At 68.1% G+C, this 109805-nt stretch carries 108 protein-coding genes, 1 other RNA gene, 1 pseudogene and 1 riboswitch (1 of these 111 only partly in view); of the genes and pseudogenes, 41 read left to right on the plus strand and 69 right to left on the minus strand.

The window, feature by feature from the left end; all coding sequences use genetic code 11:
• Positions 1-9 precede the first annotated feature (9 nt).
• A complete protein-coding gene (locus tag OEL49_RS13920; RefSeq protein ID WP_331489316.1) occupies positions 10-270 on the plus strand; it encodes a YkgJ family cysteine cluster protein in 261 nt (86 codons plus the stop codon).
• Between the two features lie 56 nt (positions 271-326).
• Here OEL49_RS13920 and OEL49_RS13925 read toward each other — a convergent pair whose 3' ends face one another.
• The gene (locus OEL49_RS13925; RefSeq protein ID WP_287875227.1) at positions 327-1241 is read right to left on the minus strand and encodes a LysR family transcriptional regulator; all 915 of its coding nucleotides are present in this window, start codon (positions 1239-1241) and stop codon (positions 327-329) included.
• A gap of 121 nt (positions 1242-1362) precedes the next feature.
• Between OEL49_RS13925 and OEL49_RS13930 the strand changes: the two genes are divergently transcribed.
• The gene (locus OEL49_RS13930; RefSeq protein ID WP_287875229.1) at positions 1363-2466 is read left to right on the plus strand and encodes an NADH:flavin oxidoreductase/NADH oxidase; all 1104 of its coding nucleotides are present in this window, start codon (positions 1363-1365) and stop codon (positions 2464-2466) included.
• 145 nt (positions 2467-2611) lie between these two features.
• Here the strand turns inward: OEL49_RS13930 and OEL49_RS13935 are convergent, their stop codons facing one another.
• Both OEL49_RS13935 and OEL49_RS13940 read right to left on the minus strand, forming a co-directional pair.
• Positions 2612-4465 (minus strand): methyl-accepting chemotaxis protein, encoded by a 1854-nt coding sequence (locus OEL49_RS13935; RefSeq protein WP_287875231.1) that lies wholly within the window; start codon positions 4463-4465, stop codon positions 2612-2614.
• A 286-nt stretch (positions 4466-4751) separates the two neighbouring features.
• Entirely contained in the window at positions 4752-5900 is a 1149-nt protein-coding gene (locus OEL49_RS13940; protein WP_287875233.1) for a trans-sulfuration enzyme family protein, read from the minus strand.
• A gap of 142 nt (positions 5901-6042) precedes the next feature.
• On the opposite strand from OEL49_RS13940, the gene OEL49_RS13945 reads away from it, so the two are divergent.
• The gene (locus OEL49_RS13945) at positions 6043-7155 is read left to right on the plus strand and encodes an ABC transporter substrate-binding protein (RefSeq protein ID WP_014235545.1); all 1113 of its coding nucleotides are present in this window, start codon (positions 6043-6045) and stop codon (positions 7153-7155) included.
• Between the two features lie 12 nt (positions 7156-7167).
• Here the strand turns inward: OEL49_RS13945 and OEL49_RS13950 are convergent, their stop codons facing one another.
• The 3 genes from OEL49_RS13950 to yegQ all read right to left on the minus strand — a co-directional run bounded on the left by OEL49_RS13950 (position 7168) and on the right by yegQ (position 10545).
• A complete protein-coding gene (locus tag OEL49_RS13950) occupies positions 7168-8004 on the minus strand; it encodes a DMT family transporter (protein WP_287875235.1) in 837 nt (278 codons plus the stop codon).
• 57 nt (positions 8005-8061) lie between these two features.
• On the minus strand, positions 8062-9138 hold the full coding sequence (locus OEL49_RS13955) for a hypothetical protein (protein ID WP_287875237.1): 1077 nt from the start codon (positions 9136-9138) through the stop codon (positions 8062-8064).
• A 93-nt stretch (positions 9139-9231) separates the two neighbouring features.
• Complete coding sequence (yegQ, locus tag OEL49_RS13960; protein ID WP_287875239.1) at positions 9232-10545, minus strand: tRNA 5-hydroxyuridine modification protein YegQ; 1314 nt, start codon at positions 10543-10545, stop codon at positions 9232-9234.
• A gap of 51 nt (positions 10546-10596) precedes the next feature.
• On the opposite strand from yegQ, the gene rng reads away from it, so the two are divergent.
• Complete coding sequence (rng, locus tag OEL49_RS13965) at positions 10597-12078, plus strand: ribonuclease G (RefSeq protein ID WP_014235549.1); 1482 nt, start codon at positions 10597-10599, stop codon at positions 12076-12078.
• Positions 12079-12142: 64 nt separating this feature from the next.
• Here the strand turns inward: rng and OEL49_RS13970 are convergent, their stop codons facing one another.
• Positions 12143-12730 carry a tetratricopeptide repeat protein gene (locus OEL49_RS13970; RefSeq protein WP_014235550.1) on the minus strand — a complete coding sequence of 196 codons (588 nt, stop codon included), beginning with the start codon at positions 12728-12730 and terminating at the stop codon, positions 12143-12145.
• A gap of 227 nt (positions 12731-12957) precedes the next feature.
• Here OEL49_RS13970 and OEL49_RS13975 point away from each other — a divergent pair, with 227 nt between their 5' ends.
• Positions 12958-13842, plus strand: coding sequence for a dienelactone hydrolase family protein (locus OEL49_RS13975; protein ID WP_287875243.1), 885 nt, complete (start codon positions 12958-12960; stop codon positions 13840-13842).
• A gap of 105 nt (positions 13843-13947) precedes the next feature.
• Here the strand turns inward: OEL49_RS13975 and gabD are convergent, their stop codons facing one another.
• Positions 13948-15390 (minus strand): NADP-dependent succinate-semialdehyde dehydrogenase, encoded by a 1443-nt coding sequence (gene gabD, locus OEL49_RS13980; protein ID WP_287875245.1) that lies wholly within the window; start codon positions 15388-15390, stop codon positions 13948-13950.
• A 51-nt stretch (positions 15391-15441) separates the two neighbouring features.
• Between gabD and OEL49_RS13985 the strand changes: the two genes are divergently transcribed.
• From OEL49_RS13985 to OEL49_RS13995, 3 genes are all read left to right on the plus strand, one after another.
• Positions 15442-15933, plus strand: a complete 492-nt coding sequence (locus OEL49_RS13985) for a C40 family peptidase (protein ID WP_205229757.1) — start codon at positions 15442-15444, stop codon at positions 15931-15933.
• A 45-nt stretch (positions 15934-15978) separates the two neighbouring features.
• Positions 15979-16926: an NAD(P)H-dependent flavin oxidoreductase gene (locus tag OEL49_RS13990; RefSeq protein WP_014235554.1), complete on the plus strand. Its 948-nt coding sequence runs from the start codon at positions 15979-15981 to the stop codon at positions 16924-16926.
• A 76-nt stretch (positions 16927-17002) separates the two neighbouring features.
• On the plus strand, positions 17003-17860 hold the full coding sequence (locus tag OEL49_RS13995; RefSeq protein WP_014235555.1) for an HDOD domain-containing protein: 858 nt from the start codon (positions 17003-17005) through the stop codon (positions 17858-17860).
• A 79-nt stretch (positions 17861-17939) separates the two neighbouring features.
• On the opposite strand, the gene mgtE is transcribed toward OEL49_RS13995, so the two are convergent.
• From mgtE to aroE, 3 genes are all read right to left on the minus strand, one after another.
• On the minus strand, positions 17940-19382 hold the full coding sequence (gene mgtE / locus OEL49_RS14000) for a magnesium transporter (RefSeq protein ID WP_014235556.1): 1443 nt from the start codon (positions 19380-19382) through the stop codon (positions 17940-17942).
• Positions 19383-19541: 159 nt separating this feature from the next.
• Positions 19542-20234 carry a monofunctional biosynthetic peptidoglycan transglycosylase gene (mtgA, locus tag OEL49_RS14005; RefSeq protein WP_287875250.1) on the minus strand — a complete coding sequence of 231 codons (693 nt, stop codon included), beginning with the start codon at positions 20232-20234 and terminating at the stop codon, positions 19542-19544.
• A 6-nt stretch (positions 20235-20240) separates the two neighbouring features.
• Positions 20241-21056: a shikimate dehydrogenase gene (gene aroE / locus OEL49_RS14010; protein WP_287875252.1), complete on the minus strand. Its 816-nt coding sequence runs from the start codon at positions 21054-21056 to the stop codon at positions 20241-20243.
• 176 nt (positions 21057-21232) lie between these two features.
• Between aroE and OEL49_RS14015 the strand changes: the two genes are divergently transcribed.
• Entirely contained in the window at positions 21233-21691 is a 459-nt protein-coding gene (locus tag OEL49_RS14015; RefSeq protein ID WP_152089969.1) for a bacteriohemerythrin, read from the plus strand.
• 24 nt (positions 21692-21715) lie between these two features.
• Here OEL49_RS14015 and OEL49_RS14020 read toward each other — a convergent pair whose 3' ends face one another.
• The 14 genes from OEL49_RS14020 to OEL49_RS14085 all read right to left on the minus strand — a co-directional run bounded on the left by OEL49_RS14020 (position 21716) and on the right by OEL49_RS14085 (position 32879).
• Entirely contained in the window at positions 21716-22564 is an 849-nt protein-coding gene (locus OEL49_RS14020; RefSeq protein ID WP_287875255.1) for an energy transducer TonB, read from the minus strand.
• A 40-nt stretch (positions 22565-22604) separates the two neighbouring features.
• Positions 22605-24518 (minus strand): ribonuclease catalytic domain-containing protein, encoded by a 1914-nt coding sequence (locus OEL49_RS14025; RefSeq protein ID WP_014235561.1) that lies wholly within the window; start codon positions 24516-24518, stop codon positions 22605-22607.
• Positions 24519-24525: 7 nt separating this feature from the next.
• Positions 24526-25089 (minus strand): YqiA/YcfP family alpha/beta fold hydrolase, encoded by a 564-nt coding sequence (locus tag OEL49_RS14030; protein WP_287875257.1) that lies wholly within the window; start codon positions 25087-25089, stop codon positions 24526-24528.
• Positions 25090-25107: 18 nt separating this feature from the next.
• A complete protein-coding gene (locus tag OEL49_RS14035; RefSeq protein ID WP_287875259.1) occupies positions 25108-26013 on the minus strand; it encodes an alpha/beta hydrolase family protein in 906 nt (301 codons plus the stop codon).
• Positions 26014-26062: 49 nt separating this feature from the next.
• Positions 26063-26887: an undecaprenyl-diphosphate phosphatase gene (locus tag OEL49_RS14040; RefSeq protein WP_014235564.1), complete on the minus strand. Its 825-nt coding sequence runs from the start codon at positions 26885-26887 to the stop codon at positions 26063-26065.
• A gap of 72 nt (positions 26888-26959) precedes the next feature.
• Complete coding sequence (locus OEL49_RS14045; protein ID WP_130459863.1) at positions 26960-27580, minus strand: Maf family protein; 621 nt, start codon at positions 27578-27580, stop codon at positions 26960-26962.
• A 15-nt stretch (positions 27581-27595) separates the two neighbouring features.
• Positions 27596-28078, minus strand: coding sequence for a 23S rRNA (pseudouridine(1915)-N(3))-methyltransferase RlmH (gene rlmH, locus OEL49_RS14050; protein ID WP_014235566.1), 483 nt, complete (start codon positions 28076-28078; stop codon positions 27596-27598).
• 8 nt (positions 28079-28086) lie between these two features.
• On the minus strand, positions 28087-28458 hold the full coding sequence (gene rsfS, locus OEL49_RS14055) for a ribosome silencing factor (RefSeq protein ID WP_014235567.1): 372 nt from the start codon (positions 28456-28458) through the stop codon (positions 28087-28089).
• Between the two features lie 7 nt (positions 28459-28465).
• Positions 28466-29140 (minus strand): nicotinate-nucleotide adenylyltransferase, encoded by a 675-nt coding sequence (gene nadD / locus OEL49_RS14060; RefSeq protein WP_287875263.1) that lies wholly within the window; start codon positions 29138-29140, stop codon positions 28466-28468.
• Positions 29124-29954: a BPSS1780 family membrane protein gene (locus OEL49_RS14065; RefSeq protein ID WP_014235569.1), complete on the minus strand. Its 831-nt coding sequence runs from the start codon at positions 29952-29954 to the stop codon at positions 29124-29126. The genes nadD and OEL49_RS14065 overlap by 17 nt, the downstream gene beginning before the upstream one ends.
• A 3-nt stretch (positions 29955-29957) precedes the next feature.
• The gene (locus OEL49_RS14070; protein WP_014235570.1) at positions 29958-30716 is read right to left on the minus strand and encodes a BPSS1780 family membrane protein; all 759 of its coding nucleotides are present in this window, start codon (positions 30714-30716) and stop codon (positions 29958-29960) included.
• A gap of 90 nt (positions 30717-30806) precedes the next feature.
• Positions 30807-31748: a homoserine kinase gene (locus tag OEL49_RS14075; RefSeq protein ID WP_014235571.1), complete on the minus strand. Its 942-nt coding sequence runs from the start codon at positions 31746-31748 to the stop codon at positions 30807-30809.
• 7 nt (positions 31749-31755) lie between these two features.
• Positions 31756-32106 carry a DUF2782 domain-containing protein gene (locus OEL49_RS14080; RefSeq protein WP_014235572.1) on the minus strand — a complete coding sequence of 117 codons (351 nt, stop codon included), beginning with the start codon at positions 32104-32106 and terminating at the stop codon, positions 31756-31758.
• Positions 32107-32150: 44 nt separating this feature from the next.
• Positions 32151-32879, minus strand: a complete 729-nt coding sequence (locus OEL49_RS14085) for a TIGR00730 family Rossman fold protein (RefSeq protein WP_014235573.1) — start codon at positions 32877-32879, stop codon at positions 32151-32153.
• Between the two features lie 26 nt (positions 32880-32905).
• Between OEL49_RS14085 and polA the strand changes: the two genes are divergently transcribed.
• The gene (polA, locus tag OEL49_RS14090) at positions 32906-35638 is read left to right on the plus strand and encodes a DNA polymerase I (RefSeq protein WP_014235574.1); all 2733 of its coding nucleotides are present in this window, start codon (positions 32906-32908) and stop codon (positions 35636-35638) included.
• 25 nt (positions 35639-35663) lie between these two features.
• Here polA and OEL49_RS14095 read toward each other — a convergent pair whose 3' ends face one another.
• A complete protein-coding gene (locus OEL49_RS14095; RefSeq protein WP_014235575.1) occupies positions 35664-36629 on the minus strand; it encodes a glycosyltransferase family 9 protein in 966 nt (321 codons plus the stop codon).
• Positions 36626-37762: a glycosyltransferase gene (locus tag OEL49_RS14100; RefSeq protein ID WP_014235576.1), complete on the minus strand. Its 1137-nt coding sequence runs from the start codon at positions 37760-37762 to the stop codon at positions 36626-36628. The genes OEL49_RS14095 and OEL49_RS14100 overlap by 4 nt, the downstream gene beginning before the upstream one ends.
• Positions 37763-37845: 83 nt before the next feature.
• Between OEL49_RS14100 and OEL49_RS14105 the strand changes: the two genes are divergently transcribed.
• Both OEL49_RS14105 and OEL49_RS14110 read left to right on the plus strand, forming a co-directional pair.
• Positions 37846-38868, plus strand: coding sequence for a glycosyltransferase family 9 protein (locus tag OEL49_RS14105; protein ID WP_014235577.1), 1023 nt, complete (start codon positions 37846-37848; stop codon positions 38866-38868).
• A gap of 38 nt (positions 38869-38906) precedes the next feature.
• Entirely contained in the window at positions 38907-40253 is a 1347-nt protein-coding gene (locus OEL49_RS14110; RefSeq protein ID WP_083833906.1) for an O-antigen ligase family protein, read from the plus strand.
• Positions 40254-40259: 6 nt separating this feature from the next.
• Here OEL49_RS14110 and OEL49_RS14115 read toward each other — a convergent pair whose 3' ends face one another.
• The 9 genes from OEL49_RS14115 to cobT are packed head-to-tail and all read right to left on the minus strand — an operon-like array spanning position 40260 to position 49923.
• Positions 40260-41216, minus strand: coding sequence for a glycosyltransferase (locus OEL49_RS14115; protein WP_014235579.1), 957 nt, complete (start codon positions 41214-41216; stop codon positions 40260-40262).
• Positions 41203-42381, minus strand: coding sequence for a glycosyltransferase family 9 protein (locus OEL49_RS14120; protein WP_014235580.1), 1179 nt, complete (start codon positions 42379-42381; stop codon positions 41203-41205). The genes OEL49_RS14115 and OEL49_RS14120 overlap by 14 nt, the downstream gene beginning before the upstream one ends.
• On the minus strand, positions 42356-43462 hold the full coding sequence (locus OEL49_RS14125; RefSeq protein ID WP_014235581.1) for a glycosyltransferase family 4 protein: 1107 nt from the start codon (positions 43460-43462) through the stop codon (positions 42356-42358). The genes OEL49_RS14120 and OEL49_RS14125 overlap by 26 nt, the downstream gene beginning before the upstream one ends.
• Positions 43462-45216 carry a lipid A export permease/ATP-binding protein MsbA gene (gene msbA / locus OEL49_RS14130; RefSeq protein WP_014235582.1) on the minus strand — a complete coding sequence of 585 codons (1755 nt, stop codon included), beginning with the start codon at positions 45214-45216 and terminating at the stop codon, positions 43462-43464. Before msbA ends, OEL49_RS14125 begins: the two co-directional genes overlap by 1 nt.
• 39 nt (positions 45217-45255) lie before the next feature.
• On the minus strand, positions 45256-46395 hold the full coding sequence (locus OEL49_RS14135; protein ID WP_014235583.1) for a glycosyltransferase family 4 protein: 1140 nt from the start codon (positions 46393-46395) through the stop codon (positions 45256-45258).
• Positions 46392-47495, minus strand: a complete 1104-nt coding sequence (rfaQ, locus tag OEL49_RS14140; RefSeq protein WP_014235584.1) for a putative lipopolysaccharide heptosyltransferase III — start codon at positions 47493-47495, stop codon at positions 46392-46394. The genes OEL49_RS14135 and rfaQ overlap by 4 nt, the downstream gene beginning before the upstream one ends.
• Before the next feature lie 31 nt (positions 47496-47526).
• On the minus strand, positions 47527-48096 hold the full coding sequence (locus tag OEL49_RS14145) for a histidine phosphatase family protein (protein ID WP_014235585.1): 570 nt from the start codon (positions 48094-48096) through the stop codon (positions 47527-47529).
• Positions 48081-48857, minus strand: a complete 777-nt coding sequence (locus OEL49_RS14150) for an adenosylcobinamide-GDP ribazoletransferase (protein ID WP_014235586.1) — start codon at positions 48855-48857, stop codon at positions 48081-48083. The genes OEL49_RS14145 and OEL49_RS14150 overlap by 16 nt, the downstream gene beginning before the upstream one ends.
• Positions 48858-48867: 10 nt before the next feature.
• Positions 48868-49923, minus strand: a complete 1056-nt coding sequence (cobT, locus tag OEL49_RS14155; protein ID WP_014235587.1) for a nicotinate-nucleotide--dimethylbenzimidazole phosphoribosyltransferase — start codon at positions 49921-49923, stop codon at positions 48868-48870.
• An 83-nt stretch (positions 49924-50006) separates the two neighbouring features.
• Here cobT and cobU point away from each other — a divergent pair, with 83 nt between their 5' ends.
• Both cobU and OEL49_RS14165 read left to right on the plus strand, forming a co-directional pair.
• Positions 50007-50585, plus strand: coding sequence for a bifunctional adenosylcobinamide kinase/adenosylcobinamide-phosphate guanylyltransferase (gene cobU / locus OEL49_RS14160; protein WP_287875271.1), 579 nt, complete (start codon positions 50007-50009; stop codon positions 50583-50585).
• A gap of 83 nt (positions 50586-50668) precedes the next feature.
• A complete protein-coding gene (locus tag OEL49_RS14165) occupies positions 50669-51121 on the plus strand; it encodes a universal stress protein (protein WP_014235589.1) in 453 nt (150 codons plus the stop codon).
• A 107-nt stretch (positions 51122-51228) separates the two neighbouring features.
• Here OEL49_RS14165 and OEL49_RS14170 read toward each other — a convergent pair whose 3' ends face one another.
• The 12 genes from OEL49_RS14170 to ruvC all read right to left on the minus strand — a co-directional run bounded on the left by OEL49_RS14170 (position 51229) and on the right by ruvC (position 59860).
• On the minus strand, positions 51229-51600 hold the full coding sequence (locus tag OEL49_RS14170) for a PilZ domain-containing protein (RefSeq protein WP_130459843.1): 372 nt from the start codon (positions 51598-51600) through the stop codon (positions 51229-51231).
• A gap of 45 nt (positions 51601-51645) precedes the next feature.
• Positions 51646-52293, minus strand: coding sequence for a 7-carboxy-7-deazaguanine synthase QueE (gene queE / locus OEL49_RS14175; RefSeq protein WP_287875274.1), 648 nt, complete (start codon positions 52291-52293; stop codon positions 51646-51648).
• Between the two features lie 115 nt (positions 52294-52408).
• Positions 52409-53185, minus strand: coding sequence for a tol-pal system protein YbgF (gene ybgF, locus OEL49_RS14180; protein ID WP_287875276.1), 777 nt, complete (start codon positions 53183-53185; stop codon positions 52409-52411).
• A 2-nt stretch (positions 53186-53187) separates the two neighbouring features.
• Complete coding sequence (gene pal, locus OEL49_RS14185) at positions 53188-53703, minus strand: peptidoglycan-associated lipoprotein Pal (RefSeq protein WP_014235593.1); 516 nt, start codon at positions 53701-53703, stop codon at positions 53188-53190.
• A gap of 39 nt (positions 53704-53742) precedes the next feature.
• On the minus strand, positions 53743-55026 hold the full coding sequence (gene tolB, locus OEL49_RS14190) for a Tol-Pal system beta propeller repeat protein TolB (protein ID WP_205229732.1): 1284 nt from the start codon (positions 55024-55026) through the stop codon (positions 53743-53745).
• 94 nt (positions 55027-55120) lie between these two features.
• A complete protein-coding gene (locus OEL49_RS14195; protein WP_287875279.1) occupies positions 55121-55921 on the minus strand; it encodes an energy transducer TonB in 801 nt (266 codons plus the stop codon).
• A gap of 26 nt (positions 55922-55947) precedes the next feature.
• Positions 55948-56346 carry an ExbD/TolR family protein gene (locus tag OEL49_RS14200; protein WP_130459840.1) on the minus strand — a complete coding sequence of 133 codons (399 nt, stop codon included), beginning with the start codon at positions 56344-56346 and terminating at the stop codon, positions 55948-55950.
• A gap of 12 nt (positions 56347-56358) precedes the next feature.
• Positions 56359-57036, minus strand: a complete 678-nt coding sequence (tolQ, locus tag OEL49_RS14205; protein ID WP_014235597.1) for a protein TolQ — start codon at positions 57034-57036, stop codon at positions 56359-56361.
• Positions 57033-57458 (minus strand): tol-pal system-associated acyl-CoA thioesterase, encoded by a 426-nt coding sequence (gene ybgC, locus OEL49_RS14210; RefSeq protein ID WP_130459839.1) that lies wholly within the window; start codon positions 57456-57458, stop codon positions 57033-57035. The genes tolQ and ybgC overlap by 4 nt, the downstream gene beginning before the upstream one ends.
• Before the next feature lie 58 nt (positions 57459-57516).
• Complete coding sequence (gene ruvB, locus OEL49_RS14215) at positions 57517-58599, minus strand: Holliday junction branch migration DNA helicase RuvB (protein WP_014235599.1); 1083 nt, start codon at positions 58597-58599, stop codon at positions 57517-57519.
• A 74-nt stretch (positions 58600-58673) separates the two neighbouring features.
• Positions 58674-59258, minus strand: a complete 585-nt coding sequence (gene ruvA, locus OEL49_RS14220; RefSeq protein ID WP_287875282.1) for a Holliday junction branch migration protein RuvA — start codon at positions 59256-59258, stop codon at positions 58674-58676.
• The gene (gene ruvC / locus OEL49_RS14225; protein ID WP_172974744.1) at positions 59255-59860 is read right to left on the minus strand and encodes a crossover junction endodeoxyribonuclease RuvC; all 606 of its coding nucleotides are present in this window, start codon (positions 59858-59860) and stop codon (positions 59255-59257) included. Before ruvC ends, ruvA begins: the two co-directional genes overlap by 4 nt.
• 219 nt (positions 59861-60079) lie before the next feature.
• Here ruvC and OEL49_RS14230 point away from each other — a divergent pair, with 219 nt between their 5' ends.
• The gene (locus OEL49_RS14230) at positions 60080-60550 is read left to right on the plus strand and encodes a hemerythrin domain-containing protein (protein ID WP_287875285.1); all 471 of its coding nucleotides are present in this window, start codon (positions 60080-60082) and stop codon (positions 60548-60550) included.
• Here OEL49_RS14230 and OEL49_RS14235 read toward each other — a convergent pair.
• Positions 60547-61404 (minus strand): DMT family transporter, encoded by an 858-nt coding sequence (locus tag OEL49_RS14235; protein ID WP_287875287.1) that lies wholly within the window; start codon positions 61402-61404, stop codon positions 60547-60549. The two genes, OEL49_RS14230 and OEL49_RS14235, sit on opposite strands and share 4 nt — an antisense overlap.
• A gap of 72 nt (positions 61405-61476) precedes the next feature.
• Positions 61477-62202 carry a YebC/PmpR family DNA-binding transcriptional regulator gene (locus OEL49_RS14240; protein ID WP_014235604.1) on the minus strand — a complete coding sequence of 242 codons (726 nt, stop codon included), beginning with the start codon at positions 62200-62202 and terminating at the stop codon, positions 61477-61479.
• A gap of 68 nt (positions 62203-62270) precedes the next feature.
• Here OEL49_RS14240 and OEL49_RS14245 point away from each other — a divergent pair, with 68 nt between their 5' ends.
• Complete coding sequence (locus OEL49_RS14245) at positions 62271-63791, plus strand: helicase HerA-like domain-containing protein (RefSeq protein WP_287875289.1); 1521 nt, start codon at positions 62271-62273, stop codon at positions 63789-63791.
• On the opposite strand, the gene hemW is transcribed toward OEL49_RS14245, so the two are convergent.
• From hemW to OEL49_RS14275, 6 genes are all read right to left on the minus strand, one after another.
• Entirely contained in the window at positions 63788-65026 is a 1239-nt protein-coding gene (gene hemW, locus OEL49_RS14250) for a radical SAM family heme chaperone HemW (RefSeq protein WP_287875291.1), read from the minus strand. The genes OEL49_RS14245 and hemW overlap by 4 nt on opposite strands.
• A gap of 144 nt (positions 65027-65170) precedes the next feature.
• Entirely contained in the window at positions 65171-65761 is a 591-nt protein-coding gene (gene rdgB / locus OEL49_RS14255) for an RdgB/HAM1 family non-canonical purine NTP pyrophosphatase (protein WP_014235607.1), read from the minus strand.
• Positions 65762-65766: 5 nt separating this feature from the next.
• Positions 65767-66675 carry a hypothetical protein gene (locus OEL49_RS14260; protein ID WP_287875293.1) on the minus strand — a complete coding sequence of 303 codons (909 nt, stop codon included), beginning with the start codon at positions 66673-66675 and terminating at the stop codon, positions 65767-65769.
• 13 nt (positions 66676-66688) lie between these two features.
• On the minus strand, positions 66689-67405 hold the full coding sequence (rph, locus tag OEL49_RS14265) for a ribonuclease PH (RefSeq protein ID WP_014235609.1): 717 nt from the start codon (positions 67403-67405) through the stop codon (positions 66689-66691).
• A gap of 9 nt (positions 67406-67414) precedes the next feature.
• Positions 67415-68326 carry a PP2C family protein-serine/threonine phosphatase gene (locus OEL49_RS14270; RefSeq protein WP_014235610.1) on the minus strand — a complete coding sequence of 304 codons (912 nt, stop codon included), beginning with the start codon at positions 68324-68326 and terminating at the stop codon, positions 67415-67417.
• Positions 68323-69288 (minus strand): serine/threonine protein kinase, encoded by a 966-nt coding sequence (locus OEL49_RS14275; protein WP_014235611.1) that lies wholly within the window; start codon positions 69286-69288, stop codon positions 68323-68325. The genes OEL49_RS14270 and OEL49_RS14275 overlap by 4 nt, the downstream gene beginning before the upstream one ends.
• 137 nt (positions 69289-69425) lie before the next feature.
• Between OEL49_RS14275 and OEL49_RS14280 the strand changes: the two genes are divergently transcribed.
• The 9 genes and pseudogenes from OEL49_RS14280 to queF all read left to right on the plus strand — a co-directional run bounded on the left by OEL49_RS14280 (position 69426) and on the right by queF (position 78194).
• Positions 69426-70292: a YicC/YloC family endoribonuclease gene (locus OEL49_RS14280; RefSeq protein ID WP_152090385.1), complete on the plus strand. Its 867-nt coding sequence runs from the start codon at positions 69426-69428 to the stop codon at positions 70290-70292.
• A 16-nt stretch (positions 70293-70308) separates the two neighbouring features.
• Positions 70309-70917, plus strand: coding sequence for a guanylate kinase (gene gmk / locus OEL49_RS14285; protein ID WP_014235613.1), 609 nt, complete (start codon positions 70309-70311; stop codon positions 70915-70917).
• Positions 70918-70944: 27 nt separating this feature from the next.
• Positions 70945-71118, plus strand: a pseudogene (gene rpoZ / locus OEL49_RS14290) (DNA-directed RNA polymerase subunit omega); the annotation flags it as partial.
• 64 nt (positions 71119-71182) lie between these two features.
• Positions 71183-73414, plus strand: coding sequence for a RelA/SpoT family protein (locus tag OEL49_RS14295; RefSeq protein ID WP_014235615.1), 2232 nt, complete (start codon positions 71183-71185; stop codon positions 73412-73414).
• Between the two features lie 5 nt (positions 73415-73419).
• Entirely contained in the window at positions 73420-74670 is a 1251-nt protein-coding gene (locus OEL49_RS14300) for a D-amino acid dehydrogenase (RefSeq protein ID WP_014235616.1), read from the plus strand.
• A 34-nt stretch (positions 74671-74704) separates the two neighbouring features.
• Positions 74705-75496 carry an enoyl-CoA hydratase gene (locus OEL49_RS14305; RefSeq protein ID WP_014235617.1) on the plus strand — a complete coding sequence of 264 codons (792 nt, stop codon included), beginning with the start codon at positions 74705-74707 and terminating at the stop codon, positions 75494-75496.
• A 46-nt stretch (positions 75497-75542) separates the two neighbouring features.
• Entirely contained in the window at positions 75543-76403 is an 861-nt protein-coding gene (locus OEL49_RS14310) for a TatD family hydrolase (protein WP_014235618.1), read from the plus strand.
• Entirely contained in the window at positions 76400-77305 is a 906-nt protein-coding gene (locus OEL49_RS14315; protein ID WP_014235619.1) for a bestrophin family protein, read from the plus strand. Before OEL49_RS14310 ends, OEL49_RS14315 begins: the two co-directional genes overlap by 4 nt.
• 55 nt (positions 77306-77360) lie before the next feature.
• Positions 77361-78194, plus strand: coding sequence for an NADPH-dependent 7-cyano-7-deazaguanine reductase QueF (gene queF, locus OEL49_RS14320; RefSeq protein ID WP_287875299.1), 834 nt, complete (start codon positions 77361-77363; stop codon positions 78192-78194).
• Positions 78195-78245: 51 nt separating this feature from the next.
• Here queF and OEL49_RS14325 read toward each other — a convergent pair whose 3' ends face one another.
• Positions 78246-80447, minus strand: coding sequence for a putative bifunctional diguanylate cyclase/phosphodiesterase (locus OEL49_RS14325; protein WP_287875301.1), 2202 nt, complete (start codon positions 80445-80447; stop codon positions 78246-78248).
• Positions 80448-80748: 301 nt separating this feature from the next.
• Here OEL49_RS14325 and OEL49_RS14330 point away from each other — a divergent pair, with 301 nt between their 5' ends.
• The 6 genes from OEL49_RS14330 to OEL49_RS14355 all read left to right on the plus strand — a co-directional run bounded on the left by OEL49_RS14330 (position 80749) and on the right by OEL49_RS14355 (position 86793).
• Positions 80749-80997, plus strand: coding sequence for a chaperone NapD (locus OEL49_RS14330; RefSeq protein ID WP_014235622.1), 249 nt, complete (start codon positions 80749-80751; stop codon positions 80995-80997).
• Position 80998: 1 nt separating this feature from the next.
• Positions 80999-83524: a nitrate reductase catalytic subunit NapA gene (napA, locus tag OEL49_RS14335; RefSeq protein WP_287875303.1), complete on the plus strand. Its 2526-nt coding sequence runs from the start codon at positions 80999-81001 to the stop codon at positions 83522-83524.
• 89 nt (positions 83525-83613) lie between these two features.
• Positions 83614-84594, plus strand: a complete 981-nt coding sequence (napG, locus tag OEL49_RS14340; RefSeq protein ID WP_014235624.1) for a ferredoxin-type protein NapG — start codon at positions 83614-83616, stop codon at positions 84592-84594.
• Positions 84591-85511, plus strand: coding sequence for a quinol dehydrogenase ferredoxin subunit NapH (gene napH, locus OEL49_RS14345; protein WP_287875306.1), 921 nt, complete (start codon positions 84591-84593; stop codon positions 85509-85511). Before napG ends, napH begins: the two co-directional genes overlap by 4 nt.
• 10 nt (positions 85512-85521) lie before the next feature.
• A complete protein-coding gene (locus OEL49_RS14350; protein WP_130459820.1) occupies positions 85522-85998 on the plus strand; it encodes a nitrate reductase cytochrome c-type subunit in 477 nt (158 codons plus the stop codon).
• Between the two features lie 318 nt (positions 85999-86316).
• Positions 86317-86793, plus strand: coding sequence for a VOC family protein (locus OEL49_RS14355; protein WP_014235627.1), 477 nt, complete (start codon positions 86317-86319; stop codon positions 86791-86793).
• 80 nt (positions 86794-86873) lie between these two features.
• Here OEL49_RS14355 and OEL49_RS14360 read toward each other — a convergent pair whose 3' ends face one another.
• Positions 86874-88748, minus strand: a complete 1875-nt coding sequence (locus OEL49_RS14360; protein WP_287875308.1) for a 7TM diverse intracellular signaling domain-containing protein — start codon at positions 88746-88748, stop codon at positions 86874-86876.
• Between the two features lie 96 nt (positions 88749-88844).
• Between OEL49_RS14360 and OEL49_RS14365 the strand changes: the two genes are divergently transcribed.
• Entirely contained in the window at positions 88845-89948 is a 1104-nt protein-coding gene (locus OEL49_RS14365) for a hypothetical protein (RefSeq protein ID WP_287875310.1), read from the plus strand.
• Positions 89949-90079: 131 nt separating this feature from the next.
• Entirely contained in the window at positions 90080-90280 is a 201-nt protein-coding gene (locus OEL49_RS14370) for a hypothetical protein (RefSeq protein ID WP_014235630.1), read from the plus strand.
• A gap of 87 nt (positions 90281-90367) precedes the next feature.
• Here OEL49_RS14370 and accC read toward each other — a convergent pair whose 3' ends face one another.
• The 4 genes from accC to scpA are packed head-to-tail and all read right to left on the minus strand — an operon-like array spanning position 90368 to position 97163.
• Entirely contained in the window at positions 90368-92359 is a 1992-nt protein-coding gene (gene accC / locus OEL49_RS14375; protein ID WP_014235631.1) for an acetyl-CoA carboxylase biotin carboxylase subunit, read from the minus strand.
• Positions 92360-92379: 20 nt separating this feature from the next.
• Positions 92380-93912 carry an acyl-CoA carboxylase subunit beta gene (locus tag OEL49_RS14380; protein WP_014235632.1) on the minus strand — a complete coding sequence of 511 codons (1533 nt, stop codon included), beginning with the start codon at positions 93910-93912 and terminating at the stop codon, positions 92380-92382.
• Positions 93913-93959: 47 nt separating this feature from the next.
• Positions 93960-94988, minus strand: a complete 1029-nt coding sequence (gene meaB, locus OEL49_RS14385; protein WP_014235633.1) for a methylmalonyl Co-A mutase-associated GTPase MeaB — start codon at positions 94986-94988, stop codon at positions 93960-93962.
• Positions 94989-94997: 9 nt separating this feature from the next.
• Entirely contained in the window at positions 94998-97163 is a 2166-nt protein-coding gene (scpA, locus tag OEL49_RS14390) for a methylmalonyl-CoA mutase (protein ID WP_287875313.1), read from the minus strand.
• 330 nt (positions 97164-97493) lie between these two features.
• On the opposite strand from scpA, the gene OEL49_RS14395 reads away from it, so the two are divergent.
• Entirely contained in the window at positions 97494-98150 is a 657-nt protein-coding gene (locus OEL49_RS14395) for a GntR family transcriptional regulator (protein ID WP_130459816.1), read from the plus strand.
• Between the two features lie 74 nt (positions 98151-98224).
• A complete protein-coding gene (locus tag OEL49_RS14400) occupies positions 98225-99001 on the plus strand; it encodes an enoyl-CoA hydratase/isomerase family protein (RefSeq protein WP_287875315.1) in 777 nt (258 codons plus the stop codon).
• 94 nt (positions 99002-99095) lie between these two features.
• On the opposite strand, the gene OEL49_RS14405 is transcribed toward OEL49_RS14400, so the two are convergent.
• From OEL49_RS14405 to OEL49_RS14435, 7 genes are all read right to left on the minus strand, one after another.
• A complete protein-coding gene (locus OEL49_RS14405; RefSeq protein ID WP_014235637.1) occupies positions 99096-100769 on the minus strand; it encodes a cation acetate symporter in 1674 nt (557 codons plus the stop codon).
• The gene (locus OEL49_RS14410) at positions 100769-101089 is read right to left on the minus strand and encodes a DUF485 domain-containing protein (RefSeq protein ID WP_014235638.1); all 321 of its coding nucleotides are present in this window, start codon (positions 101087-101089) and stop codon (positions 100769-100771) included. The genes OEL49_RS14405 and OEL49_RS14410 overlap by 1 nt, the downstream gene beginning before the upstream one ends.
• Before the next feature lie 244 nt (positions 101090-101333).
• Complete coding sequence (locus OEL49_RS14415; RefSeq protein WP_287875318.1) at positions 101334-102137, minus strand: sulfite exporter TauE/SafE family protein; 804 nt, start codon at positions 102135-102137, stop codon at positions 101334-101336.
• Positions 102127-102597, minus strand: a complete 471-nt coding sequence (locus tag OEL49_RS14420; RefSeq protein WP_414635389.1) for an EVE domain-containing protein — start codon at positions 102595-102597, stop codon at positions 102127-102129. Before OEL49_RS14420 ends, OEL49_RS14415 begins: the two co-directional genes overlap by 11 nt.
• Positions 102598-102668: 71 nt before the next feature.
• Positions 102669-102848: non-coding RNA, 6S RNA (ssrS, locus tag OEL49_RS14425), on the minus strand.
• A 37-nt stretch (positions 102849-102885) separates the two neighbouring features.
• Positions 102886-103215, minus strand: coding sequence for a cell division protein ZapA (locus OEL49_RS14430; RefSeq protein WP_130459812.1), 330 nt, complete (start codon positions 103213-103215; stop codon positions 102886-102888).
• On the minus strand, positions 103212-103415 hold the full coding sequence (locus OEL49_RS14435) for a hypothetical protein (protein ID WP_287875323.1): 204 nt from the start codon (positions 103413-103415) through the stop codon (positions 103212-103214). Before OEL49_RS14435 ends, OEL49_RS14430 begins: the two co-directional genes overlap by 4 nt.
• A gap of 142 nt (positions 103416-103557) precedes the next feature.
• Positions 103558-103768: riboswitch (cobalamin riboswitch) on the plus strand.
• A gap of 132 nt (positions 103769-103900) precedes the next feature.
• Here OEL49_RS14435 and OEL49_RS14440 point away from each other — a divergent pair.
• From OEL49_RS14440 to OEL49_RS14465, 6 genes are all read left to right on the plus strand, one after another.
• Complete coding sequence (locus OEL49_RS14440; RefSeq protein WP_287875325.1) at positions 103901-105865, plus strand: TonB-dependent receptor family protein; 1965 nt, start codon at positions 103901-103903, stop codon at positions 105863-105865.
• A 23-nt stretch (positions 105866-105888) separates the two neighbouring features.
• Positions 105889-106869, plus strand: coding sequence for a FecCD family ABC transporter permease (locus OEL49_RS14445; RefSeq protein WP_014235644.1), 981 nt, complete (start codon positions 105889-105891; stop codon positions 106867-106869).
• Positions 106866-107636 carry an ABC transporter ATP-binding protein gene (locus tag OEL49_RS14450; RefSeq protein ID WP_152090358.1) on the plus strand — a complete coding sequence of 257 codons (771 nt, stop codon included), beginning with the start codon at positions 106866-106868 and terminating at the stop codon, positions 107634-107636. The genes OEL49_RS14445 and OEL49_RS14450 overlap by 4 nt, the downstream gene beginning before the upstream one ends.
• A 58-nt stretch (positions 107637-107694) precedes the next feature.
• On the plus strand, positions 107695-108297 hold the full coding sequence (cobO, locus tag OEL49_RS14455) for a cob(I)yrinic acid a,c-diamide adenosyltransferase (RefSeq protein ID WP_287875329.1): 603 nt from the start codon (positions 107695-107697) through the stop codon (positions 108295-108297).
• Positions 108298-108413: 116 nt separating this feature from the next.
• Positions 108414-109721, plus strand: a complete 1308-nt coding sequence (locus OEL49_RS14460; RefSeq protein WP_287875331.1) for a cobyrinate a,c-diamide synthase — start codon at positions 108414-108416, stop codon at positions 109719-109721.
• 7 nt (positions 109722-109728) lie between these two features.
• Positions 109729-109805 carry the 5' portion of a hypothetical protein gene (locus tag OEL49_RS14465; protein WP_014235648.1) on the plus strand. Its footprint extends 151 nt past the window's final position, so only the first 77 of its 228 coding nucleotides appear in the window; its start codon is at positions 109729-109731; its stop codon lies off the right edge, out of view.

Here is a 109805-nt window from a genome sequence, read left to right on the forward strand (position 1 = left end):
CAGGCAGTCCTGGAATGCCGCCCGGGCTGCGGCGCCTGCTGCATCGCCCCTTCCATCTCCTCCCCCATTCCCGGCATGCCCCAGGGAAAACCGGCGGGAGTGCGCTGCATCCAGCTGCTGGAAGACAACCGCTGCGCCATCTTCGGCCGGCCGGAGCGGCCCGCCGTCTGCGGCGGCCTGCAACCTTCGCCGGAAATGTGCGGCGCCAGCCAGGGCGAGGCGATGGCCTGGCTCACCCGGCTGGAGCAGGCCACCCACCCGGAGGCCTGAACTTCGTGCGTATGAAGTCGGGCACAGCAGCGCCTGCCCGGGCGGCCTGAAATAGCTCAGGGCTCCTCGGGAAAGCGTTCCCGGTCGGCGAAGAATTCCACCAGCCGGTCGAACACCAGGCGGATGCGAGCCGCCACCGGGCCCCGCTGGGGCCGATAGACGTAGAGATTCCACGGGTCCGGCTCCAGCTGCGGCAGCACCCGCCGCAGCTCGCCGCTGCGCAGCAGGGGAATGGTGAGCAGGCTCACCACCTGGCCGAAGCCCAGGCCGGCCCGCACCGCGGCGAATTCGGCCAGGGTCTCGTCGGTGGCGAAGGCCCAGGTCTGGGGCAGCCACTCCTCCCCGTCCTTGAGGAACCAGGGCCAGGGCTTGCCCGTGGCCGGGTCCATCACCACCGTCACCGGCCGCTGCTGCAGGTCCGCCAGGGTGTGGGGCTCGCCCAGGGCATCAAGCAGGGCCGGGCTGGCGACAGTGTGGAAATGCACCTTGGCCACGGCCCGGGCAACGAAACGGCTGTCCCGCAGAAAGCCCACCCGCACGCCGATGTCGATCTGCTCGTCCACCACGTCCGCCGGCCGGTCCGAGAGGCGCAGGTCCAGGCGCAGGCCGGGGAATTCGCGGCCCAGTTCGGCCAGCAGGGGCATGACGAAATGCTGGCCCAGGGCCTTGGGCGCGGTGAGGCGCACCAGGCCGGCGAGCTCGTTGTCCGGCAGGGGGCTGGCGCGCTGGAACAGGGCATCAACGCCCTGCACGGCGCCGCGGGCCTCCGCCGCCAGACGGGCGCCAAAGTCTGTGATGCGGTTGGCCCGGGTGTTGCGGTGGAAGAGCAGCTCCCCCAGGTGTTCCTCCAGCTCCTGCACCGCCCGGGTCACGGCCTGGGGCGAGACGTGCAAGCGCAGGGCCGCCTCCTTGAAGCTCTTGGCTTCGGCGGCGGCGACGAAGAGGCGCAGCATTTCCAGGCGGTTGAGCATGACGGGGCTCTGCTTTCAGTTCCGATATTTGGAATTGTGAAATCAAAACACTTTCATTTATTGGATTCAAGTCCTGACGGATACTGCTCGGCGTACACCCAATTTCCCCGGAGGACTCTCCATGACCAGCCAGCTGTTCACCCCCTACGCCCTGGGCGGCCTGAGCCTGCCCAACCGCATCGTCATCGCCCCCATGTGCCAGTACTCCGCCACCAACGGCGTGGTCGGCGACTGGCACCTGATGCACCTGGGCAACCTTTCCCATAGCGGCGCCGGCCTGCTCATCGCCGAAGCCACCGCCGTCAGCCCGGAAGGCCGCATCTCCGACCGCTGTCCCGGCCTGTGGGACGACGCCACGGAAAGCGGCTGGGCCCGGGTCATGGCCGGCATCCGCCAGTATTCGGCCATGCCCATCGGCATCCAGCTGGCCCACGCCGGGCGCAAGGGCGGTTGCGCCGCCCCCTGGCTGGGCGGCAAGCAACTGCCCCTGAGCGAAGGCGGCTGGTTCAACGTGGCCCCCTCGGCCGTTCCCTTCGATCCCAGCGATGCGGCGCCCCAGGCCCTGGACGCGGCCGGCATCAAGCGCCTGGTGCAGGCCTTCGCCGACGCCGCCCGCCGCGCCGACCGCCTGGGCTTCGACGCGGTGGAACTGCACGCCGCCCACGGCTACCTGATGCACGAGTTTCTCTCCCCCCTCACCAACCGGCGCAGCGACGAGTACGGCGGCAGCCTGGCCAACCGGCTGCGCTTCGTGCTCGAAGTGTTCGATGCCGTGCGCGCCGTGTGGCCCCGCCACAAGGCCCTGGGCATGCGGGTCTCCGCCACGGACTGGGTGGACGGCGGATGGACGCCGGAAGAGACGGTGATCCTGGCCAAGGAGATCCAGGCCCGGGGGGCAGACTTCATCCACGTCTCCAGCGGCGGTCTTTCCCTGGAACAGAAGATTCCCGTGGGCCCCGGCTACCAGCTGCCTTTCGCCCGCCAGGTGAAGGAAGCCAGCGGCCTGCCCACCATCGGCGTCGGCCTCATCACCGAAGCCAAGCAGGCCGAGGCCGTGGTCACCGAAGGCGATGCGGACCTGGTGGCCGTGGCCCGGGCCATGCTCTACGACCCGCGCTGGCCCTGGCATGCCGCCGCCGAGCTGGGCGCCCAGGTGCAGGCGCCGCCCCAGTTCTGGCGCGGTGCGCCGCGAGGCGCCGAAGGGGTGTTCTCGCCCCTGCCCTGAGGCAGCGGCAAGGCGGGCGGCAGTAAAGCCGCCATGAAAAAAGGGGACGCCAGGCGTCCCCTTTTTTGTCGATACCAAGCACCTGTCCTGGGATCAAGCAGGCACGGGCATCTCCGGCATGGCAACCCGGAGAAGTCCGTCCCGCCTAGGCCCTGGCGCTGCCCGCTCCGTCCTCCAGACCCACCCGGAAGAAGTGCATCAGGCGCTGCAGTTCCTCGGCCTGGGCGCCCATTTCCTCGGCGGTAGCGGCCAGCTCTTCGGAGGCGGCGGCATTCTGCTGGGTGGCCTGGTTCAGCTGGCCCATGGCGCTGTTGATCTGGGCGATGCCGTGGGACTGCTCCTCCGAGGCGGCGGCGATTTCCCGCACCAGGTCCGAGGTGCGGCCGATGGCCGGGACGATGCGCCCCAGCAGTTCACCGGCGTGCTCCGCCTGGTGCACGGTCTGGGCGGCGACGGTGCCGATCTCCCCGGCCGCCACCTGGCTGCGCTCGGCCAGCTTGCGCACTTCCGCCGCCACCACGGCGAAGCCCTTGCCGTGTTCCCCGGCCCGGGCCGCCTCGATGGCGGCGTTGAGGGCCAGCAGGTTGGTCTGGTAGGCGATGTCGTCGATGATGCCCACCTTGCCGGCGATCTGCTGCATGGCCGCCACGCTCTCGGCCACGGCGGCGCCGCCGGCCACCGCTTCCTTGGCGGCGGTGCCGGCCATGCTCTCGGTGTTGCGGGCGCTCTCCGTGTTGTTGGCGACGGAGGCGGTGGACTGTTCCAGGGTGGCGGAAATCTCCTCCACCGAGGCCGCCTGCTGGCTGGAGGACTGGGACAGGCTCTGGGCCGTGGCCGAGACCTCCTCGGAGGCGGAGGAAAGGTTGTCGGCGGCGCCCCGCACCTGGCGGATGATGTCCCCCAGGCGCCGCACCATGCGCTCCATGGATTGCAGCAAGCGGCCGATCTCGTCGTCCCGCTCGGCCCGCAGATGCACCGTCAGGTCGCCCTCGGCCAGGGCGTCGGCGGCCCGCACCGCCTGCCGGATCGGGCCCAGCACCACCCGGCGCAGGACAAAGGTGAGCAGGGCCAGCAGGGCCACGGTGATGGCCAGGCCGCCCAGCAGCACCGGCAGGGCGGCGCGGCGGGCAGCCCCATCCACTTCCGCCTGGCTGTAGACCACCGCCACCTTGAAGCCCCAGGCCGGGAAGGGCCGGAAGATGGCCTCCCAATTGTGGCTGGCGCCGGCCTCGCCGGCGGCCTCCTGCAGCCGGGCCTGGATGGATTCGGGGCTGACGCCGTCGGAATGGAGGAAGGGCTTGCCCTGGCCGTCCAGCAGGACGACGAAGCCGGAACCGAAGGAGACGGACTTGCCGATCAGTTCCTTGAGCCCCGCCAGATCGGCCTTGAAGCCCACGTACCAGGCGCCCACCACCTTGCCGCCGGCGTCCACGATGGGCTCGTAGCCCGTCAGGTAGGGCGCGCCGAGGATGTCCACCTGGCCGTAGAAGGCCTCGCCCCGGGCCAGGGCGGCGTAGGCCTTGCCCTGGGGATTGAGCAGGGTGCCCACGGCCCGCTGGCCCTCCGGCGTCTTGACGTTGGTGGCGATGCGCACGAAGTCCTGGCCCTGGCGCGCGAAAAGGGTGGCGGTGCCGCCGGCGATGCCGCTGACGCTGTCCACCAGGGCCGTCTCCAGGGCCTGGGGGCGGCCGCCGAAGCGCAGGTTGAGGGGATGCTGGCCGCCCACGGCAATAGCCTCGCCCAGGCTCACCGGCCCCAGCTGGGCGCTCTTTTCCCGGAACAGCTTCATGGCGCTGCGGGTCTGTTCCCCCATCAGGCTGTCGCTCATCTGCAACAGCTGGATGACGCCGGCGGCGGTGGCTTCCGAACGCAGGCGCACGTCAGCCTCCAGGCGCCGGGATTCATTGGCCGACAGGGCCAGGGAACCGACGATGAGGGCGACGACCAGGGGGGCGAAACCGAAGAGGGCGAAACGGGCTTGGAGTCCCAGTCCTTTCATCTTGCATCCTTATGGGGGCAGGTTGGCACGGCACGCCCGCTGCGGCCGGATGGGCCGGCAACGGCGCGAACGCAACCGTAGCAACAACCGGGCCGCAGCCCCAGTCGGAGTTTCCACAAGGGGCGGGCGCCGCAAACGACGGGAAACAGGCGGTGCAGGCAGAGGGGGAGCGCCGCCCGATGGCGCTCCCGGGGACATTTTGTCCGCCCGCCGGCACGCTTTTGGGGCAGGGGCGGACATTCTGTCCTGCCCCCGCCCTAGGGCGGGGCAGCGGACAGGCGCTGACTCAGACCCCGGCCAGGGCCTGCTCCAGGTCGGCGATGAGGTCCGCCGTGGCCTCGATGCCGATGGACAGGCGCAGCAGGTCGTCGGGACAGAAGGTCCCCGGCCCCTCGACGCTGGCCCGGTGCTCCACCAGACTTTCCACCGAACCGAGGGAGGTGGCCCGCTGGAACACCTGCAGACGGGCCGCCACGGCCTTGGCCGCCGCCTCGCCGCCGGCGATGCGCAGGGAGAGCATGGCGCCGAAGCCGCCCTGCATCTGCCGCGCCGCCACGGCGTGGCCGGGATGGGAAGGCAGGCCCGGATACAGCACCAGGCTGACCTTGGCATGGCCGTGGAAATGGCTGGCGATGGCGGCGGCGGAAGCGGCGGCGGTGCGCACCCGGGGGAACAGGGTGCGCATGCCCCGGGCCAGCAGCCAGGCCTCGAAGGGGCCGAGCACGGCGCCACCGAGAGCGCGCACGGTCTTGATGCGCTGCCAGAAGTCGTCCACGGCCTTGGTCACCAGGGCCCCGGCCACCACGTCGGAATGGCCGTTGAGATATTTGGTGGCCGAGTGCATGACGATGTCCGCGCCCAGTTCCAGGGGCCGGGTGAACACCGGCGTCGGCACCGTGGAATCCACCACCAGGCGAGCGCCGGCAGCATGGGCCGCCTTGGCGGCAGCGGCGATGTCGGTGATTTCCCAGGTGGGATTGGCCGGCGTTTCCAGCCACACCAGATCCGCCGGGCGCTGCAGCAGGGCCGCCAGTTCGGCATCGTCGGCAAAGAAGTCCAGGGTCAGCTGCCAGTTGGCGGCAAACTGGATCATCCAGTTGCGCAGGGCCCAGTACATGGCCCGGGGCGCCACCACCCGGGCCCCGGGCTTAAGGGCCTGCAACACGGCGGAGGCGGCGGCCATGCCGGAAGCGAAGAGAGCCGCGGCGGCGCCGCCTTCCAGCTCCTTCAACAAGGCTTCGGGCCCGTCGTAGGCCGGGCTGCCGTCCCGGGAATAGACCCGGCCGCCGGGGTAGCTGCCGTCACCGGCCCGCTCGAAGGTGGTGGCCAGATGCAGGGGCGGCACGATGTCTCGATAGGTCGAGTCCACCGGGACGGTGCCGCGGGCGGCCTGGGTTTCGGGAGCAAGGCTGGGGACGGCGGGCGACTGGGACATGGCGGCGGCTTCGGCAACGGGGGCCCACAGCTTAGCGCCAAAGCCCCTGGCGGGGCCACCGTCCTGACGGCGGAAATCCCGTATTTACAGGGCATAGCCCCCTGCCGAGAATCCGCCTCTTTACCGCCCAGCCGTTCCGACCATGCGCCTTCTCCGCCTGCTGCCCCTGTTCGCCCTGCTGACCGCGCCCCTGGCCGCCCAGGCCAAGGACATCGTGATCGCCCAGATCGCCCCCCTGAGCGGCCCCCAGGCCGTCACCGGCAAGGCCATCGCCGCCGGCGCCCGGCTCTACATCAACCACATCAACGCCCAGGGCGGCATCAACGGCAGTCCCATCCGCCTGGTGCGCAAGGACGACGGCCAGAAGCCGGAGGAGACCCTGCGCCTGGTGAAGGAAAGCCTGAAGGAGGAGGAGCCGCCCGTGGCCTTCCTCGGCACCGTGGGCACCAACAACGTGGAAGCCCTGGTGAAGGACGGCATCCTGGCCCGCAGCAACGTGCCCCTGGTGGGGGCCGTGTCCGGCGCCTCCAGCGTGATCGGCGCCCCCGGCGTGTTCGTGGTCAAGGCCGGCTACCGGGACGAGGTGGAACGCCTCTTCGCCCATCTCTCCCAACTCGGCCAGAAGCAGGTGGGGCTGGTCTTCCAGGACGACGCCCTGGGCGCGGACGTGATCGCCGGGGCCGAGGTGGCCGCCGCCCGCAACGGCATCAGCCTGGTGGCCCAGGCCGGCTACGAGCGCAACACCACCAAGGTGGAAGCCGCCGTCAATGCGGTGCTCAAGGCCAATCCCCAGGCGGTCTTCCTCGGCGCCACCACCGCCGCCGCCATCGAGTTCGTGCGCCAGTACCGGCAGAAGGGCGGCCTGGCCACCCTCTACGGCCTGTCCATCATCGACACCCAGCAGCTGCTGGACAAGCTGGGCCCCGGCCTGGCCCGGGGCTACGCCTTCTCCGTGGTGGTGCCCCTGGAACAGCAGAACACCCTTTCCCTCAACCGGGAATACAGCCGCCTCAAGGCCGCCGCCAACGACCCGGAACTGTCGGCCCGTTCCATGGAAGGCTTCATCGCCGCCAAGGTGCTGGTGAGCGCCCTGCGCCAGGGCGGCGGCAACGGCCCGGCCGTGCTCAAGGCCCTGCAGGCCATGCGCAAGGTGGATCTGGGGGGCTACGCCATCGATTTCAGCCAGCGCAACCGCCCCGGCTCCACCCGGGTGGACTTCGCCATGATCGGCGAGGGCGGTCGGGTCTTCCAGTAAGCCCGGGGCAGCTCAGCCAGCCCGGGCCCGGATCACCAGGGCGATGCCGCCGAGGATGGCAACGGCAGTCAGGACCAGGCGCAGGCTGACGGCCTCGCCCAGGAACAGGGTGCCGCCGACGGCGGTCAGCAGGGGCACGCTCAACTGCACCGTGGCCGCCGTGGTGGCCTGCAGGCCCCGCAGGGCCGCATACCAGAGGGCGTAACCGAGACCGGAGGCGATGCCGCCAGAAAGCACTGCGTAGAGCACGCCCCCGGCATTGAAATTGACGCCCGGCAGGGCCAGGAGCCCCAGTCCCAGGGCCAGGGGCACGGCCCGCAGGAAGTTGCCCGCCGTCACCGCCGTGGCATCCCCCGCGCCCCGGCCGCGGATGGAATAAACGCCCCAGGCCACCCCGGCCCCCAGCATCAGCAGGGCCCCGGCCAGGGGCGGCGCCGACAGCCCCGGCAGCAGCAATCCCACCAGTCCCCCCAGGGCCAGGAGCAGCCCCAGGCGCTGGCGCGGCGAGAGCCGTTCCCCCCGCCACAGGCCGTAGCCGATCATGGTCACCTGCACCGCCCCGAACAGCAGCAGGGCGCCGGTGCCGGCCGCCAGGGAAACGTAGGCAAAGGAAAAGCCCGCCGCATAGGCAAACAGGGCCAGGGCCGAGCCCCAGCTACCGGGCAGGCCGGAGAAGCCCCGCAGGCGGATGATGGTCCACAGCACCAGGGCGCCGCTGCCCAGGCGCACCAGGGTGAAGGAGGCGGGGTCCATGCCGCCCTGCTGGAGGGCCAGGCGGCAGAGCAGGGAATTGCCGGCGAAGGCCAGCATGGCCACCAGGGTCAGCAGCACCACCTGTTTGCGGGACATGGGCGGAAGCGGAAGTCGGAGAAGCCGGCAGCATAGCCCGGCCATCCTTACAGGAAGCTAACCGCCCAGGGCCTGATGCAGGCAGGCGGCCACCTGGAGGGCGCCCCGGGGCTGGGGCCGGGGCGGCACCGGCTGCTGCCACAGGGCCGCCAGGGCAGCCCCCAGGTCGCCGGCCTGCAAGGCGGACTCTTCCACCTCGCGGCAGACGGCGTGGGCCTGCAGCCAGGGAATCAGGGCCTCCTGCTCGGGCCAGTCGGGGCGGCGGGCGTAGAGCATGGGGGTGCCGTTGCAGGCGGCTTCGGCGAAAGTGCCGTAGCCGGGCTTGCCCACCACCGCATCCACGGAGGCCAAGAGGTCGGCGAAGTCCCAGCCCAGGGGCTCGAAGGCGCTCATATCGGGGCGGACCACGCCCCAGGCAGCGGGCACCAGCCAGTGCAGGCCCGGGATCGTCGGCCAGGTCTGGGCCGGCAGCCGGGTGGCGATGCCGCCCAGGGCCGCCAGCACCAGCCGGGTCCCCTGCCCGACGCCCAGCGTCTGCCGCAGAAGCCCGTCCTGTCTGCTTCCCAGCCGGGCCACCGGGTCCACGAGACGGGCCTGCGGCAGGTCCGGCATGGCCATGGCCGGCGCCAGGCGGAAGAAGGTGCGGGCGCTGCGGTAGGCCGCCAGCATCTGGGCATGGAGGGGCGACGCCCAGGTTTCGCCGGCGAACTCGTGGGCGAAGAGATCGGCCCAGTTGAGGGAGCTCATGGCGTAGGCCGGCAGGCCCAGGCGCTCCGCCGCCGCCAGGGGCAGGTAGGCCACGTTGCTGAGCAGCAGGTCGGCATCAAGGCCCTGGAGAAAGTCGACCTCGGCCGCCACCCGTTCTTCCCAGCCGGCGTGGAAGTCCCGGTAGGCGGCGGCGCTGGCGGCCCGGTCAATGCGGAAGGCATCGCTCATGACGAAGCCGAAATCCGCCGCCCGGGGCACCAGGGCAAAGTCGCGGCCGATGCGCTGGCGCAGCTTGAACTCGGGGGCGCCGCTCACCACCGTCAGGCGCAACGCCGGTTGCAGCTGTCGCAGGGCATCGAGCACCGGCCCGGTCTGGGCGATGTGGCCGAAGCCGTGGCCGGAGATGTAGACGACGAGATGGGGCATGGGGCCGGCCCTAAAAGGCGTTAGCCACAGAGGGCACAGAGATCACCGAGGAGGCCGGGTGGGAAATCATGGCGCCTTCCGCTGCCCCAGGGGCTAGAGCAGGCGGGCGATGTAGGCGCCCTGGCAGTCGGGCGGCAGGGGCAGCCACATGATGTGGCCGTTGCCCGGGGCCACGGTGACCGGCTCGCCGGCTTTGTTTTCCATGCGCTCCAGGGCCAGCACCCGGTTGCCGGCGGGATGGATGATTTCCAGCCGGTCGCCGACGGCGAAACGATTCTTCACTTCCACCTGCATCAGGCCCCGTTCCGCATCGAAGGCGGTAGCGTCGCCCACGTAGAGGCTGCGCTCGGATTCGGAGTGGCCCTTGAGGTAGTTCTGGTACTCGGCGTCGTGGTGGCGCTGGTAGAAGCCGTCGGTGTAGCCCCGGTTGGCCAGACCTTCCAGATCGGAGAGCAGGGTGGCGTCAAAGGGCCGGCCGGCGACGGCATCGTCGATGGCCCGGCGGTAGGCCTGGCAGGCCCGGGCAGCGTAGTAGGGAGACTTGGTGCGGCCCTCGATCTTCAGGGAATCAACGCCGATCTCCACCAGCCGCTGCACGTGCTCGATGGCCCGCAGGTCCCGGGAATTCATGATGTAGGTGCCGTGCTCGTCTTCCTCGATGGGCATCAGCTCGCCGGGGCGCTCCTTCTCCTCCAGCAGCCATACCTTGGATTCGGGCCGGCCGTCGGCGGACTCGTTCTCGGGATGGACCTTGTAGTCCCAGCGGCAGGAATTGGTGCAGGTGCCCTGGTTGGGATCGCGCCGGTTGAAGTAGCCGGAGAGCAGGCAGCGGCCGGAATAGGCGATGCACAGGGCGCCGTGCACGAACACTTCCAGCTCCATGTCCGGACATTCCTGGCGGATCTCCGCCACCTCGTCCAGGGACAGCTCCCGGGAGAGGATGACCCGGGAAATGCCCACGCTCTTCCAGAACTTCACCGCGGCGTAGTTCACCGTGTTGGACTGGACGGAAAGGTGCACCGGCATCTGCGGCCACTTCTCCCGCACCATGGCGATCAGCCCCGGGTCGGCCATGATCAGGGCGTCCGGCGCCATGTCGATCACCGGTTCCATGTCCGCCAGATAGGTCCGCACCTTGGCGTTGTGGGGGAAGATGTTGCTCACCAGGTAGAACTGCTTGCCCAGTTCCCGGGCGGCCTGGCGGGCCTCGGCCAGCACGCTCATGTTGCCGAAATCGTTGTTGCGCACCCGCAGGCTGTAGCGGGGCTGGCCGGCGTAGACCGCGTCGGCGCCGAAGGCGAAGGCGCTGTCCATCATGGCCCGGGTGCCGGCGGGGGCCAGCAGTTCGGGGCCGCGGCGAGCGGGCTGGGGGGCCGCGGTGGCGCCGGCGGAGGGGGTAGAAGGCATTGGGGTAGAATGGGCCAAAACCTGAATTTTACCTGTCTTCCCATCCTTCCCATGCCTGAAGAAATCCTCATCAATTTCACCCCCCAGGAAACCCGGGTGGCGGTGATGCACCAGGGCGTCGCCCAGGAACTGCACATCGAGCGCACCGCTTCCCTCGGCATCGTCGGCAACATCTACCTGGGCAAGGTGGTACGCATCCTGCCGGGCATGCAGTCGGCCTTCATCGACGTGGGCCTGGAACGCACCGCCTTCCTCCACGTGGCCGACATCTGGCTGCCGCGCCATAGCGAAAAGAACGGCGAGAAGGGCGACGGCGAAGGCGGCATGCGCCCCATCGAGCGCATTCTCACCGAGGGCCAGAGCCTGGTGGTGCAGGTGATCAAGGACCCCATCGGCACCAAGGGCGCCCGCCTGTCCACCCAGATTTCCATCGCCGGCCGCATGCTGGTCTATCTGCCCCAGGAGAAGCACATCGGCGTCTCCCAGCGCATCGAGGACGAGCAGGAGCGGGAGCAGCTGCGGGAACGCCTGACCCGTCTGGTGCCGGAGGACGAGAAGGGCGGCTTCATCGTCCGCACCATGGCCGAAAACGCCTCCGACGAGGAGCTGGCCAACGACATCGAATACCTGCGCAAGACCTGGCGCGGCATCAAGGAAAACTCCCTGCGGGTGGCTCCGCCCCACCTGCTGTACCAGGAGCTGTCCCTGTCCCAGCGGGTGCTGCGGGACTTCGTCAATCCGGAGACCTCGCGCATCGTCATCGACTCCCGGGAGAACTTCCAGAAGCTCAAGGAGTTCGCCGCCCTGTACACCCCCAAGGTGCTGGAACTGCTCGACCACTACACCGGCGAGCGGCCCCTCTTTGACCTGCACGGGGTGGAGGATGAAATCCAGAAGGCCCTGGCCCGGCGCGTCGATCTGAAATCCGGCGGCTACCTGATCATCGATCAGACCGAGGCCATGACCACTATCGACGTGAACACCGGCGGCTTCGTCGGCGTGCGCAACTTCGACGACACCATCTTCAAGACCAACCTGGAGGCGGCCCAGACCATCGCCCGCCAGCTGCGCCTGCGCAACCTGGGCGGCATCATCATCGTGGACTTCATCGACATGGAGAACCCGGAACACCGGGACGCGGTGCTGGCCGAGTTCAACAAGGCCCTGGCCCGGGACCACACCAAGATGACGGTGAACGGTTTCACCGCCCTGGGCCTGGTGGAGATGACGCGCAAGCGCACCCGGGAATCCCTGGCCCACGTGCTGTGCGAGACCTGCCCCACCTGCGGCGGCCGCGGCGAGGTGAAGACCGCCCGCACCGTGTGCTACGAGATCCTGCGGGAGCTGCTGCGGGAGGCGCGCCAGTTCAATGCCCGGGAATACCGCATCCTGGCGGCGCCGTCGGTGATCGACCTGTACCTGGACGAGGAATCCCAGTCCCTGGCCATGCTCTCCGACTTCATCGGCAAGGCCATATCCCTCCAGGCCGAGGCCAGCTACAACCAGGAGCAGTACGACATCGTGCTGATGTAGGCCGATTCTGCGTCAACGACAAAGGGGCGCCCGCGGGCGCCCCTTCGTTTTTTCGCTCCGGCGTCTAGCGCGCCAGGGTGTCTCCTGCCACCGCCGCGGTCTGCACCCGGGGCGCGTCGCCCTGGCGCAGGCGTTCCTGCAGGCGGGCCAGCACCTGCTGGCCGTCGTCCCGGGAGCGGGCCAGGGATTCCTGCATGTCCCGCTGCCACAGCAGGGCGGAAGCCTGCCGACGCCACTGCTCCAGCTGGGGATTGTGGGCCAGGTGGTGGTAGTGGTGCTGGCGGTTCATGGTGAACCAGCGGTGGGCCTCGGCCTGGTCGGCGGCCACGCCCACCCCTTCCTGGTACATCAGCCCCACTTCGTACTGGGACTGCAGGTCGCCCTGCTCCGCCGCCCGCTTGTACCACTTCATGGCGGCGGCCAGGTCCTGGGGCACGCCGTCGGCGTAGCGGTACATCAGACCCAGGTTGTACTGGGCGTCCCGCTGCCCCTGCTCGGCCAGCTGTTGCCACAGTTGCAGGGCCTGGCGGTAGTCGCCCTGGCGGTGGGCCTGGGCGGCCTGCGCGAAGCGCTCGCCGGCGGCGGGTTCGGCATGGACGGCGGTGCAGCCCAGGGCCAGGAGGATGGCGCAGCTAAGGTGACGGAGCCCCATGGAATGTCCTTTCTTGAACGGTCAATCGCCCGGCGGCGGCCGGGGAAAACCATTCTATGGATAGGGACATTGGGGCGGAATGAGGCAAATGGTCGCGCGGCAGACTGTCGCACCGGGCCGCCGGGGTTGCCCGAGCGGCGGCCAGATCAAGACCTGAGCCGGGCAATTTGCGCCAGCCCCGCCGGCTGCCTATGCTGACGTTTCCCCAACCCGAAACGGAGCCCGCCATGAGCGTCAGCACCTCCCCGGAATTCGACAGCCTGGTGCCCAATAACAACATGGACCGCCGCACCTTCGTCGCCACCGCCGTCGGCGCCGCGATTGGCACTGGATTCGCCCTGGCCGTGCAGCCGGTGTGCGCCCAGACCCAGATCAAGACCGACAGCAGCGGCCTCAGGACCGCCGCCATCCAGGTGCCGGTGGGCGGCGAAAGCGTTGCCGCCTACTGCGCCCGGCCGGAGCAGGGCGAGCGCCTGCCCACGGTGCTGGTGGTGTCGGAAATTTTCGGCGTCCATGAATACATCCAGGACATCTGCCGCCGCCTGGCCAGGCAGGGCTACCTGGCCATCGCGCCCCAGCTGTTTGCCCGCCAGGGCGACCCGGCCACGGTGGGCAGCATTCCCAAGCTCATGGAGACCATCATCGCCAAGGTGCCCGACGCCCAGGTGCTGGCCGACCTGGACGGCTGCGCCGCCTGGGCCGCGAAGAACGGCGGCGATCCGGAGCGCCTGGCCATCACCGGCTTCTGCTGGGGCGGCCGCATCACCTGGCTGTACAGCGCCCACAATCCGGCGGTGCGGGCCGGGGTGGCCTGGTATGGCCGCCTGGTGGGCAACGCCAGCGACCTGACGCCGAAACACCCGCTGGACGTGGCTTCCAGCCTGAAGACGCCGGTCCTCGGCCTCTACGGCGGCCAGGACCAGGGCATTCCCCTGGAGACGGTGGAGAAAATGCGGGCCGCCCTCAAGGCTACCGGCAATCCCTCCGAGATCGTGGTCTATCCGGAGGCGCCCCACGCCTTCCACGCCGACTACCGGCCCAGCTACCGCCCCGAACCCGCGGCCGACGGCTGGCAGCGGCTGCTGGCCTGGCTGCAGCAGCACGGCGTCTAGACAGCCGGGCCCGCAAACCGGGCAACCCCAGAAGTCAGAAGGGACGGGCTTCCCCGGCATGGCACACCGGGGAAGCCCGTCCCTTCCAGCTTGCAGAGCAGGGGCTTAGAGCCCCAGACACAGGTACTTCACTTCCAGGTATTCCTCCAGGCCGTACTTGGAGCCTTCCCGGCCCAGGCCCGACTGCTTGATGCCGCCGAAGGGCGCCACCTCGTTGGAGATGAGGCCCGTGTTCACGCCCACCATGCCGTATTCCAGGGCCTCGCCGACACGGAAGATGCGGCCGATGTCCCGGGAGTAGAAGTAGGAGGCCAGGCCGAACTCGGTGGCGTTGGCCAGGGCGATGGCCTCTTCCTCGGTCTGGAAGCGGAACAGGGGCGCCACCGGACCGAAGGTCTCCTCCCGGGCCACCCGCATCTGGGGCGTCACGTCCGCCAGCACCGTGGGCTGGAAGAAGGTGCCGCCCTTCTCGTGGCGCCGGCCGCCGGCCAAGACCCGGGCGCCGTGGGCCACGGCGTCGGCGATGTGGGCCTCCACCTTGGCCAGGGCGTCGGCATCGATCAGGGGCCCCTGGGTGACGCCGGCCTCCGTGCCTTCGCCCACCTTGAGCGTGGCCACCTTTGCCGCCAGCCTGGCGGCGAAGGCCTCATAGATGCCGTCCTGCACCAGCAGCCGGTTGGCGCAGACGCAGGTCTGGCCGGTGTTGCGGTACTTGGAGATCATGGCCCCTTCCACCGCCGCATCCAGGTCGGCGTCGTCGAAGACGATGAAGGGGGCGTTGCCTCCCAGTTCCAGGGACAGCTTCTTGATGCTCGGCGCGCACTGGCCCATGAGCAGGCGGCCCACTTCGGTGGAGCCGGTGAAGGAGAGCTTGCGCACCGTCGGGTTGGACGTCAGTTCGCCGCCGATGGCCACCGGATCGCCGGTGATGACGTTGAAGACGCCGGCAGGAAAACCTGCCCGGTGGGCCAGTTCGGCCAGGGCCAGGGCGGTCAGGGGCGTCTGTTCCGCCGGCTTGACCACCACCGTGCAACCGGCCGCCAGGGCCGGCGCCACCTTGCGCGTGATCATGGCGGCGGGGAAATTCCACGGTGTGATGGCGGCGCAGACGCCGATGGGCTGCTTGATCACCAGCATGCGCTTGTCCGCCGCCACGGCGGGAATGGTCTCGCCGTAGGCCCGCTTGGCCTCCTCGGCAAACCATTCGACGAAGGAGGCAGCATAGGCCACCTCGCCCCTGGCTTCGGCCAGAGGCTTGCCCTGTTCGCTGGTCATGAGCAGGGCCAGGTCGTCCGCATGCTGGTTCATCAGCTCGAACCAGCGGCGCAGCACCCCTGCCCGCTCCTTCGCCGTCCTGCCGCGCCAGGCCGGCCAGGCGGCATCGGCGGCGGCAATGGCGGCACGGGTCTCGGCGGCGCCGAGGCGGGGCACCCGGGCCAGTTCGGCACCGCTGGCCGGATTGCGCACCGGGAAGTCGCTCTCGCCGCCCACCCACTGGCCGTTGAGATAGCACTGCTGGCGCAACAGATTGGAATCCTCAAGTTTCATCTTTGTCTCGTCGTTGGAATTTTATAAAAACCGTCGTTTATACTTGGGGTTATGACTAGAAAGCTCATCCATTGCCTGAGCTTGGCCGCCGCCCTCGCCGGCTGCGGCAGCTTACCGCCATCGCCCCCGGAAAGGCCAGCGGAGCGCGCCGCCGCGCCCCTCTCGGCCAAGGCCCAGGACGTGGTGCTGTACGCCTTTTCCCTGATCGACACCGGCTACCGCTTCGGCGGCAAGAACCCGGAAGCGGGCCTGGACTGCAGCGGCATGGTCAGCTACATCTATGGCCAGGCGGCGGGCCTGAAAGTTTCCGGCAGCGCCGCCGACATCGCCCGCAACGGGCGTCCCGTACCGCGCCAGGGCCTCAAGCCGGGAGACCTGGTGTTCTTCAACACCATGAACCGCTCCTACTCCCACGTGGGCATCTACATCGGCGACGACCGCTTCGTGCACGCGCCGGCAACTAATGGCAGAATCCGAATCGACAGTCTGGGAGCCCGCTACTATGCGGAACGCTTCGAGGCTGCCCGGTCCTACTTCGACTAAGCCGTCGGGCCGTAAAAAAACCACAATCTTAGGAGACAGTTTCACATGCCCGTTCCCGCTCTGTTCCAGGGCCGGATGGCGGTTCCCGCCATTGCTGCGCCCATGTTTCTCGTATCCGGCCCCGATCTGGTCATCAACGCCTGCAAGGCCGGCATCGCCGCCAGCTTCCCCTCCCTCAACGCCCGTCCCGCCAGCCAGCTGGATGAATGGCTGACCCGCATGAATAAGGAGCTGGGCCCCAAGGACGCGCCCTTCGGCATCAACCTGATCCTGCATCACTCCAACACCCGCCTGGAAGAGGACGTGGCCCTGGTGGTCAAGCACAAGGTGCCCTTCGTCATCACCAGCCTGGGCAACCCCAGCAAGCTGGTGGAGGTGGTGCATGGCTACGGCGGCCTGGTGTTCTCCGACGTCATCCACGCCTACCACGCCAAGAAGGCCATCGAGGCGGGGGTGGACGGCATCATCGCCGTCTCCGCCGGCGCCGGCGGCCATGCCGGGACCCAGAATCCCTTCGCCCTGCTGCGGGAAATCCGTGAGTTCTGGGACGGAGTGCTGATCCTGGGCGGGGCCATTTCCGACGGCGCCTCCATCCGCGCCGCCGAAATCGCCGGGGCCGACTTCGCCTACATGGGCACCCGCCTCATCGCCACCCAGGAGTCCATGGCCCAGCAGGCCTACAAGGACATGCTGGTCAGCGCCGGCCCGCGGGACATCGTGTATACGGACGCCGTCTCCGGCACCAACGCCAACTTCATCTGGCAAAGCCTGGAGAAGGCCGGCTACACCAAGGAGAGCCTGGCGGCCGGCGGCCAGGCCAACCACAACTACGGCGGCGACGAGGCCAAGGCCTGGCGCGACGTGTGGAGCGCCGGTCACGGCGTCGCCAACATCCACGACGTGCCGACGGTGGCCGAACTGGCCGCGCGGCTGGCCGCGGAATACCGCCAGGCCTGCCAACGCCAGCCGTCCCAAGCCTTGCGGCCGGTATAACCAAAGCCATATTTTTCGGCGCCGCCGTTGATGCTAGGGTTAGGCCCTAAATAACGACATTCGAGAGCCTTTCCCCATGCGTACCATCGACGAAACCGAAGTCAGCAAACTGCTCCGCGGGGTGGAGATTCCCCCCTGCCCCGCGGTGCTCGCTGCCCTGGCCCAGGAGATGCACCGCCCGGATGCCAGTTCGACCAAGGTGGCCCGGCTCATCAGCCAGGACGTGGGCCTGGCCGCCGGCGTCATCAAGTGCGCCAATTCCCCCCTCTTTTCCACCGGCAGCAAGGTCGGCTCCATCGGCGAAGCCCTGGGCCGCCTGGGCTTCAACAACGTGCTCAACCTGGTGGTGAACGAGCTGCTGCGCAAGAATCTCTCCCAGAACAACCATGCCATGGACCGCTTCTGGGACAGCGCCACCTACTGCGCCGGCGTCTGCGCCAAGCTGGCCGAGATCCTGCCCGGCACCAGCCGCGACACGGCCTACACCTTCGGCCTCTTCCACGACTGCGGCATCCCCATCCTGATGCGGCGCTACCCGGACTACAAGAAGACCCTGGGCGAAGCCAACCGCCGCATCGACCTGCCCTTCACCGCCATCGAGGACGAAATCCACGGCACCAACCATGCCGTCATCGGCTATCTCATGGCGCGCAACTGGGGCCTGCCGGAGACGGTCAGTTCCGCCATCCTCTCTCACCACGATTTCTCCGTCTTCAACGACGGCAGCGGCCTCTCCGACGAATCGTGCACCCTGATCGCCCTGGCCCTGCTGGCCGAGCGCATCGTCGGCACCTTCCTGCGCCTCAACGAGGACGGCGAGTGGGAAAAGGGCAAGGGTGCCGTGGCCGGTTTCTTCGGTCTCACCGAGACGGACCTCAACGACATCGTGGACGACCTGCTGTTCAAGCTGGATTCCGCCCGCAAGGCAGCCTGAACCCGGACGTCGCGGCGGCATCGCCGCCATGAAAAAAGCCGCTCCTGGAGCGGCTTTTTATTGTCGGGAGCGGCGCCCTTCAGAGCAGGAACAGGGTGGCCAGGCCGAGGAAGATGAAGAAGCCGCCGGAGTCGGTGACGGCGGTGATCAGCACCGAGGAGCCCAGGGCCGGGTCCCGGCCGAACTTCTGCATGGTCATGGGAATGACCACGCCGACGGTGGCAGCCAGCAGCAGGTTGAGGGTCATGGCCCCGGTCATCACCAGGCCCAGCTGGAAGGAGTGGTACAGCCACCAGGAGACCACGCCGAGCAGCCCACCCCACACCAGGCCGTTGATCAGGGCCACGCCCAGTTCCTTGTGCAGCAGGCGCCGCGCCGATTCGGGCTGGATCTGGCCGAGGGCGATGGCGCGCACGATCATGGTGATGGTCTGGTTGCCCGAGTTGCCGCCGATGCCGGCGACGATGGGCATGAGGGCGGCCAGGGCCACCAGCTTTTCGATGGAGCCTTCGAAGGCGCCGATCACCCGGGAGGCGATGAAGGCCGTCACCAGGTTGATGGCCAGCCAGGTCCAGCGGTTTTTCACCGAGTTCCACACCGAGGCGAAGATGTCTTCCTCTTCCCGCAGACCGGCCTGGGCCAGCAGTTCGCTTTCCGATTCTTCCCGGATGAAGTCCACCACTGCATTGACGGTGACGCGACCCACCAGGCGGTCGTCCCGGTCCACCACCGGGGCGCTCACCAGGTCGTAGCGTTCGAAGGCCTGGGCTGCTTCCTCGGCGTCGTCGTCCGGTTCCAGATGGACGAAGTCGCTGATCATGACGTCCGCCACTTCGGACTCGGGATCGTTGATGAGCAGCTTGTTGAGGGGCAGCACGCCCTTCAGGCGCTCGTCCCGGTCCAGCACGAAGAGCTGGTCGGTGTGGTCGGGCAGTTCGTCGAAGCGGCGCAGGTAGCGCAGCACCACTTCCAGGGTCACGTCTTCCCGCACCGTGACCATTTCGAAATCCATGATGGAGCCGACCGAGTCCTCGGGGTAGGACATGGCGGCGCGCAGCTGCTCCCGCTCTTCCACGGAGAGGGACTGGAAGACGTCCTGGATCACCTCGTGGGGCAGGTCCGGCGCCAGGTCGGCCAGTTCGTCGGCATCCAGGGATTCGGCGGCGGCCACCAGCTCGTCCGAATCCATGTTGGCGATCAGGGTTTCCCGGACCGCATCCGACACTTCCAGCAGGATTTCCCCGTCCCGCTCCGCCTTGACCAGGTCCCACACCATGAGACGCTCATCCAGGGGCAGGGCCTCCAGGATGTAGGCCACGTCGGCTGGGTGCATCTTGTCCAGCTTGTGGCGCAGCTCGTTCAGGTGCTGCTTGTGCACCAGGGATTCCACCAGCTCGTGGCGGGGCATCTCCTGCTTGTGCACCAGGTCCTCCACCAGGTGATGCCGGGCGAGCAGGGTCTGCACCTCGGAGAGGCGCGCCTGCAGCTCATCGGCGTCAGCGTGCTGGATTTCTTCGCTCATGGTGGCAAACCGGGGAATGGTGCGATGCCGCAAAAAGATGGCGCATTCTAGCACCGCACCGGGTCAGGACTTTGACAAAAATCACGGGAATCCACCGGGCTACGGGATATCCCCAAGCGGCGCCCCGACGGCCCGCCCATGGGTATGGGCAAGCCGGTCTCAGGGGAGTTCCGCCGCCCCCATCCGGCCCAGGATGATGCCGGTCTTTTTCAGCAGCCCCGGGGCGCTGCGGTTGCGGTCGTAGAAGCGGGGATTGGGCAGCATGGCGGCCAGCTTCGCCGCCTGTTCCGGCCCCAGTTGGGCGGCGGAGACATTGAAGTAATGGCGGGCTGCCGCCTCGGCGCCGAAGACGCCGTTGCCCCACTCCACCACGTTGAGATAGACCTCGAAGATGCGCCGCTTGGACCAGGCGGTTTCCAGCATCAGGGTGATGGCGGCCTCCTCGGCCTTGCGCCAGGGCGTCTTGCTCGGGGAAAGGAACAGGTTCTTCGCCAGTTGCTGGGAGATGGTGGAGCCGCCGGCCACCACCTTGCCGCGGCGCTGGTTCTTTTCCACCGCCTTCTGGATGCCGTCCCAGTCGAAGCCTTCATGATCGACGAACTTGGCGTCTTCGGCGGCGATGATGGCCCGCTTCAGGTGAGGCGAGATGCGCTCGTAATCCACCCACTGCTTCTGCAGGCTGGCCCCCGGCATCTTCAGCCACAGTTCTTCCTGGCGGATTTCCATGAAGCGGGTCATGTGGGGATTGACGTTGGCCCACCACAGCACCCAGGCGAACAGCCACAACTGGTAGGCCAGCAGGAGGCCGACGCCCCAGGCCGCCGCCAGCTTCAGCCAATGCAGGATGCGCACGGCGCCTCAGCCCTGCCGCAGACGGTCGAGGACCGGCGCGGTGACGGGCCGCACGCCGCGCCACAGCTGGAAGGCTTCCGCCGCCTGCTCCACCAGCATGCCCAGGCCATCCACCAGGCGGGAAGCGCCCTGCAGCCGGGCAAAGGCCAGGAAGGGCGTCTCGCCCCGGCCGTACATCATGTCGTAGGCCAGGGCCCCACCGTTGAAGATGCCGGCAGGCAAAGGCGGCAGTTCGCCGGCCAGGCTGGCGGAGGTGGCATTGATCACCACGTCGAAGCCCTGACCGGCCAGCTCGCCATAGCCACCGCCGCTGACGGGGCCCAGGTCGGCGAAATCCCGGGCCAGGTCGGCGGCCTTGGCGGCAGTGCGGTTGGCGATGTGCAGGCGGCAGGGACCGGCGGCCAGCAGGGGCGCCAGGGCGCCCCGGGAGGCACCGCCGGCGCCGAGCAGGAGAATGGCCTTGCCTGCCAGGGGCAGGGCCTGGTTGACCTGCAGGTCCTGCACCAGGCCGGCGCCGTCCGTGTTGTCGCCGAGGATGTGCCCATCCTCCAGCACCAGGGTATTCACCGCCCCGGCCCGGGCGGCCAGGGGCGTCAGGCTGTCGGCCAGGCGGAAAGCCTCTTCCTTGAAGGGCACGGTGACGTTGGCGCCCCGCCCGCCGCCGTCGGCAAAGGCCCGCAGCGCCGCGGCGAAACCGTCCAGGGGCGCCAGCAGGGCTTCGTAGCTCATGTCCTGGGCGCAGGCGGCGGCAAACAGGGAGTGGATCAGGGGCGACTTGCTGTGGCCGATGGGGTTGCCGAAAACGGCATAGCGGTCAGTCATGGCGGCAAAAAGAAGGCTGCGATGGAGGAAAGGGCGCCAGTTTATCCCTTTTGGCGGACGGCAACCTGAACGCTCCCTTACGTAGCGCAGGGAACAAAATCGCCGCAGAAAACGGCTTACGCATGGCGGAATTGCCTATAATCCGGGCGTTGCACTTTTCAGGGAGCTAACAACAAATGAGCGCAAAAGACGCCGTTATCGTGACATGGGACGACCGCTACAGTGTGGGCATGAGTGAAATCGATGCCCAGCACCAGGCCCTCTTCGAGACCATCAACCGGCTGTGGTCCGCCATCGTCGGCAAGGGCAGCCGGGAGCAGATCCTGGTGCTGATCGACGAGCTGGAACGCTACACCGTGGCCCACTTCTCCGCCGAGGAGAAGTTCATGGAATCCACCGCCTACCCGGACCTGGCCGCCCACCGGCAACTGCACGAGACCTTCGTGCAGCGCATCGCCGCCGAACGCCAGGGTGTCAGCGCCGGCAAATCCATCAGCCTGGACCTGCTGCACTTCCTCAAGGACTGGCTGGTACAGCACATCCAGGTGGAAGATCAGCGCTACGCCGCCCACTGCCGCCAGGACCCGCAACGGGGCAGCGGCCTGTCGGGCTTCTTCAAGCGCTTCTGGGCCTAAAGCCCGGCACCGGGCCGGGCCGCCTTACTGGGCCTGGACCCGGTCGCCGCTGGTGAAGAACCAGGTACGGGTGATCACCAGCTGATCCACGTCCCGCCGGATATCCTCGGGGAAAGCCGCATAGGGACCGGCCATGCGCACGATGCGCAGGGCCGCCTCGTCCAGCACCTTGTGGCCGGAGGTGCGCTCCAGTTCCACCTTGTCCACGGAACCGTTGGCATTGATGGTGACGGACAGCACCAGGGTGCCGTAGAGCCGGCCCCGGGCGGCCTCGGGATAGTTGAGGGTACCCACCCGCTCCACCTTCAGGCGCCAGTCTTCCACATAGCGGGCGAAGCGGTATTCGTCGGCCCGGGTGCCGATGTTTTTCTTGCGCGGCCGCTGGTTGTACTCGTCCACGCTCTTGCTGATCTCGGCCTCCATGCGCGCCATGGCCATGGCGCTGCTGGCCAGGTCCCGGCCCGAGAGGGTCGGCGCATTCTGGGGCTGGGACTCCCGGGAATCCTGGCGCGGCGCCCGGGTCTTGCTCTTCACTTCGGCCAGCAGACGCTGCTGCTGGGCCTCCATGTCCCGCACCCGCTGCCGCGACTGTTCCAGGTCGCTGCCGGCCTGCTGCCGCGCCGAGGGCGGCAGGGGCGTGGCCGCCCGGCGGTTCTCTTCGACGTTGCCGCCGCCGTCCAGGTTGGCCTGGGCCAGGGCCTGGGCGTGGGTCGGGCGGCGCGCCGACTTGCTGTTCACCAGGATGATGTCCAGGGCCTTGTCCTGCAGGGACCGGGAGGCATCGGGGAACTTGAAGTGGAGGGACAGCAGCAGACCGTGCACCAGCACGGAGAGGCCGACGGCCAGGGTCAGGTTGCGGCTGGAGGCATCCATCCGGGCCAGGAATCCGGGCATCAACCGGGCCGCCGCCATATCAGGCTCCCGCCTCCTCGTCGTCACCCACATCGGCCACCGCATCGGCGCTCTCGATGACGGCGACGAAGCGCAGGTTCAGCTCCAGGGACAGGGTGTCCCAGGACTCCACGCTCAACTTGACCCGCTGGCCCATGGACAGCTCGGGCAGGGACGGCACCCGTTGCATCAGGGGCAGGGGATCGAGCTTGACCAGGTTTTCCTTGCGCACCGTCCCTTCGATTTCCGTCACGCCCTTCTGTTCCAGCCAGCGCAGGCACCAGTAGCGCTCCATGTGGCGCTGGAATTCGGCATAGGCGGCGTAGGTCAGGTCGAAGTCGCGCATGGCGGCAAAGAGCGCATCGCTCTTGGCGCCGAAGTGGGGCGCCCGGTCCTGCAGCAGGGTGATCAGCTGCCACTGGTTCACCAGGTCCACATAGCGCCGCAGGGGCGAGGAGGACCAGGCGTACTGGGGCACACCGAGGCCCTCGTGGGGCAGGGGCGAAGTGGTCATGCGCACCTTGCCGGCGGTCTGGGCGCGGTAGATGCAGGCCACCTTCTTCTCGGCCAGGAGGCCGCCCCAGGTGGCGTTGGCGACGATCATCAGTTCCGCCACCAGCTTGTCCAGGGGACTGCCCCGCTTGCGGGCGCTGATCTCGATGCGGTCGGCGGCGCCAGTCGGATCGCTGGCGTCGGGGAAAACGTCGAAGTTGTAGTCGAAGATGCCCTGGGTGGCGGACGGCTTGCCGCGGCGCCCTTCGCAGGCGCAGGCCAGCTGCCACAGCAGCTTCAGTTCCTGGGCGAAGCGGAAGTCGCCCAGACCGGCGGCCAGGGTTGCCTCGTTGAAGAGGGGCTCGATTTCGTGGTGGCGCAGGTTGGCCGCCACATGGACCCGCTCCAGGCGGGATTCGTGGCCGACGATTTCCAGGCCCTCGTTCACCGTCAGGTACAGGGAGACGGCCGGCCGCGGCTTGCCTTCGGCCAGGGTGTAGGCCTCCACCACGGCGTCGGGCAGCATGGTGATCTTGTTGCCGGGCATGTACACGGTGGACAGGCGGTCCCGGGCAATCTGGTCGAGGGCCTCGCCCGGCCCGAAACCGAGGCCGGGGGCGGCGATGTGGATGCCGACGCGCCAGCCGATGCCGGGCAGGGCTTCCAGGGAAAAGGCGTCGTCGATTTCGGTGGTGGCCGCATCGTCGATGGAAAAGGCTTGCACCGAGGCCAGGGGCAGGTCGGCCGGCGCCGTGGGCACGTCCACGGCGGGGAAGCCGGTGCCCTTGGGGAAGTACTCCCGCAGAAAGCGGTTGAAATGGTAGTCGCGGTGGGACTTGATGGCACCGCATCGGGCCAGCAGGTGCGGCGCCGAGGTGTGCAGTTCCTCGCAGGCCGCCTCCAGGGCCTTGGTCTCCGGCTTGTTGCGGTCCGGGGCGTAGAGCAGCTGGTCGAGCAGGGGGGCGAACTCGGGCGGCAGGGAACCGGCCTTCAGTTCCGCCACCATGCGCTCTATGGCCAGCGCTTGCTGACGCTTCTTTTCAAGACCGGCCAGAGCAGCCTGGAGAATGTCGGGAGGGGCCTTGCGGAAGCGACCCTTACCCTTGCGGTGGAAATAGACAGGCGCTGCGTGTAGGGCAAGCAGGACCGATGCCGCCTCGACCGGAGAGGGGTCTTTGCCGACGTAGTCCTTGGCAATATCCAGAAAAGAAAATTCGCCATCCGCACAGCACTCCCAGAGGAATTCGGGTTCGATGTCGTGGGCCAGGGGTTCGGCAGCCTCCAGCAGGGCCCCGGGGGCGGGACTCTGGAAACGCAGCAGGATGGCGGCAGCCTTGACCTTGGTTCGCTTGCCCGACGCGCTTTCCACCTGCAGGGTGGCATCGTTGTCGGCCAGCACGGTGCCCGTCTTGAAGGCGCCGTCTTCTTCAAATAGAACATTCATCGGCGGATTATAACCCGGCGAATTCAAGGATTTGCGGCACAAAGTCGACAAATCGCGTGAAGCTGTGGTCGCCGCCGGCCAGCACCGTCTGGCGGGCATCCCGGTAGCAGGCCACGGCCTGGCGGTAATCCAGCACCTCGTCCCCCTCCTCCACCAGCAGCCAGTAGCGCTCGGGCCGCAGGTCGGCCACTTCCATGGCCTGCAGCTGGGCCACGTGCTCCCGGGTGAACTGGAATTCCTCGCCGCTGTAGAGGTTGATCTGGGGGCCGACGTAATCCGCCAGGGAAAGATGGGCCAGCACCGCCGGATTGACCAGCACGGCCCGCAGGCCGTGGCGTTCTGCCAGCCAGGTGGCGTAGAAGCCGCCGAGGGAGCTGCCCACCAGGGTCAGGGGACCCTCGGCGGCGAGGATGGCCTCGGCCTGGACCATGGCCTGGCGCGGCTCGTGGGACAGGGCCGGGCAGAAGAAGCGCTCCTGCAGGCCCCGGGCCGCCATGGCCTCGGCCACGGCGCGGGCCTTGAAGGAAGCGGGGGAGGAACGGAAACCGTGGAGATAGAGAATGCCGCTCATGGTGCTGGCCTCACTGGCTTACTTGCATTCCCAGGTGTCGCCGGGAACGAGGGTGGAAGGAAAGTCCCGGCAGAGCCAGGTGCGGGCCGCCTGGCTCCCGCCCAGGGCGGCCTCCCAGAAGGCCAGGCTGGCGCCCTGGATGGCCGTCGCGGCCCGGGCCGGCAGGACGTGGCGGCTGCCCGGATTGCCCGCCAGGGGCATGTGGGCGGCGCCGTCCAGCACCAGCAGGAACTTGTCGCCGCCGGGCATGTGGCGGAAGGGCACGGTGCGGTCGGCGGCGCTGATGTCGTGCAGGCCGATGCCGTCGTCCCGGGTGCCGGTGATGCAGAAGAAGGGACGCCGGATGCCGGCGAAGCGGGCATTGAGGGGTGCCTCCTCGCCCCGGGCGGAGGGCGACAGGCCGAGGAAGGCCCGCAGGCGCGGCTCCGCCACCGGCGGCCCATAAGCGCGCCGTTCCCCGGCCATGGCCTGGGTCGTCACCGCGCCATAGGAATGGCCGGCCAGGCCGACACGCTCCAGGTCCACCCCGGCCCAGGCCGGATCGGTGGCCTGGCGGTGCCAGACTTCGTCGAGAACGAAGCCCAGGTCGGCCAGGCGGGCCAGGGACTGCTCCGGCGTGGTGGCCGCCGTCAGGGCCCGGCGCAGGGCCATGGGACTGCCGGCCATGACCGCGGCGTCGCTGCCGGCGTGCTGCAGGGCCAGGCCCCGGTAGCCGTGGGAGGCCCAGTGGCGCAGCCAGCGTTCGCCGTTGTCCCGGTCGCCGCCGAGGCCGTGGGAGAAGAGGATCAGGGGCGTGCGGGCGACGCCCTGGGGCAGGTAGTGGCGGCAGGGAATGGGACGCTGGCGGCGCTCGTCGTGCCACACCTCCAGTTCCTCCCACACCCGGCAGGGGCCGCTGGCGGCGTAGTTGTGGGGAGCTGACATGGGGCAGGTTCGCCGGGGCAGCAGCGCCGCCCCGAAAGGATTGTCCGGCCTAGCCTGCAGACCAGCTGACAGTGCCGCTCCAGGCGGTCCACAGGACGATGCCGCCGAAGACGATGCGGTACCAGGCGAAGGCGGTGAAGTCGTGGCTGCTGATGTAGCGCAGCAGGCCGCGCACGGCGATGAAGGCGGAGACGAAGGCGGCGACGAAGCCCACCACCCACATGCCGACATCGTCGAAGGAGAGCAGCTCCCGCTCCTTGTACAGCTGGTAGAGGGTGGCGATACCCAGGGTGGGGATGGCGAGGAAGAAGGAGAACTCGGTGGCGGCCTTGCGCGACAGGCCGAAGAGCAGGCCGCCGATGATGGTGGCGCCGGAGCGGGAGGTGCCGGGAATGAGGGCGAAGGCCTGGGCGATGCCCAGCTTGAAGGCGTCGATCACGTCCAGCTCCTCCACCGTCTCCACCCGGATGCGGTGCTTGCGCCTCTCGGCCCAGAGGATGAAGAGACCGCCGACGATGAAGGTGGTGGCCACCACGTAGGCGTTGAAGAGGTGGGCCTTGATGGCCTTGCCGAAGAGCAGGCCGAGGACGGCCAGGGGGATGAAGGCGATGATCAGGTTGATGACGAAGCGCTGGGCTTCCCGCTCCCGGGGCAGGCCCAGCAGCACCCGGGCGATGCGGGCCCGGTATTCCCAGCAGACGGCCAGGATGGCGCCGGACTGGATGACGATCTCGAACAGCTTGCCCCGGGCGTCGTTGAAGTCGAGCAGGTCCCCCGCCAGGATCAGGTGGCCGGTGGAGGAGATGGGAAGGAATTCGGTGAGGCCCTCGACGATGCCGAGAATGAGGGCCTTGAGCAGCAGCAGGGGATCCATGGGGAGCCGGGGCGGGAGGAAAGAGGGGGGGATTATACCCGCCCCCTCCGCCGGCCCCGACCGGAAGCGACCTTACAGGGGATACCCGGCCATCTTCAGCAGGGCGCCGGTCTCGCACAGGGGCAGGCCCATGACTCCGGTGTAGCTGCCTTCCAGGCGTTCGACGAACATCCCGGCCTTGCCCTGGATGCCGTAGGCGCCGGCCTTGTCCATGGGTTCGCCGCTGGCGATGTACTTGCCGATCTCGGCTTCTTCCAGCTCGCGGAACTGGACGATGCTTTCCGACAGCACGGTTTCGATATGGCCGCTCCAGGCCAGGGAGACGGCGGTCAGCACCCGGTGCCGCTGACCCGAGAGCAGCTCCAGCATGCGCCGGGCGTCGGCCTCGTCCGTCGGCTTGCCGAGAATCTCGCCCCGGCATTCGACGGTGGTGTCCGCCGCCAGGATCGGCTGGGTCGCCTGGCGCCGCCACACCACCAGCTTGAGGCCGTGCTCGGCCTTGGCCCGGGCCACCCGTTTGACGTAGGCCACCGGGTCCTCGCCCGCCAGGGGCGTCTCGTCCACGGCGCCGTCGGCCCGGGGCGGGTTGCGAAAGAGCAGGGTTTCGAACTGCACGCCCATGAGGGACAGCAGTTCCCGCCGCCGGGGGCTGCGGGAGGCAAGGTAGATGCGGGGGCCGAGGGGGATGGTCATGGCAGTGGGGGAAGGTCAGCCTTCCCGGTGGTAAGGATGGTTACGAATGACGCTGACGGCACGGTAGAGCTGTTCGCACAGGATCAGCCGGGCCATGGCGTGGGGCAGGGTGAGGCTGGACAGGCGCAGCATGGCGCCGCCATTTTGCTGGGCCTCGGCCTTCAGTTCCGGGTCGAGGCCGTCGGCGCCGCCGATGAGCAGGGCGATGTCGCGCCCCTCGCCCATCCAGCCTTCGAGGCGGGCCGCCAGTTTGACGGTGCTCAGATCCTCGCCCCGCTCGTCCAGGGCGACGATGCGACAGCCCCCGGGCAGGGCCGCCCGGATGCGGGCCTTCTCCGCACTCAGCAGCTGCTCCCGGGTTTTCGAGCCCCGGGGCTCGGGCTTGATCTCGACCACGCTCACCGCCATTTCCCGGGGCATGCGCTTGATGTACTCGGCGCAGCCCTCGGCCACCCAGTCCGGCATGCGGTGGCCCACGGCGATGATGCACAGTTTCATGGCTGCCTTCAGGCGGCGGAGGAGCCGCCCTGGCTGCCGGCCTGGCGCCGCACCGGGGCCTTGGCGCCCCACAGCTCTTCCAGGTTGTAGTAGTTGCGCACGGCCGGCTGCATGACATGGACCACGATATCGCCCAGGTCCACCAGCACCCATTCGCCGGTCTGCTCGCCTTCAATGGAGAGCACCTCGCCGCCGGCTTCCCGCACCTTTTCCTGGACGTTGCGGGCAAGGGACTTGACCTGACGGTTGGAGTCGCCGCTGGCGACCACGACCCGGTCGAACAGGGAGGTGAGCTTGGTGGTGTCGATCACCTCGATATCCTTGCCCTTGATGTCCTCAAGGGCGTCCACGACGATTGCTTGCAGTTTTTGCAGTTCCATCAGGTGCCTAATTGCTGGGGGTTGAAAGATATAGTTGCTGCGCCTGAATATAAGCGATCACCGCTTCAGGCAGCAAATAACGGGGGCTGCGGCCGGCGGCCAGCAGCTGGCGGATCTGGGTGGCGGCGATGGCCAGGGGCGTCATGGGGAAGGTGGCGATGCCGCCGGCGAGGGCGGCCTGCAGCTCCCGGGGGCTGCAGCGGCGGGCCTGGAATTCCCGGGCCAGCTCCACCGGCAGGGCCGCCGGATCGATGGAAAAGCCGGGCCGGTACACCACCGCCACGTGGGCCAGGGCCAGGATGTCCTGCCAGCGGTGCCAGGTGGGCAGGCCGGCGAAGGCGTCGGCGCCGGTGAGCAGCACCAGGGGCTGGGCCGGGCCGCACTCCCGGCGCAGGCGCTCCAGGGTAAGCACCGTATAGCTGGGGTCGGCGCTGGCCACCTCGGCGCCGTCCACGGCGAAGGCCGGATTGTCCTGCACCGCCAGGCGCACCATCTGCAGCCGCTGCTGGGGCGTGGCCCGGGGCTCGGCCCGATGGGGCGGCCGGCCGGCGGGAATCCAGCGCACCTGGGCCAGGTCGAGATTCTCCAGCGCCTCCTGGGCCAGGCGCAGATGGCCGTGGTGAATGGGGTCGAAGGTGCCGCCGAAGACGCCGATGGGGCGCTGCTCAGGCATGGTCGCCATCGCCGCCGCCCTCTTCCGGCCCTTCCTCGTCGCCCACCGTGGTGGCGAAGGCCGGCGCGCCTTCGACAAAGACTTCCCGGTAGCTGACGTAGAAGCTGGCCACCAGGCTCGGCGCCAGGATCAGGATCAGGGGCACCATGACGATGGCCGCCGCCATGCCGGGGCCCAGGATCATGCCCAGCAGCCCCATGGCCAGGGCCGGCACCAGGCCGCTCCACAGCAGGATGGAGAGGCTGTAGGTGAGGAACGGCCGCCAGTTGCGCAGGCAGGCGAAGAAGGAGAAGAAGAGGGCCTTGCCGGCGCCCTGCCGGTGCCAGGCGGCCAGCATGGGGGCGAACCAGAAGGCCATGACCAGGGGCACCACCAGCAGCAGGGCCAGCTGGGTGGCGAGGAGGAATTCAGGATTGTCCGCCGGCAGGTCGCCGTGGTCGCCGCCGATGAACATGAGGCGGAACAGGTCGCCCCCGTCCACCAGGGAGGCCAGGCCCAGGATCAGCAGGGTGCCGCACAGATAGAGCCCGCCCAGACCCACCAGCACCGGGGCCTGGGGGCGGATGCCGGTGCTCAGGGACTGGGGCGTGACGGCCAGGCCCCGGTCGAGCACGCGGCAGGCGTTCATCAGCACCAGGGACAGGGCCGGCATGGCCAGATAGGTGATGAGGCTACCGATGAACGGCAGGCTGCCCACCAGGGCCAGCAGCATCCAGTAGGTCAGCAGGAGCAGGCTGAGGATGGCCGGATTGCGCCGGAACAGGGCGTAGCCGGCGCCCAGCCAGCGCCAGCCGCGGGCGGCGGGAAGGTTCAGTGCCTGCATGGATCAAGCGGTGGGGAAAATATCCCGGTAGGAGGCATAGAGGACGGCGAAGGACACCGGCAGCAGGACAAGGAAACCGAGGCCCATGGGCAGGGCGGCGACGAAGAAGAGCACACCCATGATGAGGCCGAGGACGGTGAAGGGCAGGATGTTCTTCAGGCAGGCGCTGAAGCTGGCCTTGAGGGCGGGCACCGGCTGCATGTGGTTGAAGTAGACCAGGGCCGGGGCGAACCAGAAGGCCATGAACAGGGGGACGGCCAGGGCCAGGCTGATCATCACCGCCAGCAGGACGCCGGCGATGGCCACGCCAAAGCCGCCGGTGGCGGCGCCGCCCACGAGGGAACCGCCGCCGATGAGCATGCCCACCGCCAGGATGCCGAACCAGCCCAGCATGTAGCACAGGCCCACCACCACCAGCCCGGTGGTTTCCCGGGAGAAGCCGGCGAAGAGGTCGTTCAGTTCCACCTTGCCGCCCTCCTCCTGGCGCCGCACCGCCTGCAGCACGCCGGCGGCCAGCAGGGGCAGCAGCAGGTGGGAGGCCAGGGCGCCGGCCAGGGGCACCATGGCCACCGCCAGGGTCAGCACCAGGAAGACCAGGGCCAGCACCACCCAGGCGCCGGGGGCGCGGGTAAACAGGTCCCAGCCGAAACGCAGCCATTCGATGGCGGCACCGGCCGGCACCACCCGGCAGCTGCCGTCGAAGGGCGGCGGCGCCATGGGAAAGGTGGGCGTGGAATCCGGGGAGCTGGCGTCGGCAGACATGGTAAAAACCGTTGAAAAATCAGGAATGGCGCCATGCTAACGACACGGCGGGGGGTTGGCAATTGGCACCGCCGCGGCGGCGGCCGGAAATCAGTCGAGCCAGGGGGCCGCCGGATGGCGGCGACGGGCCAGCAGGAGGTCCCGGAAATGCCGGGGATCCTTCACCAGCACCTGGCGGCCGGCCCGGGGCGCATGGAAGTCCTGCAGGCGCGACAGCCAGAAACGCAGCGCCGCCCGGCGCAGGAGCCGGGGCCAGGCCCGGGCCTCCGCCGCCTGCAGGGGGCGCCGCCGGTGGTAGGCCTGCAACAGGGCCCGGGTGCGGCCGGGTTCCAGGTTGCCGGCCCCATCCAGGCACCAGTCGTTGGCGGCCACCGCCAGGTCGAACAGCAGCTGGTCCCGGGCGGCGAAATAGAAATCCAGCAGGCCGGACAGGCGTTCCCCCTGGAACAGCACATTGTCGCGGAACAGGTCAGCATGAACGAGGCCTTCGGGCAAGGCCTCGGCCGGCCCGGCCTGGTAGGCCAGTTCATCCTGCAGCAGGGCCCCATCGTCGCCGGAGAGCAGGGGCAGCACCTGGGCGGCGGCCTGACGGCGCCACGCCTCGCCCCGGGGGTTGTCCTGCACGCCATCGTAGGTGGCGGCGGCCAGATGCAGCCGGGCCAGGGCATCGCCCACGGCAGCGCAGTGGGCCGGGCCCGGCGCCTCCACTTCCTGCCCCGTCAGGCGGGACACCAGCACCGCCGGCTTGCCGGCCAGGGGGCGCAGGATAGCCCCGGCGCCATCGGCCACCGGTGCCGGACAGGGCAGGCCCTGGCGGGCCAGGTGGGCCATCAGGCCCAGGTAGAAATCAAGCTCCGCCGCCCCCAGGGTCTCGAACAGGGTGAGGACCCAGGTGCCGCGGCCGGTGGTGACGAAATAGTTGGTGTTCTGGACGCCGGCGGCGATCCCGGCGAAATCCGCCAGGGCGCCGACGTCGCAGCCGGAAAGCCAGTCCTTCAGCTGCTCCCGGGTGACGGGAGTGAAGACCGACACGGCCGGATCAGAAGGTGCCGATCACCCACATGGGGACGCGCACGCCGCTGTCCACCGGGTCCTTGCGGGAGAAGGTGCCGTCGCCCTGGTCGTCCACCAGGTAGTAGGGAACGCCGTGGCTGGGGGTGACCTTGAGCATGTAGAGCTTGCCGTTGACCCGGTATTCCTCCACGGTCTCGTTCTCCCGCTTCTTGATGGTCACCTGGGGTTCCATGGCGGCATCGAAGGGCACCATCTCGGGCGGCGGCGGCGGCACCGCCGGCAGGGGCTGCAGGTCGGTACGGCCGGCCTGGGCAAAAGCCGCGCCGGTGCAGACCAGCAGGGAGAGGGAAGCGGCAAGGAGGGAAAGACGACGCATGGGATGGCCTTTGCAAGATAGCCCGATTCGGATGCCCGATTTTATTACAAATTGAGCAGCATCTCCCGCTCGTCGGGCAGGGGGGCAAAGCCGCGGGTCTCGTAGTGCTTGAAAATGGCCTCGACGATCTGGTCCGGCTCGTCGATCACCTGGATCAGGTCCAGGTCGTCCGGCGATACCATGCCCTCGCCCACCAGGCGGTCCTTGAACCATTCCAGAAGGCCGCGCCAGAAGGGCTCGTGCACCAGGATCAGGGGAATCTTGCGGCTCTTGCCGGTCTGGATCAGGGTCAGGGCCTCCAGCACCTCGTCCAGGGTGCCAAAGCCCCCGGGCATGACCACGTAGGCGCTGGCGAACTTGACGAACATGAACTTGCGCGCAAAGAAGTGGCGGAAGGACTGGGAGATGTCCTGGTAGGGATTGGCCATCTGCTCGTGGGGCAGCTGGATGTTGAGACCAATGGAGGGGCTCTTGCCGTGGTAGGCGCCCTTGTTGGCCGCTTCCATGATGCCGGGGCCGCCGCCGGAGATGACCGAGAAACCGGCATCGGAGAGCTTGCGGGCGATCTCCTCGGTCAGCTGGTAATAGGGCGACTCGGGCTTGATGCGGGCGCTGCCGAAGATGGAGACGGCCGGGCGGATGGCCGCCAGCCGTTCGGTGGCCTCCACGAACTCTGCCATAATGCCGAAAATCCGCCAGGATTCCCGGGCCGACATGGCGCTGGTGATGGTGTCGGGGTCCGCCAGGGGCGGGAGTTTGGTTCTTTCGCTCATTTTTTTGTCTTCTGGATTTTGTTCTTATGCCGATGCTGCTGCTGGTGGACGGATCGTCCTACCTTTACCGCGCCTTCCACGCCCTGCCGGATCTGCGCAACAAGGCAGGAGAGCCTACTGGCGCCATTTACGGCGTGTTGAACATGCTACGCCGGCTGGAAAGCGACTACAAGGCAGAAGGCGTCACCTACAAGGCCGTGGTCTTCGACGCCAAGGGCAAGACCTTCCGCGACGACTGGTACCCGGAATACAAGGCCCAGCGCCCGCCCATGCCCACCGACCTGGTGGCCCAGATCGAACCCCTGCACGCCGCCATCAAGGCTTCCGGCTGGCCGCTGCTGATGGAGGACGGCGTGGAGGCGGACGACGTCATCGGCACCCTGGCCCGCCAGGCCGAAGCCGCCGGCATGGACGTGGTCATCTCCACCGGCGACAAGGACCTGACCCAGCTGGTCAGCCCCCGGGTGCGCTGGGTCAACACCATGAGCAACGAGGTGCTGGACGAGGCCGGCGTCACCGCCAAGTTCGGCGTCGAGCCGGGCCGCATCGTGGACTACCTGGCCCTCATCGGCGACACGGTGGACAACGTGCCCGGCGTCGCCAAGGTGGGGCCCAAGACCGCTCTCAAGTGGCTGGAACAGTACGGCACCCTGGACAACATCATGGCCAACGCCGAGGCCATCGGCGGCGTGGTGGGCAACAACCTGCGCCAGGCCCTGGACTTCCTGCCCCTGGGCAAAAAGCTGGTGACCGTGGTGTGCGACCTGCCGCTGCCGGAAACGCCGGCCAGCCTGGCGCCCCGCCCCCTGGACAAAGCCGCCCTGGAAGAAATCTTCAGCCGCTACGAATTCAAGACCTGGCTGCGGGAACTGCAGGGCGAAGGCGCGGCCGCCGGCGATGCCGAAGCCGCCGGTGACGCCACGACCGCCCCCGCTGCCCCGGCTGGCGCCCACCGCCAGCATTACGAAACCATCCTCACCTGGGAGGCCTTCGAGCGCTGGCTGGCCAAGATCCAGGCCGCCCCCCTGGTGGCCCTGGATACGGAAACCACCAGCCTGGACCCGCTCTCGGCCCGCATCGTCGGCATTTCCTTCGCCCTGACGCCGGGGGAGGCCGCCTACATCCCGGTGGCCCACAACTACCCGGGTGCCCCCGACCAGCTGCCCCGGGAGCAAGTCCTGGCGCGCCTCAAGCCCTGGCTGGAAGCCAGCAACCACGCCAAGCTCGGGCAGAACCTGAAATACGACCAGCACGTCTTCGCCAACCACGACATCGCCCTCAAGGGCATCGTGCACGACACCCTGCTGCAGTCCTACGTGCTGGAAAGCGACAAGGGCCACGACCTGGAACAGCTGGCCCGCCGCCACCTGGGACTGGAGACCATTCCCTACACCGCCCTGTGCGGCAAGGGCGCCAACCAGATCGGCTTCGACCAGGTGGCCATCGACCAGGCCGCCGAATATTCGGCGGAGGATTCGGACCTGACCCTGCGGGTCCATCAAAACCTGTTCCCCGCCATCGCCGCCGACGCCAAGCTCAACTGCATCTACAGCGACATCGAAATGCCAGCCCGGGAAGTGCTGTTCGCCATGGAGCGCCACGGCGTGCTCATCGACAGCGGCCTGCTGCAGGCCCAGAGCAACGAGCTGGGGCGCAAGCTGGTGGAGCTGGAAGCCAAGGCCGTGGAGATCGCCGGCCAGCCCTTCAACCTCAATTCACCCAAGCAGCTGGCGGAGATCCTGTTCACCCAGCTGGGCCTGCCGGTGGTGAAGAAGACCCCGGGCGGCGCCCCCTCCACCGACGAGGAGGTGCTCTCCGAACTGGCCCTGGACTACCCCCTGCCCAAGGCCCTGCTCGAATACCGGGGCCTGGCCAAGCTGAAGAGCACCTACACCGACAAGCTGCCGCGCATGGTCAATCCCCATACCGGCCGGGTGCACACCAGCTTCTCCCAGGCCGTGGCCGTCACCGGCCGCCTGGCCTCAAGCGACCCCAATCTGCAGAACATCCCCGTGCGCACCGCCGAAGGCCGCCGCATCCGCGCCGCCTTCATCGCCCCGCCGGGCTGCAAGATCGTTTCCGCCGACTATTCCCAGATCGAGCTGCGCATCATGGCCCACCTTTCGGGCGACCATGGCCTGCTCGACGCCTTCGCCAAGGGCGAGGACGTGCACCGGGCCACGGCGGCGGAAATCTTCGGCATCATGCCCCTGGAAGTCACCGCGGAGCAGCGGCGTTACGCCAAGACCATCAACTTCGGCCTCATCTACGGCATGAGCGCCTTCGGCCTGGCCCGCTCCCTGGAAATAGAGCGCAGCGCCGCCCAGACCTACATCGAACGCTATTTCGCCCGCTACCCCGGCGTCGCCCGCTACATGGAAGAAACCCGGGAACTGGCCAAGCGCCAGGGCTATGTGGAAACCGTCTTCGGCCGCCGCCTGTGGCTGCCGGACATCCGCGCCAGCCAGGCCGGCCGCCGCCAGGGCGCCGAGCGGGCCGCCATCAATGCGCCCATGCAGGGCACGGCAGCGGACATCGTCAAACTGGCCATGACCGCCACCGCCCGCTGGCTCGCCGACAGCGGCCTGCAGAGCAGCCTGGTGCTGCAGGTGCACGACGAACTGGTGCTGGAAGTGCCGGAAGGGGAACTGGCCCGGGTCCGGGCCGAGCTGCCGGCCATCATGGGCCAGGTGGCCAAACTGGCCGTGCCCCTGGTGGTGGATGTGGGCGTCGGCAATAACTGGGACGAGGCCCACTAGGCGCAGGCAGGCCCCGCGCCGTCCCTCAGGAAGCCCCGGTCACCCGCAGGAAGGCGGCCTCCACCGTCTCCACGTCCAGGTCCGCCACGTCCTGACTGTCGCTCTGCAGCACCTGGCGGGGCACCGCCCAGGGCTGCCACTGCTCCACCGACGATTTGCCGAACAAGGCCAGCACCGGCTTGCCCTGGGCCGCCGCCACATGCATGGCGCCGCCGTCGGCGCAGAGCATGACGTCGGCCAGGGAGAGGCCGGCGATCAGCTCTTCCAGGTGCCGGGTCGGCACCGGTGCCACCGGCAGACCGGCCAGGGCTGCCATGATGCGGCCGGCCTTGGCATCGTCCCCAGGATGCAGGGGATCATCCTCCGCCCCCGGCGCCCAGAACAGCAACACCTGGCGCACCACGCCCCGCTCCAGCAGGCGCCGCACCAGTTCGACGAAGCGGTCCTCCGGCCAGCGCTGGGAAGGCTTGCGCGCCGACACGTGCAGGGCCAGACGCAGCCCCTCTCCCGGCACCGCCGGCAGCGCCGCCTGCAGACGTGCCCGCACGGCGGCATCGGCCACCAGGCGCATGGGACCTGGCGCCGGCACCGGCCCCAGGGACTGCAGCAGGCGCTGGGTTCGCTCCACCTCGTGGCCACCGCCCCGCTCCTCCTGGGCGATGATGCGCCGGGCCCCGATCCAGCGGGCAAAGCCGCTGCCGCCGGCAGAGGCGACCAGGATCAGGTCCAGGCGCCGACGGCGCAGGCCCACCAGCATCTTCAGGGTGCGCCACCAGACGCCGAGGAGGGACTCGCCGGCGGCCCGATGCTTGCCCTTGCAATAGGCGAAGACCGCATCCACATCCGGATTGCCGGCCAGGGCCGGGGCGTTGTAGGAATTGGCGAGGACGCCGATCCAGGCCTGGGGATAGGTCTGGCGCAGGCTCGCCAGCAGGGGGGTGGTGCACAACAGGTCGCCGATGTTGTCGCGGCGGATCACCAGTATCTTCATGCCGTTTCCAGTTCGTTGCGGGCCCATTCGGCCACGCCACCCAGGCGGCGGGTGAAGGCCGCGAAGGAAAAATTGTCCAGGTGGGCCCGTGCCCGGGCCTCATCCACCCGGTCCTGCCCGTCGCCCCGCAGGCCCAGCAGGACCCGTTCGAAATCCCGCCCCTGGTCCAGCCGGGGGTCGGCGTAGAGGTAGCCGGTCACCCCGTCGACGATGGTCTCGTTGAAGGGCGGCGCCGCCATGGCCAGGACCTTGGTGCCGGCGGCCTGGGCCTCCAGGACATTGAGCCCCAGGGCTTCCTTTTCCGGCAGCCCCGCCACCAGGTAGTCGATGCTCTCGTAGAGGCTGCGCACGTCGCTCTGCTGGCCCCAGAAACGCACCTGGGCCGCCACCGGCGCCAGGGCCCGGCGCAGGTCCCGCACCGAGGCGTAGCCGCCGCTGCCGAAAATATCCAGCTGCACTTCCGGATGCCGGGCCAGTACCGGCGCCAGGGCGGCAAACAACTGGGGAAACTGCTTGATCGGCGTCAGCCGGGAGACCACCCCCAGCACCAGCCCGGGACGGCGCACATAGGGCTGGCGGGGCCGCAGGGCCAGCTGCAGGGGCTCGAAGAAGCCGAACAGGCGATCGCGGAACTTGCGCCGGTCCCAGTCGTACTCCGACTCCCGCTCCACCGGCCGCAAAGCTGCTGACCGGGGCCGCAGGTCTGGGATACCATACAGGGCCTCGCGCCACACCGGAATATTGGCGGCCTGCAGCCCCGCACGGACGTACCCGGAAACCGGGAAGACCATGCGGTAGGGCAGGAACGGCCGGGCACTGCGCTGGTACATGGGCATGTGGGCCATGGAGGTGAGCAGATGCCGCGGTGCCAGTTGCCGCGCCACCTCGTCCGGAAAGGGCGCCTGGTTCAGCACCCAGGCCGCCTGGTCGCCCAGCAGGGCGGGAATTTCCCCGGCGTCGCGCACCGCCACCCGTTCGATACTGGGATTGAGCAGGGAACCCCAGAAAGGCGCGTCGGCATGGCAGACGAGTTTGGCCGCAAGGCCCAGTTCCGCCGCAGCGTGGGCCGTGGCGGCGGTGTACAGCTCGCCGCCGCCCATGTGCTGTTGCAGGTTGATTTGAATGAGTTGCATCGACACTTCCTGCCCTTAAGCGGGCCCGCATCTTCCCGGCAGCCGCAGAAGACAAGACAGTTGGCTATATGGCAAAAGACACCATGAAGGTTCTGATTATAAAACGCGACAAGATCGGGGATATGCTGCTCACCACCCCGATCCTCAAACTGTTGCGGCAAAAGCACCCCCAGGCCACCCTGCATGTCCTGGCCAACGACTACAACGCCTGGGTGCTCGACGGCAATCCGGACGTGGACGAAGTAATCGTCTATCCCCGGGTCCGCCACGACGGCCGGCTGCGCCTCGGCGCCATCTTCAGCCACCTGGCCCTGACCCGGCGCCTCAAGCGCGAACGCTACGACTACGTGGTCATCGCCAACGGTGGCGAATCGCCCCGGGCCATCCGCCGCGGCCTCTCCTACCGGCCGGGCAAGCTGCTGGCCTATGTGGAAAGCGAGCGCTTCCGCCACCATCCCGCACTGCAGGCCATCAGCTCGGACAAGCGCCACGAAAGCGAACGCATGCTGCAACTGTTCGCCCCCCTGGGCCTGGACGGCGACATGCCCCTGCCGCCGCCCCGGCTCAATTTCTCCCCCGCCCAGCTGGAAGCGGCCCGCCAATGGCTCGCCACCTGGCAGCAGGGCGCACCGGACAACTTCATCATCATCGGCCTGGGTGCCCGCCGCCGGCAGAAGCAGCCCAGCGCCGAGCAGGTCCGCCGCTGGGCCGACGCTGCCCTGCAACGCTGGGGCACGCCGACGGTGGTGGTGTGGACGCCGGGCCAGCGGGACAACCCCCTCTATCCCGGCGACGACGAGCTGGTGGCCCCCCTGCTGGCCGCGCCCCAGCCCCACATCCGCCCCTACAGCGGCAGCCTGCAGACGGTGATCGGCCTCATCGGCCTGTCCCGGGCCAGCCTGTTTCCCGACAGCGGCCTGATGCACATTGCCTCCGCCGCGCCCGGCGGTGTGGTCGGCCTTTTCGCCGACCGCCAGAATTCCGCCGACCCGGACCGCTGGGGCCCACTGGGCGACCGGGCCATCGTCCTCGAAGCCCCCCACTCGGTGGCCGAGCTGGAGGACGAGGCCGTGCTGGCCGCCCTGGAACGACATCTGCGCCCCTGAGCCCCACCCTCCCGCCAGCCAGCCACGAACCTTCGCCCATGCCGACGATGCCGCGCCAGCCCACCCTGCCCCTCTTCGCCTCCCTCTGGATTTTCCTGGCGGTGTTCCTGCTGCCCATGGACAAGGCCATCGCCCTGCGCAATCTGGTCCTGCTGCTGGGTCTCGGCCTGTGCCTGTGGCAATGGCGGCAGCTGCTGCCCCGGCTGCGGCAGGATGCCCTGCCCCGCTTCGCCCTTGGCGGCCTGACCGCCTTCATCGCCCTGCTGCTGCTGCAGACCCTGTTCTTTGCCGAAAATCGGGCCTTCTCCGCCGGCGCCATCCTGGGCGAATGGCTGGGAGCCGCCCTGGTGCTGGGCCTTGGCATGGGCGTCGCGCTGCTGGCCGGTGCTCCCCGCCAGGCCGCGGCCCAGGGCATCAGCATGGCCCTGCTGGCCCTGCTGGCCCATGTCCTGTGGATGCTGGGCTACCAGCTGCTGCCGGTCTTTTCCGGCCAGCCGCCGCGGCTGGGCCTGATGCCGTTTGCCGAACGGGACTTCCACAGCCAGCTGGTGGCGCCCCTGACCCTGCTGCTGCTGGCCGAAACCGTGCTGCGCAAATGGGACCTGCCCGGGCTGCTGCCCTGGTCCAACCGTGTCCTGCACGGCGCCCTGGTGCTGGCCCTGCTCGGTGTGGTCGGCGTCAATGGCCGCACCACCCTGATCCACATCGGCGCCGGCGGCCTGCTGCTGGTGGCCGCCCTGGTCCTGGCCCATCCGCAGCGGGGCAGCGGCACCCGGCGCAAGGCCGTCCTCGGCGTCGGCATTGCCCTCGCCCTGCTGGCCGCCACCTCCCTGACCCTGGACAAACGCTGGCAGAAGCTGGGGGATTCCTTCGCCGCCGGCCTCAAGGTGCAGGAAAACCGTACCTGGCTCGACGACCGGCGCTACCCCCTGCCCACCCTGCCCTCGGGCCAGGAGGCAGACCACTCGGCCTACCTGCGGGCCGCCTTCGGCACCCTGGCCCTGCAGGGCATCGCCAACCATCCCATGGGTATCGGCTACAGCATCGATGCTTTCGGCCGCGTCATCCTCCTCGACCAGGGCGAGCGGACTGCCATCATCAGCAGCCATTCGAGCATCCTGGACTTCACCCTGGGCACGGGCCTGCTCGGCCTGGCCGGCCTCACCCTGCTGGTTGCCCTGGGTTGCCGCGGTCTCTACCGGCGCTACCGGCAGACGGGCGACGCGGCGGCCCTGCTGGCCATGCTGGTGATCGCCAGCTACTACCTGCGTTGCTTCCCGGAGGGCCATCTGAGCGGCTGGCGCCTCAAGCTGACCCTGCTGCTCACCGGCCTGTTGCTGGGGGCCAGCCTGCTGCAGCGCAGCCGGGCCACTGCCCGGCGCTGACCCGCCTCAGGCGCCGTGACGGCGGCGCCAGTCCGCCAGCAGGGCCAGCAGTTCCTCGGCCCGGTGCCGGTAGCTGTGGCACGCCAGGACCCGCCGATAGGCCCGTTCGGCGATGGCCCGGGCTTCGGCAAAATTTCCCAGATAGTAGTCGATGCGCTGCAACGCCTGCTCCAGGTCGGTGTAGTCCGCCCACTCGTCCGCGGCGAAGGCATCGGCCGCGTGCAGGCGATAGTCCGAGAGCAGGAAACCGCCGCAGGCGGGAATGCCGAAACAGCGCTCCGGCAGGCCATAGCCCATGGGGGCGCCGTACTCGCAGCCGGCACCGTAGTTAATGTTGATGCGCGAGGTCTGCACCAGTTCCACCTGCTCCGCCACGCTCATGGGCGTGCGCGAGGTGTCGATGAAGCGGTAATTGATGCCACGGCTCTCCAGGGCCTGGGCCAGGGCGCCGAAGAAGCGCTCCCGCGGCAGGTATTCCTTGTAGCGGTCCGCATTCATGGCGCCGAAGAAGGTGACGTCGTAGCGGTAGTTGCCCTCGTCCCGCAGGGACTCCAGGCTGCGGCCGGCCAGGTTGTAGGCGGCGATGCTGGCGCCGTTGTGCAGCAGCGCCACTTCCTTGCCGAAACGCCAGTCGTCGGTGATGGCGTGGGTGGCGTAGATGTCCAGCCCCTCCAGGCGGCTGGCCAGGGCCAGGCGCCAGGGGCGCTTGTTGAGGTAGCCCGGCGCATCCCGGTTCCAGGCGATCACCGGCACCCCGGGGCCCAGCACCCGCTTCAGCTTCCAGGCCCGCCAGGGACGGGAAACGTAGTCGTAGAAACCGAGCAGGCCGGCCACCACCTCGCAGTCCGGCGGCACCGCCGCAGCCACCTCGCCCCGCAGCACCCGAATCCCCAGTTGCTCCAGTTCGGCATTGAGGGGGGTGGGCTTGGAAGCCAGGTCGAGGAAGACCTTAGGACGGGACATGGACGGTGCTCGCGGCATCGGGATCGGAGGAAAGACGGTCGCCGGCCAGCTCCGGCAGCAGGGAGGCGATGGCCGCCTGCACGGCGGGCAGACTAACCGCCTCCATGCAGCGGGCCCGTTGGCATTCCCGGGGGCTGCGCTGGCAGCGCTCGACCCAGGGCAGGACGCGCTTGAACAGGGTGTGCTGGTCGCGGCAGGGGAAATGGGCCTCGCCCACGGCGGCAAAGGGGGCCTCGCTCCAGAAGGAGCCGGCGCCGAAGAGGGCCGGGGAGCCGGGGCCGAACAGGCAGACGGTGGGCACGCCCACCACCTTGCCCAGGTGGGCCACGCCCGTATCCGGGCAGACCAGCAGGCGGGCGCCGGCCAGCAACTGCCACAGCTGGGCCAGATCCAGGGTACCGGGGAAGGCGGGATAGCGGCCGACGGCGTCGATGCCGGCCAGGGCCGCCGTCTCGCCGGGGCCGCAGCTCCACACCGGCTGCAGACCGCAAGCTTCCAGGTGCTCCGCCAGGGCCTGCCAGTGGGCCGGGGCCCAGTGGCGCAGGGGCGAACCGGCGCCCACGTGCAGCACGGCGTAGGGGCCGGCAGGGCGTTGGAAGGGAGCGGCCGGCGGCGCCGGCCAGTCGGCCGGAGCGTAGCGGCCGGGCGCCGCGGGAGCAGCCAGGCTGGCGAAGATGTCGGCCAGGGCCGTGGGGACGGCGGGCCAGGGGCGCAGTTCGTCGCAGAGGGCGTTCTTCCACGCCGGCCGGTCCGCCGCCAGGGCCGCGATCCAGCGGCTGCCCAGGGCCCGGGCCAGCAGGGCGTGGCGGTTGTCGCCGGGCACCAGGGCCAGGTCGAAGCCGCCCAGGCGGCGGGCCTCGGCATAAAGGGCGGCCAGGGTCTCCGGCTGGCGCGGGTCGAAGGCCAGGGCCCGGACGCCGTAGGGCCGCCCGGCGAAAAGGGGCACCAGGGCCGGGGCGCAGGTGGTGACGATGTCCGCCGCCGGATGCTGGCGACGCAGGGCAGCGAAGAGGGGCGCCAGCATCAGGGTGTCGCCGAGGAGCAGGCGGTGGGCCACCAGGATGGTGGCCGGCGCCCCGGGGGCCCGGCGCGGCCCCAGGGAATGGGCCAGGGCCCGGGCCAGCAGGCCCAGGCGGCCCTTAGCGCGGCTGCTGGGCGATGGCATGGCGGAAGATGGTCTCCATGCGGTCGAGCATGGTTTCCCGGTCATAGCCTTCCAGACAGCGCCGCCGCGCCGCCGCGCCCAGCAGCTGGCGGCGTCCGCTGTCGGCCGCCAGTTCCTCCATGCGGGCCTGCAGGGCGGCCACGTCCTTGGTCGGCACCATCAGGGCGGTCTCGCCGTCGCTGGCCAGCTCACTGATGCTGCCCACATCGGTGGTGATGCAGGCCAGGCCGCAGGACATGGCCTGCATCAGGGCCTGGGGCACGCCCTCGTTGGCGTAGGAAGGCAGGATGAAGACGTCCATGGCCCGCAGCCAGGGCTGCACGTCCCGCTGCTCGCCGGCCATGATGACCCGGTCGCCCAGGCCCAGGCGGGCGATCTGCTGCTCCAGGGCCTGCTGCTGGGGGCCGCCGCCGACGATGAGCAGGCGGGCCCGGGGATCGTCGATGCGGGCGAAGGCATCGATGAGGTAGCTGTGGCCCTTCCAGCTGCGCAGGGTGGCGACGATGCCGAAAACGCAGGCGTCTTCCGGCAGGCCCAGCTGGGGCCGCAGGGCAGCCTTCTCCGCCGGCATGGCCGGGCTGAAGTGGCGGGTGTCGATGCCGGTGGGAACGGAGGTGAGATGGTCCGGCGGCATGCCGTTGTCGGCGATCATCCGCCGCTTCAGCAGTTCACCGGTGACGGCGATGTGGGCCGAGGCCTTGAGGTACAGCCAGCGGGTGCTGCGGTTGTTGGGGATGGGCACCGAGACGTGGCGGGTGCGCACCAGGGGCGGAGCCTTGGCCAGGGTGGCGCAGGCCAGGGCGGCCAGCCAGCTGTCGGTGGAGCTGTGGGTGTTGATGACGTCCACCGGATTGGCGGCCAGCCAGCGGCGCATGGCGAAAAAGCCGGGCAGGCGCTTGCGGCCGATGGGCAGGGCCACCACCGGCACACCCCGGCCCGGGGCTTCCTGGTAGATGCGGGATTCGGGCGGACACAGCAGCACCACCTCGTGGCCCCGCTCGATCATGCCGGCGGCTTCGGAGAGGATGCGGATCTCCTGGCCGCCCCAGCCGCAGGAGGCTTCGGTGTGCACGATCTTCATCACGCCACCTCCGCGAACTGGAGGCGATAAAGACTGGCGTAGGCCCCTTCCCGGGCCAGTAGCTCGGCGTGGGTGCCCTGCTCGACGATGGCGCCCTGGGCCAGGACGACGATCTTGTCGGCGCTTTCGATGGTGGACAGGCGGTGGGCGATGACCAGGGTGGTGCGGTTCTGCATGAGGGTTTCCAGGGCGGCCTGCACCGCCCGTTCCGATTCGTTGTCCAGGGCCGAGGTGGCCTCGTCGAGGATGAGCACCGGGGCGTCCTTGAGCAGGGCCCTGGCGATGGCCAGGCGCTGCCGCTGGCCGCCGGAGAGGCGGTTGCCGTTTTCGCCGATGACCGTATCGAAGCCTTCCGGCAGGGCCCGGATGAAATCCAGGGCGTGGGCCGCTTCCGCCGCCGCCTCGATCTGCTCCCGGCTGGCGTCGGCAGTGGCACCGTAGGCGATGTTGGCCGCCACCGTGTCGTTGAACAGCAGCACGTCCTGGCTGACGTAGGCGATGTTGCGGCGCAGGCTCTCCAGGCTCAGTTCCTGCAGGTCGTGGCCGTCCAGGCGCAGGCAGCCGCTGTCCGGGTTGTAGAAGCGGGGCACCAGGGCCGCCAGGGTGGACTTGCCGCCGCCGGACTGGCCCACCAGGGCCACGGTCTGGCCGGGGGCGATGTCCAGGGAGACGCCGGCCAGGGCATCCCGCTCGGCACCGGGGTAGCGGAAGGTGACCTGCTCCAGGGTGATGCGGCCTTCGGCCCGGCCCAGGCGGGTCTGGCCCGGATCGGCCTCGGGCGCCTCGTCGAGCAGCTGGAAGACGCTCTCGGCAGACGCCAGGCCGCGCTGCAGGGGGGCGCTGACGTCGGCCAGGCGGCGCAGGGGCGCCAGCAGCATGAGCAGGGCGGTGATGAAGGAGACGAAGCTGCCGACGGAGGTGCTGCCGGAGGCGGACTGGGTCAGGGCCACATAGACGACGATGGCCAGAGCGATGGAAGCGAAGATGTGGGTGATGGGGCTGGTGGCGGAGGAGGCCACGGCCTGGCGCATGCCCTGGCGCCGCACCTCGTTGTTGATCTGGCCGAAGCGGCCAGCCTCCTGGGCCTCGCCGCCGAAGACCTTGATCACCCGGGCGCAGTGGGAGGTCTCCTGCAGGGCTTCCACCATGCGCGCCACGGCCTCCTGGGAGCCGCGGCTGGCGCGGCGCATGCGCCAGGAGAAGGTGCGCATGGACCAGGCGATGGCGGGAATGAGGGCGAAGCAGACCAGGGTCAGCTGCCAGTTGAGCCACAGCAGCCAGCCGAGCAGACCCACCACCGAGAGGCCGTCGCGCAGGATGGTCACCACCACGTTGGTGGCGGCCACGGCGACGCCGTTCACGTCATAGGCGATCTTGGTCAGGGGCACGCTGGAGCCGTGCTTCTGGAAATAGGCGATGGGCAGGCGCACCAGGCGCTGGTACATCTCGTCCCGGATGTCGGTCACCACCCGGTTGGAGACCCAGGAGAAGCCGTAGGAGGAGAAGTAGCTGAAGATGCTGCGCAGGATGAAGACGCCGACGATGCCCAGGGGAATCCAGATGGGATTGCCGAAGCTGCCGGACTTGATGAAGCCATCGTCCAGCAGGGGCTTCATCAGGGCCGGGAAGAGGGGCTCGGTGGCCGCCAGGATGGCGGTGGCCCCCAGGGACAGCGCCACCGCCTTCCAGTACGGGCGCACATACCCGAGGAGGCGGAAATAGAGGGCGCGGGTGTTGAGGTCTTGACGGCTCATAGGGGTGAGGCGGAGGAAACCGCGATTATAGCCGCTCGGCTAGGCCAGGCTGCGGTAAAGGGCCACCAGCCGCTCGGCCATGGCGGCGAGGGAGAGGTCCGCCACCGAGGCCCGGGCCGCATCCCGCATGGCGGCGGCCCGGCCCGGTGCGGCCAGGGCTTCCAGGTGGCGGGTGAGCAGGGGCAGGTCGAGGGCGTCGCCCACGTAGCCGTTCTCCCCCTCCCGGATGCGGGCGGCGATGCCGCAGCTGGTGCTGGTGATGGTGGGCAGGCCGCAGGCCAGGGCCTCCAGGGCGGCGTTGGGCATGGGGTCGTAGAGGGTGGGCAGGACGAAGGCGTCGGCGGCGCCGTAATAGGGCCGCACATCCTTCTGGGGGCCAGTAAAGACGACCCTTTCGCCGATGCCAAGGCTGTCGGCCAGGCGGGACATGGCTTTCAGGCTGCGGTCCCCGCCGACGACCAGCAGGTGCGCCTCCTGGCTGGCCATGGCGGCGAAGGCCCGCAGCAGGCGGGGGACGCCCTTGCGCTCGAAACCGCCGCCGACGTAGAGAAACAGGGGCGCCTCCGCCGCAATGCCGAGGCGGCCCCGCAGCTCCACCCGGTGGGCGGCGGCCAGGCGGGGGTGGAAATGCTCCAGGTCCACCCCGTTTTCGATCAGCACCAGCTTTTCTTCCGGCACCCCGTAGTAGCGCTGCATCTCTTCTGCCACCAGGCGGGAATTGCAGATCACCCGGGCCAGGGCCGGGTGGGTCAGCATGGCCCGCTCCTGGGCCAGGATGTAGCGGTGGAAGCCGGAGAGCCGGTCCAGCCAGCGGGTCAGGCCGCCCCGGGCCCGGGCCCGGTGCTCCAGCCAGGCGGCATGGACCCCGTCGCCGGCGCGGAAAATGCGGCAGCCGGGAATGCGTTCGTGGCTCTGGGTGATGTCGAAGCCGCCCTCGGCCATGGCCTGCTGGGCGCAGCGGGCGAAGGAGGCATCCCGGGCGGCACGGCCGCCCCACAGGCGCGAATAGGGCGGATCGCAGGTGATCTGGGCGAAGCCGGCAGCAGGGGCGCCATCCCAGGAGCGGGTGATGAGGGTGACCTGGGCCCCCTCCTGCACCAGGGCCCCCAGGGCCCGCTCGACGAAGCGCTCGGCGCCGCCGTAGGGGTTGTAGCGCTGACGGACGATGGCGATTTTCAAACGGCAGGCTCCGCCAGCAGTTCCCGGGCGGCGGCCAGCACCGTGGCCGGCGGCAGGGAGACCAGGCAGTCGCTGACCTTGCCGCCGCCGCAGCCGTCGATGCCGCAGGGGCGGCAGGGATGGTCCTGGCTGACGATGACCCGGGAGGGCACGCCCCAGGGGCCCCACTCCTTGTCGCCGGAAGGGCCGAAGAGGGCCACCACGGGCGTGCCCATGGCGGCGGCGATGTGCATGGGGGCCGAGTCCACGCCGATGAAGAGGCGGGCCCGGCCGGCCAGGGCCGCCAGTTCCTTCAGGCTCAGCTGGCCGGAGAGGTCCACCGCGGAACGGGCCAGGCCGGCCTGGATGGCGGCCACCATCTCCCGCTCGGCCGGGTCCGGCGCGGCGGAGATCACCACCGGCCAGCCCTCGGCCTGGAGGCCGTTGATGACGGCGGCCATGGCCTCCGCGGTCCAGCACTTGAAGCGCCAGCGGGAGGCGGGATGCAGATGCACGAAGGGCTTGCCGCCCAGGCCCTGGTCCGCCAGCAGCTGGCCCACCCGGAGCTCCGCTTCCATGCCGGGCACCAGGAACAGGCGCCGCTGATCCGGCGCCGGATAGAGGCCGATGCGGCGCAGGGCGTCCAGGTTGCGTTCCACCGTGTGGCGCAGGGCATTGCCCGGAGCGCCGACGAAATGGGTGAAGCTGTTCTGCCAGAAACCGCCCCGGCCCCTCACCTTGGGCCCCACGGCCCAGCGGGCGCCGACGGCCCGGGCCAGCCAGGCGCCCCGGGGATGGTCGGTGAGGTGGATCACCAGGTCGTAACCGGGATGGCGCAGGGTCTGCAACAGCTGCCATTCGACCCGCAGGTGGCCCCAGGGGCCGAGCTTCTTCCATTGCCGGTCGATGCAGTGCACGGTGTCGATGGCCGGATGCTGGCTCAGCATCTCCGCCGTGTCCCGGTACACCAGGGCGTCGAGGCGGGCCTGGGGCGCCGCCGCCTTGAGGGCGGCGAACACCGGCGCCGACAGCAGCACGTCGCCGTGGTGGCGCAGCTTGATCACCAGGGCGCGGCGCACCTGGTCGAGGGGAACGGCATCGGGAAGATAGGTTTCGGCCATGGCTCGGGATTTTACCGGCTTCGCAGCCCTTTTAGCGGTTGAGGAAGCGCACCCGGGCGCCCTGGGCATCCAGCTGCACCCGGCTGACGCCGGCATAGTCGAAATGCAGGCGGAACCAGTCGGCCGGGGCCAGACCCAGCCAGTGGCCGAAGAGGGCCTTGAGCACGCCGCTGTGGGTCACCACTACCAGGGCCCGGTCCCCATCCCCGGCCGCGGCCTGTTCCGCCACCCAGGCCAGGGCCCGGGCCTGCAACTGGGCTGCCGTCTCGCCGCCGTGGGGCGCGGCGTTCGCCGTATCCGCCGCCCAGCGGTCCAGCACGCCTGGGTCCTGGCGGTGGATGTCGTCCCAGGCCCGTCCTTCCCAGTGGCCGAAGTGCAGCTCCTGGAGACGGGCGTCCGTCGCCGCTTCCGGGCCGATGGCCCGGGCCAGTTCGAGGCAGCGCCGCAGGGGGCTGGAATGGAGGGGGGCATCCGTCGGCAGCAGGGGCCGCAGGCGGGCCGCCGCGACGGCCGCAGGTTCGGCCAGGGCCAGGTCGGTGCTGCCGTAGCAGATGCCCTCGGCCACCAGGGGCCGGGGATGGCGGATCAGGAAAAGGTCCACAGCAACCCCAGGTAGAAGGCCAGTTCGCTGCCCTGCTGGGCGGCACCCAGACAGTCGCCGGTATAGCCCCCCAGGCGCCGCCGCATCAGGCGGCCCAGCCACAGGGTGCAGGCGGCGGCCAGCAGCAGGGCCATGGCCAGGTTGGCCGGAGGCAGATAGAGCGCAAGCAGGGCGACGCCGGCCAGGGCGAAGCACAGGGCCAGGACCAGCTCGCCGGCGCCCATGCGGGTGGCCAGGGGCTTGGCCTTGGCCAGCTGGTCCTCGCGCACGTAATCCAGGCTTTTCAGCAGCACCGTGGCGCAGCCCCGGGAGACGGCATGGCCGGCCACCAGGGCCGCCGGCAGGGCCGCGGCAGGCAGGGCGAAAAGGGCCAGGAACTTGCCCAGGAGCACCAGGACGATGGCGACGACGCCGTAGCTGCCGACCCGGGAGTCCTTCATGATGGTCAGCACCTGCTCCCGGGTCCAGCCGCCGCCGAAGCCGTCCACCATGTCCGACAGGCCGTCCTCGTGGAAGGCGCCGGTGACGTAGATGGTGGCAGCCAGGGCGGCCAGCACGGCAAGGGCCTTGGGCCACACCAGGGCGGCCAGGGCGAAGGCCAGGGCGGCGATGGCACCCACCAGCAGGCCCACCGCCGGGAAGTAGCGGGCCGCCCGGTTGAGGCCCTCGCTGGAATGGCCGACCCAGGCCGGCACCGGCAGGCGGGTGAAAAAACGCAGGGCGCCGAAGAAGTATTCCAGCTCCCGGCGCAGGCAGCCCATGGCCACGGCCTCAGGCTTCCTTGTCGCTGACGCCGGCCGACTCGAAGCTGGCCATTTCGTTGAGGAAGGCCACGGCGGCCCGCACCAGGGGCAGGGCCAAGGCGGCGCCGGTGCCTTCGCCCAGGCGCAGGCCCAGATCCAGCAGGGCGGTGGCGCCGAAGTGCTCGAGCTGGGCGCGATGGCCGGGCTCGGCCGAGTTGTGGCAGAAGACGCAGTAGCCCAGCACCTCCGGCTGCAGGCGGGCCGCCACCAGCAGGGCCGAGGTGACGATGAAGCCGTCCACCAGGATCAGCATTTTGGCTTCGGCGGCGGCCAGGAAGGCCCCCACCATCTGGGCGATCTCGAAGCCGCCGAACTGGGCCAGCACCTCCAGGGCATCGTCGCCGCCGCCGGCCTGGCGGTAGCGGGTCATGGCCTGGGCCAGCAGGTTGCGCTTGCGGGAGAGGCCGGCGTCGTCCAGGCCGGTGCCGCGGCCGACGCATTCGGGCAGGCTGGCGCCGGTCAGGCAGTGGGTCATGAGGGAGGCGGCGGCGGTGTTGCCGATGCCCATCTCGCCGAAGCCGATGACGTTGCAGCCCCGGGCGGCGGCGGCCCGCACCGCGGCGGCGCCGGCGGCGATGGCCTCATCCCGCTGGGCGGCGCTCATGGCGGCCCCTTCCAGGTAGTTGGCGGTGCCGGGGCCGATCTTGGCCGACAGCAGCCCTTCCCGGGGAGCGAAATCGTGGGCTACGCCCGCATCCACCACGGTCAGGGCGACGCCGTTGAGGCGGGCAAAGACGTTGATGCCGGCGCCGCCGGCGAGGAAGTTCTCCACCATCTGCCAGGTCACGTCCTGGGGATAGGCGGAAACGCCGGCCTTGGCGGCGCCGTGGTCGCCGGCGAAGACGATCACTTCCGGCTGCCGCACCGCCGGCGTCAGGCTCTGCTGGATCAGGCCGATCAGCAGGGCCAGGTTTTCCAGCTGGCCCAGGGCGCCCACGGGCTTGGTCTTGGTATCGATCTTGTGGCGCAGGGCCGGCAGGATGTCGACAGAGGGAGCGGCAATCTGGAAGTCGGGCAGGGACATGGGGCGGCACGCGAGGGGAAGTGAAGCCGGCCATTATACCCGCCGCCCCGAAGCCGCCCCGCCCCTGTGCTACCCTCTCGCCCATGGAAAAAGCCCTGCGCGAACTGATCATCGGCGGCGCCCGCTCCGGCAAGAGCGCCCTGGCCGAACAGCGGGCCGCCGCCAGCGGCCTGGAAGTGGTTTATGTGGCCACGGCCCAGTCCCGGGACGGGGAAATGGCCCGCCGCATCGCCCACCACCGGGAGCGCCGTCCCGCCCACTGGGGCCTGCGCGAGGAGCCCCTGGAACTGGCCGCCCTGCTGGCCCGGGAGGCCTCGCCCCAGCGTTGTCTGCTGGTGGATTGCCTGACCCTGTGGCTGTCCAACCTGCTCTTTGCCGGCGAGGCGGCGCGCCAGGCCGAAGCCGGCGAGGCGGTGCACTGCCCCCTGCTGCAGGGCCAGACCCAGGCTCTGGTGGAACTCCTGCCGACCCTGCCCGGCCGCATCATCCTGGTCTCCAACGAGGTGGGCTGGGGCATCGTGCCCATGCACCCGGTCTCCCGCCTCTTCGGCGACGAGCAGGGGCGCCTCAATCAGCGGGTCGGGGCCGCCTGCGAGCAGGTCACCCTGGTGGCTGCCGGCCTGCCCCTGAGCCTCAAGAGCCCTGGCGGCAGCGCCGCCTGATTAGGGAAAATCCCCGTTTCGCCGCCCCCCGGGGCCGGTGTATCTTGGCGCCCAACAATCCAACGTCCCGGGGAGATTCACCCATGTACAAGCGCATCCTGGTCGCCATCGACGACAGCTTCATGACCCAGCGGGTCCTGGCCGAGGCGGCCTCCCTGGCCAAGGCCCACGGTGCCGCCCTCTGCATCGCCCACGCCATCGACGAAACCATCCTGGCCCGCTCCAATGTGGAGAGCCTGGCCCCCACCCCCATCGGCGAAGTGGAATCCCAGCTGCGCACCGCCGCCCGGGCCTTCCTGGAGAAGGCCGCCGCCACCGCCCGGGCCGCCGGCATCGAGCCCGAACTGAAGGTGGTGGATTCGGAGAAGAAGCACGTTTCCGACATCCTGGCGGACACCGCCGAAGCCTGGAAGGCCGACCTGCTGATCCTGGGCACCCACGGCCGCCGCGGCCTGGAACGCTATTTCGTCGGCAGCGTGGCCGAGCGCGTGGTGCGCCGCGCCTCCTGCTCCATCCTGCTGGTACGGGGCGAGTAAGCGCTCACCCAAGAGCTGCCGCAAAACAAAAAGGCCGGATACCCGAAAGGGCGTCCGGCCTTTTTTCTTGGCTGGGGAATCTTGGCTGGGAAGAAGTCGGGCGGGGATCAGTCGTGGCTGACCAGGGCCGATAGTTCCCGGTTGAGCAGCTCCGGGTCGCCCAGGTTCAGTTCCACCAGGCGGCGCAGGTGGCTGATGCTGTCCAGGTCGATGGATTCGCAGCGGATGCCCACCGTGTTGTTGTCGCCCACGTGGGCTAGGTGGCCTTCCATGATCACTACCGCATCGCTGTGGTTGAGGGGAATCTCCAGCTTGCAGCCTTCGCCGGAGCGGCCCTGCCAGCCCGAGGCCATGGCCACCAGCGCCCCTTTGAGGGAAAGGTCGCGGATTTCGCCGATGTGGCGGCCGCCGCTGGCGGTGGTCAGGTAGGCGTTGCTGAGGAAATGGATGCGGCTGAAATGACGGCGTTCCTGGCTCATGGGAGTCTCCTCGCTGGGGCGCCGCCAGGGGTTGGCCGGGCGCCCTTATTTCCCTCGCATGTTACCCCAAAGCAGCTTGTGCAACTGCACCTGCAGGCGCACCGGCAGGCCGTCGGCGAGAATCCAGTCGGCCAGGGTGCCCGGCTCCAGGCTGCCCTGTACCGGCGCCATGAGGATGGGACAGCGGCCGATCAGGCCATGCTGGCGCAACTGGGCCACGGCCCAGTCGTAGTCGGCCCGGTCGGCCAGCACCAGCTTCAGCTCGTCGTGGGGCGTCAGGTGTTCCAGGTTGGACCACAGGTTGCGCTCCACCTCGCCGGAGCCCGGCGCCTTCAGGTCCACGATTTTCGACACCCGGGAATCGACGCCGGAAACATCCAGGGCGCCGCTGGTTTCCAGGGAAACGTCGCAGCCCGCATCGCACAGGGCGGTAAGCAGGGGCAGGCAGTTCTTCTGGGCCAGGGGTTCGCCACCGCTGACGCAGACCCGCTTGGTGGGGTGACGCGCCACTTCGGCCAGGATCGCCGGCAGGCTCATCAGGGTGCCGCCGGAGAAGGAATAGGCGGTGTCGCACCAGACGCAGCGCAGGGGGCAGCCGGTGAGACGCACGAAGACCGTGGGCAGGCCGGTACGGGAGGTTTCCCCCTGCAGGGAGTAGAAAATTTCGCTGATTTTCAGCGTCGGAGCGGTCATGGGCGGCGGCGGAAAAAGGGCTATCGATTGGGCCGGTTCGGCAAAAGGGGCGCTGCAAAAGACAACGGGGAACGTCAGCCGTTCCCCGCATGATCTGCGCCGATCCTGCCGGCGCCTACTTCTTCTTCAGCCGCTGGCGGGCCGATTCGGCGGCCTGGCTGCTGGGGTACTTGGCCACCAGGGTTTCCAGGGTCTTGCGCGCGCCCTTGGCGTCGCCCAGTTCCTGCTGGCAGGTGGCGGCGTTGAGCAGGGCGTCGGAAGCCTTGGGGCTTTCCGGCCACTTGGCCACCAGGGCATTCTGCACCTCGATGGCCTTCTTGCAGTCGCGCTGGGCGAAATGGCTGTTGCCCAGCCAGTACTGGGCCGACGGCGCCAGGGTGCTGGCGGGATGATTCTTGACGAAGGCCTCCAGGGCGCCGGCGGCTTCCTTGTACTTGCCGGCCTTGAACTGGTTGAGGGCCGCTTCGTATTCCTTCGCTTCCTGGGCCGGGTCCGACTTGGCGGGCGCCGGAGCTGCCGCGGCGGCGGCGGGAGCGCCCTCTTCCCCGGCCGGCGGATTGGCGGCGCCGGGAGCGGAGGGACCTTCCAGCTTGCGCAGGCGGGTATCCAGGTCGATGTAGAAATCCTTCTGGCGTTTTTGCGCTGCCTCCAGTTCGTAGGTCAGCACTTCCACCTGGCCGCGCAGCTTGGCCATTTCGGAGCGCATGGACTCGATCTGGTTGGACAGTTCGATCTGGGCCCGGGACGCCGTGTCCAGACGCTCGGTGGTCTGGGCCTTGAGATCGTTGATCTGGCGCCGGGCCTCTTCGTCGTCGAAGAGGCCGGCGTGTACCGGCCCGGCCACCCAGAGGGCTGCCAGAAGCGCCGCCGAGGGAACGAGCCGGCGCATCATGCTTAGAACTCGCCGCTGTAGAGGATGTCGGCGCGACGGTTTTCGGCGTAAGCAGCCTCGTCGTTGCCTTCAGCCTTCGGCTTTTCTTCGCCCAGGCTCACGGATTCCAGCTGCTCTTCACGCACGCCCAGCAGGGACAGGGCCTTCTTCACGGCGTCGGAACGCTTCTGACCCAGGGCCAGGTTGTACTCGCGGGAGCCGCGTTCGTCGGTGTTGCCCTGGATCAGGATCTTGGTGCCCTTGTTGGCTGCCAGATACTTGGCGTGGGCGGCGACCAGTTCCTTGTACTCGGGCTTGATGTCGAACTTGTCGTAGTCGAAGTACACGCTGCGCTTGTAGAGGACGTTCTTCGGATCGTTGTAGGGCTTCATGCCCACATCGCCGCCGCCAACGCCGGTGGCAGTGGCGCTACGGTTTTCGACGCCGGCGCCGGACTGTTCCGGGGCGGCGGGCTGGCTGCCGCAGCCGGCCAGCACGAAGAGGGAAGCGATGAGAGCGGGAAGAGCCAGTTTGCGCATGTTTCGGTACTCCTAGGGGTAAATGGGTGCTGCGTCGCGTTACTTCAGGTAAGGGCCCCACGCCGGTTCGCGAACATCGCCGGCGGAGACGGAAAGGCGCTGCTTGACCCGACCATCGGACGAAACAGCGGAAAGGACGCCCCGCCCGCCCATTTCCGTGGCGAACAGGATCATGCGGCCATTGGAAGCGAAACTGGGGGATTCATCCTTGTGGGAATCGGTGAGGATCTGCACCTGCTTGCTCGCCAGGTCCATGATGGCCAGCTGGAAGCGGCCGCCGTTGCGGGAGATGAAGGCCATGCTGCGGCCGTCCGGCGAGAGGCGGGGGGAAACGTTGTAGGAGCCATCGAAGGTGACGCGCTGGGCCGCACCGCCGCCGACGGAAACCCGGTAGATCTGGGGCGCGCCGCCCCGGTCGGAGGTGAAGTAGATGCTTTCGCCATCGGGCGAGAACTGGGGTTCGGTGTCGATGGAGGAGGAACTCATCAGGCGCTGGGCACCGGAGCCGTCCGCATTGACCAGATAGATCTGGGAGCCGCCGTCCTTGGACAGGGTCACCGCCAGGCGGCGGCCGTCCGGGGCCCAGGCGGGCGCCGAGTTGGAGCCCTTGAAGTTGGCCACCACGGTGCGCCGGCCGGTGGCCAGGGTATGCACGTACACCACCGGCTTCTTGTTCTCGAAGGAGACGTAGGCCAGGCGGCCGCCATCGGGCGACCAGGCGGGGGAAATGATGGGCTCCTTGGAAACCAGGGCCGGCTGGGCATTCTGGCCGTCGGCATCGGCGATCTGCAGCTCGTAGCGGCCGGCCTGCTTGACCACGTAGGCGATGCGGGTGGAGAAGTAGCCCTTTTCGCCGATCAGTTTCTCGTAGATGTAGTCGGCGATGCGGTGGCCGGCGGCGCGCAGCATGTTGGGGGTGGTGACGAAGGCGACGCCGCCCAGGGAGGCCTGCTTGGAAACGTCGTAGAGGCGGAAACGGGCTTCGAACTTGCCGCCGGCATCGGCCACCAGGCTGCCGCCGACGAAGGCGTCGGCGCCCTTGTTCTTCCAGGCGCCGAAATCCACGTTGTCGTTTTCGCTGATGGGGGTCGGGCCCGGCTCCACCAGACGGAACAGGCCGGAACGCTCCAGATCGGCGCGAATGACCGAGGTCAGGGCCCGGGAGTAGCCCGGTTCGCCGGCAAAGTCGGCGATGGCAATGGGCAGGCGGTGGGCGCCGGCACCGGTGATTTCAATGGCAAGCTGGGCGTGGGCGCCCCCCAGGGCGGCAAGCAGGGACAAGCCGAGCAGAACCCGGGAAAAATAGCGCGCAATCACGGTCATTGAAGAAACCTGGGCCGGAAAAAGGTCCGATTATACCCAAAGCCCCCGACGCTGCCGCGTAACGAAAGGTAACGTAAGGGGGAATGACAAAGAATCAGGGGGAGCAGCCGGAAGTCCCTTCCTGGGGACAGAAGGTCAGCTCCAGTTCCCGGTGGAAAGCCGACTTGTCGTCGGGCAGGGGCAGGGGCGAGGACTTCATGATGGCCCGTTCGACGGCGCTGTCGTAGGCCGGCACGCCGCTGGAACGTGTCATGCGGGCGCTGATGATCTCGCCGCTGGGCAGCTGGGTCACCAGGAACTTGGCCGTGGGATTGCCGCTGACGCTGACGAAGCCCAGGTTGCCCCGCACCTTGGCGCGGATCTTGTCCACGTAGGAAGCCAGGCCCTTGCTGCGGGAAGAGGCGGCGGCAGCCTCCTTGCCGGCGGCCTGCTGCATGTTCATTTCCCGGTTCAGCTGCTCCTTCAGGGCCTGCTCACGCTGGCGCTGCTTGAGGTCCCGCTGGTCCCGTTCCAATTCCTTCTGCCAGTCGGGAGTCTCGGGCTTCTTCTCCTCCTTCTTGGGTTCGGGTTTCGGCTCTTCCTTTTTCGGCTCCGGCTTTTTCTTCTCTTCCTTGAGCACGATGTCAGGCTTGGGCGCCGGCTTCGGGTCCGGTTTCACCTCGGGCTTGGGTTCGGGCTTCGGCTCCGGTTTGGGCACGGGCTTCGGTTCCGGCGGCGGCGGGGGCGGCTTGTAGGCGCCCTGGGGCACGTCGCTCCACAGCTCGACCTCCACCGCCTCGTGCTTGGTCTGCCAGCGGATGCCGAAGAAGAGGAAGATGGCCAGCAGCAGGTGCACCAGGATCGCCAGGATCAGGGCCTTGCGCTTGCCCGGCTCCGCCCGCCGTTCGAAGGGCATGTCCGTTCCGGCTTTCATCGGGGAACTCACTTGCGCACGGTCTCCAGGCCGACCCGCTTGATGTTCTGCAGCTTGATCTGGTCCAGCACCTCGAGCACGGCGTCGTAGCGGGCGGCCTTGTCGCCCACCACCAGCACCGGCAGTTCCGGATTGGCCTCCAGCTCGGTGGCCAGCAGGTCGTTGAGCTGGCGGCGGTCGATGGATTTTTCCTTGCCCCGGGCATCCTGCACGGCAATGCTGCCGTCGGCCTTGACCATGACCCGGTAGGGATTTTCCGGCACGGCGGAGGACTTGCCGGTGGAGGGCAGGTCCACCGAGCCGGTCTGCATCATGGGCGTGGCCACCATGAAGATGACCAGCAGCACCAGCATGACGTCGATGTAGGGAACGACGTTGATTTCGTTTTTAAGGCGACGCGGACGCATGGCTCCGGCCCCTTAACGCATCTGCCGCTGCAGGATGTTGGAGAACTCTTCCATGAAGCTCTCGAAGCGGGTGGAGAGGCGGTCGATGTCGTGGGCGAAGCGGTTGTAGGCCAGCACCGCGGGGATGGCGGCAAAGAGGCCGATGGCCGTGGCCACCAGGGCTTCGGCAATACCGGGAGCGACGGAAGCCAGGGTCGCCTGGCCCACGTTGGAGAGGCCGCGGAAGGCATGCATGATGCCCCACACGGTGCCGAAGAGGCCGATGTAGGGGGAGACGGAGCCGACGGAGGCGAGGAAGGCCAGGTGGGATTCCAGGTCGTCGATCTCCCGCTGGTAGGTGGCGCGCATGGCGCGGCGGGAGCCGTCCACCACGTCCTTGGCTTCCAGGTTCTTCTGGTTGCGCAGCTTGGTGAATTCCCGGAAGCCGGCCTCGAACACCCGCTCCATGGCGCCGGTGTCGTGGCGCTGCTCGACGGCGTTCTGGTAGAGGCGGTTGAGGTCGCCGCCGCTCCAGAAGTCCCGCTCGAACTGCTCGGTCTGGTTGCGCGCATTCTTTACCGCGTAGAGCTTGCGGAAGATGTAGTACCAGGACATGAAGGAAACGCCGGCCAGCAGGGCCATGACGACCTGGACGACGGCGCTGGCCTGGGTGATGAGGGAAAGGATGGAGAGGTCTTGGGTGACGTTCATTGCAGGGCTTCCAGTTTCTCGCGCAGGAATTCGGGAATGGGGGTGGTTTTCATGGCGTCCAGCTTGACGCAAACGATCTGGACGGTACCGCTCACCAGGTCGTCGTCGCTGCCGTGGCGACGGGCGAACTGGCGGAAGGTGATCTGGGCGCGGCCGAGCTTTTCCACGGCCAGGCCGATGGTCAGCAGGTCGTCGAGCCGGGCCGGCCGCAGGTAGTCGCAACTGACGGAACGGACGACGAAGGCGACGCCCTGCTCCGCCAGCAGGTCCACCTGGTGATGGCCGATGCTGCGCAGCCATTCGGTGCGGCAGCGCTCGAAAAAACGCAGGTAGTTGGCGTAGTAGACCACGCCGCCCGCATCCGTGTCCTCGTAATAGACGCGAACCGGAATGGTGAAGGCGTGGTCGGCAGGATGGCTCATGGGCGTAATTCTAGGCGGCTCGGGGCCTGGGGACGATGACAGTCTGTAACAGCCGTCCTCATTGCTCCTTGGGGGACCACAGGTCGGGCGTGGCGGCCGGGGTGCCGGGCGCCTCCAGCCCCAGGTGGCGGTAGATGGCCGGGGTGGCGATGCGGCCCCGGGGGGTGCGCTGCAGGTAGCCCTGCTGGATCAGGTAGGGTTCCAGCACGTCCTCGATGGTGTCCCGGGCCTCGCCGATGGCGGCGGCCAGGTTGTCCACGCCTACCGGACCGCCGGCAAACTTGTCGATCACGGCGGAGAGCAGCTTGCGGTCCATCAGGTCCAGGCCACCGTGGTCCACGTCCAGCATGGAAAGGGCTGCGTCGGCCACCTCCCGGGTGATGATGCCGTCGGCCTTGACCTCGGCGTAGTCCCGCACCCGGCGCAGCAGGCGGTTGGCGATGCGGGGCGTGCCGCGGGAGCGGCGGGCGATCTCCAGGGCCCCTTCCGGCTCGATGGCCACGTTGAGCAGCTGGGCCGAGCGGGTGACGATGTGGGTCAGTTCCTGGGCGTTGTAGAACTCCAGCCGGGCGACGATGCCGAAGCGGTCCCGCAGGGGGTTGGTCAGCATGCCGGCCCGGGTGGTGGCGCCCACCAGGGTGAAGGGCGGCAGGTCCAGCTTCACCGAGCGGGCCGCCGGGCCCTCGCCGATCATGATGTCGATCTGGAAATCCTCCAGGGCCGGGTAGAGGATTTCCTCCACCACCGGACTGAGACGGTGGATTTCGTCGATGAACAGCACGTCGTGCGGTTCCAGGTTGGTCAGAATGGCGGCCAGGTCGCCGGCCCGCTCCAGCACCGGTCCCGAGGTCTGGCGCAGGTTCACGCCCATTTCGGCGGCCACGATGTGGGCCAGGGTGGTCTTGCCCAGGCCCGGCGGGCCGAACAGCAGGACGTGGTCGAGGGCCTCGCTGCGCCGCTTGGCGGCGTGGATGAAGATGGAGAGCTGCTCCCGGATCTTGGCCTGACCGACGTAATCCGCCAGGCGCTTGGGCCGCAGGGCGCGCTCGATGGCTTCCTCCTGGGCCGACTTGCTCTCGGCGCCGATGAGACGGCCGGCGTCGGCGTCGAAGGAGGAATCAAAGGAATCGGTTTCGATCATGGAAAGCCTGGAGTGAGCCTGGAAAGTGCGGCGGGCGAGGCCCGGTAAGCCGCCATTTTACTCCCGCCGCCCCCTCAGGGCTTGGCCAGCAGTTTGAGGGCCTGGCGGATGCCGTCCGAAACGCCGCTGCCGGCGGGCAACTGCTTGAGGGCGGCGGCGGCTTCCCGCTCGTTGTAGCCCAGGGCCAGCAGCGCATTGAGGATGTCCGACTGGTCGTCGTGCACCACCAGGGTCGCAGCGGCCCCGCCGCCCACCACCGGGGCCAGCTTGTCCTTCAGTTCCAGCAGCAGGCGCTCGGCAGTCTTCTTGCCGATACCCGGCACCTTGGTCAGGCGGCCGGCCTCCTGGCGGGAGATGGCCGCCGCCAGGTCGCTGACGGAAAGGCCGGAGAGAATGGCCAGGGCCATGCGGGGGCCGACGCCGGAAATCTTGATCAGCTGGCGGAAGGCGAAACGCTCCGCCTCGGTGAGGAAGCCGAAGAGAAAATGGCCGTCCTCCCGCACCACGAAGTGGGTCAGCAGGGTCACCTTGTCGCCGTTGCCCGGCAGGTTGTAGAAGGTGCTCATGGGCACATCCACCTCGTAGCCAACGCCCTGCACGTCCAGGACCACCTGGGGGGGATTCTTTTCGGCCAGGAGGCCGGTGAGTCTTCCGATCATGTTCTCTTCCTTGGATTGGGGGCTTCCATCAGGCGGCCGCCGCGCACCCGCAGGCCGGCGGTGGCGATGTGGCCCAGCCCCTGGCCGCCGTGGGCGTGGGCGATGGCACAGGCCAGGGCATCGGCGGCGTCGGCGGACGGGTCGCCGGGCAGGCTGAGGAGGCGCTTGACCATGTGCTGCACCTGTTCCTTGGCCGCCTTGCCGTTGCCCACCACCGCCTGCTTCACCTGCAGGGCGGTGTACTCGCCCACCGGCAGGCCGGTGGACACCAGGGCGGTGATGGCGGCGCCGCGGGCCTGGCCCAGCAGCAGGGTGGACTGGGGATTGACGTTCACAAAGACCTTTTCCACCGCCGCCTGGGCCGGGCCGTGGGCGGCGACGATTTCCCGGATGCCTTGGTAGATCACCTCCAGGCGCTCCGGCAGGGTGCGGGTGTCGTCGGTGCGGATGCAGCCGCTGCTGACGTAGGCCAGCTTGTTGCCCAGCTTGTCGATGAGGCCGAAGCCGGTGCAACGCAGCCCCGGGTCGATGCCGAGGATGCGTACCGGCACGGGTGCGGCGGCGGCATTCGGCTTGGCGGAGACGGGGGGGATGGCGGACATGGCAGCATTCTAAGGGGGCGGACGCCGCCTGTCGCGCCCGACGGGAGCGCAGGCCCGAAATTTGACACGGGTTAAGGATTCGTCATGGACTCCCGCCCAAATTGGCAGGCATAAAAACCAATTCCCTGTGTCCACACCGTCGCAGGAGGGAGAACCATGTCACTGTTACGCAAAATCTTTGGCGATTCACCGCCGCCGCCCGCCCCCGAGGCCCCGCCCATGCCCGAGCCGGTTCCGGCTACCCGCAGCGGCCCGGCGCCGGGAACCCAGATTCACTACCATCCGGCCCTAGTGCACCAGCTCACCGACGAGCACCTGGTGCTGCTGCAGGCCTTCGGCGCCATCCAGAGCGCCGCCGCCCAGGGCAACCTGGCGGAGGCCGCCTCACTGCTGGAGAAATTCCGGGTACGGCTGCAGGGCCACCTGCTGACCGAGAATGTGCGCCTCTACATCTACCTGGAGCACCAGCTGGCCGGCGATCCCTCCAGCTTCGCCCTGATCCACGAGTTCCGCCAGGAGATGGACGGCATCGGCAAGGCCCTGGCCGCCTTCCTGCGCAAGTACCAGAACCTGGCCGCCGAGCCGGGGTTGGCCCCGGCCTTCGTCGATGAGCTGGCCGGCGTCGGCAAGGTGCTGGTGGAGCGCATCCAGCGCGAGGAAGCGACCCTCTACCCCCTGTACACCGCCTAGGCCCGCCGCGCCAGGTACACGCCGGCCACGGCCAGCCCCATGCCCGCCAGGGCCGGGCCGGAAAGGGTTTCGCCAAAGGCGGCCCAGGCGATGAGGGCGGTGGTGGGCGGCGTCAGGTAGAACAGGCTGGCCACATTGACGGCGCTGCCGCTGCGGATGAGCACGTTGAGCAGGCTGATGGCGCCCACCGACAGCACCAGCACCAGCCACAGCAGGGCGAAAACGAAGGTACCGCTCCAGGCGATCTCCTGGCTCTCGCTGGCGCCGGCCACCAGCAGGGTCAGCACCGCCGTCGGCAGGAACTGGATGACGGCGCCGGAACGCAGGTCGAAGGCAGGGCAGAAGCGCTTCTGGTACAGGGTGCCCAGGGTGATGCCGAGCAGGGCCACCAGGGCCGGAACAATGGCCGGCAGCAGCTCGGCCAGGGGCTGGCTGCCGAACTTGCCGGAAACCACCAGACCCACGCCGCTCAGGCCCAGCACCAGACCCAGCCACTGGCGCCGGCTGACCGCCTCCCTCAGCAGCCAGCCGGCCCCCAGGGCGGTCAGCAGGGGCTGCATGCCCACCACCAGGGCGGTGATGCCGGCCGGCAGACCGCGGTGGATGGCCATGAAGACGCCGCCGAGATAGACCGCATGCAGCAGCACCCCGGAGAAGCCGATGTGCAGCCATTCCTGGCGGGTGGCAGGCCAGGAGGCGCGAAATACAAGGGCCACCGGCAGCATCAGTCCGAGCACCAGGAGATAGCGGGCGCTGAGGAAGGTCAGGGGCTCCGCATAGGGCAGGCCGTACTTGGCGCCGATGAAGCCGGTGCTCCACAGCAGCACGAAGAGAAAGGGCAGAAACTTGCGCACGAGGCCTCGCGACAAAAGAAAAAGCGGCGCCAGGCGCCGCTTTCTCGGGGGAACAAAAGCAGACCGGGCCGATTATTCGTCCATCACGGCGGAGGTGTAAACCTCCTGCACGTCGTCCAGGGACTCCAGGGCGTCGATCAGCTTCTGCATGCGCTGGGCGTCTTCCCCGGTCAGTTCGGATTCGTTCAGCGCCTTCATGGTCACTTCCGCCATCTCGGGCTTGAAGCCGGCCTTCTCCAGGGCTTCCTGCACGTTCAGCAGGTCGTTGGGCGGGGTCAGCACTTCGATGGAGCCGTCGTCGTTGGTGATGATGTCGTCGGCGCCGGCCTCGATGGCCGCATCCATGATGGCGGCCTCGTCGGCGCCGGGGGCGAACAGCATCTGGCCGCAGTGCTTGAACTGGAAGGAAACGCAGCCTTCGGTGCCCATGTTGCCGCCGTACTTGTTGAAGGCGTGGCGCACATCGGCCACGGTGCGCACCCGGTTGTCGGTGAGGCAGTCCACCATCACCGCGGCGCCGCCGATGCCGTAGCCTTCGTAGCGGATTTCCTCATAGCTGACGCCTTCCAGCTGGCCGGTGCCGCGCTTGATGGCGTTGTCGATGTTGTCCTTGGGCATGGATTCGCCCTTGGCCTTTTCCATGGCCAGGCGCAGGCGCGGATTCATGGCCGGATCGCCCCCGCCCATCTTGGCGGCGACGGTGATTTCCTTGATCAGCTTGGTGAAGACCTTGCCCCGCTTGGCGTCCTGACGGCCCTTGCGGTGCTGGATATTGGCCCATTTGGAGTGTCCGGCCATGGCTAACCTCGTAGCGAAAAACTGTTGATAGAATCGGACAATTCTAGCATAGCCACCGGACCCCACTCATGGCCCAGCCCCTTGTCATCGCCCGCCACGCCGCCACCGACCTGGCTCTCCTGCCCGCCCTGGCCAACCGCCACGGCCTCATCACCGGCGCCACCGGCACCGGCAAGACCATCACCCTGCAGGTGCTGGCGGAGCGCTTCTCCAGCATCGGTGTGCCCGTCTTCCTGGCCGACGCCAAGGGCGACCTCTCGGGCCTGGCCGCCGCCGGCAAGACCTCGCCCAAGCTGGAGGAGCGGCTGCACCACCTGGGCGTCACCGACTGGACTCCGACATCCTTCCCCACCGTCTTCTGGGACGTCTTCAGCCAGCAGGGCCACCCGGTGCGGGCCACCATTTCCGACATGGGCCCCCTGCTGCTGGCCCGCCTGCTCAACCTCAACGACACCCAGAGCGGGGTGCTGCAGCTGGTGTTCAAGATCGCCGACGACCAGGGCCTGATGCTGCTGGACCTGAAGGACCTGCGGGCCATGGTGCAGCACGTGGGCGAGCACGCCAAGGAATTCACCAGCGAGTACGGCAACGTCTCCGCCGCCTCCATCGGCGCCATCCAGCGCGCCCTCCTGACCCTGGGCGAACAGGGCGGCGACAGCTTCTTCGGCGAGCCCATGCTGGACATCGCCGATCTCATGCAGACCGACAATGGCAAGGGCGTGGTGAACATCCTGGCGGCGGACAAGCTGATGGGCGCGCCTCGCCTCTATGCCACCTTCCTGCTATGGCTGCTGGCCGAACTGTTCGAGCACCTGCCGGAAGTGGGGGACCTGGAAAAGCCCAAGCTGGTGTTCTTCTTCGACGAAGCCCACCTGCTCTTCAACGAAGCCCCGCCGGCCCTGCTGGAAAAGGTGGAGCAGGTGGTGCGCCTGATCCGCTCCAAGGGCGTCGGCGTGTACTTCGTCACCCAGAACCCCCTGGACATTCCCGACACCGTCCTCGGCCAGCTCGGCAACCGGGTGCAGCACGCCCTGCGCGCCTTCACCCCGCGGGACCAGAAGGCCGTCAAATCCGCCGCCCAGACCCTGCGCGCCAATCCGGCCTTCGACGCCGAGGCGGCCATCACCGAACTGGGTGTCGGCGAAGCCCTGGTCTCCTGCCTGGACGAAAAAGGCCGGCCCAATGTGGTGGAACGGGCCTTCATCCTGCCCCCCGCCTCCCGCATCGGCCCCTTGAGCGCTGAGGAGCGCCAGCAGGCCGTCCGCGATTCCGTGCTGTACGGCCACTATGAACAGGCAGTGGATCGGGAATCGGCCTACGAAATCCTCAAGGGCCGCACCGCACCGCCCGCCCAGGCCCAGCCGGCGCCGGCCTCCCCTGCCCCGCAAGCCAATGGCGGCGGCCTTTTCGGCGGCGTGCTGGGGGATGTGCTGGGCAGCGGCCAAAGCCCCCGCGGCCGCCAGAGCGACTCCGTCCTCACCACCGTCGCCAAGAGCGCCGCCCGCGCCATCGGCTCCCAGATCGGCCGGGAGATCATCCGCGGGGTGCTGGGGTCGATTCTTGGCGGCAGCGGCAGCCGGCGGCGTTAACCCGGCAGGAAGCGTTCCAGCAGGGCGTTGAGGAAGCGCCGGCCCCGCTCGGTCGGGGCGATGCAGTCCGGCCCTAGGGTCAGCAGCCCTTCCCGGGCCGCTTTTTCCAGCTCGCCCCGCACCAGAAGCAGGGGCAGGCCGGTGCGCTGCTCGAAGAGGGCCGGATCGAAGCCCTGGTTGAGGCGCAGGGCGTTCATGAGGAATTCGAAGGGCAGCTCGTCCGCCCCCACGCCGTGCTGCTCCTGTACCGGCTGACCGGCAGCCACCTGCTCCAGGTACTGCTTGGGCTGTTTCCAGCGCATCTGGCGTTGCACCGAGAAGCCGCTGTGGTCCGGCAGGGTCAGCTTGCCATGGGCGCCGGCGCCGATGCCCAGGTAGTCGCCGAAGGTCCAGTAGTTGAGGTTGTGCCGGCACTGATAACCGGGCCGGGCGAAGGCCGAGGTTTCGTAATGCACATAGCCGGCGGCGGCCAGGCAGGCCTCGATGGCGTCCTGCATGTCGGCGCAGGTGTCGCCCTCGGGCAGCTGGGGCGGCCGGGCGGCAAAGAGGGTATTGGGCTCCAGGGTCAGCTGGTAGCAGGAAAGATGGGGTGGCGCAAAGGAGAGGGCCGTCTCCAGGTCTGCCATCGCTTCGGCCTGGGACTGCTGGGGCAGGCCGTACATCAGGTCCAGGTTGAAGCGCTCGAAGTGGGTTTTGGCCAGCTCGATGGCAGCCCTGGCCTCGGCGCTGTCGTGGATGCGCCCCAGGGCCTCAAGGTGCCGGTCGTTGAAGCTCTGGATGCCGAGGGACAGACGATTCACCCCGGCGGCCCGGAAGGCGGCGAACTTGCCCGCCTCGGCGGTGCCCGGGTTGGCCTCCAGGGTCACCTCCGCCTCGGGCAGCAGAGGCAGACGCATGCGCACCGCGTTCAGCAGTTCGTGCAGGGCCTCGCCGGAGAGCAGGCTGGGCGTGCCACCGCCGATGAAAATGGTGGATACCTTGCGTCCCCACACCGAGGGCAGGGCGCTCTCCAGGTCGGCGATAAGGGCCGCCACATAGGCCGCCTCGTCGTTTTCCGGACGGGCCTCATGGGAATTGAAATCGCAATAGGGGCACTTCCTCACGCACCAGGGCACGTGGATGTAGAGCGAGAGGGGCGGCGGACTGGTGAAGTGCAGGGGACTGCCGCCAGCGCGGGTGCTGCCGGCGACGACGATGGGAATGATGCGGGAGGAAGGATGGGAACGGGACGACACGAAAGAAAACCTTTCCGCCCGCAGGCGGCATGATGCGATGGCTGGACGAAGGCGCTTTGAGTCAGGCCGCCGCGGAGCGGCAAGACCGGAACACCCTGCCCTGGACCGCGGCAGCGCCGGAAGGTTTCCCGGAGCCGGCCGGGCTCACAGTTCCAGCTTGAGGCGTTCCAGCAGCCGGGCCATGGCCTGGCCACGATGGGAGAGACGGTTCTTCACCTCGGCGGAGAGTTCGGCCGCCGTCGCCTTCTCCGCCGGCACGTAGAACAGGGGGTCGTAGCCAAAGCCGCCCTCGCCCCGGTACTGGTCGATGATCTCGCCGTGCCACTCGCCCTCGGCCACCAGGGGCTGGGGGTCGTCGCCGTGGCGCACCAGCACCAGCAGGGAGACGAAGTGGGCACGGCGGTCGGCCACGCCCGTGAGGGCCGCCAGCAGCTTCTCGTTGTTGCGGGCATCGGACTTGGGCTCGCCGGCATAGCGGGCCGACTGCACTCCGGGAGCGCCGCCCAACGCCTTGACGCACAGGCCGGAGTCGTCGGCCAGGGCCGGCAGGCCGGTCAGCTGGGCCGCATGGCGGGCCTTGGCCAGGGCGTTTTCGAGGAAGGTGTGGTGGGGCTCCTCCGCCTCCGGCACCCCCAGCTCGCCCTGGGGAATGAGCTGGATGCCCAGGGGTGTCAGCAGGGCCGACAGTTCCTTGAGCTTCTTGGCATTGTTGGAGGCGAGGACAATCTTTTGCATGGGACTCAGTTGATCCGTTGGTAGGGAATGCGTTGCAGTTCCTTGGGCATGGTGTCGCTGCGGCCCAGCAGCACCAGGCCGATGCCGTCGAGCAGGGGCCGGGTGATGCTCCCCCCTTGCAACCGGTAGGCGGTTGGGCCGAAGTTGCCGGCATTGCGGCAGCGGAAGGTCAGGGCATCGTTGGCGAAGTCCGCCTGTACCGCCAGATGCAGCGGAATGGCATCCGGCAGCACATAGCGCACCCCGGGGCCGCCCTCCGGCAGCATCACCGGCTCTTCTCGCTGGATGCGCAGGTTCACCAGTTCCAGCTCCTTGCGCACGATGGCAGCCTGGTCTGCAGCGCAGACCGCGACCAGCGGCGCCGGCGCCCGGTAGCTCACCTGGAAAAGAATCTGCTCGTAGTAGCTGCGATCGAAGCGACTGGTGCTGCGGTAATCGACGAATCCGTCATGCCAGGCCAGCCCGTCGAAGCTGTTGCGCGCATCCAGCCGGTAGCTGCGGGGCAGCACCGGCTTCAGGGTGTTGGCGTGGCGGATGAGCTGGTTGAGGTAGTCGAAGACGGTCTTCAGGTCCTGGTGCAGGCGCTCGGTCAGTTCCAGCTGGCGACGCTGGGTCTCCGCATCATCCACGCTGCGGCAGGCCGCCGCCTGGGCCAGTTCGGCCAGCAGGTCCACCGCCGGCGCTTCGGACACAGCGGTTGCGTCGGCATTGCCGGCAACGGCAACAGGGGCGGCAGGCGGCAGCTGACGCCTGGCTTCGGGCTCGATGTCAGGATAGCGCTGCCCGGAAGAACGCAGACCGGTCACGGCGGGAGACTCCTCGACACCACCCAGGCGCTGATCGAAATCGGCGATGGACTGTTCCAGATCGTCGAGCAGGGCCTTGATCGGGTCGCGGGAGGTTTCCTGGGCCATGACGGGCTCCGAATCAATCCGCCAGGGCGGATTCCTGGGCGTGGATGAGCTGGCGGATGCCGGCTTCGGCCAGGTCCAGCAGCACATTCATCTGCTGCCGGGAGAAGGGCTCGCCTTCGGCCGTGCCCTGGACTTCCACCAGTCCGCCGCTGCCGGTCATGATCACGTTCATGTCGGTGTCGCAGTCGGAATCTTCCGGGTAGTCCAGGTCCAGCACCGGGGTGCCCTTGTAGATGCCGACGGAGATGGCGGCCACGTGTTCCTTGAGAGGGTTTTCGCTCAGCTTGCCGGCGGCCACCAGGGACTGGCAGGCGTCCCACAGGGCCACCCAGGCGCCGGTGATGGAGGCACAGCGGGTGCCGCCGTCGGCCTGCAGCACGTCGCAGTCCAGGGTGATCTGGCGCTCGCCCAGGGCCTTGAGATCGGTGACGGCGCGCAGGGAACGGCCGATGAGGCGCTGGATTTCCTGGGTGCGGCCGGTCTGCTTGCCCTTGGCCGCTTCCCGGGAACTGCGGGTGTGGGTGGAGCGGGGCAGCATGCCGTATTCGGCGGTGACCCAGCCCTGACCCTTGCCGCGCAGGAAGGGCGGCAGGTTTTCCTCGATGCTGGCGGTGCACAGCACCTTGGTGTCGCCCATTTCCACCAGCACCGAACCTTCGGCATGGCGGGTGAAACGGCGGGTGATGCGGACTTGGCGCAGCTGGTCGGCGGCACGTTGGCTGGGACGCATGGAACTTCCTTATTTGGAGAATTTCTGGATGGCGGCGCGGATTTCGTCGATGGCCTTTTCGATCTCGTCGTCAGAAAGATCGGTCTTGTAGGCCGGGTCCCGACCAAATTCGCCGAGCTTGGTGGTCACCGCGTCCAGGGGCATGGTCTGGGTCATCACCGTGCTGGAGGCCTCCTCGCTGTAGCTCTGCTCCCAGCGCACCGCCACCACGGAAAGATTGTCGCCGTAGGGGCCGGAGCGGATTTCCGCCTGGTTGAGCAGCATGGGCACGGCCTGCATCAGGTTGGCCCCCTTCAGGGAGGCGGCCATGACATCGGCCGGCAGCGGCCCCCACAGGCCGTCGGTGCACAGCACCAGGACATCCCCCACTTCCAGGGGGGTCTTGCGGGAGAACTCGATTTCCGGCGGGTTTTCGCCCCCCAGGCAGCTGTACACCTTGTTGCGGTCCGGGTGGGTGGCGGCCTGGGCCTCGCTGATGAGGCCCTCGTCCATCAGCAGGCGCACCCGGGAATGGTCCCGAGTCACCGCCAGCACCTTGCCGTCGCGCATGTGGTAGAGGCGGGAATCGCCGACGTGGGCCCAGTAGGCGATGTTGTCCTGGATCAGGCAGGCGACGCAGGTGGTGCGCGGCGAATCCTTCAGCCGGTGCTCCTGGGAATAGTCCAGGATGGCGTGGTGGGCATTGGTCATGCCCTTCTGCAGGAAGAGGAAGGGATCGGCGATCTCCGGCTGGGCATCCCGCTGGAAGGCCGAGGTCAGGGTCTGCACCGCGATCTGGGAGGCCACCTCGCCGTGGTAATGGCCGCCCATGCCGTCGGCCACCACCATCAGCACCGCCTCCCGCGAGTAGCAGTAGGCGATCCGGTCCTCGTTGTTCTGCCGCTTGCCGATGCGGCTTTCCTGGTAGATGGTGAATTTCATTTAGCAGTCATTCCCTTGATCTTGCCCACCAGATGGCCCAGCCATCCTTCCTTTTCCGCCGCCTTGCTGGCTCCCTGGGCCGGCATGTCCACCGCCTCGGTGAGGGCCTTCTGCAGGGCGAAGACGCTCTGGGGGCGGTACAGGTGGTTGAGGCACAGGCACCAGTCGATGGTCTCCAGCAGCTGGTCCGAATACTGGCCCTCCCAGCGCACCGAGGCCGGCTGCAGCTGGTCCTTCTCCATGCGCGCATCGGCCGCCTGGGGCGCCGCCCCGGCCAGACAGGAGTACATGGAGGCGCCCACCGAATAGATGTCGCTCCAGGGCCCCAGTTCGTCCCGCTTGAAGTAGTGCTCGGGGGAGGCGAAGCCCGGGGTGTACATGGGCTTCAGCATGGGGGTGTCGGAATGCAGGGTCTGGCGGGCGGCGCCGAAGTCGATCAGCACCGGCGTGTTGTCCGCCCGCAGGTAGATGTTGGACGGTTTCAGGTCCAGGTGCAGCAGCTTGTGGGTGTGCACTTCGCGCAGGCCGTTGAGCATGCGGGTGAACACGCCGCGGATGAATTTCTCATGGATGTGGCCGTGGTGCTTCTGGATGAATTCCTGCAGGGTGCGGCCCCGCTCGTATTCCATGACCATATAAACCGTGTCGTTGGCGCGGAAAAAATTCAGCACCTGGATCACGTTGGGATGGTTCAGCTTGGCCAGGGCCCGGCCTTCCTCGAAAAAGCATTTCATGCCGTAGCGGAAGGCAGAAAGATGCTCCTGGGAAATGACCGGCTTGGTCTGCCCCTCGGAGCGCAGGGCCAGGCTGGCCGGCAGGTATTCCTTGATGGCCACCGCCTTGCCGCTGGCATCGTGGGCCAGGTAAACAATGGAAAAACCGCCGACCGAAATCTGCTTTTCGATGCGGTAGTCTTCCAGTTGGAATCCGGCAGGGAGGGGGTGATTGGCTTGTGACGCCATGAAGTCCGAAGCTAAGATAGCGCCTCAGGCGCACTGCGCGCATTGTCAGGCTTTGCCAACGGACTGTAAAGAAGCCTCAAGAAGCCCCTCCCAGGCCCGCCGTCCGGGCCGGCACACCCCACACAGCAAGGAATTCCATGATCTACAGTATGACCGGCTATGCCGCCAAAACCCGGGAAGTGGCAGGCGGCTCCCTGCACCTGGAACTGCGCAGCGTCAATTCCCGCTTCCTCGACATCCATTTCCGCATCGTGGACGACCTGCGGGTGCTGGAGCCGGCCCTGCGCGAAGCCATCACCGCCAAGCTGGCCCGGGGCAAGGTGGAACTGCGCCTCAACCTGGTCGCCAGCCAGAGCCAGAACCGCCAACTGGCCATCAACGCCGACCTGCTGACCCAGTTGCAGGCCCTGGAAGGCCAAGTCCGCCAGACCCTGCCCAACGCCGCCGCCCTGTCGGTGGCCGAAGTGCTGCGCTGGCCCGGCATGCTGGGCGAGCCGGAGGTGGATACGGCCGCCCTGCACGCCGCCGTCCAGGCCACCCTGAAGGAAGCCCTGGAGGACTTCACCGCCAGCCGGGCCCGGGAAGGCGCCAAGCTGGCCGCCATGATCCAGGAGCGGGTGGACAAGATCCGCGCCACCGTGGCCGCCGTTGCCCCCCTCATTCCCCAGGCCCAGGCCGCCTACCAGGACAAGCTCAAGCAGCGTCTGGTGGAGGCCCTGGGCAGCGCCGACGACGAACGGGTACGCCAGGAAGTGGTGCTGTACGCCACCCGTATCGACGTGGACGAGGAACTGTCCCGCCTGCAGGCCCATCTCACCGAGGTGGAGCGCATCCTCAAGGCCGGCGGCAACGCCGGCAAGCGCCTCGACTTCCTCATGCAGGAACTGAACCGGGAGGCCAACACCCTGGGCTCCAAGTCGGTCCTCAGCGAAGTCTCCAAGGCCTCCATGGACCTGAAGCTGCTCATCGAGCAGATGCGCGAACAGATCCAGAACATCGAATAAGGAAAGGGACGCCAGCATGAGCGGCCATCTCTACATCGTCACCGCCCCCTCCGGCGCCGGCAAGACCACCCTGGTCCGCCTGCTGCTGCAGAACGACCCGGCCATCGGCCTCTCCGTCTCCCACACCACCCGGGCGCCCCGCACCGGGGAGGAGAACGGCCAGGCCTACCACTTCACCGACGTGGCCGATTTCCTGGCCCGGGTGGACCGGGGCGAATTCCTCGAATGGGCCGAGGTGCACGGCAACTACTACGGCACCTCGCGCACCTGGATCGAACAGCAGCTGACCTCCGGCCGCGACGTGCTGCTGGAGATCGACTGGCAGGGCGCCCAGCAGGTGCGCAAGGTGTTCGGCGACGCCATCGGCGTCTTCATCCTGCCGCCCTCCATGGAAGAACTGGCCCGCCGCCTGGCCGGCCGCGGCACCGACAGCGAGGACGTCATCGCCCGCCGTCTGGCCGCCGCCCGCGACGAGATGCGGCATGTGGGCGAATTCGACTATGTTATTATTAACAACGACCTGCAGACGGCCCTCAGCGACCTGCTGGCCGTGGTGCGCGCAACGCGCTTGAAGCTTCCCGTGCAGCAGGAACGCCACGCTTCGCTGTTCGCCTCGCTGCTCTAAATTTTCCGCTTTTTGATTGGATGGACCATGGCCCGCATTACCGTTGAAGACTGCCTGAAACAAATCCCCAACCGCTTCCAGATGACCCTGGCCGCCACCTACCGGGCCCGCCAGATCGCCAATGGTTCCACCCCCATGCAGGAACCGAGCAAGGACAAGCCCACCGTCATCGCCCTGCGCGAACTGGCTGCCGGCCAGATCGGCCTGGAAATCCTCAACCGCGGTCAGGCCTGACCCCGGGCCCGGGCGGGTAAGGTGAACCGGTATGGATACTGCAACCGACCCCGCCCCGGCCAAACCGTCTGCATCTTCCGCCGCGCCCTTCGCGCCGGCACCTGACCCGGCGGCGCCGCCGACCCCCTACCCGTTCAACGACGACCCGGCCTACCGGGTCTTCCTGGACAGCCTCGACTACCTGAAACCGGAAGAGATCGCCAAGATCAAGGAGGCCTTTGCCTTCGGCGAAGCCGCTCACCGGGGCCAGAAGCGCCTTTCCGGCGAACCCTACATCACCCACCCCCTGGCCGTGGCCGGGGCCATTGCCGAATGGCGGCTGGATTCTACCGCCATCATCGCCGCCCTCCTGCACGACACCATGGAGGACACGGGCATCTCCAAGGAGGAGCTGACCGAACGCTTCGGCAAGGGCGTGGCCGACCTGGTGGACGGCCTCTCCAAGCTCGACAAGATCGAGTTCTCCTCCTACCAGGAGGCCCAGGCGGAAAACTTCCGCAAGATGCTCCTGGCCATGGCCAAGGACCTGCGGGTCATCCTCATCAAGCTCACCGACCGTCTGCACAACATGCAGACCCTGGGCTGCATGCGTCCGGACAAGCGCCGCCGCATCGCCCTGGAGACCCTGGAGATATACGCCCCCATCGCCAACCGGCTGGGGCTGAACACGGTCTACCGGGAGCTGCAGGACCTCTCCTTCAAGCACACCCACCCGATGCGCTACCAGGTGCTGCTGAAGGCCGTCATGGCGGCCCGGGGCAACCGGCGCGAGGTGCTGTCGAAGATTCTCGACGGGGTCCAGAGCAAGATGCGGGACTCGGGCATCGAGGCCCAGGTCTTCGGCCGGGAGAAGAGCCTCTATTCCATCTACCGCAAGATGGTGGAAAAGCGCCTCTCCTTCTCCCAGGTGCTGGACATCTACGGCTTCCGCGTGGTGGTCAAGGACGTGCCCAGCTGCTACCTGGGCCTGGGCGCCCTGCACGCCCTGTACAAGCCCCTGCCGGGCAAGTTCAAGGACTACATCGCCATCCCCAAGGCCAACGGCTACCAGTCCCTGCACACCACTCTGATCGGCCCCTACGGCATGCCGGTGGAAGTGCAGCTGCGCACCGAGGAAATGCACCACATGGCCCAGGAGGGCGTGGCCTCCCACTGGCTGTACAAGGACACGGAGAAGAGCGCCGCCGAGCTGCAGTACCAGACCCACCGCTGGCTGCAGTCCCTGCTGGAGCTGCAGAGCACCGCCGGCGACTCGGCTGAGTTCTTCGAGCACGTCAAGATCGACCTCTTCCCCGACGAGGTCTATGTCTTCTCGCCCAAGGGCAAAATTTTCTCCCTGCCCAAGGGCGCCACCCCAGTGGACTTCGCCTACGCGGTGCACACGGACGTGGGCAACCGCTGCGTCGCCGCCAAGATCAACTACGAGCTGATGCCACTGCGCAGCGAGCTCAACAGCGGCGACCAGGTGGAAATCGTCACCGCCGCCCATGCCAATCCCAATCCGGCCTGGCTCTCGTATGTGAAGACCGGCCGCGCCCGCAGCAAGATCCGCCACTTCCTGAAGACCCGCCAGCACGAGGAATCCGCCGCCCTGGGCGAGCGCCTGCTCAACCAGGAACTGTTCGGCCTCGGCATCACCCCCTCGGAACTGCCGGACGCCAGCTGGGAAGCGGTGCTCAAGGAAGGGGGCAGCAAGTCCGTCAAGGAGGTGTACACCGACATCGGCCTGGGCAGGCGCCTGGCCGCCGTGGTGGCGCGCCGCCTGCTGGCCCACGAGGCGGCCCTGCCCAACGCGGAACCGGCACCCCACACCTCGGTGGTGATCCGCGGCACCGAGGGCATGGCCATCCAGCTGGCCCATTGCTGCCGCCCGATCCCGGGCGACCCCATCATCGGCTCCATCAAGAAGGGCCAGGGCCTGGTGGTGCATACCCATGACTGCGCCGTCATCCGCAAGTCCCGCAGTGCCGAACCCCAGCGCTGGATCGACGTGGAGTGGGAACCGGAACCGGGCAAGCTGTTCGACGTGGACATCCACGTCGCCGCCCGCAACGCCCGCGGCGTGCTGGCCAAGGTGGCCACCGAGATCGCCGAGTCCGGCTCCAACATCGAGAAGGTCTCCATGGCCCCCGATCCGGGCTTCTACACCACCCTCAACTTCACCGTGCAGGTGGCCAACCGGGCCCACCTGGCCCGGGTCCTGCGGGCCGTGCGCCTGATTCCCGAAGTGGTGCGCATCACCCGGGAACGCCAGGAGGAATAGGCCGGGTGCGTGTTCTCGTCCTCGGCGCCGGCGTCGTCGGCGTCACCAGTGCCTGGTTCCTGGCCGAGGCCGGCCACGAAGTCACGGTGGTGGACCGCCAGCCCGGCGCCGCCCTGGAAACCAGCTTCGCCAACGGCGGCCAGATTTCCGTCTGCCACGCCGAGCCCTGGGCCAATCCCCGGGCCCCCTTCAAGGCCCTGGAATGGCTGGGCAAGGAAGACGCCCCCCTGCTCTTCCGCCTGCGCTACGACCCGGCCCTCTTCGCCTGGAGCCTGCGCTTCCTCGCCAACTGCCCGCCCGGGGCCACCCGCCGCAACATCCGCGACATCATCGCCCTCGCCCTCTACAGCCGGCAGCGGCTGCAGGCCCTGCGCCAGGCCCTGCCCCTGGACTACGACCAGCGCTGCCAGGGCATCCTGCACATCTTCACCCAGGCCGCCGAGTTCGAGGCCGCCTGCCACGCCGCCGCCCTGATGCGGGAATTCGGGGTGGACCGGGAGCCGGTGGACGCCGCCCGCTGCGTCGCCATCGAGCCGGCCCTGGCCGCGGTGCAAGGGCGCCTGGCTGGTGGCGACTACACCCCCAGCGACGAATCCGGCGACGCCCACCGCTTCACCCAGCGCCTGGCCGAGGCCGCCGCCGCCCGGGGCGTGCAGTTCCGCTACAACTGCCCGGTGGAGAAGATTGCCAGCGCCGGCGGCCGGGTGGCCGGCGTCGTCGCCGGCGGCGACCTGCTCCTGGCCGACGCCTACGTGGTGGCCCTGGGCAGCTATTCCCCGGCCCTGCTCAAGCCCGCCGGGGTCAAGGCCTGCGTCTATCCGGGCAAGGGCTATTCCGCCACCATCGCCCTCTCCCCGGACAGCGTCGCCCCCAGCGTCAGCATCACCGACGACGAACGCAAGATCGTCATGTCCCGCCTCGGCAACCGCCTGCGGGTGGCCGGCACGGCGGAGTTCAACGGCCACAACCTGGACCTCACCCCGGTGCGCTGCGAGGCCCTGCTGCGGCGCGCCCTGGAACTGTTCCCCCAGCTGCGCCCCGACGGCGACCCGCTCTACTGGTGCGGCCTGCGCCCGGTGACGCCCTCCAACGTGCCCCTCATCGGTCGCACCCGCCTGTCCAACCTGTGGCTCAACACCGGCCACGGCACCCTGGGCTGGACCCTGTCCTGCGGCTCCGCCGCGGCCCTGGCGGACCTCATTTCCGGCCGCCGGCCGGAACCGGATTTCCCGTTCCTCGGAACGACAAAACAATAAACCCATAAAAACCACCACCCAAAGGAGACAACCCATGAGCACCGTGCTTTCCCACCTGGAGGACGGGGTCCTGACCCTGACCCTGAACCGCCCCGAGGCCCTCAACGCCCTCAACCTGGCCATGATCGAGGACCTGCGCGCCGCCACCGCCCGGGCCGAGCACGACGAGGCCGTCGGCGCCGTGGTCCTGCGCGGCGGCGAGCACTTCATGGCCGGTGGCGACCTCAAGTGGTTCCACAGCCAGCTGGCCCTGCCGCCGGCGGAACGCCAGGCCCTCTTCGAACAGACCATCGCCGCCGTGCACGCCACCACCCTGCAGGTGCGCCGCATGGGCAAACCCGTAGTGGCCTCGGTCAGCGGTGCCGCCGCCGGCTTCGGCCTGTCCCTGATGCTGGCCTGCGACCTGGCGGTGGCCGCCGACAACGCCTATTTCACCCTGGCCTACTGCCACATCGGCCTTTCCCCCGACGGCGGCGCCACCTGGTTCCTGCCCCGGGCCGTGGGGGCCAAGCGGGCCGCCGAGATCGCCCTGCTGGGGGACCGTTTCGATGCCGCCCAGGCCAGGGAGTGGGGCCTCATCAACCGGGTGGTGCCCGCCGCCGAGCTGGAGGCCGAGAGCGCCAAGCTGGCCCGCCGCCTGGCCGCCGGTCCGCGCCAGGCCCTGGCCCGCACCAAGGCCCTGCTGCAGGCTTCCAGCGGCAATTCCCTGCCGGAGCAGCTGTTCGCCGAACAGGGCAACTTCGCCGCCTGCTCCGTCCATCCCGACTTCGCCGAAGGTCTGGGCGCCTTCCTGGAAAAGCGCAAACCGGCCTTCGGCCAGAAGTGAGGCAGGGCGGGCCTCTCCGCCCGGCCTGCCCGGACAGCCAGATTCCATGCTGATCGACACCCACTGCCACCTGGACGCGGCGGAATTCGCCACTGACCGGGATGCCATCTTCAAGGATGGCGTCGCGGTTGGCGTCCAGGCCATGGTGGTGCCGGCAGTGGCTGCCGCCACTTTCGCCGAGGTGCGCGCCTGCTGCCTCGCCTATCCGGGCTGCGCGCCCGCCTACGGCATCCATCCCCTGTACACGCCGGCGGCCCGGGAGGAAGACCTCACCACCCTGCGCCGCTGGCTGGCCGAGGAGCGGGATGGCCCCCTGGCGCCGCTGGCGGTGGGCGAGATCGGCCTCGACCTGTACGTGCCCGAACTGCAGCAGGGCGAGGCCCTGGCGCGGCAGCAGCACTTCTTCGCCGAACAGCTGAAGCTTGCCGTGGAGTTCGACCTGCCGGTGATCCTCCACGTGCGCCGGGCCCTGGACCCCATTCTCAAGCAGCTGCGCCGCTACCGGCCCCGGGGCGGCATCGCCCATGCCTTCAACGGCAGCCGGCAGCAGGCCGACGAATTCATCAAGCTCGGCTTCAAGCTGGGCTTCGGCGGCGCCATGACCTTCAGCGGCTCCACCCGCATCCGGGAACTGGCCGCCACCCTGCCCCTGGAAGCCCTGGTCCTGGAAACGGACGCCCCCGACATTCCCCCGGCCTTTCTCACCGCGGAGAGCCCGGACCGGCGCAACAAGCCCGCCTACCTGCCCCGCTTCGCCGCTCTCCTGGCCGAGCTGCGGGGCATGCCGACCGCCGCGCTGATCGCCGCCACCGGCGCCAACGCCCGCGCCACCCTGCCCGGCCTGGTCGTACTGGCGAGCGCCGGCAGCGCCAACCCGACCACCACTCCACCGACTGCCTCGACATGATCGTCCGCGAACGCCCCAGCCTGCTCCGTCTCTTTTTCATCTGGCGCGGCTCGGTGGTGCCCCACGTGCTGCCCCAGATCGTCTTCACCACCAGCTTCGCCGTGCTCATCACCTGGGGCGCCCAGCACTTCGGCCACCTCTTCCCCGACTATTCCGCCGCCCCCTTCGCCCTGCTCGGCCTGGCCTTTTCCATCTTCCTCGGCTTTCGCAACAGCGCCTGCTACGACCGCTGGTGGGAAGCGCGCAAGCAGTGGGGCGGCCTCATCGTCGAACTGCGCTCCCTGGCCCGGGATAGCCTGGTGCTGGAGGCGGAACCCCGGCGCCTCCTGGTGCGCCGCAGCCTGGCCTTCGCCCACGCCCTGGCCGCCCGTCTGCGGGGCCGGGACGCAGTCCTGGAAGCCGCACCCTTCCTGCCTCCCGGCGAGGCCGAGCGCCTTGCCCAGAGCCGCAATCCGGCCGATGCCCTGCTGCGCCAGTGCGGCCACGACCTGGTCCAGGCCCGGCAACGGGACGGCCTCGGCGACATCGTCTACCAGGGTCTGACCCAGCGCCTGCACGCCCTCTCCGGCATCCAGGCCGCCTGCGAGCGCATCCGCTTCACCCCCCTGCCCTTCGCCTACACCCTGCTGCTGCACCGCACCGCCCACCTCTTCTGCCTGCTGCTGCCCTTCGGCCTGGCCCGTTCCGTCGGCTGGGCCACGCCCCTGCTGACGGCGGTGCTGGCCTACACCTTCTTCGGCCTGGACGCGCTGGGGGACGAACTGGAAGAGCCCTTCGGCACCCTGGAAAACGACCTGCCCCTGGATGCCATGGTGCGCATGCTGGAAGGAGACCTGGGCGAAGCCCTGGGCGAGACCGACCTGCCGCCCCTGCTGCAGCCCCAGGGCTACGTGCTGCTCTAGGCGGCGCTCACGGCCGATGCTGGTCCCGCCTCCGCCTGGGGGTAAAATCCGCCCCATGACCATCGATCCCAGCGCCCTCTCCCCTCTCGGCAAGGCCAGCGAGTACCGCTGCCATTACGCCCCGGAACTGCTCTTTCCCATCCCGCGCCAGCTGAAGCGGGACGAGATCGGCATCGACCCGGCCCGCCTGCCCTTCGTCGGCGAGGACCTGTGGAACGCCTACGAGATTTCCTGGCTCAATCCCCGGGGCAAGCCGGTGGTGGCCCTGGGCACCTTCCGCATCCCGGCGCAGACGCCCCACCTGATCGAATCCAAGTCCTTCAAGCTGTACCTGAATTCCTTCAACCAGAGCCCCTTCGCCGACGCGGAAACGGTGGCCGCCACCCTGGCCCGGGATCTTTCCGCCGCCGCCGGCGGCCAGGTGACGGTGCAGCTGGAGCCTCTGGCAGGGCAGCCGCGGCCCCGGGTGGATTACCCCTCGGGCATCCTGCTGGACGAGCTGGACATCGAGTGCGACCGCTACCAGCCGGCGCCGGAACTGCTGCAGGCCGATGCCGGCCGCTGCGTCGAGGAAACCCTCTATTCCCACCTGCTCAAGTCCAACTGCCTGGTCACCGGCCAACCCGACTGGGGCATGGTGGTGGTGCGCTACCGGGGCCCGGCCATCGACCGCGCCGCCCTGCTGCGCTACATCGTGTCCTTCCGCGGCCACAACGAGTTCCATGAGCAGTGCGTGGAGCGCATCTTCTGCGACATCAGCGCCCGCTGCGCGCCCCAGTCCCTGGCCGTGTATGCCCGCTACACCCGGCGCGGCGGCCTGGACATCAATCCCTTCCGCAGCAGCGGCGAGTTCCTGCCGCCCGACAACATCCGGGAAGTGCGGCAGTAGTTTTCCGTTGGGGGAAATGGGGGCGGCCGGCGCTGTGGCAGCGCCGGGCCGTCAGGACAGGCGCTGGCTGAGGAAGGCGCTGAAGTTGTCCGCCGGCAGGGGCTTGGCGAAGTAGTAGCCCTGGGCTTCGTCGCAGCCCAGCTCCTGCAGCAGGGCGAGGATTTCCGCCGTTTCCACCCCTTCGGCGATGGTCTTCAGTCCCAGGCTGCGGGCCAGCTGGATGATGGCCCGCACGATGGCGGCGTCGTCCGGATCGCTGCAGAGGTCGCGCACGAAGGACTGGTCCACCTTCAGCTTGTCCACGGCGAAGCGCTTCAGGTAGGAAAGGCTGGAATAGCCGGTGCCGAAGTCGTCGATGGACATCTGCACACCGATGGCGTTGAGGCGCTGCACCGTGCCCAGGATGTTCTCCGCATCCTGGATCAGGATCGATTCGGTCAGTTCCAGTTCCAGACAGCGGGAAGGCAGGGCGGAGGTGGCCAGGGCGCTGGCCACCGTACCCACCAGGTCGCCACGCATGAACTGTACGGCGGAAAGATTGACCGCCACCACCAGGGGCGGCAGGCCGGCCCGCTGCCAGGCGGCGGCCTGATGGCAGGCCATGCGGATCACCCATTCGCCGATGGGCACGATCAGGCCCGTGTCCTCGGCGATGCCGATGAAGCGGCCCGGGGCCAGCAGGCCCAGTTCCGGATGCTGCCAGCGGATCAGGGCCTCGGCACCGATCACTTCCTGGGTGCGCAAATCGATCTGGGGCTGGTAGTGCAGCACGAACTCGTTGCGCGCCAGGGCCAGGCGCAGGTCGTTACTCAGGCGCAGGCGCTCGCCCACGTCCTTGTCCATTTCCCGGTCGAAAAAGCGGTAGCCGTTGCGGCCGGCGCCCTTGGCCCGGTACATGGCCGTATCCGCCTTTTTCAGCAGGGTGTCGAAATCGCCGCCGTCGTCGGGGAAAAGGGAAACGCCGATGGAAACGGAGGTGGACAGGTCGTGGCCCTGGATTTCGAAGGGCGCCTGCATCTGCTCCACGATGCGGCTCACCAGGCTCTCCGCCAGCCGGGACTGCTCCAGGTCTTCCAGCAGGATGAGGAACTCGTCGCCACCCTGGCGGCTGACCGTGCTGCCGGCCGGCACCAGGGACTGCAGGCGCTGGCCGATGGCCTGCAGCAGCAGGTCGCCCAGGGTGTGGCCGAGGGAGTCGTTCACCGTCTTGAAATTGTCCAGATCGATATAGACCAGGCCCACCCGGGAGGACTGGTCCCGGGCCCGCTCCACCGCCCGCTCGAAACGTTCCCGCACCAGGATGCGGTTGGGCAGTTCGGTCAGGGGGTCGTGGTAGGCGAGGAACTGGATGCGCGCCTCCGCCGCCTGGCGCTCGGCCATCTCCAGGCTCAGGCGCAGGTAGGGATCGCGCACGCTGGAGACGAACACTGCCTTGTAGATCCAGAAATAGGCGATGACCTTGTAGGTGTGGCCGAGCAGCTGGAACACGTCATTGACGTTGGAGTACAGGGTGAAGCACAGCTCCGAGAGGATGGTGATGAGCACCGCGGTAAACAGGTTGGCGGCGTCGAAGGCGGGCTTGCCCTGGGTCTTCGGATAGAGGATCACCGCAGTGGCGCCGAGGATGGCGATGAGGCCGTATTCGGCGGCGATCTTGAGACCGGTGAGGCCCACCCCGGGCACGAACATGGTGGGCCAGAAATCCGGCAGGTAAAGCTCCGAGACGAACACCGCGGCGGTCACCAGCAGGGCCCACAGCATCAGCCGGTAGCGGTCCCGGGGGCGGGCCAGGGGCTGCCAGGGGCGCAGGGCGATGGTGAGCAGGGTCAGGGCCGCCACGTAGCGGGCCGCCAGCCAGAAGGTGATGGCCTTCTGGGGCGAGGAGGGCGTGACGAAGTCGGGCATGCCCCGGTAGGAGAGGGTATGGCCGAAATCCAGCAGGGCCACGGCGAGGAAGCCGCAGGCCAGGATCATCAGGTTGCCCGCCCGCTCCCGGCTGTAGGCATGCCAGGAGACGGCGAAGACCAGCACGGAGACGACGAAGGAGAAGCTCTCCATCACCGTGTGCAGGGTCAGGGGGAAGATGGTGTCGCTCTGTTTGAGGCCGCCCAGGGGCGGCAGCAGCCAGACCACGACGAAAAGCAGGGAAAGGACGATCACCAGGCCCCAAGGAATGGGGCTGTAGCGGGTCAGGGGAGCGGCCTCCGGGGGGGCGGCTGCGGGCGTCGAGAGAATGGGCAGGGGCCGGGACATGGGTGGGTGGGAAAACAAGCCTTCTGGGGAATCGGGGCTGTTACTCGAACCGCCGGCCTGCCGGCATGGGGCGGGCCTTGTTGTGGGTCATTCTCATTAACCCCGATGCGGCGGAAAACCGCACCAGGCAAAGCCCGATCAGGCTAACCGAAGCCCGGTGACTTTTCAAATCACCTACATCCTGCGGGGGCTTTTTTTCGCTTTTGATTCACATCATAAACCTGGGTTTCCGTAGGGGCATAGAGTGGTCGAACCTTGAGCCGGCCCTTCGAGCCGTGCCTGCCGATTGGGGGAATCATCCGTGAATATTTCCAGCATTCTGGTCAACGCCGGGCCGCAGCAGATCGCGGCCGTCGAGGCGGGTCTGGCGACCTTGGCGGGCGTGGAGGTCCACGCCGTCTCCGAAGAGGGCCGCATGATCGTCACCATCGAGAGCGACGGCGACCGGGAAACCACCCAAACCTACGAGGCGATACAGCAGCTGCCGGGCGTCATGTCCCTGGCCATGGTGTATCACCACTTCGAACCTGATCCCGAGAAGGAGTCCTGAGATGAACCTGACCCGTCGCGACTTTATCAAGAGCAGCGCCGTCGCCGCCGCCGCCAACGCCGCCGGCATGGCGGTGCCCGGCGTATCCGAAGCCCTGGCGCAGCAGCCGAAGAATGACGGCATCCGCTGGGACAAGGGCGTCTGCCGCTTCTGCGGCACCGGCTGCGGTGTCCTGGTGGGCACCAAGGACGGCCGCGTGGTGGCCACCCAGGGCGATCCGGAAGCGCCGGTGAACCGGGGCCTCAACTGCATCAAGGGTTACTTCCTCTCCAAGATCATGTACGGCAAGGACCGCCTGACCCAGCCCCTGCTGCGCATGAAGAACGGCCAGTACGACAAGAACGGCGACTTCACCCCCATTTCCTGGGACCAGGCCTACGACATCATGGCCGAGAAGTGCAAGGCCGCCCTCAAGGCCGGCGGCCCGCGCAACATCGCCATGTTCGGCTCCGGCCAGTGGACCATCTGGGAAGGCTACGCCGCCGCCAAGCTGTGGAAGGCCGGGTTCCGCTCCAACAACCTGGACCCCAACGCCCGCCACTGCATGGCTTCCGCCGTGGCCGGCTTCATGCGCACCTTCGGCATCGACGAGCCCATGGGCTGCTATGACGATGCGGAGCACGCCGACGTGTTCGCCCTGTGGGGCTCCAACATGGCGGAGATGCACCCCATCCTCTGGTCCCGCATCACCGACCGCCGCCTCAACGCCAAGCACGTCAAGATCCACGTGCTGTCCACCTTCACCCACCGCTCCTGCGAGCTGGCCGACAACGAGCTGATCTTCAAGCCCCAGTCCGACCTGGCCATCCTCAACTACATCGCCAACTACATCATCCAGAACGGCGCGGTGAACCAGGACTTCGTCAAGAACCACGTCAAGTTCAAGAAGGGCGTCACCGACATCGGCTACGGCCTGCGTCCCAACCACCCCCTGGAACAGGCCGCCGGCAACAACGGCTACCCGGGCCCGGACGGCAAGCCCAAGGGCGACCCCAACAAGGCCACCGACATCTCCTTCGACGAGTTCAAGGCCTTCGTCGCCGAATACACGCTGGACAAGACCCACGAGATTTCCGGCGTGCCGAAGGAGAACCTGGAAGCCCTGGCCAAGGCCTATGCCGATCCCAAGGTGAAGGTCGTCTCCTACTGGACCATGGGCTTCAACCAGCACACCCGGGGCACCTGGGTGAACAACATGATCTACAACGTGCACCTGCTGGTGGGCAAGATCTCCGAACCGGGCAACGGCCCCTTCTCCCTCACCGGCCAGCCTTCCGCCTGCGGCACGGCCCGGGAAGTGGGCACCTTCGCCCATCGCCTGCCCGCCGACATGGTGGTGGTCAATCCCAAGCACCGGGAAATCACCGAGAAGCTGTGGAAGCTGCCCGCCGGCACCATCCCCGACTGGGTGGGTCTGCACGCCGTGGCCCAGAGCCGCGCCCTGAAGGACGGCAAGGTGGCCTTCTTCTGGTCCACCACCACCAACAACATGCAGGCCGGCCCCAACATCAACGGCGAGGTCTACCCGGGCTGGCGCAATCCGGCCGCCTTCGTGGTGCACTCCGACGTCTATCCCACCGTCTCCGCCCTGGCTGCCGACCTGATCCTGCCCTCCGCCATGTGGATGGAGAAGGAAGGCGCCTACGGCAACGCCGAGCGCCGCACCCAGTTCTGGCGCCAGCAGGTCAAGCCCCAGGGCCAGGCCCGCTCCGACGTGCTGCAGTACGTGGAATTCTCCAAGCGCTTCAAGATGGAGGAAGTGTGGCCCGCCGAGCTGCTGGACAAGGCGCCCGAGTACAAGGGAAAAACCCTCTATGACGTGCTCTACGCCAACGGCGAAGTGAACAAGTACCCCGTCTCCGACCAGCTGAAGGGCTTCGAGAACGAGGAAGGCAAGGTCCTCGGCTTCTACCTGCAGAAGGGCCTGTTCGAGGAATACGCCGCCTTCGGCCGCGGCCATGGCCACGACCTGGCCGCCTTCGACACCTATCACAAGGCCCGCGGCCTGCGCTGGCCGGTGGTGGACAACAAGGAAACCCTGTGGCGCTTCCGCGAAGGCTACGACCCCTACGTCAAGGCCGGCGAGAAGGTGCGCTTCTACGGCTTCCCCGACGGCAAGGCGGTGGTCTTCGCCCTGCCCTACCAGCCTGCCGCCGAGCAGCCGGACAGCGAGTACGACCTGTGGCTCTGTACCGGCCGCGTGCTGGAGCACTGGCACACCGGCTCCATGACCCGGCGTGTGCCCGAGCTGTACAAGGCCATGCCCGACGCCTGGATCTACATGCATCCGGAAGACGCCAAGAAGCGCGGCCTGCAGCGCGGCGACACGGTCAAGGTGCAGTCCCGCCGCGGCGAGATTTCCACCCGGGTGGAAACCCGGGGCCGCAACAAGCCGCCCCTGGGCCTGGTCTTCGTGCCCTTCTTCGACGAGCACCGGCTGGTGAACAAGCTGACCCTGGACGCCACCTGCCCCATCTCGAAAGAGACGGACTTCAAGAAGTGCGCCTGCAAGGTGGTCAAGGCCTAAGCACCTACACAACCGGGTAAGGCATCAGGGAGGCCGGCGGGGCGGACGGTTAAGTCCGCCCCCAGTCGGTTCCCGCCGCCGGTCACGCCATGAGCGATCTTTCCAACTCCCCCCCTGCCAAGTCCGACAAGGCTGCGGCGGCCCGGCGCCAGTTCTTCGCCGACGCCGGCCGCATGGCCTGCGGCGTCGGCCTGCTGGGCCTCGGCCTGGGCTTCCATGCCAAGCAGGCCCGGGCCCTGCCGCCGGCGGCCCTGCGCCCGCCCGGCGCCGGCGCGGAGGAGGACTTTCTCGGTGCCTGCATCCGTTGCGGCCTGTGCGTGCGCGACTGTCCCTATGGCACCCTGTCCCTGGCCCGGCCGGAGCAGCCGGTCTCCACCGGCACGCCCTATTTCGTTGCCCGCCAGGTGCCCTGCGAGATGTGCGAGGACATCCCCTGCGTCAAGGCCTGCCCCACCGGCGCCCTGGACCACGGCCTCACCGACATCAACCAGGCCCGCATGGGCCTGGCGGTCCTGCTCGACCAGGAGACCTGCCTCAATTTCCTCGGCCTGCGCTGCGACGTCTGCTACCGGGTGTGCCCGGTGATCGACAAGGCCATCACCCTGGAGCTGCGGCCCAACACCCGCACCGGCCGCCACAGCATGTTCATTCCCACGGTGCATTCCGAGCACTGTACGGGCTGCGGCAAATGCGAGCGCTCCTGCGTCCTCGAAACCGCCGCCATCAAGGTCCTGCCCGTGCCCCTGGCCAAGGGCGAGCTGGGCCAGCACTACCGGGTCGGCTGGGAGGAAGAGAAGAAGGCCGGCCATTCCCTGGTGGACGACAAGGGCCTGGGCGACCTGCCGGACCGCATGCCTGAAGGCGCCCGTCTGGAGGGTCACTTCGACCCTGCCAGCCAGGGAGGCCCGTCCCTCGCCCCCGGCAAGCCGGCCACCCCGGGCAGCGGCGTCGATAGCCTGGCGCCGAGCATCCCCGGTGCCGACGCCCATGGACCGGGCGTTCCGGCCATACCCCAGAACATCCCCGGTGGCGGCTTGCCCAACCGGCTTTCCGACGAGGCGGCGCGATGAGCTTCCTCTCTCCCCGTTTCCCCGCCGCCCTGGCCGCCAAGGGCCGGCTCGGCGCCAACCGCTGGCTGCTGCTGCGGCGCCTGTCCCAGGTCGGCATCCTGGGCCTGTTCCTGCTCGGCCCCCTGGCCGGCCTGTGGCTGGTCAAGGGCAACCTCAGCTACAGCCTGACCCTGGACACCCTGCCCCTGGCCGATCCCCTGCTGGTGCTGCAGGTGCTGTTCTCCGGCCATCGCCCCGAGGGCCTGGCCCTGCTCGGCGCCGCCATCGTCCTCGCCTTCTACCTGCTGGTGGGCGGCCGGGTGTATTGCTCCTGGGTCTGCCCCATGAACCTGGTCACCGACCTGGCCGGCTGGCTGCGGGAGCGCCTCGGCCTCAAGGGCAGCGCCCACATCAGCCGCCGCAGCCGCTACTGGATCCTGGGGCTGACCCTGCTACTGCCCCTGGCCGGCGCCGGCCTGGCCTGGGAGCTGATCAATCCGGTATCCATGCTGCACCGGGGCCTCATCTTCGGCCTGGGCGCTGCCTGGACCGTGGTCCTCGCCATTTTCCTGCTGGACCTGCTGATCATGAGCCGGGGCTGGTGCGGCCACCTGTGTCCGGTGGGCGCCTTCTACGGCCTGCTCGGCCGCACCAGCCTGCTGCGGGTCAGCGCCCGCCGGCGCCAGGAGTGCGACGACTGCATGGACTGCTTCGCCGCCTGCCCCGAACCCCAGGTCATCCGCCCCGCCCTCAAGGGCGAGGCCAACGGCAGCGGCCCGGTCATCCTGGCCTCTGCCTGCACCAACTGCGGCCGCTGCATCGACGTTTGCGCCAAGGACGTCTTCGTCTTCGGCAGCCGCTTCAACCAGCACACCCAGTGCTGCGCCCCGGCCGGGGAGGCCGAAGGCCAGACAGACCATCGCAAGACCATCCATTGAGGAGCCGACCATGAACCGACTGCACAAACTGACCCTGGCCATCCTGGCCGCCTCCTTCGCCTGCCTGGCCCAGGCCGCCGATGCGCCCAAAACCATGCGCGGCGCCGACATTCCCGCCGGCGACCCGGCCCCCGAGGTGAAAGCCTACGCCGGCAAGAAGCCGGGCCTGCAACAGCCCATTGCCCGCACCTACAAGGAGCAGCCGCCGGTGATTCCCCACGCGGTGGACAACTTCGACGAGATCACCCTGGAAGAGAACCAGTGCCTGACCTGCCACGGTCCGGAAAAGTACAAGGAGAAGAAGGCCCCGAAGATCGGCGAGAGCCACTTCATCGACCGGGAAGGCAAGCAGCACGCCGAAGTCACCCACCTGCGCCACAACTGCGTGCAGTGCCACGTGCCCCAGGTGGATGCCCCGCCCCTGGTGGAAAACACCTTCGTCGGCAACATCGCCGCCAGCAAGGACGCCAAGGCCAAGAAGAAATAAGCAGACCGTTGCGCCTGCCGGCAGCAACGGCGATTGCCATCACTTCCGGGTCCGCCCGGTTACAGAGGGAAGCGGAGCACCTGCGGCGGCGGGGCTCCGCTTTTTTTTTCGCGCCCCATCGTGCCGGACAGGTGGCGTGAGGCGGCATCCTCCTCCGTCCGCCCGGGGCCGGTGTCCGCCCTGGAGCATCGCCCCGGGAGCCCGCCCGGGCTCCACCCCCGGATTCCGGCCCCGAGTACCGCTCGCCCCTCTCCCTGGGCGGCAGTCCGCTCTGTATAATTATGTATTTTTAATTCCACCGATTTCAGGAGCCTCTCCATGTCCCAGCGTCCCTTCAAAGTTCTCGGCATCCAGCAGATCGCCATCGGCGGCCCTTCCAAGGACAAGCTGAAGACCCTGTGGGTCGACATGCTGGGCCTGGAAGTCACCGGCAATTTCGTCTCCGAGCGGGAAAACGTGGACGAGGACATCTGCGCCATGGGCAAGGGCCCCTTCAAGGTCGAAGTGGACCTGATGCAGCCCCTGGACCCGGAAAAGAAGCCGGCGGTGCACACCACCCCCCTCAACCACGTGGGCCTGTGGATCGACGACCTGCCCAAGGCCGTGGAATGGCTGACGGCCAACGGCGTGCGCTTCGCCCCCGGCGGCATCCGCAAGGGTGCGGCCGGTTTCGACATCTGCTTCCTGCACCCCAAGGGCAACGAGGAATCCCCCATCGGCGGCGAAGGCGTGCTGATCGAACTGGTGCAGGCTCCCGCCGAAGTGGTGGACGCCTTCGCCAAGCTGGCCGGCTGAGCAGCGCCGCCCACAGGCTTCCGCAATGAAAAAGGCCGCCCGCGGGCGGCCTTTTGCACGTTCACGCTGCCCGCAACGTCCTACTGGCCCACCTGACGGAAGGTGTTGCGGCCGGCCCGCTTGGCTTCGTACATGGCCTCGTCGGCACGCCTGAGCAGGGTCTGGGCGTCCTCCCCGTCCTCCGGATAGAAGGCCAGGCCGGCGCTGGCGGAGACCAGCAGTTCCCGCCCCTCCAGCACCACCGGCCGGCTCATTTCCGCCACCACCTTGGCCGCCACCTGGCGCCCGTCCTCCACCGCCGCCAGATCCTCCAGCACCAGCACGAACTCGTCGCCGCCCAGGCGCGCCACCGTATCCACCGCCCGCACCGAGCGTTGCAGGCGGTCCGCCAGCACCACCAGCAACTGGTCGCCCACGGCATGACCATGCTCATCGTTGATCGGCTTGAAACCGTCCAGGTCGATCAGCAGCAGGGCCAGACGGGTGCCGTTGCGCCGCCCCACCGCCAGACCATGGCTGATGCGGTCGTCGAGCAGCAGACGGTTGGCCAGCCCGGTCAGGGGATCGTGCCGCGCCATGCGCTGCAACTGCTGCTCGTTGGCCAGCAGGCGATCGTTGGCGGCGGCCAGGTCCCGGGTCCGTTCCGCCACCCGGGCCTCCAGCAGTTGCTCATTGCTGCGCAGGGCGTTGACCAGGTCCTGCTTGCTGTGGAGAGCCTCGCCCTGGGCCAGTTCCCGGGCCAGGCGCTCGGCCTGGATGCGGTCGGCCAGGGCAAAGGAGAGCAGCAGCATCTCCAGGGCCGAACCGATCTGCATGCCGTAGGAAGTGAACAGGGTGGTGGGCAGCCAGCCCAGGTTGCGCAGGGCCATCATGCCCACCCCCACCAGCAGCAGGGACCAGGCCAGGAGGAAGTAGCGGGCCCCCGGGTGGCGCCGCAGCTGGGCATGGACGCCCACCGCCACGGCCACGGCGGAAAAGGCGGCACCCAGCAGGGAGGTGAGGATGGCGGCCCAGCGGTAAGGCAGCAGGGCCGGCCCCAGGGCGGCCACGGCAAAGCCGGCGGCCAGGGCCAGGATCAGCTTGTCGGCCCGGGGATTGCTGCGCCGGGTATTGAGGAAGAGGCGGGTAAAAATGGCACCGAAGAAGCCGGTGGCGGCAAAGCCCGAGGGCAGGGCCACATTGCCCCAGGCGGGGAAGGCCGGCCAGATGTATTCGTTGCCCAGGCCGTTGAGGGACAGCTGGCCCACCGCCATGCTCACGGCGAAGGCCACATAGACCAGATAGATGCGCTCCCGCAGGGCGAAGAAGAGCAGCAGGTTGTACAGGCCCAGGGCCAGCAGCATGCCGTAGTAGAGGGAGAAGCCGGCGTAGGCGTCCTGGTTGTGCAGGCGGAAGGCATCCGGCGTCCACAGGGTCAGGGGCAAAGTCAGGCTGCCCTCCGACTCGACCCGCAGATAGAGGGCGAGGGACTCGCCGGGTCCCAACTCCAGGGGCAGCACCAGATTGCGGTTGGGATAGGGGCGTTCGGCAAAGGGCAGGCGGTCCCCGGTTAACTGGTAGTCGACGCGGCCGTCGGCCCGGGGCAGGAACAGCTCCACCCGGTCAAGGGAGGGAAAGGCGATCTCCAGCAGCCACGGGCTGGAACGCTGCAGGCGGGACTCCAGGGGAATGCGCAGCCAGAAGGCGGAAGAGGAATAGCCGAAGTTCAATTCGCCCAGGGCATGGGCCGGCGCGAAGCGGCCTGCGGCGGCGGCCTGCCGCACGGCGGCCAGGTCGAGCTTGCCGCCCGGGTCTTCCAGCACTTCCACGTGGGGCACCAGGGCAAAGCTGCCGTCGTCCTGATCAAGCACCAGGGGATGGGCCCGGACGACGGCAGGCAGCAGGAGCAGGAAAAACAGGAGGGCCTGCCACAGCAAGGCCGGGCGGTCTCTGGGAGCCGAGGGGGAGTGGAACACGGATGTCTCCGCTTGTATTTATGCCCGCATTCTAACCACAGACGTCCCCGGGCAGAGGAGTAAAATGCCCCATCCACCGATCCTTCCGCCCCTGCCATGAGCGTTGCCCCGCCCTCCCCCTCCCAGCGTCAGGCCCGCAGCCGTTACCAGCGGGGCATGCTGGCCTGGCTGCAACAGCCGGGGGACCCGGCCGGGCTGCCGGAGATGCGGGCTGCGGTGCGCCACCTGGAAGCCGCCGCCGGCGGCGACTTCGCCCCCTTCTGGCACAGTGCCGAAGTGTTCCTACGCGCCATCTCCGACGGCACCCTGGCGGTGGATGCGGAATCCCGCCGCCTCTGCGCCCGCATCGACCTGCAGATGCGGGCCGCCCTGAATGGCAGCGAAGCCCCCGAGGGCGGCCTGGCCGAGGAACTGCAGCAGTGCATCCGCCAGGGGGCCGGCCAGCTGCCGCCGGTGACCGAACTGATTTCCCTGATGGCCAAGCCCGAGGCCCCGGACCTGGACGCTGAGGCGGTAGCCGCCTGGAGCGCCGCCGGCAACGCCGCCGTGGCCGCCTGGAACGGGCGCGGCAGCGGCGATCTGGCTCCCTTCCGGCGGGCCCTGATCGACCTCTGCGCCGCCGCCATGAGCCTCAACCTGCCGGAGACCCTGCACCTGGCCGAATCCCTGGCCGGCGTCGGCGACCTTCTCGACGCCCCGGAGGCGGCCGAGGACCCCTACCTGCGCGCCGCCATCGCCGCCGCCCTGGAACTGCTCGGCGACACCCGGGACCTGGGCCTGCCGATCTTCGCCGAACGGGTGGCCCACGTCGCCCAGCGCCTGGCGGAATGCCGGGAAAGCCAGCGTCCCGCCGTCTCGCCCACCCTGCTGCGCCTCTTTGCCGGCGAAATCGGCGAGCAGGCGGCCCTGATGCGGGAGGAACTGGCCTGCCTGGAACCGGATGGGGAAGCCCTGGCCGAATCGGCCCACTGCCTGGCAGACCACGCCGCCCACCTGGAACTGGACAGTGCCGAAGCCCTGGCCCAGGGTCTGGCGGCGGCCATCGTCCGGGCCCAGGCCGGCCACGGTTTCGACCACCCGGAAGTCCGCGAGGCCCTGGAAGCGGCCCTGGCCGAACTGGACACCATGGCCGACTTTCTCCTGGTGGCCCAACCCCTGCCCGAAGCCACGGACATCCTGGAAATCCTGGCCCAGGTCTGACGCGGCACCGCGTCTGCCGCCGCCGGCCTCCCTCCCTCGCCGTAATATCCATGTAAGCAACAGGGTATTTACTGGCCTTGCCGGCCCGCCGCCAGACGGCGCAGGCGGGCAGCCAGCCCAGGGAGAAAAAAATGAACCAGATGCCGCTAGTACCGCCCGGCAGGGACACCCTGCCCAGGATCGAACGCCTGCTGCGCCGCGAGCTGGCGCTGTTCTTCACCCTGTGCGCCCTCCTCGGCGCCTTCCTGGCCTACGGCGCCCTGCGCACCCTGGCCTCGCCCTCCGCCCCGCCCCATCCCGTGCTGCAAGCCCGGGCCGACGTCCGGCCATAAAAAAAGGGCCGGTAGAACCGGCCCTTGGGCAATCCTGCCGCCGTCACCTGAGGGCGACGGCGGGCGGGATGAGGCGGCAGCCGCCGCTTATTCGAACTCGATGATGATTTCGTCCACCGACAGGCTGGAGCCGGCGGTGACGGAGATCTTCTTCACCTTGCAGTCCTGTTCGGCCTTGAGGATGTTCTCCATCTTCATGGCTTCGATGACGGCCAGCTTCTCGCCGGCCTTCACCTCCTGACCGACGGCGACGGACACTTCGCGCAGCAGGCCCGGCATGGGGGACAGCAGGAACTTGGAGAGGTCGGGAGCGGCCTTTTCCGGCATGAGGGCCAGCAGTTCGGCGGCACGGGCAGACATCACCATCATGTCGGCGCGAGTGCCCCAGTGGAACAGCTGGTAGGTCATGCGGTGGCGTTCCACCTGCAGGGTGAATTCCTCGCCGTTGCAGGTGCCGTTGAACAGGGACTGACCCTGGCGCCAGTCGGAGAGAAGCTCGTACTTCTCGCCGTTGTAGGTCACCAGATAGCCGCCCTCGATGGGCTTGGCCACCACGGGGTGACGTTCGCCGTTGCGGATCACCACCCACTCGTCGCCCACCTTGCGCTCGTGGCCCGGCAGCTGGCCGGAAACCTGGGCGGCGCGGTCGATGTAGCGGCGATGCACGAAGGCGGCGACGCCGATCAGCAGGGCCGGATCGTCGTGGGGCACCATGGAGGCGTCGAAGCCCTTCGGGTATTCCTTGGCGATGAAGCCGGTGTCGAAGATGCCGGACTGGAAGCGGGCGTGCTGCATCAGGGCGGCCTGGAACGGGATGTTCGAGGAGATGCCGCGGATGACGAAGCCGTTCAGGGCGTCACGCATGCGGGCGATGGCCTGCTCGCGGGAAGCGCCGTGCACGATCAGCTTGGCGATCATGGAGTCGTAGTACATGGAGATTTCGCCGCCGTCGTAGACGCCGGTATCCACACGCACCTGACCATCCACTTCGGCCGGCGGCTGGAACTTCACCAGGCGGCCGGTGGAGGGCAGGAAGCCGCGGAAGGGGTCTTCCGCGTTGATCCGGCACTCCATGGCCCAGCCGTTGATCTGCACGTCGGCCTGGGTCAGGGGCAGCTTCTCGCCGTAGGCGACGCGGATCATCTGTTCCACCAGGTCGAGGCCGGTGATCAGTTCGGTGACGGGGTGCTCCACCTGCAGACGGGTGTTCATCTCCAGGAAGTAGAACTCCTTGGTGGCGCCGGAGACCACGAACTCCACCGTACCGGCGGATTCGTAATTCACGGCCCGGGCCAGGGCCACGGCCTGCTCGCCCATGGCCTTGCGCATTTCCGGGTCGACGAAGGGGCTCGGCGCCTCTTCGATGACCTTCTGGTGCCGGCGCTGGATGGAGCAGTCGCGCTCGTTCAGGTACACGTAGTTGCCGTGGGAGTCGCCCAGCACCTGGATTTCGATGTGGCGGGGTTCCAGCACGTACTTCTCGATGAAGACGCGGTCGTCGCCGAAGGAGTTGCGGGCTTCGTTGACGCAGGAGGAGAAGCCTTCGTGGGCTTCGGCGTCGTTGTAGGCCACGCGCAGGCCCTTGCCGCCGCCGCCGGCGGAGGCCTTGATCATCACTGGGTAGCCGATCTTCTTGGCGATTTCCACGGCGGCGTCGGGGCCGTCGATGGCATCGTTGTAGCCGGGGATGGTGTTGACCTTGGCTTCGATGGCCAGCTTCTTGGACTCGATCTTGTCGCCCATCTTGGCGATGGAGTAGTGCTTGGGACCGATGAACTTGATGCCTTCCTCTTCCAGACGGCGGGAGAACTCGGCGTTCTCGGAGAGGAAGCCGTAGCCGGGGTGCACCGCCTCGGCGCCGGTCTGCTTGCAGGCGGCGATGATCTTGTCGGCGACCAGGTAGGATTCCTTGGAAGCGGCCGGGCCGATGCAGACGGCTTCGTCGGCCATCTCCACGAACAGGGCGTCCTTGTCAGCCTCGGAGTAAACGGCGACAGTCTTGATGCCCATCTTGCGGGCGGTCTTGATGACGCGGCAGGCGATTTCGCCGCGGTTGGCAATCAGGATTTTCTTAAACATGTTTTAGTCCTTCCCGTCGCTTACAGCGGAATGTTGCCGTGCTTGCGCCACGGGTTGTCGAGTTTCTTGTCACGCAGCATGGCCAAGGAACGGCAGATCCGCTTGCGGGTCTCGTTGGGCATGATGACGTCGTCGATGAAGCCACGGGCACCGGCCACGAAGGGGTTGGCGAACTTGGCCTTGTATTCGGCTTCGCGCTCGGCCAGCTTGGCGGGGTCGTTCTTCTCTTCGCGGAAGATGATTTCCACGGCGCCCTTGGGGCCCATCACGGCAATTTCGGCGCTGGGCCAGGCCAGGTTCACGTCGCCGCGCAGGTGCTTGGAGGACATCACGTCGTAGGCGCCACCGTAGGCCTTGCGGGTGATCAGGGTGACCTTCGGCACGGTGCATTCGGCGTAGGCGTAGAGCAGCTTGGCGCCGTGCTTGATGATGCCGCCGTATTCCTGGGAGGTGCCGGGCATGAAGCCGGGCACATCCACCAGGGTCACCACGGGGATGTTGAAGGCGTCGCAGAAGCGCACGAAGCGGGCAGCCTTGATGGAGGACTTGATGTCCAGGCAGCCGGCCAGCACCAGGGGCTGGTTGGCGACGATGCCGACGGGGTGGCCATCCATGCGGGCGAAGCCGGTGATGATGTTCTTGGCGTAGTCCGGCTGGATTTCGAAGAAGTCGCAATCATCAACCATCTTGATGATCAGTTCCTTCATGTCGTAGGGCTTGTTGGCGTTGTCCGGCACCAGGGTGTCGAGGGAGAAGTCCAGACGCTCGGCAGGATCGTTGGTCTTCTGCACCGGGGGCTTTTCCCGGTTGTTGGCGGGCAGGAAGTTCACCAGGCGACGCAGGTAGTTCAGGGCTTCCACGTCGTTCTCGAAGGCCAGGTCGGCCACACCGGACTTGGTGGTGTGGGTCACGGCGCCGCCCAGTTCCTCGGCGGTCACTTCTTCGTGGGTCACGGTCTTCACCACTTCGGGACCGGTGACGAACATGTAGGAGGAATCCTTCACCATGAAGATGAAGTCGGTCATGGCCGGGGAATACACGGCGCCGCCGGCACAGGGGCCCATGATCATGGAGATCTGGGGGATCACGCCGGAGGCCATGACGTTGCGCTGGAACACGTCGGCGTAGCCGCCCAGGGAGGCAACGCCTTCCTGAATACGGGCGCCGCCGGAGTCGTTCAGGCCGATCACGGGAGCGCCGACCTTCATGGCGTGGTCCATGACCTTGCAGATTTTCTCGGCGTGGGTCTCGGAGAGGGAGCCGCCGAAGACGGTGAAGTCCTGGGAGAAAACGAAGACCAGACGGCCGTTGATGGTGCCGTAGCCGGTGACGACGCCGTCACCCGGGTTCTTGGTCTCGGCCATGCCGAAGTCGGTGCAGCGGTGCTCCTTGAACATGTCCCATTCCTCGAAGGAATCGGGATCGAGCAGCAGCTCGAGGCGTTCGCGGGCGGTCAGCTTGCCCTTCTTGTGCTGGCTGTCGATGCGCTTCTGGCCACCGCCGAGGCGGGCGGCTTCGCGCTTTTTCTCCAGCTCGTGAATGATGTCGTGCATGTGGACTTCTCCCAATGGGTCGAAACAGGGTCGAAAGGTTTGAAACGTTATTCGGATGGCGAATCGGTTCGCAGGTCGCCCAACAGCTTGTAAGCCGCCGCGGCCGGCGTGGTGCGGCCCTGGGTCACCGCTTGGGTGAGCCCGGGCAGGTCCCGGCGCACCGCCGGGTGGTTACGGAAATACTGGCGCAGGCCGGAATCGATCAGGCTCCACATCCAGTCGATGGACTGGCGCTGGCGCCGGGCCTCGAACTCGCCGGTGGGCGTCAGGGCCTGGCGGTACTTTTCCACCTGGGCCCAGAAGTCGCCGATGCCTTCCTTGTGCAGGGCCGACAGGGTGATCACCGGCGGCGCCCAGTTGGGGCTGGCGTGGCGCAGCATGTGCAGGGCGTTGTTCCACTGGGCCCGCACCACCTGGGCGGCCCGGGGGTCGATGTCGGCCTTGTTGATGACCACCATGTCGGCGATCTCGACGATGCCTTTCTTGATGGCCTGCAGGTCGTCGCCGGCATTGGGCAGCTGCAGCAGGCAGAACATATCCACCATGCCGGCCACCGTGGTCTCGGACTGGCCGACGCCGACGGTCTCGACGATGATCACGTCGAAGCCGGCGGCCTCGCACAGCAGCATGGCTTCCCGGGTCTTTTCGGCGACGCCGCCCAGGCTGCCGGCGGAGGGGGACGGCCGGATGAAGGCCTCCTCGCGCTGGCACAGGGTTTCCATGCGGGTCTTGTCACCCAGGATGGAGCCGCCGGAGACGGAGGAGGAAGGATCCACCGCCAGCACGGCCAGGCGATGGCCCCGTTCGATCAGGTGGATGCCCAGGGCTTCGATGAAGGTGGACTTGCCGGCGCCGGGGACGCCGGAAATGCCGATGCGGATGGCCTTGCCCGTGTGGGGCAGAAGGGAGGCGAGCACCTGCTGGGCCCGCACCTGATGGTCGGCCCGGCTGGACTCGATCAGGGTGATGGCCTTGGCCAGGGCCCGGCGCTGACGCGCCAGGACCCCGTCCACCAGGGCCTGGTCGGCCCCGGCGAGGGAGTGCTGCCCCACCGTGGAGGCTTCCGACATCTGCATCGTCAAGGCTTAGCCGCGGGACTTGCGGATTTCTTCCAGAACGCGCTTGGCGGAATCTTCGATTCGGGTACCGGGGCCGAAGATAGCCTTGGCGCCTGCGGCGTAGAGGGTATCGTAATCCTGGGCGGGAATGACGCCGCCGGCGAAGACGATGATGTCGTCGGCGCCCTGTTCCTTGAGGGAGTTCACCAGGGCCGGCAGCAGGGTCTTGTGACCGGCGGCCAGGGAGGAAACGCCGATGGCGTGCACGTCGTTTTCCACGGCCTGGCGGGCGGCTTCTTCCGGGGTCTGGAAGAGGGGGCCCATGTCGATGTCGAAGCCCAGGTCGGCGAAGGCGGTGGCCACCACCTTGGCGCCACGGTCGTGGCCGTCTTGGCCCAGCTTGGCGATCATGATGCGGGGGCGACGGCCTTCTTCTTCGGCAAACTTGGCGATGTCGGCCTTGATGGATTCCCAGCTTTCCTGTCCTTCCACGACGCCTCCATAAACACCGGAAATGGTCTGGTTGTTGGCGCGGAAGCGGCCGAAGACCTTTTCCAGGGCATCGGACACTTCGCCCACGGTGGCGCGCAGGCGGATGGCCTTGACGCTCAGGTCCAGCAGGTTGCCCTCGCCGCTCTCGGCGCACTGGGTCAGGGCATCCAGGGCGGCCTGCACGGCGGCGCTGTCGCGGCTGGCGCGGATCTTCTTCAGGCGGGCGATCTGGGCTTCGCGCACGGCGTGGTTGTCGATGTCCAGAATGTCGATCTGGTCTTCCTTGGCCAGCTTGTACTTGTTCACGCCGACGATGACGTCCTTGCCGGAGTCGATGCGCGCCTGCTTGTCGGCGGCGCAGGTTTCCACCTGCATCTTGGCCCAGCCGGATTCCACGGCCTTGGTCATGCCGCCCATGGCTTCGATTTCCTGGATGATGCTCCAGGCCTTGTCGGCCATGTCCTGGGTCAGCTTTTCCATCATGTAGGAACCGGCCCAGGGGTCCACCACGTTACAGATGTGGGTTTCTTCCTGGATGATGAGCTGGGTGTTGCGGGCGATGCGGGCGGAGAATTCCGTCGGCAGGGCGATGGCCTCGTCCAGGGCGTTGGTGTGCAGGGACTGGGTGCCGCCGAAGACGGCCGCCATGGCCTCGATGGTGGTGCGCACCACGTTGTTGTACGGGTCCTGCTCGGTGAGGGACCAGCCGGAGGTCTGGCTGTGGGTCCGCAGCATGAGGGACTTGGCGCTCTTGGGATTGAACTGGCTCATGATGCGGTGCCACAGCATCCGGCCGGCGCGCATCTTGGCGATTTCCAGGTAGAAGTTCATGCCCACCGCCCAGAAGAAGGACAGACGGCCGGCGAAGGCGTCCACATCGAGGCCGGAGGCGATGCCGGTGCGCACGTACTCCATGCCGTCAGCCAGGGTGAAGGCCAGTTCGATGGCCTGGTTGGCCCCGGCTTCCTGGATGTGATAACCCGAGATGGAAATCGAGTTGAACTTGGGCATGTGCTGCGCGGTGTAGCCGAAGATGTCGGAGATGATCTTCATCGACGGCTTGGGCGGATAGATATAGGTGTTGCGGACCATGAACTCCTTCAGGATGTCGTTCTGGATGGTGCCGGACAACTGTTCCTGGGAGACGCCCTGCTCTTCGGCGGCGACGATGTAGCCGGCCAGGATGGGCAGCACGGCGCCGTTCATGGTCATGGAAACGGAAATCTTGTCGAGGGGGATGCCGTCGAAGAGGATCTTCATGTCCTCGACGGAATCGATGGCCACGCCGGCCTTGCCGACGTCGCCCAGGACCCGGGGATTGTCCGAGTCGTAGCCGCGGTGGGTGGCCAGGTCGAAGGCCACGGAAACGCCCTGGCCGCCGGCTGCCAGAGCCTTGCGGTAGAAGGCGTTGGATTCTTCAGCGGTGGAGAAGCCCGCGTACTGGCGGATGGTCCACGGCCGCACGGCGTACATGGTGGCCTGGGGGCCGCGCAGATAGGGGGCGAAGCCGGGCAGGGTGTCGGCGTAGGGCAGATTCTCCACGTCCTTCTTGGTGTACAGGGGCTTGACGGTCAGGCCTTCCGGCGTGATCCAGTTGAGCGCATTGACGTCGCCGCCGGGAGCGGACTTGGCGGCGGCCTTGGCCCAGGCGTCCAGGTTGTCGGAATTGGGCAATTGGGGCTTGGATGCGTCGGCAGACATGTCAGACCTTTCTCGGTACACCCGCCGCATGCCAGAGGCGCTGCGACGGCTAGATTTTCGATTCTACGCCGCCCAAACAGGCGGCGGGGAAGGGCTTGCTAAGGGAGCGCCGGCAGCCATGAACCCGCTTCTCGGCCAGCTTGACATCCCGAACCCTGGATAATACTGTATCCATAATTATGAATGCAATACTTGCCAACTGGGCTATAATTGCGCCCTGCTTGCGGCTTGCGTAATGCTTGGCTTATTACGTAACGCATAGGGCAAAGACACCAGACTCTGCGTCCGGATTTTCTATATCCTGCTGAATTTCTGTCCCACCGATCGTTCATGAACGCCATCCGTATCGCCCAGCCCGCCCTCTACGAAGAAGTGGCCGAGCGCCTGCGTCAGCGCATCTTTTCCCATGAACTGCCACCCGGCACCTGGATCGACGAGCAGGCCCTGGCCGAAGACTACGGCATCTCCCGCACCCCCCTGCGCGAGGCCCTGAAGGTGCTGGCCTCCGAAGGCCTGGTGACCCTCAAGCCGCGCCGCGGCTGCTACGTCACCGAGCTGTCCGGGGGCGACATCCAGGAAATCTTCCCCATCATCGCCATGCTGGAAGGCCGTTGCGCCTTCGAGGCCACCCAGAAGGCCACCCCGGCCGACGTGGCCCGCCTGCAGGCGATCCAGGACATCCTGGAAAAGGCGGCAGCCACCGGCAACATTCCGGCCTACTTCGAGGCCAACCAGAATTTCCACCTGACCCTCTGGGAAATCGCCGGCAACCGCTGGCTGCTGCAGGTGATCCAGGATTTGCGCAAGGTCCTCAAGCTGACCCGCTACCAGTCCCTGTCCGTGGACGGCCGCCTGAAGAAGTCCATGGAAGAACACCGGGAACTGCTGGCCGCCATCACCGCCAAGGACCCGGACCTGGCCGAGAAGGTCATGAAGAGCCACCTCATCGCCGGCAGCGAAGCCATGGCCAAGGCCACCAGCCGCTGAACCGCACCCGCCGCACACCCCGGGGCTGCCTGTGCAGCCCCTGTTTTTTTCCACCCCGCCTTGAAAGAACCGCCATGTCCGGACGCATTCTCGTCTCCCGTGACGGCGACATCGCCACCGTCACCCTCTCCAACCCGGAGAAGCTCAACGCCGTTAACTACGCCATGTGGTGCGACCTGGCCGCCGCCATGGCCGAACTCTCGGCCGACTCCAGCCTGCGCTCCGTCGTCCTCGCCGGTGCCGGCGAAGCCTTCGCCGCCGGCGGCGACATCGAGGAATTCTTGGTCAAGCGCACCAACCTGGAACAGGCCCTGCACTACCACGATAAGGTGGGCGCTGCCCTGGATGCGGTGCGCGACTGCCCCCACCCCACCGTGGCCCTGATCCGGGGCGCCTGCATCGGCGGCGGCCTGGAGATCGCCGGCAACTGCGACCTGCGCATCGCCGGCGAAGGGGCCAAGTTCGGCGCCCCCATCAACAAGCTGGGCTTCTCCATGTATCCGGGCGAGATGTCCGGCCTGCTGGCCCTGGCCGGCCCCGCCGTGATGTCCGAGATCCTGCTGGAAGGGCGCATCCTCTCTGCCGCCGAGGCCTACGGCAAGGGACTGCTGACGCGGGTGGTGGCCGATGCCCAGCTGGAGGACGAAGTCACCGCCACCGCCCGCCGCATCGCCGCCGGCGCTCCCCTGGTGGCCCGCTGGCACAAGCAGTGGATGCGCCGCCTGGCTTCCGGCGCGCCCCTGACCCAGGAAGAAAAGGCCGCCTCCTTCGCCTTCCTCGACACCGCCGACTACAAGGAAGGCCTGGACGCCTTCCTGGCCAAGCGCAAGCCCGCCTTCAAGGGCTGCTGATCAATAAACTGCGCTGGCCGCCGGCAACGGCAAAAAGAAAAAGCCCCGGGAAACTCCCGGGGCTTTTTTATGGCGCTGACGCTGCAGCTGGCGCTTAGTGGTTGCTGGCGCCGGCGGCACCCAGACCGGTCTGGGCACGCACGTACTGGTCGTCGAAGGCTTCGATCTCGCGCTTGGCCTGGGCGCTGGTATCCAGCTTGGAGACCACGAAGGCGATGAGGAAAGCCAGGGGCATGGAGAACAGGGCCGGCTGGTCGTAGGGGAAGATGGCCTGGGCCTTGCCCAGCACGGTCACCCACACGGCCTTGGACAGCACCACGAAGACCACGGCAGCAGTCAGGCCGCAGATGGTGCCGGCAATGGCGCCCTTGGTGGTCAGACCCTTCCAGTACATGGAGAGGATCAGCACCGGGAAGTTGGCAGAAGCAGCGATGCCGAAAGCCAGGCCGACCATGAAGGCCAGGTTCTGCTTTTCGAACATGATGCCCAGGCCGATGGCAGCCAGACCGATGAAGATGGAGGCGATCTTGGACACCTTCAGCTCGGAACCGCCCTTGGGCTTGCCCTTGCAGATCACATTGGCGTAGATGTCGTGGGAGATGGCGGAAGCGCCGGCCAGAGCCAGGCCGGAAACCACGGCCAGGATGGTGGCGAAGGCCACGGCGGAAAGGAAGCCGAGGAAGATGTTGCCGCCGACGAACTTGGCCAGGTGCATGGCCACCATGTTGCCGCCGCCGATCATCTTGCCGCCGACGTTGCCGCCTTCGAAGAACTCGGGGTTGGTGCCGACCAGAACGATGGCGGACATACCCAGCAGCACCACCACCAGGAAGAAGAAGCCGATGAAGCCGGTGGCCACGAACACGGACTTGCGGGCCTGCTTGGCATCCGGCACGGTGAAGAAGCGCATCAGGATGTGGGGCAGGCCGGCGGTACCGAACATCAGGCCCAGGGACAGGGACACCGCATTAACCGGATCGGCCAGCAGGGAACCCGGACCCATGATCTTGGTGCCGTCCTTGTGCACTTCGGTAGCCTTGGTGACCAGGGTTTCGAAATCGAAGCCGAAGTGGGACATGGCCAGCAGCATCATCAGGGTGCCGCCGCCAAGCAGCAGACAGGCCTTGATGATCTGCACCCAGGTGGTGGCGATCATGCCGCCGAAGGTCACATAGACCATCATCAGCACGCCCACCACGACCACGGCCACCTCATAGTCCAGGCCGAAGAGCAGCTTGATCAGCTGGCCGGCGCCGACCATCTGGGTGATCAGGTAGAACAGCACCACGGTCAGGGAGGAGATGGCAGCCACCGTCCGCACCTTGCTCTGATCGAGACGGTAGGAGGTGATGTCGGCAAAGGTGAAGCGGCCCAGGTTACGCAGGCGCTCGGCCATCAGGAACAGGATGATGGGCCAGCCGACGAAGAAGCCGACGATGTAGACGAAACCGTCATAGCCCTTGGCGAACACCATGGAGGTCAGACCCAGCAGGGTGGCGGCGGACATGTAGTCGCCGGCAATGGCCAGGCCGTTCTGGAAACCGGTGATGCCGCCGCCGGCAGTGTAGAAGTCGGCGGTGGACTTGGTGCGGTTGGCGGCCCAGTAGGTGATGCCCAGGGTGGACAGCACGAAGGCCACGAACATGGCGATGGCGGCCACGTTCAGGGGCTGCTTTTCAGCCTCGCCGACGGTGCCGGGACCGGCATAGGCGGCACCGGCGGCCAGCAGCAGGCCCAGCAGGGGCAGGAAGCGGGACAGGTTACGCATTATTGGGCCTCCTTGGTGGCTTCCTTGATCAGTTCGGCGTTGATTTCGTCGAACTTGCCGTTGGCGCGATGCACGTAGAGGCCGGTCATGACCCAGAACAGCAGCATCATCAGGGCGGCGATGGGCCAGCCGATGGTGGCGATACGGCCTTCGCCCAGGGGGGAGGCCAGCAGGGTGGGATTGAAGGCGACCACGGCCATGAAGCCGTAGTACAGGATCAGGACCACGGCAGACAGGGTCCAGGCGAAGCGGCTGCGGGTGGCAACCAGCTTGTCGAACTTCGGATTGTTGCGAATCCGTTCGTAGGCAGCGCTGCTCACGAGTGTTCTCCTCAGTTTGAGTATTTGTTTAGGTCGGCAGAAAAAGACCGACTCCCCCTCTACCCAGCCCTCCCGGCGGGTTTTCCCCAATGTGGGAAACCCGTATTGCGTCCGGGAACGGACATGGATTACGCAATGATATAACAGTTACGCAAATTTCCATACCCGCCCGTATGTCGCGGCGCAAAAACAAAAAAGGGCCCGCAGGCCCTTTCCATATGCATCAAGGTCGGCAAGCCGCCATCTACATGACGCCATGCAACATCTTGGCTGCCAGCAGCACCAGCACGCCGGCGAAAATCCGCTTCAGGGTCGCCACCGGCAGGCGATGGGCCAGACGCGCCCCCACCGGGGCCGCCACCACGCTGCCCGCCATCACCCACAGCAGGGCCGGCAGATAGACGTAACCAACGCTCCAGGCCGGCAGGCCGGCCTCGCCCCAGCCGTTCCAGACGTAGCCCAGGGTGCCGAAGAAGGCGATGGGCAGGCCGAGGGCCGCCGAAGTGCCGATGGCGTTGCGCACCGGCACGTTACACCAGGCCAGGTAAGGCACCGTCAGGGAGCCGCCGCCGATGGCCACCAGGGAAGAGAGGGCGCCGATGACCCCGCCCGCCAGCCCCAGGCCGGCCGGGCCGGGCAGTTCCCGGTGGGGTTTCGGCTTGAAGTTCAACGCCATCTGCAACGCCACGCAGGAAATGAAGCAGGCAAAGAACAGGGCCAGGCCCTGGGTGGAAATGCGGGCGGCGAGCTGGGTGCCCAGCACTGTCCCCACCAGCACCCCCGGAGTGAAGGAGCGCAGCGTGTCCCACATCACGGCGCCATGCTGGTGGTGGGTGCGCAGGCTGGAAATGGCGGTGAAGATGATGGTGGCCATGGAGGTGCCGAGGGCCAGATGCAGCATCTGCTCCGGCGGGAACTGCTGGCCGGCGAAGATCATGGCCAGCAGGGGCACCATCACGGCGCCGCCGCCGATGCCCAGGAGGCCGGCCATGAAACCGGCGAAGAGGCCCAGACCCACATAGGCCAGCCACCAGAAATCAAAAAGCATCGTTCAGCTCCATCAACTTGCGGGTAATGAATTGCCACTCTTCCGTCGTCACCGGGGTGATGGACAGGCGGCTGCCCTTTTGCAGCACTCCCATGGCCGCCAGGGCCGGATGGCAGCGCAGTTCGGTCAGGGGCACGAAGCGCCCGCGGGCGACGAAGGCCACATCCACGTTGAGCCAGCGGGGCTGCCCGGGCGAGGATTTGGCATCGAAATAGGGACTGGCCGGATCGAACTGGGTGGCATCGGCGTAGGCGGCGGACGCCACCTGACCCAGGCCGGCGATGCCCGGCACGGCACAGCCGGAATGGTAGAAGAGCACGCCGTCGCCCAGCTTCATGGCATCGCGCATGAAATTGCGGGCCTGGTAGTTGCGCACGCCGAACCAGGGCACCCGGCCGAGACGGGCCAGGTCGTCGATGGACACTTCGTCCGGCTCGGATTTCATCAGCCAGTAAGCCATGGGCGAACAGGGGAAAAGAGGGGCCACAAAAGGAAACAGCGCGGTGGATTGCTCGCACCGCGCTGCTGTATTAGGCCCCCGCCTGTGCCGTTAGGCCGGCATCCTGAACCTGAGTTCAGAGTGGTCGCTTGCCGTCCGCATCAGGTGCACCCGACGAAGGGCGCTCACAACAGCGGATGAGTGGTTCGCGGCCGATGCCAATTAGCATTGGTTCAAGGAATATATGGCCTTGACGAACACCGCAGGGGACAATCGGCGGAAACTTTTGCTGGTGCGGCCAAGAAGGCTTCAGAACAAGGGTTCCTGGCCTTGGAGGGCCGCGTCCAACTGTGTTTCCATGGCTCCGATTCTACGCTGAAAGTCAGAGCCGTCAACGGGGGTTTCAGGATTTTCTGCGGGGCTCTCCGCCTTCCCGGCGGAAAGCAGTTCGTGGGCGATATTCAGGGCCGCCATGACCGCCACGCGCTCGGCGGCGGCAGTTTTGCTCTTGGCTGCGATGTCCTGCATCTTGCGGTCCACATAGGCGACGGCAGCCAGCAGCGCTTCCTGTTCGCCGGGCGGGCAGGCCACCCGGTATTCGCGGCCGAGGATGGCCACGTCGATGAAATTGCCGCTCATGCCTTGCCCTCCTCCGGCAACTGCTCGGCCAGCGCCTCGAGGCGGGCACGGGCCGCCTCCATGCGCTCGACCAGACGCAGGCGCTCGTCTTCCGCGCTGGCCAGTCGGGCGCGCAGTTCCTGGTTCTCGGCCCGCAGGCTGTGGCAGAGGCTGACCACCTGCGCCACCTTGCCCTCGAGGGCATCCAATTGCTTAGTCATAGGCGCGAACTATAGAGGCCAAAAACACGCAAGGTCAAGGACTAAGACCATATTTTGAATGTGTTTTATGCCAAAGCGCCCAGGCGCCGGCCTCGCCATACAGGCAGGTATGGAGTACCATCCGCCCCCGTTGTTCCACCAGGGACAACGCTCCGCGTCAGGTGCCGCGGGAGGAGTCCTCCTCCGCGGTTAAACGGGAAACAGGTGCGCGCCGCCAGCAGCGGCGCAATGCCTGTGCTGCCCCCGCAACGGTAAGGAAGTGCGGGTCCATCACGACGCCACTGGGTCACCCCCGGGAAGGCGATGGATCAAGACTTCCGAGCCCGGATACCGGCCTGAACGGAATTCGCGGAAGCGTCGCGGGGAAGCGGCAAGACTGGTCTGTCCAAAAAGCACTCCTGATCCGAAGGTTCCCTGCCCGCGTCCAATTACCATCGGCGACGGTGCTGCGGGATGCGCATCGTTGCCATGCAGGAGTCACTCCCATGCGCCGTTCCCTGTTATCCACCGCCCTGACCGCTGCCTTTGCCCTGCCTGCGACCGCGGCCCTGGCGGAGGAAGCCTCGCTCCAGTCCGTCATCGTCACCGCCACCCGTTTCTCCGAGGCCGATTGCCGTACGGCAGCCAACATCAGCGTCATTTCCCGGGAAGACATCGAGAAGACGCCAGCCACCAATCTGACCGACCTGCTGGCGACCCGGGCCGGCATCAACGCCATGCCGATCTACGGCCCTCTGGGCCTGGACGCGACGGTGGACATGCGCGGCTTCGGCTCCACCGCCACCAGCAACACCCTGGTACTGCTGGACGGCCAGCGCATCAGCCCCACCGACATGGGAACCATCATCTGGTCCTCCATTCCCCTCACCGGCATTGAGCGCATCGAGGTGGTACGCGGCTCCGGCACGGTACTCTACGGCGACGGAGCCACCGGCGGCGTCATCAACATCATCACCGACAAGTCCGGCAAGCCCCGGGCCTCCATTACCGCCACCGCTGGCTCCTTCGGCTACCGAGGCCTGGACGGCAGCTTCGCCGGTGGCAATGAGCACCTCTACGGCAATCTGTTCGTGCGCAGTGCCAGCCTCGACGGCTACCGCCAGAACAGCCAGCAGGACCAGCAGGCTGCCAGCGGCCGCGTAGGCTTGAAGCTGGAGCGGGGCGAGGTCTTCTCAGATTTCGCCGTATACAAGGAATCCTCCGGACTCCCAGGCAATCTGCTGCAGGCGACCTACGAAAACGATCCGCGTAACAGCCGCAAGCCCTACGACACCCAACGCCGTGACGGCTATCGTGTCCGCCCTGGTGTGGCCTATGCCCTCTCCGACAAGGTGGACCTGGAGACGGAAGTCAGCTTCGAACACCAGACCCTCAACACCGACCTCGTCTCTTCCAACTGGAAGAGCGAGCGCGTCCGCGACACCCTTTCCTTCACCCCGCGTCTGCGCATCAACCACGGCCTCGGGACACTGGGCAGCGAAACCACGGTGGGGGTGGATTACTACGACGCCAAGGTCACCTCCACCAACCAGAACGGCCCCAACCAGCGCGCCACCCAGAAAAGCAGCGCCTTCTACCTGCAGAACCTGACCAACCTCACCTCCGCCCTCAGCCTGACCCTGGGCGCCCGCCAGCAGCGCATGAAGCAGAGCGCCTACCAGGATGCCTATCCGGCCTGGTTTCAGCCCGGCATGGACGGCAGTGCCAGCCGCACCCGTTCCGCCTACGACCTGGGCCTGACCTACGGCAGCGGCGCCTGGCAGTTCTTCGGCAAGACCGGCACCACCTTCCGCTTCGCCAACCTGGACGAGCTCTTCGGCTACGACAACCTGGCCTTCCGTCCGGTGTTCGCCGGCGACCTCAAGCCCCAGCACGGCCGCACCAACGAAATCGGCGCCCGCGTTGCCCAAGGCTCCTGGTCGGCCCGAGCCGCCCTCTTCCGCACCACCCTGAGCGATGAAATCGGTTACGACGCCAGCGCCGGTGCCAACGTCAACCTGGACCCCACCCGCCGCCAGGGCCTGGAAACCGAGGCCGACTGGAAGCTGAGTTCCAGCGTCAGCGCCAAGGTCAGCTACACCTATCTGGATGCCACCTTCCGCAGCGGCACCTATGCCGGCAAGCGGGTGCCCCTGGCCCCGACACACCAGGGCAGCGTCCTGCTCACCTGGGACGGCGGCAGCATCGGCCAGTACGGGGTCCTCACCCGCATGGTCGGCAAACGGGCCTACGGCAGCGATTTCGACAACAGCCACGGCGACCTGGCCGGCTACGCCACCCTGGACCTGCAGGCTTCATGGAACTTCAAGCCCTGGACCCTGAAGGCTCAGATCGCCAATGCCCTGGACCACAAGCATGCTGCGTTTGCCGGCTATTCCAGCACGGCCGGTCACTACTATTACCCGACCGACGGGCGCGCCCTGTTCGTCTCCGGGCGTTACGATTTCTGACCGACTGTTCTGCCTGACCAACCATGCCCTCCCGCCGTCGTGCCCTGATCGTCATTGCCCTGCTGGTGCTGCTGGCCGGGGTGAGTCTGGTCGTGGCCCTGGCGGTGGGCAGCATCAGCATTCCCCCCGGCGCCGTCCTGCAGGGGCTGCTCGGCGATGCCGAGGCGCCGGGCTACGCGGTGGTGCATAACCTGCGCCTGCCCCGGGCCCTGGCCGCCTTTGCCTGCGGCGGGCTGCTGGCGGTGGCCGGCTGCCTGATGCAGGTGCTGCTGCGCAATCCCCTGGCCGATCCCTATGTGCTGGGCATCTCCGGCGGCGCCGGGGTCGGCGCCCTGGTGGCCATCCTGCTCGGGCTGTCCGCCTTCGGCATCAACGGCCTCGCCTTCAGCGGCGCCCTGGCCGCCACTTTCCTGGTCTTCGGCCTGGCCCACGGCGACGGCTCGTGGACCCAGACCCGCCTGCTGCTCACCGGGGTCATCGTCGCCGCCGGCTGCGGCGCCCTGGTGGCCCTGATGCTGTCCCTGGCGCCGGAGCACAAGCTGCACGGCATGCTCTACTGGCTGATGGGCGACCTCTCCCAGGCCACCGACGCCCGGCCGCCCCTGCTGGCCCTGGCGGCGGCCCTGCTGCTGGCCCTGCCCTTCGCCCGGGAACTCAACCTGCTGGCCCGGGGCCTGGCCACGGCCCAGGCCCTCGGCGTGGCCGTGGTGCGCCTGCGCCGGCTGGTCTATGTGGTGGCTTCCCTGGCCACCGCCACCGCCGTCACCACTGCCGGCTCCATCGGCTTCGTCGGCCTGGTGGTGCCCCATCTGGTGCGCCTGGCGGTGGGCAACGACCAGCGCCTGCTGCTGCCCGCCTCGGCCCTGGCCGGCGGCGCCCTGCTGGCCCTGGCCGACACCCTGGCCCGCACCGTAGCGGCGCCCCAGCAGCTGCCGGTGGGGGTGCTGACCGCCCTCATCGGCGTGCCCGTGTTCCTCTTCCTCCTCACCCGGGCGCCGCGATGACTGCCTTGCTGCAAGCCAGCCGACTCACCGTGCGCATCGGCGACCGGGAGGTCTGCCGCGACCTGGAACTGCAACTGCAGCCGGGGGAACGGCTGGCCATCCTGGGACGCAACGGGGCCGGCAAGTCCACCCTGCTGTCCACCCTGGCCGGCCTGCGTCCGGCCCAGGGCGGCGAGGTGCGCCTGCAGGGGCGCAGCTATGGGGAACTGGGGCCCCGGGCGGCGGCCCGGCAACGGGGCTGGATGGCCCAGACCCAGGCCGACGCCTTCGCTTCCAGCGTGCTGGAGACGGCCCTGGCCGGGCGCCATCCCCACCTGGGCCGCTGGGACTGGGAATCGGGCGCCGATGCGGAACTGGCCCGGGCCGCCCTGGCCCGGGTGGGGCTGGCCGGCATGGAACAGCGGGAGACGCCTTCCCTCTCCGGCGGCGAGCGCCAGCGCCTGGCCATCGCCACCCTGCTGACCCAGGCGCCGGACCTCTACCTGCTGGACGAGCCCCTGGCCCACCTGGACCTTTCCCACCAGATCACCGCCCTGGAACTGTTCGCCGGCCTGGCCCGGGAGCGGGGCGCCGGCGTGGTGATGGTGCTGCACGACCCGGGCCTGGCCGCCCGCTACTGCGACCGGGCCCTGCTGCTGCAGGGCGACGGCACCTGGGAGAGCGGCCCGGTGGCCGAGATCCTCACCGCCGCCCACCTCAGCCGCCTCTACGGCCATCCCCTGCGGGAGGTGGAGGACGGGGGCAGCCGCTGGTTCATCCCCTGCTGATTCCAGCCTTTTCTCCAGCCGCCTCTTTTCCCTTTTTCCCCGATTCCCGGAGTTCCCCATGAGCGACGAGCGCAACCAACGCCACAACAGCCGCATGGCCCGCAAGAAGGAAGTGGTCGACGCCAAGATCGCCCAGGCCAGCCAGGAGCGCGGCGTCCTGCTGGTGCATACCGGCAACGGCAAGGGCAAGAGTTCCGCCGCCTTCGGCGTCCTCGCCCGGGCCCTGGGCCACGGCCTCAGCGCCGCCGTCATCCAGCTGGTGAAGAGCCGCTCCGACACCGGCGAGGAAGGCTTTTTCCGGCAGCAGCCCCGGGTGCACTGGCACGTCATGGGCGAAGGCTTCACCTGGGAAACCCAGGACCGGGAGAAGGACCTGCGCGCCGCCCGGGCCGCCTGGGAGCAGGCCTGTGTCTACCTCGCCGACCCGGCCATCGACCTGGTGATCCTGGACGAGCTGACCTACGCCTTCAAGTATGGCTGGCTGGAGCTGGATGCGGTGCTGGCCGCCTTCGCCGCCCGCCCGCCGCACCAGCACGTCATCGTCACCGGCCGCGCCGCGCCGGAGGCCCTGGTGGCCGCCGCCGACACGGTCAGCGAAATGGGCATGGTCAAGCACGCCTTCCAGGCCGGCGTCGCCGCCATGCCCGGGATCGAGTTCTGAAGGGCCGCCGGCCTGACCGGCAATAGGCACGGGAATCCTGGCGACGACATGCCGCCGATGCCCGTCCCGCCTGCCTCCCAGGCCATCCCCCCAAAATCTCCACCGAGCCGCCGCCCATGACTTCCCTCGCCTGCCCCGCCCTCCTCGTCGCCGCCCCCGCCTCCGGCCAGGGCAAGACCACCGTGGTCGCCGCCCTGGCCCGGCTCCACGCGCGCCAGGGGCGCCGGGTCAAGGTCTTCAAGTGCGGCCCGGACTTCCTCGATCCCCAGATCCACCAGGTGGCCAGCGGCCAGCCCTGCGACAACATCGACTTCCGCATGGGCGGCGAGGCCGACGCCCGCTGGCGCCTGGCCCGGGCCGCGGCGGAGAACGACCTGATCCTGGTGGAAGGGGTGATGGGCCTCAATGACGGCGAACCCTCCGCCGCCGCCCTGGCCCGCCTGCTGGGCCTGCCCATCCTGCTGGTGCTGGACGCCTCCGCCATGGCCGGCAGCTTCGGCGCCGTCGCCTTCGGCCTCAAGCACTACCGGGAGGAACAGGGCGGTGGCGCCCCCATTGGCGCGGTGCTGGCCAACCGGGTCGGCAGCGCCTACCACGCCCAACTGTGCCGCGACACTCTGGATGAAGCCGACATCGCCTGGTACGGCCACCTGCCCCGGGACAACGACGCCGCCATGCCGGAGCGCCACCTGGGCCTGCTCCCCGCCGCCGAGATCGAGGACCTGAAACAGCGCCTGGACGCCATGGCCGACGCCCTCGCCGCCACCGCCGCGGCCCAGTTGCCGCCGCCGGTACACTTCGCCCCGGCCCCGCCGCCCGCCCTGCCCCGCCTGCTGGCGGGCAAGACCGTGGCGGTGGCCCGGGACGCCGCCTTCTGCTTCGCCTACCCGGCCAACCTGGAATGCCTGGAGAACCTGGGCGCCCGCCTCGTCCATTTCTCGCCCCTGGCCGACGCCGCCCTGCCCCCCTGCGACGCCCTGTGGCTGCCCGGCGGCTACCCGGAACTGCACGGTGCCGCCATCGCCGCCAACCGCTCCATGGCTGCCGCCCTGCAGGCCCACGCGGCCGCCGGCAAGCCCCTGCTGGCCGAATGCGGCGGCATGATGAGCCTGTTCGCAACCCTGGTCTCGGTGACGGGGGAAAGCACGGCCGGCTTCGGTCTGCTGCCCGGCGAGAGCCGCATGCAGAAAAAGCTGGCCGCCCTGGGCCTGATGGCCGCCGAACTGCCGGAAGGCCGCCTGCCCGGCCACAGCTTCCACTACTCCACCAGCAGCACGCCCCTGGAACCCCTGGTACGGGCGCTCAAGCTCACCGGCAACACGCCCGGGGAGCCCATCTACCGGGTCGGCCGCCTCACCGCCTCCTACGTGCACTTCTACTTCCCCGCCAACCCGGAGGCGGTGGCCCGGCTACTGGGGGCCTGAGAGCGTCATGCTGGTCCGTCTGCTGCGACACCTCCTGGGCCGGCGCCGGCCGACCCCGCCGACCAGCCCGGAGGAACGGGCACG

It is taken from the genome of Azospira sp. (assembly GCF_030247495.1).
GTDB lineage: Bacteria > Pseudomonadota > Gammaproteobacteria > Burkholderiales > Rhodocyclaceae > Azospira > Azospira oryzae.

Excerpts from the sequence above, each read along its gene's own strand:
- OEL49_RS14295 (WP_014235615.1), top strand. The coding sequence starts at position 71,183 with ATGGATACTGCAACCGACCCCGCCCCGGCCAAACCGTCTGCATCTTCC.
- OEL49_RS14020 (WP_287875255.1), bottom strand. The coding sequence starts at position 22,564 with ATGGATGCCTCCAGCCGCAACCTGACCCTGGCCGTCGGCCTCTCCGTG.
- OEL49_RS14200 (WP_130459840.1), bottom strand. The coding sequence starts at position 56,346 with ATGCGTCCGCGTCGCCTTAAAAACGAAATCAACGTCGTTCCCTACATC.
- nadD (WP_287875263.1), bottom strand. The coding sequence starts at position 29,140 with ATGGCGACCATGCCTGAGCAGCGCCCCATCGGCGTCTTCGGCGGCACC.
- tolB (WP_205229732.1), bottom strand. The coding sequence starts at position 55,026 with ATGACCGTGATTGCGCGCTATTTTTCCCGGGTTCTGCTCGGCTTGTCC.
- OEL49_RS13995 (WP_014235555.1), top strand. The coding sequence starts at position 17,003 with ATGCGTACCATCGACGAAACCGAAGTCAGCAAACTGCTCCGCGGGGTG.
- rsfS (WP_014235567.1), bottom strand. The coding sequence starts at position 28,458 with ATGGAACTGCAAAAACTGCAAGCAATCGTCGTGGACGCCCTTGAGGAC.
- OEL49_RS13930 (WP_287875229.1), top strand. The coding sequence starts at position 1,363 with ATGACCAGCCAGCTGTTCACCCCCTACGCCCTGGGCGGCCTGAGCCTG.
- rfaQ (WP_014235584.1), bottom strand. The coding sequence starts at position 47,495 with ATGGCCGAAACCTATCTTCCCGATGCCGTTCCCCTCGACCAGGTGCGC.
- OEL49_RS14260 (WP_287875293.1), bottom strand. The coding sequence starts at position 66,675 with ATGGCCCAGGAAACCTCCCGCGACCCGATCAAGGCCCTGCTCGACGAT.
- OEL49_RS13940 (WP_287875233.1), bottom strand. The coding sequence starts at position 5,900 with ATGTCCCAGTCGCCCGCCGTCCCCAGCCTTGCTCCCGAAACCCAGGCC.
- OEL49_RS13970 (WP_014235550.1), bottom strand. The coding sequence starts at position 12,730 with ATGGGGCTCCGTCACCTTAGCTGCGCCATCCTCCTGGCCCTGGGCTGC.
- napG (WP_014235624.1), top strand. The coding sequence starts at position 83,614 with ATGAGCGATCTTTCCAACTCCCCCCCTGCCAAGTCCGACAAGGCTGCG.
- OEL49_RS14315 (WP_014235619.1), top strand. The coding sequence starts at position 76,400 with ATGATCGTCCGCGAACGCCCCAGCCTGCTCCGTCTCTTTTTCATCTGG.
- napA (WP_287875303.1), top strand. The coding sequence starts at position 80,999 with ATGAACCTGACCCGTCGCGACTTTATCAAGAGCAGCGCCGTCGCCGCC.
- OEL49_RS13955 (WP_287875237.1), bottom strand. The coding sequence starts at position 9,138 with ATGCCCCATCTCGTCGTCTACATCTCCGGCCACGGCTTCGGCCACATC.
- OEL49_RS13925 (WP_287875227.1), bottom strand. The coding sequence starts at position 1,241 with ATGCTCAACCGCCTGGAAATGCTGCGCCTCTTCGTCGCCGCCGCCGAA.
- OEL49_RS13935 (WP_287875231.1), bottom strand. The coding sequence starts at position 4,465 with ATGAAAGGACTGGGACTCCAAGCCCGTTTCGCCCTCTTCGGTTTCGCC.
- OEL49_RS14270 (WP_014235610.1), bottom strand. The coding sequence starts at position 68,326 with ATGAAATTCACCATCTACCAGGAAAGCCGCATCGGCAAGCGGCAGAAC.
- OEL49_RS14245 (WP_287875289.1), top strand. The coding sequence starts at position 62,271 with ATGGCCCAGCCCCTTGTCATCGCCCGCCACGCCGCCACCGACCTGGCT.
- OEL49_RS14400 (WP_287875315.1), top strand. The coding sequence starts at position 98,225 with ATGTCCGGACGCATTCTCGTCTCCCGTGACGGCGACATCGCCACCGTC.
- OEL49_RS14150 (WP_014235586.1), bottom strand. The coding sequence starts at position 48,857 with ATGGGCTGCCTGCGCCGGGAGCTGGAATACTTCTTCGGCGCCCTGCGT.
- pal (WP_014235593.1), bottom strand. The coding sequence starts at position 53,703 with ATGCGCAAACTGGCTCTTCCCGCTCTCATCGCTTCCCTCTTCGTGCTG.
- OEL49_RS14415 (WP_287875318.1), bottom strand. The coding sequence starts at position 102,137 with ATGCTTTTTGATTTCTGGTGGCTGGCCTATGTGGGTCTGGGCCTCTTC.
- ruvC (WP_172974744.1), bottom strand. The coding sequence starts at position 59,860 with ATGTCCGCCATCCCCCCCGTCTCCGCCAAGCCGAATGCCGCCGCCGCA.
- OEL49_RS14275 (WP_014235611.1), bottom strand. The coding sequence starts at position 69,288 with ATGGCGTCACAAGCCAATCACCCCCTCCCTGCCGGATTCCAACTGGAA.
- OEL49_RS14045 (WP_130459863.1), bottom strand. The coding sequence starts at position 27,580 with ATGACCATCCCCCTCGGCCCCCGCATCTACCTTGCCTCCCGCAGCCCC.
- polA (WP_014235574.1), top strand. The coding sequence starts at position 32,906 with ATGCCGATGCTGCTGCTGGTGGACGGATCGTCCTACCTTTACCGCGCC.
- OEL49_RS14065 (WP_014235569.1), bottom strand. The coding sequence starts at position 29,954 with ATGCAGGCACTGAACCTTCCCGCCGCCCGCGGCTGGCGCTGGCTGGGC.
- OEL49_RS14380 (WP_014235632.1), bottom strand. The coding sequence starts at position 93,912 with ATGCACGACATCATTCACGAGCTGGAGAAAAAGCGCGAAGCCGCCCGC.
- queF (WP_287875299.1), top strand. The coding sequence starts at position 77,361 with ATGACCATCGATCCCAGCGCCCTCTCCCCTCTCGGCAAGGCCAGCGAG.
- OEL49_RS14110 (WP_083833906.1), top strand. The coding sequence starts at position 38,907 with ATGCCGACGATGCCGCGCCAGCCCACCCTGCCCCTCTTCGCCTCCCTC.
- cobO (WP_287875329.1), top strand. The coding sequence starts at position 107,695 with ATGAGCGACGAGCGCAACCAACGCCACAACAGCCGCATGGCCCGCAAG.
- OEL49_RS14310 (WP_014235618.1), top strand. The coding sequence starts at position 75,543 with ATGCTGATCGACACCCACTGCCACCTGGACGCGGCGGAATTCGCCACT.
- OEL49_RS14070 (WP_014235570.1), bottom strand. The coding sequence starts at position 30,716 with ATGTCTGCCGACGCCAGCTCCCCGGATTCCACGCCCACCTTTCCCATG.
- OEL49_RS14350 (WP_130459820.1), top strand. The coding sequence starts at position 85,522 with ATGAACCGACTGCACAAACTGACCCTGGCCATCCTGGCCGCCTCCTTC.
- OEL49_RS14445 (WP_014235644.1), top strand. The coding sequence starts at position 105,889 with ATGCCCTCCCGCCGTCGTGCCCTGATCGTCATTGCCCTGCTGGTGCTG.
- OEL49_RS14120 (WP_014235580.1), bottom strand. The coding sequence starts at position 42,381 with ATGCCATCGCCCAGCAGCCGCGCTAAGGGCCGCCTGGGCCTGCTGGCC.
- rlmH (WP_014235566.1), bottom strand. The coding sequence starts at position 28,078 with ATGAAACTGTGCATCATCGCCGTGGGCCACCGCATGCCGGACTGGGTG.
- aroE (WP_287875252.1), bottom strand. The coding sequence starts at position 21,056 with ATGACTGACCGCTATGCCGTTTTCGGCAACCCCATCGGCCACAGCAAG.
- OEL49_RS14105 (WP_014235577.1), top strand. The coding sequence starts at position 37,846 with ATGAAGGTTCTGATTATAAAACGCGACAAGATCGGGGATATGCTGCTC.
- OEL49_RS14365 (WP_287875310.1), top strand. The coding sequence starts at position 88,845 with ATGAGCGTTGCCCCGCCCTCCCCCTCCCAGCGTCAGGCCCGCAGCCGT.
- OEL49_RS14085 (WP_014235573.1), bottom strand. The coding sequence starts at position 32,879 with ATGAGCGAAAGAACCAAACTCCCGCCCCTGGCGGACCCCGACACCATC.
- rdgB (WP_014235607.1), bottom strand. The coding sequence starts at position 65,761 with ATGCAAAAGATTGTCCTCGCCTCCAACAATGCCAAGAAGCTCAAGGAA.
- OEL49_RS14115 (WP_014235579.1), bottom strand. The coding sequence starts at position 41,216 with ATGTCCCGTCCTAAGGTCTTCCTCGACCTGGCTTCCAAGCCCACCCCC.
- ruvA (WP_287875282.1), bottom strand. The coding sequence starts at position 59,258 with ATGATCGGAAGACTCACCGGCCTCCTGGCCGAAAAGAATCCCCCCCAG.
- rng (WP_014235549.1), top strand. The coding sequence starts at position 10,597 with ATGCCTGAAGAAATCCTCATCAATTTCACCCCCCAGGAAACCCGGGTG.
- OEL49_RS14100 (WP_014235576.1), bottom strand. The coding sequence starts at position 37,762 with ATGCAACTCATTCAAATCAACCTGCAACAGCACATGGGCGGCGGCGAG.
- OEL49_RS14405 (WP_014235637.1), bottom strand. The coding sequence starts at position 100,769 with ATGCGTAACCTGTCCCGCTTCCTGCCCCTGCTGGGCCTGCTGCTGGCC.
- OEL49_RS14440 (WP_287875325.1), top strand. The coding sequence starts at position 103,901 with ATGCGCCGTTCCCTGTTATCCACCGCCCTGACCGCTGCCTTTGCCCTG.
- OEL49_RS14450 (WP_152090358.1), top strand. The coding sequence starts at position 106,866 with ATGACTGCCTTGCTGCAAGCCAGCCGACTCACCGTGCGCATCGGCGAC.
- ybgC (WP_130459839.1), bottom strand. The coding sequence starts at position 57,458 with ATGAGCCATCCTGCCGACCACGCCTTCACCATTCCGGTTCGCGTCTAT.
- msbA (WP_014235582.1), bottom strand. The coding sequence starts at position 45,216 with ATGAGCCGTCAAGACCTCAACACCCGCGCCCTCTATTTCCGCCTCCTC.
- cobU (WP_287875271.1), top strand. The coding sequence starts at position 50,007 with ATGGAAAAAGCCCTGCGCGAACTGATCATCGGCGGCGCCCGCTCCGGC.
- OEL49_RS13975 (WP_287875243.1), top strand. The coding sequence starts at position 12,958 with ATGAGCGTCAGCACCTCCCCGGAATTCGACAGCCTGGTGCCCAATAAC.
- OEL49_RS14435 (WP_287875323.1), bottom strand. The coding sequence starts at position 103,415 with ATGACTAAGCAATTGGATGCCCTCGAGGGCAAGGTGGCGCAGGTGGTC.
- OEL49_RS14035 (WP_287875259.1), bottom strand. The coding sequence starts at position 26,013 with ATGTCAGCTCCCCACAACTACGCCGCCAGCGGCCCCTGCCGGGTGTGG.
- mgtE (WP_014235556.1), bottom strand. The coding sequence starts at position 19,382 with ATGAGCGAAGAAATCCAGCACGCTGACGCCGATGAGCTGCAGGCGCGC.
- OEL49_RS14025 (WP_014235561.1), bottom strand. The coding sequence starts at position 24,518 with ATGAATGTTCTATTTGAAGAAGACGGCGCCTTCAAGACGGGCACCGTG.
- OEL49_RS14195 (WP_287875279.1), bottom strand. The coding sequence starts at position 55,921 with ATGCCCTTCGAACGGCGGGCGGAGCCGGGCAAGCGCAAGGCCCTGATC.
- OEL49_RS14015 (WP_152089969.1), top strand. The coding sequence starts at position 21,233 with ATGAGCGCAAAAGACGCCGTTATCGTGACATGGGACGACCGCTACAGT.
- OEL49_RS13990 (WP_014235554.1), top strand. The coding sequence starts at position 15,979 with ATGCCCGTTCCCGCTCTGTTCCAGGGCCGGATGGCGGTTCCCGCCATT.
- OEL49_RS14080 (WP_014235572.1), bottom strand. The coding sequence starts at position 32,106 with ATGCGTCGTCTTTCCCTCCTTGCCGCTTCCCTCTCCCTGCTGGTCTGC.
- OEL49_RS14040 (WP_014235564.1), bottom strand. The coding sequence starts at position 26,887 with ATGGATCCCCTGCTGCTGCTCAAGGCCCTCATTCTCGGCATCGTCGAG.
- OEL49_RS14430 (WP_130459812.1), bottom strand. The coding sequence starts at position 103,215 with ATGAGCGGCAATTTCATCGACGTGGCCATCCTCGGCCGCGAATACCGG.
- OEL49_RS14280 (WP_152090385.1), top strand. The coding sequence starts at position 69,426 with ATGATCTACAGTATGACCGGCTATGCCGCCAAAACCCGGGAAGTGGCA.
- OEL49_RS13985 (WP_205229757.1), top strand. The coding sequence starts at position 15,442 with ATGACTAGAAAGCTCATCCATTGCCTGAGCTTGGCCGCCGCCCTCGCC.
- OEL49_RS13950 (WP_287875235.1), bottom strand. The coding sequence starts at position 8,004 with ATGTCCCGCAAACAGGTGGTGCTGCTGACCCTGGTGGCCATGCTGGCC.
- rph (WP_014235609.1), bottom strand. The coding sequence starts at position 67,405 with ATGCGTCCCAGCCAACGTGCCGCCGACCAGCTGCGCCAAGTCCGCATC.
- accC (WP_014235631.1), bottom strand. The coding sequence starts at position 92,359 with ATGTTTAAGAAAATCCTGATTGCCAACCGCGGCGAAATCGCCTGCCGC.
- OEL49_RS14420 (WP_414635389.1), bottom strand. The coding sequence starts at position 102,597 with ATGGCTTACTGGCTGATGAAATCCGAGCCGGACGAAGTGTCCATCGAC.
- ybgF (WP_287875276.1), bottom strand. The coding sequence starts at position 53,185 with ATGATGCGCCGGCTCGTTCCCTCGGCGGCGCTTCTGGCAGCCCTCTGG.
- queE (WP_287875274.1), bottom strand. The coding sequence starts at position 52,293 with ATGACCGCTCCGACGCTGAAAATCAGCGAAATTTTCTACTCCCTGCAG.
- OEL49_RS14370 (WP_014235630.1), top strand. The coding sequence starts at position 90,080 with ATGAACCAGATGCCGCTAGTACCGCCCGGCAGGGACACCCTGCCCAGG.
- OEL49_RS14325 (WP_287875301.1), bottom strand. The coding sequence starts at position 80,447 with ATGTCCCGGCCCCTGCCCATTCTCTCGACGCCCGCAGCCGCCCCCCCG.
- OEL49_RS14095 (WP_014235575.1), bottom strand. The coding sequence starts at position 36,629 with ATGAAGATACTGGTGATCCGCCGCGACAACATCGGCGACCTGTTGTGC.
- OEL49_RS14030 (WP_287875257.1), bottom strand. The coding sequence starts at position 25,089 with ATGAGCGGCATTCTCTATCTCCACGGTTTCCGTTCCTCCCCCGCTTCC.
- OEL49_RS14170 (WP_130459843.1), bottom strand. The coding sequence starts at position 51,600 with ATGAGCCAGGAACGCCGTCATTTCAGCCGCATCCATTTCCTCAGCAAC.
- OEL49_RS14355 (WP_014235627.1), top strand. The coding sequence starts at position 86,317 with ATGTCCCAGCGTCCCTTCAAAGTTCTCGGCATCCAGCAGATCGCCATC.
- meaB (WP_014235633.1), bottom strand. The coding sequence starts at position 94,988 with ATGCAGATGTCGGAAGCCTCCACGGTGGGGCAGCACTCCCTCGCCGGG.
- scpA (WP_287875313.1), bottom strand. The coding sequence starts at position 97,163 with ATGTCTGCCGACGCATCCAAGCCCCAATTGCCCAATTCCGACAACCTG.
- OEL49_RS14125 (WP_014235581.1), bottom strand. The coding sequence starts at position 43,462 with ATGAAGATCGTGCACACCGAAGCCTCCTGCGGCTGGGGCGGCCAGGAG.
- gmk (WP_014235613.1), top strand. The coding sequence starts at position 70,309 with ATGAGCGGCCATCTCTACATCGTCACCGCCCCCTCCGGCGCCGGCAAG.
- cobT (WP_014235587.1), bottom strand. The coding sequence starts at position 49,923 with ATGTCCCTGCCCGACTTCCAGATTGCCGCTCCCTCTGTCGACATCCTG.
- ruvB (WP_014235599.1), bottom strand. The coding sequence starts at position 58,599 with ATGATCGAAACCGATTCCTTTGATTCCTCCTTCGACGCCGACGCCGGC.
- napH (WP_287875306.1), top strand. The coding sequence starts at position 84,591 with ATGAGCTTCCTCTCTCCCCGTTTCCCCGCCGCCCTGGCCGCCAAGGGC.
- OEL49_RS13945 (WP_014235545.1), top strand. The coding sequence starts at position 6,043 with ATGCGCCTTCTCCGCCTGCTGCCCCTGTTCGCCCTGCTGACCGCGCCC.
- OEL49_RS14165 (WP_014235589.1), top strand. The coding sequence starts at position 50,669 with ATGTACAAGCGCATCCTGGTCGCCATCGACGACAGCTTCATGACCCAG.
- tolQ (WP_014235597.1), bottom strand. The coding sequence starts at position 57,036 with ATGAACGTCACCCAAGACCTCTCCATCCTTTCCCTCATCACCCAGGCC.
- OEL49_RS14460 (WP_287875331.1), top strand. The coding sequence starts at position 108,414 with ATGACTTCCCTCGCCTGCCCCGCCCTCCTCGTCGCCGCCCCCGCCTCC.
- OEL49_RS14240 (WP_014235604.1), bottom strand. The coding sequence starts at position 62,202 with ATGGCCGGACACTCCAAATGGGCCAATATCCAGCACCGCAAGGGCCGT.
- OEL49_RS14230 (WP_287875285.1), top strand. The coding sequence starts at position 60,080 with ATGCCCGAGCCGGTTCCGGCTACCCGCAGCGGCCCGGCGCCGGGAACC.
- OEL49_RS14395 (WP_130459816.1), top strand. The coding sequence starts at position 97,494 with ATGAACGCCATCCGTATCGCCCAGCCCGCCCTCTACGAAGAAGTGGCC.
- gabD (WP_287875245.1), bottom strand. The coding sequence starts at position 15,390 with ATGAAACTTGAGGATTCCAATCTGTTGCGCCAGCAGTGCTATCTCAAC.
- yegQ (WP_287875239.1), bottom strand. The coding sequence starts at position 10,545 with ATGCCTTCTACCCCCTCCGCCGGCGCCACCGCGGCCCCCCAGCCCGCT.
- OEL49_RS14305 (WP_014235617.1), top strand. The coding sequence starts at position 74,705 with ATGAGCACCGTGCTTTCCCACCTGGAGGACGGGGTCCTGACCCTGACC.